The following is a 115,343-nucleotide window of genomic DNA, read 5'->3' on the forward strand; positions in this document are numbered from 1 at the left end:
ATAACATCAGAGGACATCCAAGCCTATGCGCAGCCGTAAAACGATCCATGTTATTTCCGCTCATGCCGAAGGTGAAGTCGGTGATGTGATAGTCGGCGGCGTGACGCCGCCGCCCGGAAACACCTTATGGGAACAGCGTTCGTTTATCGAGCAAGATAAAACTTTACGCAATTTCATGCTGAACGAGCCTCGCGGCGGTGTGTTTCGGCATGTTAATTTATTGGTGCCCCCTAAACACCCTGACGCTGACGCCGCGTTTATTATTATGGAGCCAGAAGACACTCCTCCTATGTCGGGTTCTAACTCTATTTGTGTGTCCACCGTTCTCTTGGACAGTGGAATCTTGCCAATGCAAGAACCCTACACCGATATAGTTCTAGAAGCTCCCGGTGGTCTGGTATATGTTCGTGCAGAGTGCCGTGATGGCAAGGCCCAGCGTATTTTTGTGCAAAACGTTCCAAGCTTTGCCGATAAGATCAATGTGCCTTTAAAAGTCGAAGGGCTAGGCACTATTATGGTTGATACTGCTTATGGCGGTGACAGCTTTGTCATTGTAGACACCCAATCATTAGGGCTTGAGATTGTTGAAAGTGAAGCCAAAAACCTTGCTCAGCTGGGTGTGAAAATTACCAATGCCGCAAATGAGCAATTAGGCTTTACTCACCCAACGAACCCAAATTGGAAACACATTTCTTTTTGCGCTTTTTGCGGTCCACTCGAGACGACAGAAAAGGGGCTTCGCAGTAAATCGGCGGTCGCGATACAACCTGGCAAAATCGATCGCTCCCCAACTGGTACAGCGGTTTCCGCTCGAATGGCGCTAATGCACGCTAAAGGCTTGATGACAACAGGACAAGAGCTAATGGCAACGTCCATTATCGGTTCGCAGTTTAATGGCAAAATTATTGAAACTACTCAGGTTAATGGTCATCCTGCCGTGATTCCACAAATCAGTGGACGCGGATGGATTACAGGGACACATCAACACATGTTGGACCCAGATGATCCCTGGCCTGAAGGTTATAAGCTAAGTGATACTTGGGGAGCCTAGCTTCTACGGGAATAACTAAACATAATGGAGAAAGTATGAGCGATAACGTCACCCTAAGTTTGGCTGAAATGCGCGAGCTAAGCGAAACGATACTCATGGACAATGGCTTTAATAAAGATCACGCCCGTTCCATCACCGATATTATGTATGCCTGCCAGCAGGATAATTGTCACTCGCACGGCCTTCATCGACTACTTATGTGCGTTGATAGTATCAAGTCAGGACGCATAGATGGCACGGCTGCGCCCACCATCACAGACGCTGGACCTTCGGTGGTTAGAGCCAACGCCAACCAAGGAATGTCTTTACTTGCCTTTCAAGCGGCGCTGCCTCAATTAATAGAAAAGGCCAAGAAAAACGGTATCGCTGCGCTGGCAATTAATAACTGTTATCACTTTTCTGCACTTTGGCCTGAGGTTGAAAAGCTGTCTGAAGCCGGGCTCGCCGCCATTGCCATGGTGCCCAGCCATGCATGGGTCGCCCCTGCTGGCGGTACTCGCGGCACGTTAGGAACTAACCCTTTAGCCTTCAGCTGGCCACGCATAGGCAAACATCCCTTTACCTTTGATTTTGCCACCAGCCAATTTGCTAGAGGTGAAATAGAACTGTATCGCAGAGCAGGGAAGGCGTTACCAGAAGGCGTTGCGATCGATAAAGATGGACAACCAACCACAGACGCAGAAGCCGCAATGAATGGCGCTATGCTGACGTTTGGAGGGTATAAAGGCTCAGCTTTATCAATCATGGTTGAGTTACTTGCAGGGCCACTTATCGACGACCTGACCAGCAAAGAAAGTATGGAATTTGCCCAAGGCAAACCCGAAGCGCCTTATCATGGCGAAATAATAATCGCGATCGACCCGAATTTATTGAGCGGAGGTAAAACCCTCGCCAATGATGAACGAGCAGAGCGGTTGTTTGCAGATATTATTGACCAAGGCGCGCGACTGCCATCTCAACGACGCTATATTGCACGTGAGCACAACATGAAACGTAATGCGGTCGAGATTCCTCGAACTCTGTACGAAGAACTTCTCACATTGCGTAAATCTTAACCGGTTCAGGCAATAAAAAGCCGCACTCCTTGGTGCGGCTTTTTTGTCTAATAAACGGTTATATTAGATAAGATCTTCTGGTAATAATCCTGCTGGAATATCTTGATAGCACACTGGGCGCAAGAAGCGGCGAATGGACATTGTTCCTACTGACGTCGCACCAAAGTTGGTTGATGCAGGGTACGGCCCGCCATGCACCATGCTGTCACATACTTCCACACCTGTTGGGAAAGCATTCGCCAAGATACGACCCGCTTTACGCTCCAGAACAGGCAGAAAACATTTTGCGGCACGAGTATCAGACTCATCCAAATGGATAGTACAAGTCAGTTGTCCCTCTAGGCTTTTGGCGACTTGCAACATTTCCTCAATCGACGCGGCCAACACCACCACTCCTAATGGGCCAAATACTTCCTCAGCTAATTCTGTATTCGCTAACCACTCTGATGCGGTTGTGGCGTAAAGATACGGTGTTGCATCGCGTAATTCACAGGACGTTGCCAGTACTTCACGAACTCCCGTTGTCGCCGCAATACGTTTTTGACCAGTACGGTACGCTTCTGCAATTCCATCCGTTAGCATAACCTGAGAAGGTACAGTCGAAAGACTATTGCTCACAGTAGATACAAATGCATCCGCTTCAGGGCCAGCGAGCAACACGGCAATACCAGGATTAGTACAAAACTGCCCAGCCCCCATAGTCAAAGAAGCCGCCCAGCCTTTGCCCAGCGATTCTCCGCGATTGGCAATGGCATTAGGGAATAAGAACATGGGATTAACGGACCCTAACTCACCAAAGAAAGGGATCGGCTCAGGGCGTGCAGCACATAAATCAAATAAAGCACGTCCTCCTGCCAAAGAACCCGTAAAGCCAACTGCCTTGATCAATGGGTGCTGCACCAAGGCTGAACCCACCTCACGATTACCACCTTGTATTAAATTGAACACACCAGCCGGCATGCCACATTTTATAATCGCAGAGTGAATGGCTTCGGCAATAATTTCACCGGTTCCAGGGTGCGCACTGTGTCCTTTTACAACCACAGTACAGCCAGCAGCCAAAGCGGCAGCGGTATCGCCACCAGCAGTGGAAAAGGCCAATGGGAAGTTGGATGCACCAAACACGGCAACAGGGCCAATAGGACGCTGTATCAGTTTTAAATCGGCGCGAGGAAGAGGCTGACGCTCAGGCAATGCCGCATCGTGACGCTTATCTAAATAATCTCCTTGTAGAATATGCTGTGCAAACAAGCGTAATTGACCGCATGTGCGTCCGCGCTCGCCAATTAATCGAGCTTCAGGCAAGCCAGTTTCTGCGCAACCAATGGCGGTAATATCATTACCACGGGCATCTATTTCATCAGCGATGGCGTTTAAAAAATCAGCACGTGTTTCACGTGAAGAATAGCCGTACTCAAGAAAAGCCGATTCTGCAGTCTCAACCGCGTCGTTGACATTTTTTACCGAACCCTTTGCAAAGGCATGGGCTTCGCCAGTGGCTGGCGAAGATTGGAATGTTTGATCTGAAGAGATCCATTTGCCGGCGATGAAATGTTTACCATGTGGCATGAAAGTCATATTGTTCTTGCTCCATTAGTATTCGTTTGAAGTAATTCTTATATGGATATTGTATCCAAAAATACAAATTGTACAAGTAATATGCGAATAAGCATCATAAAGAAGCCGTAAGCAAGGCATTTGAAACACACTAGTAGAGCAGGAAATAAGGGGGGACTGAATACGGTTACCTGTCCTTAGCAACAGTATTCAGTTAAACAAAGTGAGTTATTTAGAACGTGTTGCTGCAATCAACTCTAGTATTTGTTGCTTGGTGTTCTCAAGGTGGGCTTTCAATAAATCTGCAGCACCATCCACATCACGTAAGCGAGCTAAGTTAAATAAAGATCGATGATCATGTTCAGCATTATCGGCTTTACTCAGCTGATCAATATGCATACTGACATATCGATTCGCCAGCATACTGACCCGTTCAAGAAGCTGCATCGTCAGCTTTTGATTAGCTGCTTCATATAACATTGCGTGGTATTGCGCATTTAATGGCCCCCAGTCAGCCACATTTCCAGCGGCGTATGACGCTTCCATTTCATCGAGCAACTCACGGCACCGGTCAAAGTGATGCTCATCCATTAACGGTATGGACTTTTTAAGCAAATCAACTTCTAAGAGAATTCTAACATCAAAAAATTCAGCAATTTCATCTAATGAGTGCTTTGTTACGGTAGCGCCTCGATTGTTGATAAAAACAACAAGTCCTTCCGAATCAAGCCGCTTTAATGCCTCTCGAACAGGCATTCGTGACACATCATATTCTTCAGCTAATAATTCTTGTCGGATAAGACTACCTTCTGCTAGGTCACCAGACAAAATTCGATTACGCAAATCAGTAGCGATGACATCAGGCAAACTTTGGCGTACGACAGCCCTCTTTTGAGCCAATTTTCTACCCTCACTTGATACATAAATTAAGAAAAAGTAATGACTTCATAATGAAATCAAAACGTCTATCTATACAAATTAAAGCATAATTGTACTCGATTTTACGGCGAATACGGAGCCACAATTAATTCTTCTACTGTTTGGTTTGACACTTTCAAAAATAATTCACTCGGCTTATTCGGCGGAATAGCTTTGCAACAAAGCACTGTGCCCCTAACGTGTACCCTCCTAGTCCACCCTGTGTAATGTCCTCCGATAAAATATGCTGGCGCAGATCCGCAAGGATAATGTCCGCTAAGCACTGACGAACAAATACTCTATCTTGGGCCAATGTTTTTTCCTCTTTGACGTTCTTATAAACCTCTGCAAAGCCGTTTTACTTTTCTGCATTTTGAATCTTCTCGTTTGCGCTACAAACGAAATCATCATTTCGTAAACAGTTATCAAATACAAAGTCGATGTTCCTCGATCATTGTGCTTCTTCTCGAATGTTTGAAAAAGATCAAACATTGAATTGATAGCTTCTCATTTTTCAAACTGTGACCTTTGCCTACTATCGATTGATATTGCAAGTGCAATGCCTTGGCTCGTACTTACCAACCGTTCTCCGCAATCTAGTCTGGAGTGTTTTATGACCACAATACTATCTCAGCTTTCTCTACTCAAAAGCCACTCGTACATTGATGGCAAATGGGTGGAAGCCACATCTGGAAAAACCTTCGCCATTACCAATCCAGCCAATGGCGAACACATTATTGATGTGGCGGATTTAGGCGCAGAAGAAACAACACTTGCGGTTGAAGCTGCTGAAAAAGCACAGAAAGAATGGCAAGGTCGCACAGCAAAAGAGCGTGCAACCTTATTACGCCGCTGGAACCAGCTGATTCTGGACAATCAAGACGACCTAGCAAAACTAATGACCTTAGAGCAAGGCAAACCATTTGCCGAGGCCAAAGGCGAAGTTGCTTATGGCGCGTCTTTTATTGATTGGTTCGCGGACGAAGCGCGTCGCTTAAATGGTGATGTGATTCCAACCTTTGCCAAAGACAAACGCGTATTAACGATTAAACAGCCTATTGGTGTAGTAGCGGCGATTACGCCATGGAACTTCCCGATTGCTATGATCACTCGTAAAGCAGGTCCTGCACTGGCAGCAGGGTGTGCGATTGTGATCAAGCCTTCCGATGAAACGCCTTTGTGTGCGTTGGCACTGGCTGAACTTGCCCATCAAGCGGGCATTCCAGCCGGCGTGTTAAATGTTGTGGTGGGTACAGATGCGAAAGCTATTGGTGGAGTACTAACCGGTCATCCTACGGTGCGTAAATTGTCTTTCACAGGTTCAACACCTGTGGGCAAATTGTTGCTTTCTCAGTGCGCACAAACGGTTAAGCGTACTTCAATGGAATTAGGCGGCAACGCGCCTTTCATCGTATTTGATGATGCCGATCTAGATGCGGCTGTAGAAGGCGCGATTGCGTCTAAATACCGTAACGCGGGCCAGACCTGTGTTTGTGCTAACCGCATCTTGGTACAAGAAGGTGTGTACGATGCTTTTGCCGAGAAACTAGCCAAACGTGTTGTCACCTTCAAAACGGGAGATGGTTTTGCCGACGGTGTAACTATTGGGCCGCTAATCAATGCCGCAGCCATCAGCAAGGTAGAGCAGCTTGTTAGCGATTCCGTTGCTAAAGGAGCTAAAGCTCTCGTTGGTGGATCAAAAGCGTCTACCGCTGGCGCTCAATTTTTCGAGCCAACCATTTTGACTGGTGTCACTGAAGACATGGATATCTTTTCTAACGAGATTTTTGGTCCTGTTGCGCCCTTGTTCAAATTTAAAACTGAAGAAGAAGCCGTTGCCATGGCAAACAATACCCCATTTGGCTTAGCTTCTTATTTCTATTCCCAAAATATTGCTCGTATTTGGCGCGTCTCTGAAGCCTTGGAATACGGCATGGTGGGCATCAACGAAGGCATCATTTCTAGCGAAGTTGCGCCATTCGGTGGTGTAAAAGAGTCAGGCAGTGGCCGTGAAGGCTCTCAATACGGCATCGACGAATACGTTGAAATCAAATACTTGTGCATGGGCGGCTTGGCGTAAGGTTTTACCTCACTCAACCTCTCTTTATCGTTAACAAACAAGCGGTGCTCGCGCCGCTTCATGTACATAGAGCTTGCTCTAAAAGGTGAAAGATAAAATGAACAACGCTGATCTACAAAAACGCAAAGAAAGCGCTATCGCTCGTGGCCAAGGCAACATGGCACCTGTTTACGTTGACCGTGCTTTAAACGCTGAAATCTGGGACGTTGAAGGTAAGCGTCACATCGATTTTGGGGCTGGTATCGCAGTGGTAAACACGGGTCATAATCATCCAAAAGTAAAATCAGCGGTACAAGCCCAATTGGAGCGCTTCACTCACACTTGCGTAATGGTTAGCCCGTACGAGTCAGCAGTGGCTTTGGCTGAAAAACTAAACGCTGCAGCACCGGGCAACACGCCGAAAAAGTCTATCTTCGTGACAACCGGCGCTGAAGCAGTAGAAAACTGTGTAAAAATCGCTCGTGCTTATACAGGTCGTCCTGGTGTGATTGCGTTTAACGGTGGCTTCCACGGCCGTACTAACATGACCATGGGTCTAACGGGCAAAGTAAATCCTTACAAAATTGGTTTCGGTCCTTTCCCAAGTGATATTTTCCATATCCCTTACCCAAATGAGTATTTAGGTATTACAGAAGAACAAGCTTTAGCAGATCTTCAAATGCGTTTTACATGTGATATCGAGCCTTCTCGCGTTGCGGCTATCATCATCGAGCCAGTACAAGGTGAGGGTGGTTTCTACCAAGCATCTGCAAGCTTTCTACAGAAGCTTCGTAAGCTATGTGATGACCATGGCATGCTATTGATTCTTGATGAAATTCAATCTGGTTTTGCACGTACTGGCACCATGTTCTGCCACGAACAAGCAGGCATTGAAGCTGACCTTATGACGGCAGCAAAAGGTATTGCCGGCGGTTTCCCAATCGCTGCGGTAGTCGGTAAAGCAGACATTATGGATGCGCCAATTCCTGGAGGACTTGGTGGTACTTACGGCGGCTCTCCAGTTGGTTGTGCGGCCGGTCTTGCTGTATTTGATGTGATCGAAGAAGAGAAGCTGTGTGACCGCGCAGTGGAAGTAGGTGCTCACTTCGTTAAGCACCTTAATGCAATGCAAGCTGAATACCCACAGATCATTGGCGAAGTCCGTAATGCTGGCGCGATGATCGCCGTAGAGTTTGTACACGATGGTGATGTCAGCAAACCTTACCCAGAGCTTGCTAAGAAATTATCTGCAAAAGCAGCCGAAAATGGCCTAGTTCTACTTTCTTGTGGTATTCGCGGTAACGTTATTCGTTTCCTACCCGCGTTGACCATCGAAATGGACATCATTGACGAAGGCATGGACATCTTCAAACGCTGCTTTAAAGAGCTTGTTTAACCTTTAATTGCGCGGTTTTATTCGAACCGCTTTAATTAAAAAGGAAAAGCTTCCGCTTGCAAGAATGACTCTTGCTCTAAGCCACTGTGGCAACACAGTGGCTTTTTTTATGAGAGAAATTCATACAAGTTAACCGGATTCATAAGATAATCTGAAGGATTACTGAGAATCTTTGGATCTTATTTCTTTGCGCTCCGTATAGGGCGGCAGCCCCATATCACGACGCAAATAAGCAGGTAAATAACGAGCAAGCATCATTTGCTTTCTTGTGACCCGCCTATCTCTTAGTACTTCATACCGATTTTTTAACCATTCATAGCTTGCTACTATTTTTTGATTCAACCACAGTAATAACGTCCACATACTCACACCTCCTGTCGATAAGAGCTTTATTGTGTCGTTAAAAAAAGGTAAAAACGAATGCTATATTCTTACAGATAAGATTAGAAAATCTTATGGGTTCTATTTTGGATACTAGTTTATGAACAATCGAGTCACTCATTTAAAGGCGGCCCATTACTTTTCAGTAGCGAGCCAAACTTTGAGCTACACCAAGGCAGCAAAGCAGTTACACGTATCCCAAGCGGCGGTGAGCCAACAAATTCGTTTATTAGAAGAATACCTAGGGGTGCCGCTGTTTTATCGTTCGGGCCGTGATATGCGGCTGACCAGCCAAGGACAAGAGCTCGCAGAGCATCTTACCCAAGCATTTAATTTTATTAGTAAAGGGTTAGAAAGCGTCAAACTCGAACCAGTGGAAGGAACATTGCTTGTCTCTGGATTACAAAGCTATGTGTCTCTATGGCTCATGCCAAGACTGTGGCGCTTCTCAGATCTTCAAAAAGATATTACGGTAAAGCTCTTCTCAGCAGACGAACGAATAGACATACATGGGGGGAAAATAGATGTCGGCATTGATGATAATCAGCATCTAACCGTCGATCGAGAAGACACCGTAAAACGAACACTTATATCGTCTGACATTATTCCAGTTTGCTCTCCGTCGTTGGCGGACAGGATTGGCTTATTTCAGCCCACTGATTTATTAAAGTGTTGGATGATTCAGGTAGACGATTCATCTTATCAGTGGAAAGCCTGGTTTGAAGAGCTGGAGATTTGCCCTATCAGAAACAAGAATATTCTATGGGCGGAAGTGAATTCTTGGTACATGGGAATCAGCGCCGTAAAAGCCGGCCACGGTGTCTTTTTATGCCCGAAGTTTATGGTCCAACAAGAGCTTGATGAAGGAATACTCGTCCAACCTCACCCCAAAGCATTGAATGAAAAGATCGAGTTTTATGCTTATTATGCAAAGAGCTCTCCAAGAAGGGCGAGAATTGAAGCCTTCGTGGATTGGTTAAGAGCGGAAAGTGGCGGACAGGGTGAGAGCATCCTTAAAGCAAACACCCATCAACCGCTGCCTTGGCCGTAGTAACAGCGTTAAACTTTATTCGTCTTTCAAGACATATTTCTTCAGAGCAAATTCAACACCACGGATTTCAGCTAAGCCCTTCATTCGACCAAGAGCCGAGTAACCGGGTTTTGCGTCACGGCGTAAATCATCCATAATCTGATGACCATGATCTGGGCGCAATGGAATTCCTTTATCTATGCCAGCTTGTTGGCGACGTTGCTCTTCTTTCAGTAACACCAGGATCACATCCGAAATGTCTGCATTGCCTTCTAAATGCGCCGCCTCATGAAAGCTTCCCCACGTCTCTTCTCGTTGAGTCGAGCGTAAGTGAGTGAAGTAAATTCGATCCGCAAAGGTGGTCGCCATATCGCACAAATCATTATCTTCACGTACGCCATAAGACCCCGTGCAGAAAGTAATGCCATTGGCTGATGAAGGGATTCGCTCAACTAACCATTCAACATCTTGCTTGGTCGAAACAATTCGAGGCAAACCTAAAATTGGACGCGGTGGATCATCAGGGTGAACGGCTAAACTCACACCACAAGATTCCGCTATTGGCACAATATGTTCTAAAAAGTAGGCGAAGTTTTCTCTTAAAATATCTTTATCAATATCATCATAAGCCGCTAATGCGGCACGAAAGTTATCTAACGAATAACTCTCTTCAGCACCAGGAAGCCCAGCCAATATGGTACTTATTAACAGCTCCTTTTGCTCGTCGCTGAGCGCTGAAAAATAGGCCTGAGCGGCCGCGATTTCAGCCTCACTGTAATTTTTCTCGCTATTTGGACGCTGTAAAATAAATAAATCAAACGCCGCAAAAGCGGTTTGGTCGAAACGCAATGCTCGGGAACCATCAGGTAAGGCATAAGTAAGATCGGTTCGAGTCCAATCAAGCACTGGCATAAAGTTATAGCACACGGTTTGAATGCCACAGGCTGCAAGGTTTTGAATGCTCTTACCGTAGTTTTCAATATACTTTTGGTACTCGCCCGTTCGCTGTTTAATATCTTCATGAACAGGAATACTTTCCACAACGGACCAACGCAGACCCGCCGCTTCTATCTTGTCTTTCACCGTTTGGATGGCCGATACAGGCCACACTTCACCATTGGGTATGTCATGTAATGCTGTAACAATGCCGGTTGCACCGGCTTGACGAATATCTTGTAAGGTTATGGAGTCATTTACTCCAAACCAACGCCATGTATGTTCCATAATAAACTCTCTTACTTATCTTTATTCTGAAAAGCGCTACGCATCAGACTCTGTACTTTTGCGCCAGCTAATAAGCCGTCCGCTACACTCGACAGACGAATCAGTAATGCCTGATCCTGAGCCAAGGACGCTGGAAAAATATCCTTACGCTGCAACAAAGCAGGAATCAGACGCCTACCATCATTTCGATGACGGCGCACTAATGCGAATAACTCCGTTTCAAGTGGGTCATTGATACTTTGTTGCTTCTGTTCGGCATGACAAAGAAAGGTGATCCAGCCAGCAATACCAAGTTCTATCGCGGGTGCCTTAAGGCGTTTTTCCTGCAATTCGGTCAAACCGCTTAACCAGCGTTGTGGCAGTTTTTGGCTACCATCCATCGCAATTTGTTTAAGTTGATGCTGCAGGCTGTCGTTTTCAAAACGAGCTAATAGCTGTTGGCAGTATGTTGCTAGTTCTGTTTGCTTAAAACTAGGCAATGTCGGTGCGACTTCTTGCATCATATAATGCTCAAGAAAGGTTCGAATATCCTTGTCTTGCATAGCATCTGCCACCGTTTTGAAGCCTGCAATAGTCCCCAAATATGCCAATAATGAATGACTGCCATTGAGCATTCTCAGCTTCATCATTTCATAACTAGACACGTCTTCAACCATTTGCACACCAGCCGATTCCCATTTTGGACGACCGGCAGGGAAATGATCTTCCACTACCCATTGGCTAAATTGTTCGCACTTCACCACCGTAGCTTCACTGATGCCAGTGTCCGCTTTGATCATCGCAAGATCTTGGTCTGAAACAGCAGGAACGATGCGATCTACCATGGAATTTGGAAACGCGACGTTTTGTTCAATCCATTGGGCAAACTCGTCGTCCTGTGCTTTAGCAAGCGCCACCACCGCACCTTTGGCTCGAACACCGTTATGAGGCATATTGTCACAAGACAACACCGTAAAGGCAGCAAAGCCTTGCGCACGGCGCTGTTTCAATGCTTCAAGAATCAGACCCAAAGCCGTTTTAGGTTGCGACGAGGCTGTCATGTCATGCTGGATTTCTGGCGCATCTAATAACAACTCGCCCGTGGATGGCGCTAAGTAATAGCCTTTTTCCGTAATCGTTAAGGTGACAATCTTGGTCGCAGGTGCTGTCATTTGTGACAGTAGCGCCTCTCTCCCTTCATCTGAGCCACAGAAAAATGTGTTTTTAATCGCTTTAATTTCTCTTAGATGGGCGTTACTTGTATCTGCGTATTCCACCACATGATAACAATGCCCAGCCGCCTGCATCTGCTCAACCAACTTATGATTAGAACGAATGTTGGCACTGGCGATCATCCAATCACCGCCATGAAGTGCAAGTGTTTGTTCTAGGTACACAGCTTGATGAGCACGGTGAAAAGCACCCAAACCAATGTGAACTATGCCGACATCATGCAAGCTTGGTTCAATTTGGCTATTTATACGTTGAATATTTGTCATAAAATCACCCATTAACCCAGCAACGAAGGCAGCCACAATGAAATAGCAGGGACATAAGAAACCAGTAAAAGCACAACAAGGTTACAGATTAGGAAAGGCCAAATTGCTTTTACAATGGTAGTCATTGGTAACTCACTGATGCCTGCAGCGACAAATAAACACACGCCAACAGGCGGTGTTGTTAAGCCAATAATCAGGTTAAGTACCGCCATCACACCAAAATGAATTGGGTCCATGCCTATACCTTCTGCCACTTTTAGCAAGGTTGGAAAAAGAATAATCAGTGCCGCGATGGTTTCCATAAAACCACCCACAACCAATAGCACAATATTGATGATTAAAATTACCACCAGCGGATTTTCACTAATGCTAAAAATCGCACCAGCCAACATCTGTGGAATCTGTTCGCTCGTAAGAATCCAGCCAAATAAGTTCGCCATGCCCACCAACAATAACAAACTCGTTGAACTCAGCACGGTATCTACTAGTAGTTTGGGTAAGTTCTTCCAGGTCAGACCTTTATACACAAACATCCCGACCACAAAAGCGTATAGACTTGCCATAATAGACGCTTCGGTTGGCGTGAATAGTCCGCCAATAATCCCGTACAGGATAATAAAGGTCATTAACAATGCCCAAAACGCACCTTTACCAACGATATAGATTTCTTTTAGCGTTGCACGTTTTTCACGAGGGTATTGGCGTTTCACCGCAATAATATACGCCGTTACCATCATCGCCAGCCCTAGCATAATGCCAGGCACAACACCGGCTAAGAACATCTTGCCAACGGAAATACCACTTAAAGAACCAACAATAATCATCGGCACACTAGGTGGAATAATAGGGCCAATAGTTGATGACGCCGCAGTCACTGCCGCAGCAAAGGGTTTGTCGTAACCACTTCGAGCCATCCCAGGAATCATCACAGCACCAATGCTCGCTGTGTCCGCCACAGCGGTACCGGAAATACCGCCAAAGATCATTGAGCCGCCAACATTCGCCAGTCCGAGACCACCACGAATATGGCCTAACAAGGCATTACTGAAACGAATAATATAATCAGTAATATTGCCGACATTCATTAAATTCCCCGCCAAAATAAAGCCGGGGATACAGAGTAAAACAAAGGAATCCATGCCAGCGTACAAGCGCTGAGGCACAATGGTTAGCGGAATACCCGCCATCGTTAAATAAGTAAGCGAGGCGATGCCTAAGCAAAACACAATAGGCACGCCAACAAACAACAGCAGAAAGAATACGAGAAACAGTAAAATGACTTCCATTATGAAGCTACTCCTTGGTCATCACGTTCGAGCAGAACAAGCAACACACTCATAAAGCTATAAAAGGCCGTTAACGCGAAGAAAAAAGTCACTGATAGGAATGCCCAGTACATAGGAACCTCTAAAGCTGGAGAGGTCTGCCAACGTCCTATTTGAGCGTATTTGATAGCGTAAGGCAGGATATAAATAGCAAAACTACCAGCTAAAAGGTGACAAAAAATCTGATAAAATTTTGTCCAAAACCGATTCAAGGCGCCTTGAAACAACTCCAAACGCACATGACGGTTATGTCGAATCACCAATCCAGAGCCCATAACAATAAGATAAACAAATAAATAGCGAGACAGCTCTTCTGTCCAAATAGGGGAGCTGGGCAGCAGGAAGCGAGAGACAACTTGCAAGATGACCACGGCAGCAATCGCTAATAGTGCCGACACAGCCAATACAGAAAATACCCAATCAATAATGTATAGTAACCACTGGATACTCTTTTCCAGCTTACTCACAAAATCTCTTGGGCTATTGGTTTGAGATGAGCTACTCATCGTATTCCTCTCCAAAGAGGCCTATTTTCGCTATATAAACGAAAATAGGCGGTCCGGTCTTAAACGGATGTAGGTTTGCCTATGGAAATTTAGATCTTTTTATAAAGCTCAAGCTGCTCAGGCGTTAATGCTTCTTGCACTGCCTTTTGTGCCGCCGCTTTAAAAGCAGCAAGATCTGGCTGTACAAATTCCATTCCACGAGCTTCTAGAGTAGAGCGCAATTTCGCTTCATCCGCTGCAAACATGCCATGTTCATAGCTTTGCATTTGCTGACCAGCCTCTAATACGATGTCACGTAAATCGGCAGGCATACTATTGAGCTTACCTTGACCAATCACCACATAGATCCAACTACGAACGTGGCCTGTTAAGTTCACATACTTTTGAACTTCATAGAAACTCGCACTATTGATCAAGCTAAGCGGGTTTTCTTGTCCATCAATCGTATGCTGTTGCAAAGCAGTAAACACCTCGCTAAACGCCATAGGGATTGGTTTAGCCCCTAGCGCTTGCCATGTTTTCACAAACAGAGGGACGTTAGGAACACGCAATTTCAAGCCATCTAAGTCACTTGGTGATTGAATTTTACGGTTAGAGGTTAAATGACGAGGACCACGTTCAAACCAAGCAATCGGTTTTAGTCCTGTACGTTCAGAAATCTGTTCACTGATTTCTTTACCCACTTCGCCATTTACCGCTTTTGTGAGTTGTTCAGAGCTGGTAAAAGCATAAGGAACTGCCATCAAGGCTGCTTTTGGTGCCCAGTTCTGTAGTGATTCACCTGTAATAGTCATATCAGCAGTACCAAGCTGAATGCTATTAATAACATCCATTTCTTTGCCTAACTGTTCGTTAGGGTAAAGCTTAACGTCAATACGGCCATTCGATTTTGTTTCTGCGACTTCTTTGAATTTCAACGCCGCTTTATGCCAGATATTGTCTTCATTTGCTGGATAGCCAAATTTCAACGTAACATCAGCAGCTTGAGAAAGCCCAGCCAACAAGATTGATGACATGACGGCGACTTTTAACATTGGTTTAATCATGAGGAACTCCGTTTTTATTATTAGATTTATGCTCTAGGGTTATCAATTACTTACTCATTTCAACAAGCACTTTACGAGTAAGCTCAGGGTGGTTTTCCATTAGCTGAATACCATCGCCAATGTCGTTTAAAGCAATCCGATGACTAATTAATGCCAAAGGATCCAAACGACCTGATGCAATCATTTCAAGCACTTGTGGAAAACGACGATTATTAAGGCGCGAGCCCACAATCGTCAGTTCTTTTTTAATCACTTCAATTTGAGCCAAGTCACTTGGTGTTGAACTAAAGCCCAACAAACCAATACGTCCTGCAGGGCAAGCCATTCGTAGAATTTCAGGCAAAAGAGCGGGGATGCAAGCCGCGTCAGCAATCAAAGGTACACCTTCACCATTTGTCCACTCTTGGATACAGTCTTCTACTTTATGAGTTCGACTGTTAATCACATCCGTTGCACCAAGGGATTTTGCGGTTTCAAGGCGCTCATCAACAATATCGGTGACAATAATGCGCTCGATTCCCATGGCTTTCGCCACTTGCACTATGGTCAAACCAATGACACCGGCACCGTAAACCAGCAAACTATCGCCGGGAATTGGCTCCATTCGAGACAACACATTCGTAGCAATAGAATAAGGCTCGACTAAGGCTGCTTGCTCAAGCGTGACATTGTCAGGAAGTACCAAGACATTACTTGCAGGTGCGCTGGTGAATTCTCCAAAGCCGCCATTACGGTGAACGCCAAACACTTGTAGATTCGCACAAACGTTAAAACGACCAGCACGGCAGGCATAACATTCACCACAGCTAATAACGGGATCAACACAGACTTTATCGCCGATTTTCACGTGGCTGACACCTTCGCCAACGGCAGCGACAACCCCAGAAAACTCATGCCCCGTAATTCGAGGAAACTGAACAAAAGGGTTTTGTCCGTGAATAATATGCAGATCCGATCCGCAAATTCCGGCAAAAGAGGTTTTAATCAATACTTCTCCAGCCTCTGCGATAGGCTGCTTGGTATCAATCAGAGCATAGTTATTGACATTCGCAACTTGGAACGCTTTCATAATTTTCTACCAATTCCACAAGGTGCCATCTTCTAGGCGATTGACCGGAAGATAAGCAGGTTTATAAGGGTATTTCGCGGCAAGTTCTTCATCTATATCGACACCATGACCAGGAACATCGCCAGGCGTGAAAAAGCCATCTTTAAATTCATAAGCATGAGGAAAAACTAAATCGGTTTCCCTGGTATGAGGCATGTGCTCTTGAATGCCAAAGTTAGGCACCCAAGTATCGAAATGCAGCGCAGCGCCCATACAAACAGGGGAAAGGTCCGTCGCACCATGAAAGCCTGTTTTGACATGGTAGATAGAAGCGAAATCAGCAATACGGCGAACATTGGTAATGCCACCAGCATGGGTAATGGTTGCTCGGATATAATCGATAAGCTGATTTTGAATCAACTCTTGGCAATCGGACAAGCTATTGAACACCTCGCCAATCGCTAGAGGCGTCGTCGTATGTTGACGAATTAATTGATAAGAAGACTGATTCTCAACAGGCGTACAATCTTCTAACCAGAATAAATGGAATTTCTCAACTTCTTTACCTAAACGCGCCGCTTGAATAGGCGTGAGGCGGTGATGCACATCATGCAGAATATGTAGCTCTTCACCAAATTCCTTGCGAACTGCGGCAAAGAGTTCAGGTACATGGTTAAGGTATTTTTCCGTCGACCAAACATGCTCAGCAGGTAAAGTAGAATCCGCAGGCTCATAAGGTTTACCGGCTTCTTTGGAAACACCATAAGTAGTTGGTATGCCAGGTATGCCACATTGCACGCGAACGGCTTTATAACCTAGTTCAACATGCTTGCGAACTTCTTCTAGGCAGGAATCAATATCTAACCCTGTCGCATGTCCATAGACCATCACTTTTTCACGACTTTTTCCGCCGAGCAATTGGTACAAAGGCATGCCCGCTAATTTGGCTTTTATATCCCACAAAGCAACATCGACAGCGGCAATAGCCGTCATGCCAACAGGGCCTCGACGCCAATAAGCACCACGATATAAATACTGCCAAATATCTTCTATTCGCTGAGGATCTTTACCTATCAGGGTAGGAATAACATGATCTTCAAGGTAAGCAACGACGGATTTTTCACGACCATTAAGCGTTGCATCACCAATGCCGTAAATCCCTTCGTCGGTTTCTATTTTTAACGTAACGAGATTGCGGCCAGGGCAAGTCACGATTACTTTTGCGGATCGAATTTTCATGAATATAGGTACCTAATTATTTTTTTGGCATACCAAATTTTCTATAATTCGACCAAAATAACCGAATATGGAGATTTAAACAAGTATAAAATGATTATTGGCATACCAATAAAATTAATTCTTCGCATAACCTGATTAAAATATCGACTTCTTACACAAGTTACGTAAAAATGGCATACCAAATAATTGGAAAAGAATCACTAAGAATCCTCCTATGGCAGAACGACTCTACAGAGAAATTGGCGAAAGCATTAAACAAGAGATTGCAAAATCAAACATAAAAGTTGGCGACAAACTGCCAACGGAGCGCGTTTACGCGGAACTCTTTGGCGTCAGCAGAACCTTGGTCAGAGAAGCATTTATCATGCTGGAAATCGAAGAGTTGATCGAAGTTCGAAAAGGTTCTGGCAGTTATTTAAAAAACCACCTTTCTTTAAAGGCAAATAGCAAGGTGTCGGATGTGGGCCCATTTGAACTCTTACAAGCTCGCCAAGAAATAGAAAGCTCAATAGCAGCCTGTGCAGCACTGGTCATTACAAAGCAAGAATTACAAACATTGCAAGACCTGCTGGAAATAGAAAGTGCAGAATTAGAAACGGTAGAGAAAGCCAACAATGCAGACAGAGACTTCCATTTACTCATAGCGCAGTCCACACAAAATACTGTGCTTCTGGATACAGCAACACGCTTATGGGACATGCGCGACGGCAATCCTATGTGGAAAAAACTTCATGCCCGTATACAGGACACCTCTTACCATGACCAATGGTTAGAAGATCACAAAAAGGTGCTAGTTCAACTGCGTAAACGCAACGCAGAAGGGGCAAGACAAGCGATGTGGCAGCATTTAGAAAACGTTAAGCAAACCTTGTTTAAGCTCTCGGATACTGATGCTCCAGATTTTGATGGCTACCTTTTTGCCCAACCACACACCAGCCACTAATGCCTTAATAAGGCGCAGAAATGAGCTCTTCTACCGTCTGATGTAACACTTTTAAGAAGAGTTCACGGGGCTTATTCGGCTGGGTGGTTTTCTTACAAATCACCGCGACGCCTAATGTATAAGAGCGCTGATTTGGCGCGACGGCAACAATGTCTCCTTTTTCTATGTACGCTCGGGCATATTGTTCGGGTAAAAAACCAATATATTGCCCTGACAATATCAGCGCCAATCGACTGTCATAAAAGTAAGAAATGGCCGTTAAGTTCATGTGAGAGATTTGATGACTGACGGCTTCATGTGGTTTCAAGCCGGCATGAGTAGCGGGGTAAACATCCGCTTGTGCGGCCTGATCTTTTTCCGTCATAGACGCAAGAGGGTGGTTTTTACCACAATACAAAAAGCAATCATCACTGTAGAGATGAACATAGTCCAAGCCATCAAGTTGGCGATGATAAGGAATAAAGCCAATGTCGGCCTCGTCATTCAAAATCATACGCTCAATATTAGACATTGAAGACACGTTTGTTGTAATCAACACTTCTGGCGCTTCCGTAGAAAAGCGCTGAATAAGTTCTGGAAAGTGACTGCGTGGGTCAAGGCTAACTTTATCAGAAAGCGCAAGACGTAATTTACCGGTCAAGCTGGCATTCAGGTTGTTTACAGTGGTTCGAAAGGCATCTAATGATTCGAGTAAGTTCTCGGTCATTTTATAAATAATGACGCCTTCCTCAGTCAAAGAAAAACCACCACGACCACGCTTGCATAAGACAAGATTCAAACGCGCTTCTAGATTAGAAATATGCAGACTAATAGTCGATCGACCAATGTTAAGAGAAGTTTCTGCTGCCGAAAACCCACCGCAGTCTACGACGGTTTTAAAAACTTTTAACTGTTTGATCTCATAATCACCGACTTGCCCCAGTGAATAGTTTTTAACACTCATCGCCTTTCCCCATGTGTACTAACATACATTTTATTCTTCTAGCCTGTGCAAAAGCTCGATACACGGTATGACTATAATACGACGAGCACAGGTCACACATAATAAATGATAGTCGCAATTTAGTTCGTTGATTCTCTAACTTTACATTGATTTATACGACTTTCATCCCCCTTTCGGCTTCTTTAAGGTAAGAGACGTCGGTTACCGCAGAAAAAATGTCTTCATGATGACGTTTTATGCATTCAGGATGATTCGTATCCGCTTGGTTAAACCCTGAAATAAAGCGTCGAATTCTGGCCTTTTATTTCATTCTTCCAGCTCGTTTTTTTGGCCTGTTTGTCTTACGTGATAAACAGGCCTTTTTTGTTGTCTTGATTGCTTACTCTTCTTTTCAAAAAGAGGTCTACAGGAGGTTATATGTCCATCGCATTATCCGTTCGTCAAAAGCTGATTGCTATTGTTGTTTTAGTCTGTATTGGGTACGCAGGGTTTGGTGCCTATTCCATTTACAACTTGTCGCAAATGTCTGGAGCCTTTGACGAGGCCAGCGAGTTAAGTCGATTGACCAGCGAAGTGAAAGACATTGAAATTGCTTTACTAAAGTTTGAACGTGAAATGAACACTATTTCTCCCAGCAATGTCGACACTATTAGCAAGACATTAATCAAGATAAAAAACGAAACCGCGGCTGGATTTCCTATCAGAGCGGATCTGCTCGATACTAAAGGTAAAGCTCTACTGGAAAGTAGCCAAGTTTTACAGCCGCATTATCTATCGGCGCTTGAAAACAATTTACACAACTTAACTACCCTTGGGTTAGATGGCGAAACAGGTGCACTGGGTCAATTAAATCAATCCGCACAAGCCTTGGCTGGACAGCTCAAATCATTGGCCAGTTTTGCTTCAAGTTTTAAAGAAGTAAGAGCAAAAGAAAAAGACTTTCTTGCTTACAGCGATGCTGAACACCAAGCGGCCTTACAGTCCGCCATTCAGGCACTCAAAAATAATGTCGATAACGTCGGTTTTGGTGATGTATTCGGCCCGATGATTCAAACCTATGAAGATGCACTGGCTCCTGTTATTACCTTGTCTGTTACCCTAAAAGAGCAGCAGAGCAAGCTTGCGCTGTTAAGCAATCAGTACACTCAAGCCATGGATAAGAGCGCTAACTACTTACAAAATACCTTGCTGGCCAAAGCACAAATACGCTCATTAGAAACAGCCAAACAAGCGCGCAGCTCTTTGGTCATTGCGTGTGCTTTGCTTGCCCTAGTCATCGGCCTAATTTTATCGACGGTGATCCGCTCTTTAAATAGAAACCTAAAAGCCGTATTAACGATATTAAAAGAAGTCGCGCAAGGTAAACTGCGTTTCCGTCAACAAAACCAAAGTTCAAGTAATTCAGATGAATTCCAACAACTCTTTATTGCATCAAACCAAATGTCCGACAGTTTACGTTTGTTGATTAGTCATTTAATCAACAGCAACAAAAAATTAGTACTAACAGCCGATGAATTAGACAGTGGGATTCAAACTATAGTCAGTGGCAGTGAACGCATTCGTGATCGAAGCAATACTTTAGCGGCTTCTACAGAAGAGATATCCGCTACCGCCGACACCGTTCAATCGATGACACGAAACGTGCAGAGTGCCGCAAAAGTCGCTTATGAATCCGCAACCAGCGGCGTCAATGCCATGCGTGATGCCATGACCAGTATTAGCGATGTAGCGGACACCATTCAAGATACCAATGAACGCGTGGATCGCCTTGGTACGCTTTCTAAAGAAATTGATGTCGTTATTGAATTAATTGTTGGTGTCGCCGAGCAAACGAGTTTATTAGCACTCAACGCGGCCATCGAGGCTGCCCGCGCAGGAGAGGCTGGGCGAGGCTTTGCGGTTGTCGCAGACGAAGTTAAAACACTTTCGGAACAAACCGTAAAGGCATCAGGCAGTATTACAGAAAAAGTTGAAAGTATTCAAAAAGAAACACAAGCAGTGATTGACGCCATGACGTTAAGCCTAAAGAAAGTGGGTCGCAGTAAAGAACAAGGTGAGAATGCAGTGAAGATTATTCATCTCGTTGAGCAAAATACTCTAGAAGCGATGAACAATACCCAGGAAATTACTCAAGCGATAAAAGAGGTTGCATTAACGACGGCGCAAATGGCACAGGACATGGACATCGTCGCTCATGACATTAAAGACAATCACGCCGCAACTCAATCTATCCAAACAGCCAATAAAAATGTTCACGACCAAACCAAAGAATTAGCCGACCAAATTCAAGGCTTTGACATCGCTTAATGATAGATATCCAGCAAATGGGCTTTTATGGAAAACCATAAAGCCCCAATTTGGTGCGACAATAAATTCCAGCTAAAGAGCTCGACAGGCCACTTTAAAAAAGTAAAAAAAGCGCACGTTTTCAACATCATAGATCAATAATATTCACACTATTGATGCATTTAGCTAATCTATTTTTTGCACCAAAAAAGGGCTTTCAGCCTCTTTGTTGTGCATTCCTTTTCAGTTAGTTATATGATTTATAACAGATTTTGGCTTTTTTGATTGTTTGATACCGACAAAACTTTAGATAGATTTTACGAGCTTTATTGCTCTCCGGCTTTTTGAAAGTATCAAATACAAGGTGTCACAACTTCAAAGGCGTGACTTTTTTATGCACTTTTGCTCTCGAGGTAGCTCAATGATTAAAGCGATACTAAAAGTAAAAAAACGATTAGCTGTAAGTTCTCTAGCGGTAGCTCTTGGATTAGGCGCGGTCGCTTCTTCTGCACATGCTGCAGATTACAACTGGCGCTTCGCTAACCTATACAGCCGTGGCTCTGCATTCGGCGCAGTATACGAAGATTTAGCAAAAAACATTGAGACTATGTCTGATGGCCGTATTAAAGTGCAGGTTCTTTATGACGGTGAAGGTGTTGGTTCTTCTGGTATTTTTGGTGCCGTGAAAACAGGCCTAATTACAATGGGTGCGACCTTCCAATCTTTGAACGCAGGCGAACTTCCAGCGGGCTTGGTTGAGATTGGTTTACCTGGTGGTACAAGCGATGTTGGTGAATTAACGACCTTGTTCCAACAGAAAGGCTGGGCCCCCATTCTTAAAAAAGCGTATGGCGAGCAAGGGCTAGTTTGGCTTGACCCTTACATTCAGCCAGCGGTTTATGTGATCACTAAGGAGCCAATCAATTCTATTGAAGACTTCGAAGGCTTGAAAATCCGTGCGCCAGGCGCATACGGTAAGTTCCTACGTAACCTAGGCGCTTCTCCTGTTTCTCTTGCTTGGTCTGAGATCTACACAAGTCTTTCAACTGGCGTAATCGACGGCTCTATCGGTTCTAACATGATCGATCACCGCGATGGTAATCATGTTGAAGTAGCGAAGTACATGTACCCACTGCCTTTGGCTGGTGCACAAGTGTTACCTATTATCGTCAATCAAAGCGCTTGGAACAAACTTCCAGCGGATTTGAAAGCCATTGTTAAAGCGGCGACAACCGTTCATGCTCAAGAGCAAATGACGAAATCTAAGCTTTGGGAATCCGAAGCCGTTGCTGACATGGAAGCAAAAGGTCTACAGTGGAGCCCTGAGCCAAGCGCAGCAGACAAAGCAGCATGGAAAGATGCAGGTTCTAAACTTTGGGATGAGTACGCAGCTGCCGACAAATACAGCAAAGAGTTGATTGACGTTCTACGTAAAGAACAGAAATAATTGACTCAGCAGTAACCAAAACGGCCTTCTCTAAGAAGGCCGTTTTAATTTCCGATCCATCCTAACAGGTACAAAACAATGATAATGACTGCGATTAGGCGCTATTGTCTTGGAGTCCACGCATTAGTGGCTTTCATTGGGAATTCCGTTTCCTATCTTATGCCGGTATTAGCATTTGTCGTTGCTTTCGAGGTTTTCTCTCGTTACATCTTAGACAGCCCAACCATCTGGGCTTACGACACTTCGCTATTTATCTTTGGCTATATTGCCGCATTAGGTGGTGCTTATGCCCAACAGCAACGTGCGCACATCAATGTCGATATCCTTTACAACAAAGTCTCAGCTCGAACGAAAAGCATATTTAACCTATTTTCATTCGCTCTCGCCATGTTCTTTATGGTCATCGTCTGCAAAATGAGCATAGGTAAGTTTGAAGAAGCGCTTGAGTTTAATTACCGACGTCAAAGTGAATGGGCTCCTCACGTGCATCATTACTGGCTAATGATGGCAATCGCTAGCGTGCTGCTAATTTTGCAACTTTCCAGCGACTGGATTGATTCCTTATACCAAGCAATTACAGGCAAACCCTTATTGCCAACAGCACCGACCGAACAAGAGGAAACGGCACCATGATTAGTATTGAGTTATTAACGGGCATTTTATTCGCCTGCATCATAGCCTCGTTTGCCTTGGGTGCACCAGTGGGTTTGGCGCTTGGTGGTATTGCGATGGGCATAGGCTACATGACTTGGGGCGATGCTTTATTCAACGTCATTCCGACTACGCTCGAATCTACCCATTTTAGTTTTATCTTGTTGGCAATCCCCTTGTATATTTACATGGGTCAATTGCTTACTCGCTCAGGCATTGGCGATGCTATGTTTAGCGCCAGCCAAATGTTAATTGGCCGTGTGCGTGGCTCATTGGCCATCAGCGTAATTGTGGTGTGTTCTATGATCGGTGCCATGGTCGGCATTATCGGTGCAGGCATCATGACGTCCGGCAGTATCGCACTACGCCCGATGTTGGAACGCGGCTATGACAAACGTCTTGCGTTAGGCGTTATCATGGCGGGTGGTGGCTTAGGGATTTTGATTCCACCTAGCATCCCAATGATCATGTTTGCATCGTCTACACAAAACTCAGTAGGGCGCATGTTTATTGGCGCTTTGATTCCAGCACTGATCACTATTGTATTGCTAATCGCTTACGTGGTGATTTCTTGTAAGTTAAACCCTAAGCGCGCACCAATGGATGTCGTACCAGAAGTACTGCCAACACCAAAAGAGAAGTTCTTAACTGCTCGTGATGGCTTGTTATCTCTACTACTCATTGTTGCGGTGCTTGGCAGCATTATTATGGGAATCGCAACGCCAACAGAATCTGGCGCTATCGGTGTAGTGGGCGCCATTGTTTTAGCGATTTTCTTTAAACGTTTTAAGCCACGCATGGTGCAAAAAGCCGGCATGCAAGCAGCACTGCTGGTTAGTGTGGCAATGTGGATTATCGTCGGGGCGTCTGTGTTCAGTAACTTCCATTTGTTAATGGGCGTGCAAAACATGGTCGCAGGCTTCACCCAAGATTTGGGTTTACCACCGATTGTCGTCATCATGTTGTTTCAATTGATCATGTTGTTGCTGGGCTTCATTATCGATGAATTCATCATCGTCCTAATGTGTGCACCTATCTTCACACCGATTGCTGTATCCCTTGGCTACGATCCAATTTGGTTTGGTATATTGATGATTTTAAATATTGAAATCGCCGTACAAACACCGCCTTATGGCTTTGCCTTGTTCTACCTAAAAGGCATAGCACCTCCGGGCATTACCATGTTGGATATTTACAAATCTATCCTACCATTTGTCCTGCTAAAACTTTTTGTCTTGGTCATTGTGATGATGTTCCCGGAACTAGTTACTTGGTTACCGAACCAATTAATGGATGGTTAACACCAATACCTTTTAGCAACACAATAATGAAAAAGGCGACTCACACACATTGAGTCGCCTTTTTTTGTGTAAGCTTGCCGATAAGTTAATAACGCTTCAAGATAATCGCTGCGTTTACGCCACCAAAACCAAAGCCATTACATAATACGTACTCAACACTTTTTTCACGTGAAACCAATGGGATAAGATCCAAATCAGCCATGCTGTCTTCTGGATTTTCAAGGTTGAGCGTCGGAGGCAAAATACCTGAAATTAGCGCCTGAGCACTGAAAATGGTTTCCACACCACCCGCAGCCCCCAGCAAATGACCTGTCGCGGACTTAGTAGAAGAGATCGCCACGTCTGTGATTTTTTCACCAAACACACGACGTAAGGCATTAATTTCGCCACGATCACCAACCGGTGTCGACGTTGCATGGGCATTCACATAACCAATTTGATTCGCCGAAATACCCGCCATCGTCAGAGCAATTTGCATCGCACGAGCGGCACCTTCGCCATTTTCTGGCCCCGATGTCAGATGATAAGCATCACCACTGGTGCCATAGCCAACGATCTCCGCCAATGGTGTAGCACCTCGAGCCAAAGCATGCTCAAGCGTTTCGAGCACAACAAGGCCAGCACCTTCGCCCATGACAAAACCTTCACGATCTTTATCAAAAGGGCGAGACGCTTTTTCGGGATCATCATTTCTCGTAGAAAGCGCTTTCAAAGCACCAAAGCCAGCCAGAGACAAGGGATCAATACAGGCTTCTGTACCACCCGCCAGCGCCACTTTAGCCTCCCCCGTACGCAACAGACGCATAGCATCGCCAATCGCTTGCACACCCGCTGCACAAGCTGTTACTGGTGTACCAATCGGTCCTTTGAAGCCGTACTTAATCGAAAGGTTACCTGCCGCAAGGTTGGCAAGAAAGGCAGGAACCGTAAAAGGCGACAAGCGTCGCGCACCTTGTTCCGTTAAAACAGATTGTGCATGAGTAATGGTCGGCAAGCCGCCAATCCCCGTTGCAATGATGGTAGCTGTTGCTTCCTGGTCTTCCGCAGAGGTTGGTCGCCAGTTGGCTTGAGTTAAGGCCTCTTCGGCAGCAGCAAGGGCAAATAAGGTAAATAGATCAACGCGTTTTCGATCCTTAGGAGACAAGTAGTCAGATTCGTTCAAACCGTTTTCTTGCTCTGTCTGGCTAGGAACTTGCCCCGCAATGTGCGTATTTAGCCCTTCCGATAAGGTCGTTGGTAATGAGCGAATGCCAGATTCACCGCGAATCAACCTATCCCAAACCGAAGCCACGCCTAAACCCAGCGGTGACACCAAACCCATACCAGTAATCACAATACGTTCTTTAAGCGACATGAAATAACCCTCTTAAGTTTCAGCAGAAAGAAAGTCTCCATGCTAGAGTGAGTCTATATATGATCAAGATAATATTTAGATTCCGATTTATAATCGTATAGAGTGTCAGTCAACGAGGAGGTTTAGTTAATTATGTCTTACACGCCAAGACACAAAGAGCAAACTAGACAACGAATATTACAAGCAGCAGCAAAACTCTTTTGCTCACATGGCTTTGATCGCGTCACACTGAATCAAATCATGAAAAAAGCCAACATGACACACGGTGCGTTTTATGCGCATTTTTCTGCTAAAAGCAGCCTGTACGAAGCGGCCATGCAATTCGCTACTTCGAATGGTTTTTGGGCGCGTAATGACAAGCAAACCGAAAACAATGAAACACATCTAAAAGCACTGGTTACTCGTTATCTAAGCTGGAGTCGAAACGACAAAGAACACCCATCTCCACTGGAATTTCTCGTTACAGATGCCGCACACAAAGAAGAAAAAGTTCGCCAAGCCTATCAAGCCTGTTTTGATAGTCTGGTTGACCGTCTGGCAGGGATTCTGAAAAAACGTGGCAGCCAAGAAGCAGAAGCGCTAGCAGAAGAAACCGTTGTTTCTTTGGTGGGAACGGTGGCCATCGCCCGGTCTTTTACGCAACCGCTGCAAAGCGATTTTTTAAAACGCGCCCAAGAACGCATCGTCAACCGACTCAACAGTGGGTTAGACACTAATAAACCCAATCAGGAAAATTTTGTTTAAGCTCATCCAGCACGGTTTCTTTTAAGTTCTGCGCTGCGGCATTTAATCCGTCGACTTGTATAAGACAAAGTGCCAAATTGGGTAATTTTGGTAACCATTCTTTTTCTAGAACGGCTAATGAGTCAGGGCAACCTGCTGGGGTACGAACTGTAATCCCCAAGCCAGCTTCTGTTGCAGACCACACACCCGATAAACTATGACTGGACATAGCAACCCGCCAAGGAATTTCTGACTCGTCTAACGCTTTTAATGCTACCTCACGAAGTAGACAAGGGCTCTCAAATAATATCAGCGACAATGGCAGCTGCTGATCGATAAAAGTCTCTGGAACACCAATCCATTGCATTGGAAATTGCCCGATGACTTCAGTATTCGTAACAACACTTTCGGTATTATTCCAACATAAAACCAAATCTAGCTTTCCTTGCTGAAATCTTTCCATCAAATTTCTGTTACGAGAGACTTGAACATCCAAAACAACCTCAGGATTTGTCCGATTAAATTGCGCTAGCATATCGGTCAAGAATCGTTCGCCAAAGTCTTCTTGCAATCCGATGCGAACAATCCCCGATACCTTAGGTCGTCGTAGTGCCATCACAGCATCATCATTCACAGCCAGCAAGCGTTTAGCGTAAGAAAGCAGTTCTTCCCCTGCAGGAAGCAACACCAAGCTTCGTCCAGAACGTTTGAGAATAGGTTGCTCAAGCTGCATTTCTAATTTTTTTAAGTGAGCACTGACAGCAGAAGTTGAACGGTTTAGGCGTTCAGCCGCTTCGGCAAAGTTTCCTAACTCAACACCTAAGACAAAACTTCGTAGTGCTTCTAAATCTAACGTCACTTTACGCATCAGTATTTCCCAACATATTTATCCTGTTTTTCAGGACTATGAATACCATATATTTTGATTTTTTAAACCTATTAATCAATTTACTCTTTTAGGCATCAAAGTAATTAATGTACTCATTAAGAGGGAAGCCCATGAGCAATTCATCATCGAACCTAGACGAAACAATGAAATCCACAGACGCAGAAAAAGTATTTGGCAACATAGCCCCTTTATTTGCCTCATTAACCGATGAAGTTTTATTCAATCAGGTATGGCAAAGACCACAACTAACCCCAAGAGAACGAAGCTTAATTACAGTCGCTGCATTAACCGCCATGTACCGCACAGAGCAGCAAACATTCCACCTAAAAAAAGCCATCGAGAATGGTTTGAGTGTAGAAGAACTGGCAGAAGCCATAACACATTTAGCCTTTTATGCGGGCTGGCCTTGTGCCGCATCAGGACTCGAAAGTTTAAAAAAACATATTGAGACAGAACAGCAAAAACAGACAGAGGAGGGAAAGTAATGCCATTCACACACATTTATATTTCAGCAGACAAGCCAGATGACTACGTAAAAAAAGTCTCTCAATCACTTCACGAGGCATTAACTGAATCGTTTGCAGTGCCTCAAAAAGACTGTTTCCAGATAATAAATCGCCTGACCAATGAGCAACGCGTTTATAACAAAGAATACGCTTGTCCGGTAAACCAAGCTCGAAGTGAGGACTGGCTATTATTTGAAATTACGGCAGGGAAGCCTAGAGACACAAAAACCAAAGAAGCGTTTTATCGAACGCTATTAACAAAACTACAAGCTTCTGTCGGTCTTAATCAAGCAGATCTTATGGTTATTATTTCAACCAACCAAACTGAAGAATGGTCGTTTAGCCAAGGTGCAATGGCAACCTTACCTTGAGAGGAGAGTAATCATGATTGTAATGCAATACAGTTTCACCTTACCAGCCAATTACGATATGGAAACCATCCGTAATCGGATTACAGAAAACGGCCATAAATTAAATGGCTTCCCTCAACTTATCTTTAAAGGTTACTTGTATTCGATTAGAAACGACAACGAACTCGACTCTCCTAAAGAAAATCAGTACGCACCTTTCTATCTTTGGGAAAATGATGAAGGCATGATCTCTTTTCTTGCCAATCAAGGGTACCATCAATTAGAACAAGACTTTGGACGCCCTAAAATATGTTATGGAATCCCTATTACTTATTCAAAAAAAGCTAGCCTAAAGACTGCGAAATACCTTAAAAAAGAAATCATCCCTATATCTAGAGACTCAAAGATTGCCGATATTATTGAGCAGGAAAAGTCGTCAGACATACACACCTTAACTGGAACCGATAACAAACTAGTAGCCAGTATTAGTAGCTTGAATCCAGAGCAATGGTTACTAACTCGCTGGACTTTTTGGACTTCACAAACAGTAGATACAAAAGAAATAACCGGAGTTTTATCACGTGATTGGTTTCACATTGGCTATTTGGCGCAATAAGCGGCGTTTATGATCTGATATTTTTTCACGTGAAACAATCAGATAAGACGTTTACATTAGGCCAAGGAGGGGAGGAAGAGTAAAATTTACTCTTCCTCGTTTTCTAGATACCAGTTCATTACATACGGTGCGAGTTCAGCACCAGATACAAAAAAGTGACCATTGAGTAAGGTTTCTCTTTGGTTGTAACGAAAGGGCTTTCCCTCCGGTGTGACGAGCATTCCGCCAGCGGCTTCAATGATAGCTTGCTGAGCTGCCGTGTCCCATTCACTCGTTGGTCCTCGGCGCAGATGAAGGTCCGCAATCCCTTCTGCAATTCGACAGCCTTTAATTGAGCTGCCTTTTGGTAATTCTCGCACTTGTTCGTAAGTCAGTTTTAATTTGTTCTTCAACGAGGCTGGAAGTGCAGGGCCGTGGCTGCGACTTGTCATCGCAATGATAGGCTCTCGAGGCTCACGCACATTGATACTTTCGTATTCATCGCCTTGCCATTTAAACGCACCGACTGGCAAATCTTGCCATGCTTTGTTTACTCCGAAGTAGCCTTCGGTTGTGGTCGGTAAATACACCACACCAAGAATTGGGGCGCCATTTTCCACCAGAGCAATATTAATGCTAAATTCGCCATTACGCTTGATAAATTCTTTTGTGCCATCAAGTGGATCAACGATCCATAACATTGGCCATTTAGAGCGCTCTTCAAACGCCACCACGCCTTCTTCCGACAAAACTGGAATATTGGGTGTCAGTGCTTGCAAACCTGCTAGAATCACATTGTGTGCAGCAAAATCAGCAGCGGTCACTGGGCTATCGTCCAATTTTTGCTCGACACCCAGATCGGCACGTTGATAAATATCCATGATCACATCAGCGGCATCGTGTATTATTTTTTGAAGAGCTTGGAAAATTGGGTGTTTACTTACGTCCTGCATAACAGCCTCAAATATGACAACAGAATAGGATCAACGCATTCTTTATGAGTAAACCAGAAAAGCAGTCGGCACCACAAGCCGTTCGTTTAGATAAGTGGCTTTGGGCCGCACGTTTTTATAAAACTCGCTCACTTTGTAAGGACGCCATCGATGGTGGCAAGGTGACTTATAACGGAAGCAAAGGCAAAGCCAGCCGTAATGTGGAAATAGGCGCCTTAATTGGTATTCGCCTTGGTTGGGACGAAAAGGTTGTCGAAATCAAAGACATCAGTGGTCAACGTCGTGGGGCACCTGAAGCACAATTGCTTTATGAGGAAACACCAGAGTCGATTGCAAAACGAGAAAAGCGCGCTCTCGAAAATAAATCATTTGGTGGTCGAATTATGTCCGACCACAAGCCGAATAAAAAAGAGCGCCGTGATATTAAGCAGCTAAAGAAGGATATTTTTAGCGACAACTAACCCATATCTATAAATAACACGTATTGTATTTTAAAAGAGAGAAGGTCAGCACCGTCTATTCAACAACGACAATAAAGACCTTCTCGGTTTTCTACACAACCATACAATTCCAGCTCCATTAATACCTGCATCATCAATCCAGCGTCCATTTGGCTTTGACGAATCAAGGCATCAAAATCCATCGGTTGTGCTTCTTGCTCCATAATAACAATAACCGCTTTGGCGTTATCCGATGTAGATTCAGGAACCGCCTGAAGCGGATTTATCGCTAGAGTAGAGGCTCTTTTTGTCGTTAGATTTCTATTCTCAGATGCGCTTTTTTTATTCTTCTTATCCGCTGACGATTGCTTTTCCATCGAAGCAGAAGGAAGTTCAGAGCACTCGGCTAATATGTCGTCCACATGACGAACCAGAATTGCGCCTTGTCGAAGTAGCTGATGACAACCTTCTGATTTTGGGTCAGTCAAACGACCTGGCAAAGCAAACACCTCTCGATTTTGTTGGACGGCATAACTGGCACTGATCAAGGAGCCACTTTTTACCGACGCCTCAGATACCAGCACTCCGAGACTTAAACCGCTGATGATGCGATTGCGTGGTGGAAACAGATGAGGGCGAGGACTGGTTGATAGTGGGTATTCACTTATTAATGCGCCGCCTTTTTCTAGGATTTCTTCAAACATCGAACGATTATGATGCGGATAACGGTGAAATAATCCCGTGCCCATTACTGCAATGGTTGGTGTTATCTGATGATACAAAGCGCCTTGATGAGCGGCGGTATCAATTCCCATAGCACCGCCGCTCACCACACAGATGCCACGAGCCGATAATTGCTCAGCGAATTGAAAGGTGACATCTCTTCCATAGCGCGAGCACTTACGCGCGCCAACAATGCCAATTTTCGGTAACGCCAGCCCGTCCGGATTGCCTTCCACGTAAAGAAAAGCGGGGGCAACGCTGATTTCTTTTAGCGCTTTGGGATAATGCTCGTCTTCTTGCAGCACCAAGTGATGGTTAGCGTCTTCCAACCATATTAACGATTCATCGCGTTTGATTTCTTGATCTTTAGTGAGTACACCATTAGAAAAATAGTCCATAGCCTGACGTGCGGTAATCTCTGGCCATTTTAGTGCGATCAATAGTTCATAGGTTATCGTCTCTGGGGAGCGGTGAGCGTTTAGCTCGTCATTATTAAATAAGGGCAAACTTTCAGCATCATCCATGGCTCTATGATGATCAAGTTGACTTAGATAGGTATAAAGGCGAGAGAGCCGGGATGGACCAATACCTGATAAGAAACTTAAGCATAACCAATCAGTTTTCGACAGGCCTGAGGCATTAGAGGTAGGCATGATAAACGGCTTCCTTAGTAGTTAAACATGGGCATTCCTTACCCAAACGATTACTTTAAATATCAAGTTAAAACATCAAGCCAAGAACGAATAGTCTTTGGCTATGGAGGCTATTCAATCATATTGGCCAAAAAACCGCCACGAGAAGACTGCTCAACGAGCAGACTTGCGTTACAATAGACATAATGAAAAGAGTAGGAGAAAGTGTCTCCTCTCATGAACAAAGACACATCGTTGGAAAAGATCATGGCTGTTTTAACTGTACTTGAATACCCAGACAAACGCTTACGCAAAATTGCGAAGCCAATTACCGAGTTCACTGATGAACTACAAACTCAAATCGACGACATGCTTGATACCATGTATGACGAGAACGGTTTGGGCTTAGCAGCGACACAAGTGGATTATCACCATCGTCTTGTCGTAATGGATTTTTCTGAAGAACGTAACGAGCCGATCGTTTTTATTAACCCAGAATTCGAAATTTTAGACGACGAGCCAAATGAATTCCAAGAAGGCTGTTTGTCTGTACCAGGCTTTTACGAGCACATTTATCGTGCTGCTAAAGTACGAGTGAAAGCATTAGACCGTAACGGTAAACCATTTGCTATGGATGTCGACGAGCTTCTTGCTGTTTGTGTTCAGCATGAAGTTGATCACCTGGATGGCAAACTGATGGTCGATTATTTGACGCCTCTAAAACGTAATCGCATTAAGAGCAAGTTAGAGAAAGCTCACAAGCTAGCTCGAAAACAAGGTTAAGAAGGACACTCTTTTTAGCCCGAAGAACATTGATATTCGTATTATAAAATCAGGCTTTGGCCTGATTTTTTGTTAAGGAACCTTTATGCCAACCTCACCACTTCGTATCGTTTTTGCTGGCACACCAGAATTCGCAGCGGCTAGCTTACAAGCAGTCTTAGATTCTAAAACAGAAAACCAATATGACATCGTCGGCGTTTATACTCAGCCAGATCGCCCAGCAGGGCGCGGTCAGAAACTGGTTCAAAGTCCAGTTAAGCAACTTGCTATTGCTAACGACATTCCCGTTTATCAGCCGCTAAATTTCAAGCTAGAAGAAGACAAGGCACAGCTTGCAGCCTTAGAAGCGGATATTATGATTGTCGCGGCGTATGGCATTATTCTACCGAAAATTGTCTTAGATACGCCCAAGCTTGGTTGCATCAATGTACATGCCTCTTTGCTGCCTCGCTGGCGTGGAGCGGCACCAATTCATCGCTCATTGATTGCTGGTGACAGTGAAACCGGCATTACTATTATGCAAATGGATGTGGGCTTGGACACTGGTGGTATGCTGTTAAAGGCGCACTGTGATATTAAACCGACAGATACTTCAGCAACGCTCCATGATCGCTTAGCGGTTCTGGGTGGTAGCGCATTGATTGAAGCCCTAGAAAAACAGAAAGCAGGCACATTGGTTGCAGAACAACAAGACGAAAGTCTTACTTGCTACGCCGCTAAATTAACCAAGCAAGAAGGCGAGGTGAACTGGGGATCTTCAGCAGAATTGATCGAGCGTCAGGTTCGCGGCTTGTCTCCTTGGCCTGTAGCCTACACAAACAGCCTTGTAGGTGTGATGAAAATCCATGCGGCGCATATTGCCAGTGTCAGCGATGAAGCCTCCACACCAGGCGATATTTTGGTCGTGAGTAAAGAGGGCGTTATCGTTGCAACAGGGCAAGGGTCTATTTTAATTACTGAAATCCAATTTGCTGGCGGTAAACGCATGAAAGTGCAAGACGCCTTAAATGGTAAACACAAAGCCGCTTTAGAAATTGGTCAGTGTCTTGGCGTTAATAAAAGTGAAAACAAGGGTGAACAAACAGCATGAACCAATATGACAATGCCTCCTCATCCAACATAAGTCATTCTGGAACAAGTACGGGGCAACAAAGTCCTCGCCAAGTGGCCGTTAACGTCCTAACCAATATTTTGCTTCAGCAGGGCTCGCTTAGTACGCAATTGGCTCGTCACCAGCTGGACGTCGCTAGCGAACACACTCCTATGCTTAAAGAATTATGCTTTGGTGTATGTCGTCAGTATCCAAGACTAAACAGCATAGCACTGCATCTATTGGCGCATCCTTTTGAAGAAAAGGACACAGATTTATACGCCGTATTACTTTTAGGTTTATATCAATTAACCTATATGAACACACCTGATCATGCAGCAGTAAACGAAACGGTAGAAGCTTGTCGTCTATTAAAAAAGGACTGGGCGACCAAGCTAATGAATGCAGTGCTTCGTCGTTATCAAAGAGAAGCTGACGAGATCGTTGAGGCTCTTGAAGCTCAACCTTCTGTAGAATTCAATATGCCAAAATGGTTGGTGAAGCGCTTTAATAAACATTGGCCAGATCATCTTGAAGATATTATCGACGCCAGCAACACACATCCGCCCATGTGTATTCGCATCAACGAGAGTCTGGTTTCACGTGAAACATATAAGGAACAACTGGCTGATTTGGGTATAGATTCGGAAGATGGCGAATTTTCGGATTCTGCACTATATCTCAGAAATGCGGTGCGTGTCGCAGAGTTACCTGGTTTTGATGACGGGTTTGTTAGTGTTCAAGATGAAGCAGCTCAGCTCTCTGCACAAATACTATCACCCAAAGACGGCGAGAAAGTATTAGATGCTTGCGCAGCCCCCGGAGGAAAAACAGGCCATTTGTTAGAAAAAGCCAATTTGTCTGGGCTGAGCTCAATGGAACTCACCGCTGTTGAATTAGAACCTTGGCGCATGGAAAAAATCGAATCCAACTTGAAGCGTCTTGGCTATTCGGCGCAATTAATCTGTGCGGATGCGAGCGATCTTGAGGCATGGTGGGATGGCGAGCATTTCGATAAAATCTTACTCGATGTTCCTTGCACTGCGACGGGGGTTATTCGTCGTAACCCTGATATAAAGATCAACCGAAAGCCCGCTGACATTGACGACCTAGTTTTCATTCAGCGAGAGATACTTAATAAGGTTTGGGCGACATTGAAATCCGGCGGTTTCATGCTGTACGCAACTTGCTCTTTGATGCCGGAAGAAAATGAGCAACAGGTCCAACACTTCTTAGCAAATCAAGACGATGCGAAAGAGGTTGCTTTAAATTCATTAGCACCCGACGAGGCTGCTAAGTGGGGGATTCCGGTTAGCCATGGCCGACAGTTATTTCCACATATAAACGGTCATGATGGTTTCTATTATTGCCTTCTACAAAAAGCTTAAAGCTGACAAATAATAGAAAACCACATATTAGGCACAGATTTTTTTTGATAACCGACTGAAAAGTAGATCTTTTTTGCATAAAGCTCAGCAAGTTGTTTCACATGAAACACAGTTTGTTGGGCTTTTTTTAAAGCTCAAATATAAAGTCGAAGAAAGCGTGTCTTTCTTTTTAACACTCATTAACCAATTAAAAAAATCCTCACAACAAGATCATCCAAAATAATTGCGAGTATTTATCAAGTTCAAGTTAAATAATTGTTCTTATATGGGTAAACTTGCTCTACTTAATTCGAGCAAGAAATATGCAAGCTCGATTGACCAGACGACTCATTTTGACATTTGAATTAATACACTCAACAAAGAGCCAGACATACATCGTGCTCTAAGGCAGACTATGAAAATCATCATTATAGGTGCGGGCCAGGTTGGCGCCACACTTGCGGAAAACTTAGCAAGTGAAGATAACGATATTACCGTCATTGATACCGATTTAACTCGCCTTAGAGAACTGCAAGACCGTCTCGACATTCAAACAGTCGAGGGCAGTGGTTCACATCCAGCCGTATTGGACCAGGCTGGTTGTAACGATGCTGACATGCTAATAGCCGTCAGCAATCAAGACGAAACCAATATGATCGCTTGTCAGATTGCTCATACCTTGTTTAAAACACCGACCAAGATCGGTCGGGTTCGCTCTAGTGCTTACGCAAAATACCCTGAGCTATTTGTTGATACCGCCATCCCAATGGATGTTCGTATTAGTCCCGAAAAAGAAGTGACTAAACATTTAAGTCGTCTGATTCGTTATCCGGGTGCATTACAGGTGATGGAGTTTGCGGAAGGCAAAGTACAGCTCGTCGTGGTCAAAGCAGAAAAGGGCGGTCCGTTGATCGATCAGCCAATCAGCTTTTTAAAAGAACATATGCCATCAATCCAAACGCGTATTGCAGCAATTTACCGTGACGGTAAATCCATTTCACCAGACGGCAACACACACATTCGCGCTAACGATGAAGTTTTCTTTCTGACAGCTCAACGAGATGTATTGGATGTGATGAGTGAGTTGCGCCCATTGGATGTACCTTACCGTCGTATCATTATCGCTGGCGGCGGTAACATTGGTGAACGTTTGGCACAGAGTTTGGAAAAAGAGTATCGCGTTAAAATCATCGAACGAGACCCAGAGCGCTGCCGTTATTTGTCCGAAACTTTAGATAACACCATAGTCCTCAATGGCGATGCGTCTAAGCAAGAATTACTGCTTGAAGAAAATATCGAATCCACCGATGTGTTCTGCGCCCTAACCAACAATGATGAAGCCAATATTATGTCTTCCATGTTGGCAAAAGTACTCGGTGTTCGTACTGTTATGACCATCATCAATAACCCTGCGTACGTGGACATTGTTCAAGAAGGCATGATAGACATTGCGATTTCACCACAACAAACCACCATTAGTTCGCTATTAAGTTATATCCGACGCGGTGACGTGGTGAACGTTCACTCGATGCGCAAAGGCGCTGCCGAGGCATTAGAAGCGGTTGCTCATGGTGATTACCGTTCTTCTAAAGTGGTTGGTCGCAGTATTGCCAATTTGAATTTACCTGAAGGCGCCACCATTGGAGCCATTGTTCGTGAAGACGATTTGATTGTGGCCACCAGCGAATTGGTAATCCAAGCAGAAGATCACGTCATCATTTTCGTGACGAATAAAAAGCAAATACCAGCGGTAGAGCAGTTGTTCCAAGTAGGTTTGACCTTCTTCTAGTTTGAACACTTTTATAGAAAAAAGTATTTGCAGCAAAAAGTAGAAGCAAGCCGTAACTGTTCCGCCAGTTTTTTAACTCCGGTCTGACAAATGAACATCGTCAGACTCAAGGAAGTAAGTATGCATTTTAGTGTTATTTTACGTGTCATCGGATTATTGGTCATGGTGTTCAGTGTCTCACTGATTCCACCGATTATCGTTTCTTTGATTTATTCTGATGGCGCACTTAATGCGTTTCTTTATGCATTAGGCATAAATATATTAGGCGGCTTTCTTCTGTGGTTCCCCGTTCGAAATGAGCGCGGCGAGCTAAAAATCCGCGATGGCTTCTTGGTTACTGTGTTGTTCTGGACGGTACTAGGCTTGTTCGGTTCTGTTCCGTTCTTCTTAGCCGAAACGCCAGATTTAACCTTCACAGATGCCTTGTTTGAATCCATTTCAGGACTTACCACCACAGGGGCAACTATCCTCACAGGTATTGATGATTTACCGCAGTCCATCTTGTTCTACCGCCAATTACTCACTTGGTTAGGTGGTATGGGTATCATCGTTTTAGCCGTTGCTATTATGCCTATGTTGGGAATCGGTGGCATGCAGCTTTATCGGGCAGAAACGCCAGGCCCTGTAAAAGACACCAAGCTCACGCCACGTATTGCCGAAACAGCCAAGGCTCTTTGGTATATTTATGCGACCTTAACCAGCGTTTGTGCCTTAGGGTATTGGATCGCTGGCATGAGTTTGTTCGATGCGATTTGCCACAGTTTCTCAACTGTCGCAATCGGTGGTTTCTCGACACACGACGAGAGCATCGGCTATTTCAATAGCGTCGCTATTGAAATGATTTGTACCTTCTTTATGATCGTATCGGCGTTTAACTTCGCATTGCATTTCTATGCTTGGCGCCACAAAAGCGTATGGCATTATTTTAAAGACCCTGAAGCACGTTTCTTTTTATTGATTCTTTCCAGCACAGTAATCTTAGCGACTCTCGTACTTGCCATGACGTCGACTTACGATTGGAGTACATCGATACGTTATGCGGTATTCGAGAGCGTTTCGATCGCGACAACCTCCGGTTTCAGCACGTCCGATTTTGCTAGTTGGCCACATTTTTTACCTTTCTTGTTGATTGTCACCTCGTTTGTCGGTGGCTGTGCCAGCTCTACTGGCGGCGGCATGAAGGTGATTCGTATTCTGTTAATCCTCAAACAAGGGATGCGGGAAATCAAACGCTTGATTCACCCCAATGCCGTTATTCCAGTTAAGGTAGGCGGTAAAGCCATTAATGAACGAGTGGTCTCTGCCGTATGGGGTTTTTTCTCGGCATACTTATTAGTTTACGTGGTTCTAATGATTGGCCTGATGGCGACAGGGTTGGATCAAGTTACAGCTTGGTCTGCGGTGGCCGCAACATTGAATAACTTAGGACCAGGCTTGGGTGATGTTGCCGCCAGCTTTACCAGTGTCAGTGATCCTGCAAAATGGATGCTGTGTTTTTCTATGTTGTTGGGGCGTTTAGAAGTCTTCACCTTGTTGGTATTGTTCACGCCAATGTTCTGGCAAAAATAAAAAACGTGAAAAAATAGATAACACGTAAGGATTAAAACAGTGACTCCAGCTATCAACCAGCTTAAGAAACTAAAGATTACGTTTAGCCTTCACGAATATAAACACGATCCGCATTGCTCTAATTTTGGAGAGGAGGCCGCGCAAAAACTAAACATTGAACCTGCTTGCGTGTTCAAGACTCTGTTAGTCACAGATGATAAGAACACCTTCGTTGCCATTGTGCCTGTGACGGGTTCTTTAAATTTAAAACGAGCGGCCAGTGCACTAGGCGTAAAAAAATTGCATATGGCCGACGTAAAAGATGCCGAACGACTTACAGGTTATTTGGTCGGTGGCATCAGTCCGATAGGGCAAAAGAAAAGCCTCGTCACTTGTATTGACCAAAGTGCGCAAGCGTTTGACAAAATCTATGTTAGCGGCGGGCAAAGAGGGCTAGATATCGGCTTATCTGCAAATGACCTTAGTCGCGCTTGCCGTAACGCCAGCTTCGCAACAATTGCTGACACCAAGTAGCATAAAAATCAAACTGCAAATCCTATCTATCCATTCAAATAAGGCATTCTTTCCCCATGGCGCAAATTAAACCCATTATTTTATTAGACCGAGACGGCGTCATTAACCAAGACTCAGACGCTTATATAAAAACGGTCGATGAATGGCTGCCAATTTCGGGCAGTATTAAATCTATAGCAGCATTATCTAAAGCGGGCTTTAAAGTCTTTGTCATCACCAATCAATCTGGCATTGCGCGCGGGTATTACGACGAAGCCACATTGCATGCTATGCACAATAAAATGACAGACCTGATAGAAGCAGAAGGCGGTAAAGTGGATGGTATTCAATATTGCCCACATGGCCCAGATGATGATTGCAACTGCCGTAAGCCAAAAAGTGGCATGATTGAAGCGATTGAAGCTGAATTAGGTTTATCCTTTGAAGACCACCCAGCGATTATGGTCGGAGATTCTCTACGAGATCTACAGGCAGGACATGCTCGAGGTTGTTCGCCAGTGTTGGTATTAACAGGAAAAGGGCGCGAAACGCAGTACAAGGCGATAGACTTCCCATTCACCGTTTACACAGACCTTGCCGCATTCACCATTGCGACACTGCACAAATACAGTTAATGAGATTAAAAGTCTGTCATACATTAAGTATCGAGTTAGTGAACAATCACTGACTGGATGCTTATTGCATGATAGCCAACACAAAATACAGAAGTACTGCGACATTGACCCCCTTCAATATTGTTCCATTAACCACAAACCATCAAGACTCTAATCCACAACAAATTCCTACTATTGCCATGGCCGCATGCCACAAAGCAATAGACGAAAAAATACACTCTACGTACGGATAGAATTCCCCTGAGAACATTGGCAATACGGCATAAATTGGTTGATAATCATTAGCATTTTTAATAATGAAATATTATGGCACTCCAAAGCAGACTCACACGCATTGAAAAGGTGTTAGATTACATTCACGAGAACTTGGATGAATCGATTCACGTAGCAAATTTAGCCGAAAAAAGCTGCTGGTCACGTTGGCAATTTCAACGCGTTTTTGGCGAAGCAACAGGGCTAACCGTCGCACAATACATTAGAGAATTGCGCTTGAGCAAAGCGGCCGAACTTTTATTGTCTAGCAAGCAGCGGCATATGGACATTGCCATGATCTGTGGTTTTGATTCGGAAATCAGCTTTAGTCGTGCTTTTAAGCAAATGTTTGACTGCACCCCTAGAGATTATCGCCTCAGGGGAAAGCGACAAGGTTTACGCACGCCATTGCAATATAGGACAGCAGAACCCGTCTCGGGTGAGAAACCCAAAGCCTTTACCCAAATTCGAATAGAAAGCCGCGATGCGTTTGAACTACATGGCGTAAACGACTGGATACGTGGGCCGTTTTCTATCGCTCCCGATTTTCTTGAACGGGTTCCTCAGTTGTGGAAGATCCTCGACAAGCACATCGACAAAAATGCTCAACCCATCGGCATCATAGATACTCATTACCATCCTCATAATCAAGGTCAGATGCGCTATTGGGCTGGCTACTTAAATCAACCTAAACACAACAATTACGACACCATTCATGTGCCATCACAAGAATACGCTGTGATTCCTGTGCATGGAAAAGTGATTGCTGTTGAGCAAGCCGTAGAGTGGTTTATTCATCAATGGCTTCCAGAGTCAAATTACTGCGGTGTGTCCGGTTATGAATTAGAAATATATGAACCCAATTACGACCCTCATAATGCTCAAAGCTACATGGAATATTGGCTGCCGATTAAACCAAGATAAAAATAAAACATGACGATATTCCTTTTAAGATGCACCAAACGGTTAAGTTTTACAGATCGATGACAAATAGAATGAGAGTCATTCTCAATCGATTTGTCATCTTATTCTATCTGCGGAGCTTCCATGAAACCGGCTTTACACATTCAACCTACTTTACTCGCGTTGGCTATTGCCAGTGCGACCTCTTATTCCATAGCAGAAACAGGTACAGATGAAAACAATCTGAACAATACCGATCAATTAACAACCCTAGAAGTAAAAGGGCAGAGCTACCGGAATACAGCAACAAAAACACAACTAGATCCAGAAGAAACACCACAAGCTATCTCCATCATTGATAGTAAAGAGCTTGAAACACGTGGCGTTGAAAGCCTAAACGAAGCCGTGCGTTATACTGCTGGTGTACACAGTGAACTACGAGGCGGAGCGATTACTCGTTTAGACCTTTTCAACATTCGCGGCTTTGATAATACGCTCGTATATTACGATGGATTACCATTACTCTATAACGGCAACAATTTACAGGCACAAATAGATGCAGCAGCCGTAGATCAAGTAGAAGTATTTAAAGGCCCAGCATCTACCCTTTACGGCAGTATGCCCCCTGGCGGTATGATCAACATGATCAGTAAGGCGCCACAAAAAGAAAAGAAAAACTCTGTAAAAGTCACTATTGGCAGTGATAATAAAAAAGAAGCATCTTTTGACTCAACCGGAGCAATTTCAGAAGACGTCAATTATCGTTTGATTGGTTTAGTACGAGATAAAGACGGCCAAGCGAACACAACGACAGAAGAGCGCGTAATGATTGCGCCATCATTGGATATTAAACTTAGTGAAGATACCCTTTTAAACCTAAACATGTATTATCAAAAAGACCCAAGTATGGGAACCTTTGGTGCGCTTCCAGGGGTCGGAACAGTCTATGATAACGCTTATGGCAAAGTCGATTCCGACACTTTTCTAGGTGACGAAAATTTCAATACGTTTGAACGAGAGTTCTTAATGTTCGGTTATAAAATTGACCATAAGATAAATGATACGTGGCAATTTTTACAAAATTCTCGTTTCACAACCGCTAAATCGTATCAAGAAATGGTCTACAGCACAGGCCTAGAATCAGATAAACGCACAGTTAAACGTGCCGCTTACATCACAGATGAAGAATCCAAAAGCATCAGTATCGATAACCAATTTTCCGGTGCATTTGATATAGGTAATGTAGAGCACAATGTTCTTTTAGGTGTTGATTACTTAAAGACGAAATCAAATTTTCAATACCAAAATGCTACAGCAGTACCAACGATTGATCTGTACGAACCGGACAACAATCAGTTTACGGCAAGCGACTTAACATTTGTAAAGCTTAGTGACCATGATTATAACTCTTCACAGTTAGGACTATATTTACAAGATCAAATGCGTTTTGATCAGTTAGTTTTGATTGCTGGTGGTCGTTATGACCAATACAAGTACGATGAAAGTGGTATTAACTATGGTAGTGCCGCTACAAAAGACATTGATCAGACACATTTAAGTGGTCGCCTAGGTGCCCTGTATGAGTTACAAAATGGTCTATCCCCTTTTATCAGCTATTCGCAAAGTTTCGAACCAGTCATGGATACACGAAATACAGGGAAGGACTATGAGCCAACTACGTCTGCACAATGGGAAACAGGGTTAAAATACAATGCGAACGGCTTTCATGGCAGCCTAGCCGTCTATGAAATAACGAAAAATGACATCCTAACCAATGACCCAGATGACCCGTCAGATCAAAGAAAAATCCAAGTAGGCGAAATTCGTTCTCGCGGTATTGAGTTGGAAGTCAATAAAGCTATTACCGAGGAAGTAAGCCTTTCATTGGCGGCGAATTTACAAGATGTTGAAATCACTAAAGATAATTCAGGCCTTGAAGGGAATACACCGATCCGCATTCCAGAAAAACAGCTGAGTGTTTGGCTGTCCTACAAACCGGCGGCTGGTAAACTCGTAGGAACAACCCTAGGAGCAGGCGCTCGTTATGTCGGTGAAATGCAAATTGATGCCGCTAACTCTGATACCTTATCACCTTATACTTTGGTCGATTTATCAATTGGTTATGATTTAGCTCAGTTATCGTCTAATTGGAAAGGCGCAAGCATTCAGTTCTCTGTATCAAACCTTCTCGATGAAACCTATTTTAGCTGCTACAGCAAAACCAATTGTTGGTATGGCGCAGACCGTTCATTTGAATTAACAGGGCGCTATGACTTCTAAATCTATTAAAAGGAAAAAAACACAATGGAAAGGCAGCTAGATCGTCTTTTCAAGACAGCAAAGTCTTATATTGCCGCCCTAGATGGACAAGAATCAGGCACTCAACACGACAAGCCGAGCACGCCTTACTTATCGATAAAAGCACCTGATTCTGCACTTATGGCTTTGCATCACACATTAAAAGAGGCGCACCCGGAAACGGGGGCGCCTTATTGGCGTATAAGGTGTTGGGGATTAGCCTGCTGGCAACCCATTTATCTCGCGATGATTTGTGTGTATCAGCTCAAAGCTGTGCCGCTGTACTTGCAAGAAATAGAACAAAAGCAAAACGGCGAAATGGTCGCAGGGTATTTTTTACCCAATGGAATATGGCAAGAGGGGACTCACGAAACCTTAATTCAAACCGCCGGCGAACAACTCAATACCTTATTCTCTTTGCTACAGAATACGCATGTTGAGGCTTTTGGCGGAAGACCAGCACTGTATAAAGGCTTACTGGCAGACCAACTAATGAGTGCTCTGATTAATATAGGAAGCCTGCTGCCGAATCAGCACACAAGTCGTTTAAAAAGCGATTTTAAACAGTGGGCAAGCGCTATGGATTTACCATTAAGAGCTTTAGAAGGGCTCAAACAACAAGCATCAGCACAACCGATTTTTGTGCGTCATACTTGCTGCTTAGAATTTCGTTGTGATGGTGGCGAGCTTTGCTCAAATTGCCCTAGACAACACACCCGCTTAGCAAAAAACACTCAGCAGAAGAGGGAAGTTGACTACATTCAGTAATGTTTTGTTAGATGATATACAGTATGTAAGTGTTCACTACTACGCGCTAACAGCTTCAACACAAGGAGATTGGTTAGAAAGGATATCGATAATATTCTCTTCAATCCAATCCGCCAACCCCACTACATGACCCGCAACCTGAACGCCGCTGTCCGTCAGGCTGTATTCAACATGGGGCGGGACAACAGGATAAGACACCCTCAGGACAAAACCATCCTGCTCTAACACTTGTAGAGTTTGAGCAAGCATTTTTTCACTAACGCCATTGATTGTACGACGCAACTCACTAAAGCGATGTGTTTCACCACCTTTTAGTGCCAACAGCACCAAAACCGCCCAGCGGCTTGTAACATGTTTCAATACATCACGAGATGGACATTTATCAGAGAACACATCTCCACGCATGAATTGCTGGCTTAAGTTAAGCTTTTCTGTTTTTTCGTCAGGAACTGAATTTTCTTTCATACTTACCTTTTTGTATGTACTTACTTAAAGTTTGTTAGTGATATATTCTACTTCTATCAACTCAAAACTCAAAGGAGAATATTATGATTTTAGTTACTGGCGCATCAGGTCAACTTGGCCGTTTAGTTATCGATAACCTTTTAAACACCACACCAGCAAATCAAATCATTGCGGCGGTTCGTAATCCTGAAAAGGTTGCCGATTTAGCAGAAAAAGGCATTCAAGTTCGTCAAGCGGATTATAGCGACCTTGATTCTCTTGTTACAGCAATGCAAGGCGTGGAAAAAGTACTGTTAATTTCTTCTAGTGAAGTAGGCCAACGGACTGCACAGCACAGCAACGTCATCGATGCAGCCAAACAAACTAGCGTGTCTTTGATTGCTTATACCAGTATCTTGAACGCGGACACGTCTCCACTTATATTGGCAAAAGAACACGTAGCGACAGAAAATTTGTTAGCAGAGTCTGGCGTACCTTACGTACTACTTCGCAATGGCTGGTACTCTGAAAACTACACGATGGGCCTAGCAGGCGCGCTAGAACATGGCGTTGTTGGTTGTGCCGAAGATGGAAAACTGTCTACTGCAGCACGTACAGACTATGCAGAGGCCGCGGCCGCAGTGCTTGTTAAAGACGAACAAGCAGGAAAAGTATACGAGCTAGCGGGTGACAACGCCTTCACACTAAACGAATATGCCGCAGTGATTAGCAAGGTATCAGGCAAAACGGTTGCTTACCAAAATGTGCCAGAAGCGGAACTCACCAAGATTCTTGTTGGCGTAGGCTTACCAGAAGGCTTCGCCGCGATCCTTGCGGATTCTGAAGCAGGCGCATCCAAAGGCGGCTTATTCAGCGACAGCAAAGATCTATCCACCTTGATCGGCCGTCCAACCACGTCAATTGAAGACAGCATCAAAGCGGCGTTGTAAGCAGCTCTATAAAGACAAAAGCCCGATTCAGTCATGTCTGATTCGGGCTTTCTTTATAACGTAGCGACGTTAAATTCACTTTATTCTGGTGCAGATTGCCACATTGTACAATAAAGGTGAGAACATTTAAGCAGCTCTTGATGTGAACCAATAGCAGAAATATGTCCGTTTTCTAGTAAGATAATTTTATCTGCTTGAACAACAGTTTCCAAACGATGGGCAACCATGACAATGGTTTTATTTTTATAAACCTGATGCAGGCTTTCTAGCACCTTCGCTTGAGTGTCGCTGTCTAATGCGGAAGTAGGTTCATCTAACAACAGAATATCAGCACGGCGCAATAACGCCCTAGCAATACTCAAGCGCTGTTTTTCTCCTCCTGAAAGATACATACCATTTTCGCCAATAGGTTGCTCTAAACCAAGAGGTAAATTTTTTACTAATTGACACAACCCAACAGACTCTAACGCTAAAAATAGCATTTCGTCTGTCGCCTGATTATCTGCGATTAAAAGATTTTCTCGAAGGGTGCCACTAAACAATTGAACCTGTTGTCCCACGTGTAAAAGAGATTGATACAAATTTCTTGTGCCAATATCCTCTATCGCAACATCCCCCAAAGTAATACGTCCAGATGAAGGTGACTGAAACCCAGCCAAAAGATTAAGTAATGTACTTTTTCCGCTGCCTGACGGGCCAATAATCGCGCAAAATTTTCCTGCATCTATAGTGGCTGAAAGGTCACATAAGGTGTCCGTTTCAAAATCATGGGTAAACGAAGCATGAGTCAACGTAAAAGTATTGTGTGTTATTCCTTGCCCCTCTATCATTTGACTAGGCAAAGTTTGGATCTCATAAAGGGCTTTAGCTGAAGATAATAAGGCTTTAAATTCAGGCAAAAGCATACTGAGTGTATGCTGAATTTGCATTATATAAAGCATAATCAATGCAGAAAACATCCACGTATGAGTATTCAAAACTCCTTTGGTAATCAACCAACTACTCATGACTAAAAAGCTAACCGAGCCTATTTGACCAATCAAATTAGGAATTTGACTTGCCATGCCTCCAGATTTTTCCAATTTAAGCCCTGAACGGCGTAAGACCTGCAGCTGCGTAACCAATGGTTTTAATAGCAAATCAGTTACCGCATAACTTTTGAGCGTTGTTAAGCCTTGAAGGTATTCGAATAATTGGCTACTAGTAGAAGCTTGCTCTTGGTTCTCCATCGCAATCGTTGGGGTAAAATAAACCGCCAATATACGATAACAAAGCCATGCGATCGGCAAAGGAAGTAAGGTTGCCAATGCCAACATAGGTTGCAAATATATCAATATGGCGACCAACACAAAAAACAGCACAAGTTGCGCGATAATATCCGCAATAAAATGCGAAAAAACCTCTTCGAATTGTTTGAACTGAGTCGTAAAAAGGCGCTGCCATTGACCTGACCGTTTACCTAATAGCAAATTCAAAGGCAAACGACGCAGTCTATCCAATAAGGTTGTACGTAATTGATTTGTGGCTTGATAGGCCCCAATAAAATTAAAGTAACTCCCTTGAGCAAAAGCGAATTTAAATATTAAAGCAAGCACAGAAAAGCCACAAAGAAGAACGAAAAATCGAGGACTAAACTCCCCCCCATAACCTATTATCCAAGCTAACATAATAAGAGGAAAAAGATCGGCTAACTCCTCTAAGACACGCAATAACCAACCAAGTAAAAGTAGCCGATTAGCGCTGTGATTATTTTTGATCAGCTTATAAAGATATGACATATCAAACCTCTTCTTGCTCAAAGGGAGTATGAAGCGGATGTACAGCAACACTCGATAATTGAAGGGAGGCCTCACAATAGTCACGTACAGTGGCTCGATGAGAAATAATAATCTGGGTTTGTTGCGGAAATGCTAGCAATAAATTATCCAGTAAACGCCGTTCTGTCACTGTATCTAAATGAGCGGTGACCTCATCTAAAATAAGAATAGGGGTTTTTCTTAACAAGGCGCGCGCTAATCCAACTCGCTGGGTTTCGCCACCACTTAATAAGCGGCTCGCCTCACCAACATCGGAATCCAGCCCATTCGGCAACCGTTCAATCACTGAAGTCAATTCACAAACCTGTAGCACTTGAGCGACAAAATCCGGTGCGGTTGAATTCACCCGATCCAATAGCAAATTGTCTCGAATGCTACCTCGAAAGAGAAATGTTTGTTGCGCTGCCATAGCAATCCATTGCGCTCTTTGTTGTGACGAACACTCTTGTAAAGAACAACCTCCAAGTGTCCAAGCACCCTTTTTTAGAGGAACCAAGCCCATTAGACTATTCACAAGTGTGGACTTTCCACAGCCAGATTCGCCGATAATAGCAATACGAGATCCAGGCTTTAGCTCTAAAGAAAGGTCATTGATCAACACTCTGTCCGCTTGCGCTAGCGTTAAATGTTCAGCACGTAAAGTAAAATCCGTCGGCTCACGTTGTCTATCACTCGCTTCAACAGGCATTCGTAGCAATGGCAAAAGCTGATTTATAGCATCAAATGCTTCCATCGTTTTCCCTTGCATTTGAGTAGCTAGCAACCATGGTTTCATTAAAGCCAAACTCAGTATCACCACCAAGACAAGTTCCATATCTGATATCTGCCGAATACTCCATAGCCAACCACCAAATGGCACCACCAAGAATACAGAACTCCGTGACACAGTCGTAAATGTGGTCCACCCTTTTATTAGCGTACGCGTAAAGGTCTGCATCAGATCGTAGTGTGATTGAATAGCATTATCTAACTGTACAAGAGAGACTTGGTCCTTTAAAAACTGTTTTAAAACAGAAGCACCTTGAACAAAGTCAAATACCGCTTTATCTACACAGGCAACACTTTGGTTATAGACAGCTTGCTGCTCTGGAAAAAACTTCATAATTCGCATTTGCAATAACAGTGCTATAGGTAGCGGTACCAATGCCACCAGCGCCAAACGCCAATCCAACCAACTCATTAAGGCAATATACAAAATAGGCTGAAGCAAAAGGCTAAGAGTTTCTACACCATAATGTGCAAGTAATAGAGTCAAACGGCTGGAGTCCCTAAGAACACGTTTTTCCAGATCAGATCGATGCCATTTTCCTAATTCTAACAACGGAGCTTGGGCAAGGTGATGTACAACCTGTTCACGTACTTTTTGCACAATACGGTAGGCGGCAAGATGACAAAACCAATAAGCCGAACTCATCAAAGCCAGCCGCGCGATAACCAATATAACCATAGCACCAGCAAGCCAGAGCAAAAGTACGCTGTCTTTAGCCTGTACCGCATGAGCCGCATAAAAAACAATTAAATAAACAGTCACTTCAGCACAACAACCAACAATAGTCGTTGCCACACCTAAGCTGAAACGCATTCGCTCCGTTTTTATCAATGACCAGAAAAAAGATGTGGTACTGTCCGTATTCATGGTGTCGAATGATTTGGAAGAACCTGTGTTCATAACTTACCTCTTAAGCATTCATTGCTTATCCGAAGTTCAGCATACCTTCGAGAAAAGAAAACGACTTTCCTGTATCGGTATGTTTATTTCGCAAAGAGGTAAATAACATATGCAGTATAAAAGCAGTTAGCCAAGAATTGACCGACGATATTCTCTCGGTGTTATACCAAATTCTGTCTTAAAACGGGTAGAAAAGTGCGCTTGATTCTTAAAGCCAACATTAAGAGCCACTTGAGTAATCGTATCATGTCGACTTAACTGGTCACGAGCCGCCTCTAATCTAGCCTTCCCAAGCCATTGTCGAAAGCTCCCACCCGTTAGGGCTTTAATATCTCGCTTTACATAGGTTTCATTAGAACGAGCCAAACGAGCAAGGCCAGCCAACGACCACTCTTGGTCTAAATGGGCTTGTACATGATTGAGTACTGAATGCATTTGACGCATCCTATTAGTAACAATAGGCATAGTGGCTTTTCGGCGCTTATTCAGTAAAAGTGCAAGTACTTCTTGAGCTTTTGCCTTAATAAACCACTCACGTTCTATTCCTTCAAAATCACATTCCCAGGCCGCTTGGCAACAACATAAAACATCGTAGGGAACAGGACCCAACTCTGCTAATTTAATTTGTGGTACCGCTTGTATGAATGCAGCTCGTTGTTTGGGCAATAACCTAGATTCTTGTAGATGATCAAGAGGAAGCATAATAGACAGCATTTGCAGTACACTACCATTTGGAAAATACATTGGGTCGTGACACGCTTGATCCAATAATGACACCATACATTGATGGCTAAAGTTAAGAGTAGGATCCATACCGGGTATACGCGTTTGCCCTTGGCATTCACCTATAATAGAAATATACAGACCTGGTTGATGGACATTTTCAATTATCGTGCTTTCTGTGAATCGATAATTCACCGAACGAATCCAACTATTCGCATCCAAATGAATATGTTCAAATGCCAAAATGCTCTCAACAGTACAATAGGTCATCGTAATACCTCCCTAAGCCTCCTGCTAATCTTTCAATAAAAGGGTATATTGCTATTTATGATATTAAGTCTCATTTGCATTGTATGCCACTAGTTTTATTCTCCTAAACAGAGAAAACATGGCCCCTTAATTTATCAAGATAACTTCCTAGCAGTGGTTTCAAAGTAACCTGATGGCAACACAAAAAAAAACGGTTAGAGCTCTCACTCTAACCGCTTTTTTTATTTACTAATCAAATACTTAAACGTCTAGGTTCGCTACACTCAAGGCGTTATCTTGGATGAAGTTACGACGTGGTTCTACTTCGTCACCCATCAAGGTAGTAAACATTTGGTCAGCAGCAACGGCGTCGTCGATGGTAACACGCAACATACGGCGCGCTTCTGGGTCCATGGTGGTTTCCCAAAGTTGCTCAGGGTTCATCTCACCCAGACCCTTATAACGCTGAATAGTCATACCGCGAGACGCTTCTTTCATCAACCACGCTTTCATGTCGTTAATAGTTTTCACGCTTTCACGACGTTCACCACGTTGAATATAAGACTCTTCACCAAACAATTCTGCTACGGTTTCTGACATAGCAACAATACGTTTGTATTCAGGAGAATTAAAGAAGGTGCCTTCAAAGCGGTAACGATTGGAAACACCATGAGACATGATGTCGACCACTGGCAAGTAGATATTACGTTCGTCGTCTTTCTCTACAGAGAAATCGAAACGGAAACCAGTACGAGCATCTTGTGGCATTTGAGCACGGATGGCTTCAACCCATTCCATCACCGCAGATTCGTTGGTCAAGTTTTCTTGCGTCAAGGCTTTGCAGTACAGAAGCTTGCCCATTACATCTTTTGGGTACACACGAGACAAACGATCAACATCTGCTTCAATGCGAATGTAATCACGCATCAGTTTCGCCAAATGCTCACCCTGAATACCTGGAGCATCTTCGTTAACGTGCATATGAGCGCCGTCCAAAGCCACTTCAATCAAGTGTTGATCCAATGCCGCTTCGTCTTTGATGTATTGCTCTTGTTTACCACGTTTAATTTTGAACAAAGGAGGTTGCGCAATAAAGATGTGGCCGCGTTCGATGATTTCTGGCATTTGGCGGAAGAAGAAGGTCAAAAGCAGAGTACGAATGTGCGATCCATCTACGTCGGCATCAGTCATGATGACAATGCTGTGGTAACGTAATTTATCCGCATTGAATTCATCGCGACCTATGCCACAACCCAGTGCGGTGATCAGTGTACCAACTTCCACCGAAGACAGCATTTTGTCAAATCGAGCTTTTTCAACGTTTAGAATTTTACCTTTCAGAGGCAAAATGGCTTGGGTACGACGATCACGACCTTGTTTTGCAGAACCACCCGCAGAGTCACCCTCCACTAGGTAGATTTCAGAAAGGGCTGGATCTTTTTCCTGACAATCAGCCAACTTACCAGGTAAACCAGCAATATCTAAAGCGCCTTTACGGCGAGTCATATCACGAGCACGGCGTGCGGCTTCACGGGCACGAGCTGCATCAATCATTTTATTTACGATGATTTTGGCTTCGTTTGGTTTTTCTAATAGAAATTCAGAAAAACGCTTTGCCATTTCTTGCTCTACTGCTGTTTTGACTTCAGAAGACACGAGTTTGTCTTTGGTCTGAGAAGAGAATTTCGGATCCGGTACTTTTACCGATACGATCGCAGTCAAACCTTCACGGCTGTCATCACCTGTTGTTGCGACTTTTTGCTTTTTCGCAAGACCTTCTTTTTCAATAAAGTTGTTCAAGGTTCTCGTTAACGCGCCACGGAAACCCGCAAGGTGAGTACCACCATCACGCTGAGGGATGTTGTTGGTGTAACAGTAAATATTTTCTTGGAAACCTTCGTTCCACTGCAATGCCACTTCAACAGCGATACCATCTTCTAGATCATCACGTTGGCAAATAAAGTGGAAAATATCGTTGATTGGCGTTTTGTTAGTATTCAAATGCTCAACAAAAGAGCGCAATCCGCCTTCGTAGTTAAAGAACTCTTCTTTACCAGTACGCTCGTCTTTCAATTTAATCGCAACACCAGAGTTCAAGAATGACAATTCACGTAGGCGCTTGGCCAAGATGTCATAAATAAACAAAATGTTGCTAAAAGTGTCTGCTGAAGGTTTGAAATGAACCGTTGTTCCCTTGCCGTCAGAATCACCAACAATGGCAAGAGGGGCTTGTGGTACGCCATGCTTATAGTGTTGCTCGTAGACTTTGCTGTTCTTACGGATCGTTAAAGTGAGTTCTTCAGATAGCGCATTTACAACTGAAACCCCCACACCGTGAAGACCACCGGAAACTTTATATGAGTTATCGTCAAACTTACCACCAGCGTGAAGTACCGTCATGATAACTTCGGCAGCAGAAACGCCTTCTTCTTCGTGCATATCAACAGGGATACCACGACCGTTATCGGACACAGAAATAGATTCATCTGGGTGAATCAGTACAGTAATAGTGTCACAGTGACCAGCAAGGGCTTCATCAATGGAGTTATCCACGACTTCAAATACCATATGGTGCAAGCCTGTGCCATCGTCCGTATCGCCGATATACATTCCCGGACGTTTACGAACGGCATCTAGCCCTTTGAGCACCTTGATACTGGACGCTTCGTAATTATTTTCACTCATTTAACTCTCCTGCAAACCTTTGCTCAATAAAGACAATTCGCCGTTATTCATAGCAAATTGACGAACGTCTGTCGTATCGGCCCACGTAAAATCCGTTGTATCAGGCTCGACACTGGTAATAAAAATTTGGCTGTTGAGTGACTCCAACAACTGACACAGTTTCTGTCTGTGGTTAGTGTCCAACTCAGCTGGTAAATCATCCACTAAAAATACCAGAGGGCGACCCATATCAATCAGTAGCTGTCCTTGAGCAATCTTTAACGCGGAAACAACCAGTTTCTGTTGACCACGAGACAGGGTATCTAATGCATCACCCGTCGCCGTTTTCACGCGTAAATCCGCTCTTTGGGGGCCGGTATGCGTATAACCTAATTCGATATCTCGCTCACGACCCGCTTCAACCGCCATCGCTAAGTTTTTCTGTGCATCCCAGCCTTGAAAGAACTGAAGATTCACTGCAAGCTCTGTGGTCAATTGCAATAAAACCTTCTCAAAATGCGGTGTTAGTTTTTCAACATACGCTTTGCGAGATTGATTAACTTGCTCACCCAGTCGGATCAATTCCTGATCAAATGCCGCCAATAAACTGAGGGATATTTTACCACGTCTAAGCAAGGTATTCCGCTGTTTTAATGCTTTTTGCCAGCCTCGCCACGCTTGAATGAAGTCTTTATCGAAATGAAAGGCTCCCCAGTCGATAAATTGGCGTCGAATGCTTGGAGAACCTTCTAATAATCGAAAGGCATCGGGGTTAATAAGCTGTACAGGAAGACGCTCAGCCAGCTCAATAACCGATTGCGCTCGTTGTCCTTGAATACGAACGTCTATTTGACCGTCACGATAACGCTGTAACCCCACTCGAATCGGGCTTCCTTGTTCTTGATAAAGCTGCGCAAAGACAATACAGGCTTCATTTTCGTGCTGAATATAGGTTTTGTGCTTATGGCTACGAAAGGAGCGACCAAACGACAATAAATGAATGGCTTCTAATACAGAGGTTTTACCACTGCCATTTTTACCAACAATCACATTTACTTGGGGCGAAGGTTCAAAACGCACACTAGAAAGGTTGCGAACATGAGAGATGTCCAAACGCACCAGCGGCATAACTCTTAAACCTTAATTGGGGGAGGGAAGACAACCCGCTTGATATGTAGCATTCTAGCGTACCAAGCGGGTGATAGGTCTATCATCTAAGCGATAATTACAGACGCATCGGCATCACAACGTATTGCGCTGCGTGGCTTTGTGCTTCTTCGATCAAGGCACTGCTGTTCGAGTCGTTTAAAGATAAACGCACTTCTTGAGAGTCTACGACACCCAATACATCCAACAAGTAACCCACGTTGAAGCCCACTTCCATGTTGTCGCCTTGGTATTGTACCAACACAGATTCTTCGGCTTCTTCTTGCTCTGGGTTATTGGCAAACACTTGCAACATACCGTTAGACAAGATCAAACGCACACCACGGTATTTCTCGTTAGAAAGAATCGATGCACGTAGGAATACTTGACGTAATTCCAAACGATCAGCAATAACGATTTTTTCGTTGTTACGCGGAATCACGCGATGATAATCAGGGAATTTGCCATCCACTAGCTTAGAGGTGAACACATAATCCGCCACTTTGGCACGAATATGGTTTGTACCTATGGTTAGCTCAACCACTTCATCGGTATCGTTCAGTAATCGGTTTAGCTCCAAGACACCTTTGCGAGGTACGATAACTTGCGTCAAATCACCACTCACTTGAGCATCTTCAACGGCCGTTGCCAAGCGGTGCCCGTCGGTTGCGACTACACGTAGTTGACCATCGGCTACTTCTAGCAACATACCGTTAAGGTAATAACGAACATCTTGGTTCGCCATGGCAAAACCCGTGCGGTCGATCAAACGACGTACGCTGTTTTGCGCGATAGAGACCGTTAGATCACCTTGCATATCCTGAATATTCGGGAATTCATCGGCAGGCAGAGTAGACAAGCTAAAACGTGAACGACCGGAACGAATGACGGCTTTTTGCTCATCCAAAGTAAATTCAATAACGGCGCTGTCTGGTAAACTTTTACAAATGTCCATTAGTTTACGAGCCGGCACAGTAATACGGCCTTCTTCGCATTCATCTAATGGCACGTGGCCAACCAATTCAACTTCTAAATCAGAGCCGGTAAGCGTCAGTACTTGGTCTTTTACTTCCACCAATACATTGGCCAAGACAGGCATGGTTTGTTTGCGCTCTACAACGCCTGCCACTAATTGAAGTGGCTTAAGAAGTGTCTCGCGGACGACTGAAAATTTCATTATTTTCCTCGTAAACTCAAAGTCTTAGACCATCAAGTGGTCAGAATTCGCATCAATTGTTTGTAGTCTTCACGGATATCCGAATCCGTATCTTGCAGTTCTTTAATCTTGCGAATCGCATGCAAGGCTGTCGTATGGTCACGACCACCAAACGCATCGCCAATTTCTGGCAAACTATGGTTGGTCAACTCTTTTGCTAACGACATCGCCACTTGGCGAGGACGAGCAACCGATCGACTACGACGTTTCGACAGCAAATCACTGATCTTAATCTTGTAGTATTCCGCCACAATTCGCTGGATATTATCGATGTTTACCAGCTTATCTTGCAAGGCCAAAAGATCTTTTAACGACTCGCGAACAAAATCGGGGGTAATCGCTCGCCCAGTAAAGTGCGAGTTGGCAATAACACGTTTTAGCGCGCCTTCTAATTCACGGACGTTAGAACGTATTTTCTGCGCAATAAAGAAAGCGGAATCATAAGATAGCTTAATGCCACTTTCATCCGCTTTACGCATCAAAATCGCCACACGCGTTTCTAATTCTGGCGGTTCAATCGCGACGGTTAAACCCCAACCGAAACGCGACTTAAGACGATCTTCTAAGCCTTGAATTTCTTTTGGATAGCGGTCACAGGTCAAAATCATCTGCTGACCACCTTCTAACAAAGCGTTAAATGTGTGGAAAAACTCTTCTTGTGTACGGTCTTTACCGGCAAAAAACTGGATATCATCAATTAATAAGGCATCCACAGAACGGTAATAACGTTTGAAATCGTTAATCGCGTTTAATTGCAGCGCTTTCACCATGTCAGCAACGAAACGCTCGGAATGCAGGTAAACCACCTTAGCATTCGGATTATGACGCATCATTTCCGTACCAACGGCTTGCATTAAGTGAGTTTTACCCAGACCAACGCCACCGTATATAAAGAGAGGGTTGTACGCACCGCCAGGGTTTTCAGCAACTTGCAAAGCGGCGGCATGTGCCAGTTGGTTGGATTTACCCTCAATAAAGTTATCAAAGGTAAAGGAATTATTCAGATTCGCTCCATGATTAATACCACCTTCGACCTGAACTTTACGTTTGGGGGCCGTTAATGGCAGCTGACCCTGTTCATAAGGTTCAAGTTCTCCACGTAATCCTGCACCAGATAAGGTTAATGGAGCTTCAAATTCAAGGTCAGCATTCGGGCTGCCTTCTTCGTCATCCATTAAACCAAAACCCGGACGATAGCCAGACTCTCTCGCCACTTCATTATTTAAAGGGTTTATCACCGGCTCATTTGATACAGGTGGCGGTGGAGGAGACATCTGATTTGCTTGGGCAAAATTTTGGCTCTTTACTTCTAGCTTTAAAGCCGGAGCAAGATCATCGCCAGCAAACTCAGATAATAATTCCTTTATGCGCGTTTGATATTTGTTACTCACCCAATCCAACACAAAACGGTTTGGTGCACTTAGGCACAACTCTCCATTCGGCATCATTTCAGCCTGTAATGGACGAATCCAAGTGTTGAACTGAGATGTGGAAAACTCACCCTGCAAACGCTGCAGACAAAGATTCCAATGCTCCAAAGACACTGTAGACGTACTCCCTGGTTGAGTGACAGACAAGGAGCGGATTTTACATCGACCCTGTAAAGTTATCCACATATAAATAGAAAAAAGCCGAACTTATCCATAAATAAAAAAATGTTAATAACACATAGGGTTATGCACAGGAGTAAATAAAACCCTCCGCTTGTGTATAAAAAAGGCATTTATGCACAGCAAAACAGACATTTATTTTTATCTTTTCCACATGCAAAAAAATGATTATCTTTTTGTTTTTTATGCACATTAATTAACAAAAAAACCAACTTGTGGATATCTATTTATTACTAATGTCATCGTTATCCACTAACTCAGTAGAACTCTGTGTGTAAGTGTTTAATGAATTGTGGAGTTATTTTTTTACTAATTAAGCCGCGCCAAGCATTGAATTTACTAAGGAAAGGCTCTAAAATCCGCGCCCTGATTTGACCAATCAAATGTAGAGGCTTGGCGGTCGCTAACCCTCAAAACTCAAACACTGCATTCAGTGAGAGAATTAAGATGAAAAGAACTTTCCAACCTAGCGTTCTAAAACGCAAACGTAATCACGGTTTCCGTGCTCGTATGGCTACTAAAAGCGGACGTCAAATCGTCGCTCGTCGTCGTGCTCGCGGCCGCAAGGTTCTAAGCGCATAAGTACGCTGATGACCGAATATTGTTTTCCTCGGCATGTCAGACTTCTGAATGCCGGGGATTATCAATCTGTCTTTAATGGCACTTCCTCCAAAGTCTTCGCAGGTGAATTCCTTTTATTGGCACGAAAACGAGATGATGACCAAACTCGGTTGGGTCTTATTGTGTCTAAGAAAACGGATAAACGCGCGGTAGGCAGGAATCGTATCAAACGTTTGGTGCGTGATTCCTTTCGCCACAACAAAATCCCCCTTTCTGGTCTTGATATTGTCTTCTTAGCGCGACACGGCATTAAAGAACTGGAAAACGCCGATTTGCACAACCGACTCGATAAAGCATGGGGTCAGTTGGCGAAAAAGGCTAAAAAACCCACTCAAAATAAAAAACGCGACCAATCTCGACAGAAATAGGCTGAAAAAACTGCCAAAGGCTGGTTTAATAGCGCGTGATTTTTATAAGGGTTCTGTGAACCTATTGTCCAACCAAACAAATTAGTTGAATACCATGGATTTCAGACGTTACTTTTTATGGGGTGCGCTTTTTATCAGTGGCTACCTACTGTTTTTACAGTGGAGCCAAGATTATGGTCCTCAGTCCACTCAAAGCGTAGCTCAAAGCACACAGTCTCAATCTGAGACAAACTCTCAAATGAGCGATGATTTGCCTCTGGCAACTCAAAGCACAACCGAAGCCAATGCCGAAATTCCACAAAGTGTGACAAAAATCGCACCTGGAAAATTGATTGAAGTAACAACCGATACCCTTCGTGTTGCAATCAATCCTATCGGTGGCGACTTAGTTGAAGCCGCTCTTCTTCAATACAAGAAAGAATTGGGTCAGCCCGATCCGTTTGTCATCCTAGAAGATGGCAGCGAGCGCACTTATGTGACTCAAAGTGGTTTAGTTGGCCAAGATGGTCCAGACGCCTCTCCTGAAGGGCGCCCTGTTTACCAATCTGAAAAGACGGCGTACACCTTAGCGGATGGTGAAGATTCTCTTGATGTGAGTCTTTACTACACCGACGCGAAAGGCGTGAAATACACCAAAACTTTCCGCTTTATGAAGGGTAAATACCGCATTCGCCAATTGATCACCGTAGACAATACGTCATCAAACACTTGGCGCGGTAACCTTTTTGCGCAGATCAAACGTGACAACACGCCAGATCCAAGCAAAGCGACTAGCATGGGCTTACAGCCTTATCTAGGTGGTGCGATTTCTGATGAACAAACGAAATACAGCAAAATTTCTTTCTCAGATATGAAGGAAGAACCTGTTAAAACAACCACAACCCAAGGTTGGGTTGCTGTGCTTCAGCATTACTTCGTTTCAGCTTGGATTCCAGAACAAGGTCAAAAAGTAACCTTACAAGCTCGCACTAACGGTGACTTTAATATCATCGGCTTTACTGGCACACCAGTAGAAATTGCACCGGGTAAACAAGGTACATTGAGCTCAACTTTCTATGTTGGTCCAAAACTACAAGATCATCTAGAAAGCACAGCAGAAAACCTTGATCTAACCGTTGATTACGGGTGGTTATGGTGGTTGGCGAAACCTCTTTTCTGGTTGCTAACACTAATCCAGTCTTTCGTTATCAACTGGGGTATTGCGATTATCTTGATCGTAGTTTGTGTAAAAGCCGTTTTCTTCAAGTTATCCGCTGCAAGCTACCGTTCAATGGCGAAAATGCGTAAATTCGGACCAGAAATTGCCAAACTAAAAGAAAAGTATGGTGATGACCGTCAGAAGATGTCGCAAGAAATGATGGCGCTTTACAAGAAAGAAAAAATTAACCCCTTGGGTGGTTGTTTACCTATCTTGGTTCAGATGCCAGTATTCCTTTCACTGTACTGGGTATTGATGGAATCTGTTGAGTTGCGCCACGCGCCATTCTTCCTATGGATTCACGATCTATCCGTGATGGACCCATTCTTTATTCTGCCAATTTTGATGGGTATTAGTATGTTTGTTCAGCAATCACTTAACCCAACACCTCCAGATCCAATGCAAGCTCGAATCATGAAGATTATGCCTGTCGCATTCTCCATCTTCTTCTTGTGGTTCCCAGCTGGTTTGGTTCTATACTGGGTAACGAACAACACCTTATCCATATTGCAACAGTATGTGATTACGAAACGCATCGAAAGAGAAGCCTGATACTAAAAGGCAGACACTTCGATCAAAAAGGCTTCCCATTGGGAGGCCTTTTTTACGTTTAGATTGCCATGCTTGTCTTGCTAATGGACAATGGCTATCAAACAAAAGTAATAACCTCTATTTATTTTCTTTTATCGCACAGAGTTAGATTATGACCGATTTCCAATACGCCACAGACCAAGACACAATTGCCGCACAAGCCACTGCTCCTGGGCGAGGTGGCGTGGGAATCATTCGTTTATCAGGCCCTAAAAGCCTTGCCATCGCCAAGCAAATTGTCGGCTTTGAACCTAAACCGCGTTATGCCCATTACGTGCCTTTCAAAACGACGGATCGGGAACAACTCGATGAAGGCATCGCCTTGTATTTTCCAGGCCCTAACTCCTTCACTGGCGAAGACGTCTTTGAACTACAAGGCCATGGCGGCCCTGTCATTATGGATATGCTGCTTAGTCACTGTGTGGCGCTTGGGGCACGTTTAGCTCGTCCAGGAGAGTTCTCCGAACGCGCTTTTATGAACGACAAAATGGACTTAACCCAAGCAGAAGCCATTGCCGATTTGATCGACAGCACCTCGGAACAAGCCGCAAAATGCGCATTACGTTCCTTACAAGGCGCTTTCTCTAAGCGCGTAGACGAACTGGTCGAAGCCTTGATTCATCTGCGTATTTACGTGGAAGCCGCGATTGATTTTCCAGAAGAAGAAATCGATTTCATTGGTGATGGCAAAGTCGCAGCGGAACTGGCTGGCATTCAAACGAAACTGGCAGAAGTGTTGAAAGAAGCCAACCAAGGCGCCTTAATTCGCGAGGGCATGAGCGTGGTTATTGCAGGGCGCCCCAATGCTGGTAAATCCAGCCTATTGAACGCCTTATCAGGCAAAGAGTCCGCTATTGTCACCAACATTGAAGGCACCACTCGTGACGTATTACGCGAACATATTCACCTAGATGGCATGCCGCTGCACATTATCGATACAGCAGGCTTACGCGACAGTCCAGACGAAGTTGAGCGCATAGGTATTCAGCGCGCATGGGATGAAATCAGCAAAGCGGATCGCATTCTAATGATGGTCGACAGCCAATCTATCGATTCAAAAGACCCAAGCGAAATTTGGCCAGAGTTCATGGAGAAACTTGGCGATACCAAACATCTAACCTTGGTGCGTAACAAAGTCGACTTGACCAAAGAAAGTACAGGCATAGAAATGGTCTCAGGCGTCTCTGTGATCTCTCTATCAGCAAAAACAGGTGAGGGCGTCAAAGACTTGACTGACCACCTAAAAGCCGTCATGGGATTCGACAGCACGACTGAAGGGGGGTTTATCGCTCGTCGTCGTCATATCGAAGCACTTAACAAAGCCAACCGCTTTTTAGACGCAGGTAACGAGCAACTTCACGGTTACGGCGCAGGGGAATTGCTCGCTGAAGACCTCAAAGAAGCGCAACAAGCCTTAAGCGAAATCACCGGTGCCTTCACCAGCGACGACTTGCTAGGCCGCATCTTTGGCTCGTTTTGTATTGGTAAATAAAATACGCAACTTAGTAGAAAGGTTGAAAATGGCTAGTTTAAACACCAATTAACTGTAATTAAGGTGACAATTAATGTTTTTAAATTCAATGGATTGGGTTGATTTTTGGTTTGCTAGCCGTTCAGCTATCTTAAATAAATATATTGCAACAAGTATATTTGTCGCTATAATTGATTCTAACAACACCCCTCCCGCTACCCGTAAGATCAGCGCCCTGCGAGGGGTTACTTGTTTCTGGGGGAATGAAAAATGACTACCCAGAACAAAATCCCTTTTACTAAGCCACCTAAGACGTTTGCAGAACAAGTTCAGATACTGCAATCTCATGGTTTGGATATTCCTGATCAATCGAAAGCTGAATTTTATCTTTCACAGCTAAATTATTATCGGCTATCAGCTTACTGCTTACCCTTCGAGACAAATCACACGACTCATCAGGTTGCTCCTGGTACAACTTTCGATGATGTGTTGAATCTCTATATTTTTGACAGAGAGTTACGTTTATTGCTTCTGGATGCTATCGAACGTGTTGAAGTCTCACTACGAACACAAATGGCTTATCACTTAAGTTACCGTCATAATACTGCGCACCCACATCTAGACCCCTCTATATTTCAAAATGCGGGAAGACATCAAGATGGGTTAAACAAGTTGAAAAAAGATGTACGCCAAAGCGATGAAGACTTTATTCGCCATCTAACAACTAAGTATCAGGAGACATTACCTCCCATATGGGCTGTAGTTGAGCTGATGACTATGGGTCAATTATCCAAATGGTTTTCCAATATCAATCAGAGGCAAGATCGCAAAGCGATCTGTCAGGTTTACAATCTCAATGAAACAGTAATGACTTCGTTTTGCGAACACTTATCATTGGTGAGGAACAAAGCTGCCCATCATGCGAGGCTATGGAATCGCGTTTTCCCTAAGCAAATGAAGTTACCAACAGCCGGCCCAAGCGATTTAATTAATAGCATTTTGCGCTTGCCTCACAACGATAGGAGCTTAAAAAAACTCTACAATACGTTGACAATAACCTTATATCTTATGGATATAATAGCTCCTGATCACCAGTGGAAAATGCGACTCAAAGACTTAATAAATACTCATGCCATAGATGCAACAAAAATGGGCTTTCCCGCTGATTGGGAAACCCGTCCTCTGTGGATCTAAGAAGATGTGATAAATAAAAAAATTTCATGGCTATGGCACCGGGAAATTACTGGATGAAGATCTAAAAGAAGCCCTAAGTGAAATCACTGGCGCCTTCACCAGCGACGACTTGCTAGGCCGCATCTTTGGCTCGTTTTGTATTGGTAAGTAATCACTGAAATAAGGGCTGATTTCAGTGCAGCCCTTGTCCCAACTTGATCACCGCAGCCACGTTACGAGCGGTGGTGATGAGGTTTTGCTCGCCTTGTGTTAAGACATTATCCAAGCTATCGAGCGCCGGAATTATGGGAAATATCGCTAGCATGCCGTGAGCCAAAATAGCCTCGGCGTCTTTACCCAAACTGCCCGCAATGCCAATAGTTGGAATCTTCTGCGCATTGGCTTGTTTTAAAACGCCCATGGGGGTTTTGCCAAAGACAGTTTGGCCATCTATTCGGCCTTCGCCCGTGATGACTAAATCAGCATTTTGCAGTTTGTCAGCGAGACCAACCGTTTCCATCACGATCTCTATACCAGGCTTTAGCGCCGCATTAAGAAAAACTTTCGCGCCTAACCCCATTCCACCAGCGGCACCGACACCTGAATCCAATCGATAGTCATCAAAGCCATTTTGTACTAAAACATCGGCAAAATGCGCTAAAGTCTTATCTAATAAGGTCACCATTTCTGGCGTTGCACCTTTTTGTGGCCCGAAAATAGCAGAAGCACCACGTTCACCACATAACGGATTATCCACATCACAAGCAACGTCGAAGCGACAGTCAGCAAGAAGAGGGTGTGCTTGGCTCAAGTCGACATAACTCAATTGTGCGAGCGAGATACCGCCAAAAGACAGTTCTGTACCATTCTCACTTTGGAATTGAATTCCCAATGCTTGAGCTAAACCAACCCCCGCATCATTAGTCGCACTACCACCTAACCCCAAAATAATGTGTTTTATGCCTCGATCTAAGGCATCTTTGATCAGTTCACCGGTTCCGAAGCTGGTGGTGTAACGTGGATCACGCTGATCTCGTGGTACCAAATGTAATCCAGACGCTGAGGCCATTTCGATCACTGCGGTGCTTGATAATTGACCTTCGACGGCACCTAAAATCCCATATTGTGCCGTGACTTTATCACCCAGCGGGCCAGTCACCTCAAGATTAATCAAATCCCCCTGAGTCGCATCAACCATAGATTGCACTGTCCCTTCGCCGCCATCGGCCATCGGCACTTTGATGTATTGCGCTGTAGGAAGTACCTGACGAAATCCCACTTCGATCGCATTCGCGACTTCCAGAGCGGTTAAACTTTCTTTGAAGGAATCCGGTGCAATCACAATCTTCATAGTTAATCCTTGCTGCTGGTAGAATACCAGTCTCGTCGTTAAAGCAGAAAAAGCAAATTGTTAAGCTTTCACATTCACCAATACTCGACCACGTACCTTTCCATCAAGCAATTTATGGGCCGTTTCTACCACGTTTTCCAAAGTGATCTCTTCACTGATGCTGTCAAAATCGTCTGCTTGCAGCAAGTCACTTAAGCGTTCCCATGCTTCGATACGGTCTGCTAAGGGTCGCATAACACTGTCGATACCAATGAGTTTCACACCTCGCAAGATGAAGGGTGCAACAGAACTAGGGAAATCCATGCCTTGAGCTAAGCCGCAAGCGGTTACTACGCCTCCGTATTTTGTGCTTGCACAAGCATTGGCTAAAGTGTGGCTACCAACACAATCTATCACGCCTGCCCAACGCTCTTTTTGTAAAGGCTTACCAGGCTCAGACAGAGTGTTACGGTCAACAATGTCGCTCGCACCAAGGCTTTTCAAATAATCACTTTCTTCCATTCGGCCTGTGGAAGCAACAACGTGATAGCCAAGACGATTTAATAAGCGAATTGCAAAACTGCCAACACCACCGTTGGCGCCAGTCACTAGAATTTCGCCAGAATTGGGCGTAACACCTTGTTTTTCAAGAGCAAGCACAGATAACATAGCGGTGTAACCTGCTGTACCTATTGACATAGATTGCTTAGCGTCTATACCTTTTGGCAGAGGAATAAGCCAATCACTTTTGAGTCGAGCTTTTTGTGCAAGCCCACCCCAATGCATCTCACCCACACCAAAACCATTCAGTATGACGAAGTCACCTTCAGTGAAGCGGTCAGAATCACTTTGTAAAACTTTACCGACTAAATCAATTCCCGGCACCATAGGAAAAGAACGAACAACAGGGGACTTACCAGTGATGGCTAAGCCGTCTTTGTAATTTAAAGTACTGTAATACACTTCAATTAACACATCACCTTCGGGCAGCTGGTCTTCATGTAACTCAACCACGGATGCAAAACTTTTTTTATCTTCTTGTGTGATTAATAAACTTTTAAACATAAACCCTCCATATTTAGACCGATCGTCTAATTAAATAACTAAAAAAACCAAGTATCGCGACTTGGTTCGTGTTTTTAATGAGTTTTCAATTGAATTGCTCGAATAAAAAATCGTATAAATAAGCTCAATGGCTGAATACTTTTTACCAATCTAGCACGATGAACCGCGCCTTCCCAACCAATCCAAAATGCTTGAGAAGTCTCTTCAATACTACCTTGAAAATCAACTTCTCCTTGCTTTTGGCTTTCTAATAAACATGCTCCAACTCGCATTTGCCAACTTTGATAAGTCGCTTGTAATTGCTCACGAAACTCCTCGGAAAGCTGTGTCGACTCTTGCTCTAAGTTACCCACTAAACAGCCACGTTTAAATTCATGGCGAACAATTCCATCTTGGGCATCTTGAACAAAGCGCTGCAATCGCTCTAGGGGAGAAAACGCCTCGTCCAATAAAAAACCATCTAACTTAGCTTCAAAATAACGACCATAACGTTCAAGAACAGCAAGACCAAAGGCTTCTTTACTTGAAAAGTAATGATAAAAAGAACCCTTTGGTACACCTATCGATTTAAGAATAGGGTCAATACCACTGCCCGTAAAGCCTGTTTCAGTTAGCGTCAACATACCAGCTCGTAACAGCGCTTCACGAGTCTCCAAAGAACTACTTGGTTGTTTTTTGGGCCGCCCACGACGAGGCTTATTAGGCAAACTGACGCTGGCGTCAGGTGTATCAACTAAATTAAGCAAGTCGTCATACCTATGAGATTAAAACTGATAAATATTAATTTAGACCAGTCATCTATAAAAATCAAATAACAATTACACAACAGTCTCTTCCCTTTGTTTATCCTTGGTTGGAGGTGCACCAAAGTAACGCTTATAGTCGCGGCTAAACTGATGAATACTTTTATAACCTACTTCTAATGCTATTTGAGTAACATTTATATGTCCTTGATTTAGCAGCATTTGTGCTTTCAAAAGACGTAGTCGCTTTAAATATTGTAGAGGAGAAGAACCCGCAATAGCTTTAAAATGATGATGAAAACTGGAAACGCTCATGTTGGCGTCTTCAGCGAGTTGTTCAACACGAACTTCTTGATTCAGCTGTTGATGTAACTGTTTAAGTGAATTTACTATCAATGAAAACCGCCCTTGGTTTACCACTAGAGCACGCAAGGCATCACCTTGTGGGCTTTGTAAGGCTTCAAAAACAACTTCACGAACTCGACTTTGCCCCATAACTTTCGCAGTGTTTGAATCATATAAAGCGCGAATCAACCGAGAGACAGCTTCTTCCATGCCTGGACTCATCACAACAGAAGACATAGGAAAATAAGGTACAGATGACTTTAACTTGACTTCAACAGTATCAGAAACCAACTCAGACAATAACACAGGGTCGATATCAATCGACACGCCCAAAAGCGGTTCATGTTGGCTGGCAAAAGTTTCACATTCGAAAGGTAATGGCAGAGTTTGTACCAGATACTGCCCCGAGTTGTAGTGAATTTCACGATCCCCTAAATAGCCAACTTTACGACCTTGAACAATAATAGTCAGTCCTGGCCTGTAAATAAGAGGCATCCTAGGTACCGATTTTTCACAACGCATTAAACGCACATTCGCAATAGAAGTGTCCGAAAAGCCATCTTTAGCGACAAGAGGTTTGATCAAATCAACTAAATTCTTCCCTATCATTTTTAATCATCTCCTCTTATAGAATTCGGCATTTATATTATCTATTCAAGATTGTGTAGGAAAAAGTAAATCTCTCTTATTTGGAGAAATTGGCAAAACTATAACAAAAATGCACAACACAAAACGAGAAAAATTGTTCTAGACTGCAAGTCAGCAATTTCACGTTCAAATTCAGGAGTTACATTTATGAGTCAAGCAAAATCCTATGCTGCAAAATCCGCTACAACCCCTTTAGTACCTTTTTCATTTGAACGCCGTGCTCTTCGTGAGAATGACGTCAATATAGACATTCTTTATTGTGGTGTTTGCCATTCAGATATTCATGTTGCCGAAAGTGATTGGGGGCCAAGTGAATACCCAGTGGTTCCGGGCCATGAAATTATTGGTCGAGTGACAGAAATTGGTAACAAAGTTAGTAAGTATAAAGTCGGTGACCTTGTTGGCGTCGGCTGCATGGTGGATTCTTGCCAAACGTGTTCATCATGTAAGCAAGATTTAGAGCAATATTGCGATAATGGCATGCTAGGCACTTATGGCGCCCGTGATGTTATTGACGGTAGTTTAAACTATGGTGGTTACTCTGATCACATTGTGGTTCGAGAAGAGTTTGTTTTGTCCATTCCAGAAGCGCTTGATGCCAGTAAAGCGGCACCATTATTATGTGCCGGTATTACTACTTATTCGCCACTTCGTCATTACGGTGTCAAAGCCGGAGATAAAGTGGGTGTTCTAGGAATGGGTGGTCTTGGCCATATGGGCGTTAAATTTGCCAAAGCATTGGGCGCAGAAGTGACGATTTTTACTCGCTCTGAAAGCAAAATTTCAGAAGCGAAAAAACAAGGTGCTGATCACGTTATAGTTTCAACTGACGATGCACAAATGCAAGCTGCAGCAATGAATTTTGACTTCTTACTAGACACCATTCCAGTTCAGCACGATCTAAACCCATACTTAAACTGCTTAAAAGTCGACGGTATGCATATCTTAGTCGGTTTAATTGAGCCAATGGAACCAGCTGTTCATGCCGCGAACTTAGTATTAAAGCGTCGTATTCTTACAGGCTCTTTAATTGGTGGTATTGCAGAAACTCAAGAAGTTTTAGATTTCTGTGCAGAGCACAATATCGAGTGTGATGCCGAAATGATTAATATCCAAGATATTAATCAAGCTTACCAACGCATGAAGAAAGGCGACGTAAAATATCGTTTCATCATTGATATGAAAAGTTTGAAAGAAGAAGCCTAATCGAAGGTTATAATGACTTTTAGTAAAAAGCGCCTTTGATAGGCGCTTTTTTTTGTTCTATTTTCTAGTCTTATACCGTTTGACAATAAAGCGATGATTTAAAAAAGCAAAGCTCAGGAGCAATGAGTATCATCTATAGCCCTCCTTTTATACACACCAATATGTATCAAACACCTTCCCTCCAATCCTATTGAGTTCAATTTTATTGTCGCTGGTTGATCCCTATAACTTGCTTGATCATTGTTGTAATCCTCGCCTTCCTTATCAGATCTGATAAGAAATAATACAGAAGACAAAAAGTTACTCACAGATAGGGCCTTTTCAAAATTATCTTTCTTTCTCCACAATGGTTTAGGTATCAACAAGAAGCAGGCGTTAAGCCTAATTATTCACACTGATAGTCTAGAAAAAATGACAAAATAAAATTTTTTTATTTATTTACCTGTGGATTAATTTTATATGAAACCTGGCTTTTTTTGTGTGCAAAAATACAAAAAACCCTATATAAACAATAACCTAAAATATATCTAGAATCAAAAAACACTTGTTGATAAGTATGGTGATAGCTTGATAGGAAGTTTTGCACAGTTTTTAACAACTATAGCCTTAAAAATCGTCTCTGTATAAGTACCATTTTTATGCACAGGTTAAGGTTATCCACATCACAAGATACTCCCCCTAATCTTAACAAGATGTTATCTGTTTAAATATATAATAATTATAGTTTTTTTTGTCTTATACACAGATTTTAGCTTGCTATATAAACATAACAAACATAAAAGACCTTATATACATACTTAAATATATTAATATTGATGACCGGGGTAAGTGAGGTTCGATCTCTTTCTTTTTGGAAATTAGCCTATATACTAAGCGGCCTCAATCAACGATTGATCGTTTTTTATTCATTTTATTAGTAATACCGAGGTTCCTGTGGATTTCCCAAGTCACTTTGATGTGATTGTGGTTGGTGGCGGACATGCTGGTACAGAAGCAGCTTTAGCAGCAGCTCGTATGGGCGTAAAAACTTTGTTACTTTCTCACAACATTGAAACTTTAGGACAAATGTCCTGTAACCCAGCCATTGGTGGTATTGGGAAGTCCCATCTTGTAAAAGAAATAGATGCTTTAGATGGCGCAATGGCGTTAGCTACAGATCAAGCTGGTATTCAATTTCGTACTTTGAACTCTCGCAAAGGTCCTGCAGTTCGAGCTACTCGTGCTCAAGCAGATCGCATCTTATATAAAGCGGCAATTCGTTATAAATTGGAAAACCAAGAAAATTTATGGCTGTTTCAGCAATCAGCAGAAGATCTGATTGTTGAAGATGGTGCGGCTCGTGGTGTTATTACTCAAACAGGTATACGTTTTAATAGTAAAACTGTTGTTTTAACCGCTGGCACCTTTTTAGGTGGTGTTATCCACATTGGCTTGCAAAATCACTCTGGTGGTCGAGCTGGTGACCCACCATCCATTGGCTTGGCAGAAAAACTACGTGCTTTGCCATTTCGTATTGATCGCTTAAAAACAGGTACACCACCTAGAATTGATGCTCGCTCTGTTGATTTCTCACAGATGCAGGCACAACCAGGTGATGATATTGACCCTGTTATGTCGTACATGGGTAATCGAGCAATGCACCCTCGTCAAATTGAGTGCTTTATTACTCATACCAATGAGCATACCCACGACATTATTCGAGCTGGAATGGACCGGTCACCTATGTACACAGGTGTAATTGAAGGAGTTGGTCCACGTTATTGCCCGTCTATCGAAGATAAAATTGTACGTTTTGCCGACAAAAACTCGCATCAAATTTTTATCGAACCAGAAGGTTTAACGACGCACGAACTGTATCCAAATGGTATTTCAACCTCTTTACCATTTGATGTGCAAATAGAACTCGTTCGTTCGATGAAAGGCATGGAAAATGCTCATATCATTCGCCCAGGTTATGCGATTGAGTATGATTATTTTAACCCGCAAGATTTGAAATATTCTTTAGAAACCAAGCATATGCCAAGTCTATTCTTTGCTGGACAAATCAATGGTACAACCGGCTACGAAGAAGCGGGTGCTCAAGGTCTACTAGCGGGTTTAAACGCAGCATTACAGGCACAAGACAAAGATGCTTGGACCCCTCGACGCGATGAAGCATACCTAGGTGTATTGGTTGATGATTTGATCAGTATGGGAACAAAAGAGCCATATCGCATGTTTACTAGCCGAGCGGAATATCGCTTGATATTACGTGAGGACAATGCAGATATGCGTTTAACAGAAAAAGGCCGTGAACTTGGTCTAGTTTCTGATGAGCGATGGGCTGCCTTTTGCAAAAAACGTGAAGCGATTGAATTAGAAACTCAGCGTCTTAAATCGAGCTGGATTGTTCCAAATACGCCAGAAGCGGAAAATATAAACCCTAAGTTAGAAACGCCAATTACTCATGAGTACAGTTTATTAGACTTGCTTAAGCGTCCGAATATTGTTTATTCAGATGTGGCGAATTTGAAAAATACGCTTGATGAACCGGTAGATGAGCAAGTTTCTGAGCAAGTGCAAATTGCGGTCAAATACGCTGGTTATATATCTCGTCAAGCTGAAGACATAGAGCGTCTACGTCGTCAGGAAAATACGGAATTACCAGATGATTTGGATTATTCCAAGATGGAAGGCTTGTCAAATGAGATCAAGCAAAAGCTAACTCAGTTACGTCCTGCCACGCTTGCTGCGGCGTCTCGAATCCAAGGTGTAACGCCTGCAGCCGTATCCTTACTATTAATTCACTTGAAAAAACGTGCGATTGCACGCAAAAGTGCCTAGAATCATCAGCCGATAATCCCTAATTGCTATCTTTATAGAAATGGATCGACTGTGACACACTTTGATACTATTCAAAAAGGCGCCCAACAAATGGGCGCTGCTCTATCTGATGAAACGATTCAGACTCTTGTAAAATACCTAGCCATGCTAGAAAAGTGGAACAAGGCTTATAACCTGACTGCTATTCGTGATGTTGAGCAAATGATCTCTTTGCACTTATTAGACAGTTTGGCGACTTTACCCTTTATAACAGGGGACAATATCATTGATGTTGGTACTGGGCCTGGCTTGCCTGGTATGGTGCTTGCTATATGTTACCCTGAAAAACGTTTCACTTTACTTGACAGTAACGGTAAAAAAACCCGCTTCCTGACACAAGTTAAAATGGAGTTGGGTATTCATAACGCCACGGTGGCAAATGAACGTGTGGAGAAGCACCCTCACCAAGGTGATTATGATCACGTCATTTCTCGAGCTTTTGCCTCCTTACAAGATATGATTAATTGGACGTTACCTCTTCCCAAAGCGACAGGTAATTTTTTAGCCATGAAAGGGGTTTACCCTAGTGAAGAAATAGCGGCGCTACCAAAAGAGGTTAGTTTAGTATCTGTAGAGCCTCTTAATGTGCCAAATGTTCAAGCGGAGCGTCACATGGTAGTGATGACGCGTAAAGGATAAAACATGGCAAGAACCATCGCAGTTACCAACCAAAAGGGTGGTGTGGGTAAAACCACCACTTGTGTCAATTTAGCGGCATCATTGGCGGCAATGAAACGTCGAGTATTATTAATCGATTTAGATCCGCAAGGTAATGCGACTACCGGAAGTGGCTTTACCAAAGAAGAGTTAGACACGAGCGTCTATGACGTATTGATTGGTTCTCATGGCGTAAAAGAAGTCATGAAAAAAAGCATGCCTGGAGATTACTGGGTGTTGCCTGCAAATGGTGACTTAACAGGCGCAGAAGTGGTTTTACTAGATTTACCTAGTAAGGAAACCCGCCTACGCGCTGGCCTGTATGAAGTCGACAATGACTTCGACTATATTCTGTTAGATTGCCCACCTGCGTTGAATATGTTGACGGTGAACGCTTTAGCAGCTTCACAAGGTGTATTGATTCCGGTGCAATGTGAATATTACGCGCTAGAAGGGCTAACGGCGTTATTACAAACCATTAATCGTATTACGCAAGCGCTAAATCCATCTCTAGAGGTCGAAGGTATTTTACGAACCATGTATGATCCTCGTCCTAGCTTAACGCATGATGTATCTAGTCAGCTTCATAAGCATTTTGGCGATAAAGTCTATGATACTGTGATTCCTCGTAATATCCGTTTAGCGGAATCACCAAGCTATGGCTTGCCTGTATTGCACTATGAGAAACAGTCTCGTGGTGCTATTGCTTATCTCGCATTAGCGGGTGAGTTTATTCGAAAGGCTGTCGCATAATTACTGTTTTATAAGCACACTTTAATACCAATTAGGGTTAATGAAATGACGATGAAAAAAAGAGGTCTAGGTCGTGGCTTAGACGCATTATTGGCACCACAATCGACGCCAACCAATGAGGCTGAAAGTGGCTCTGATAGTGAGCAAATAAAAGGCCTGACTTATTTACCTGTTGAATGGCTTTCTAAGGGGAAATTCCAGCCTCGTCGTGACATGAATCCTGCGCAATTAGAAGATCTTGCGGCTTCAATTCGTACTCAAGGTATTATGCAGCCTATTGTTGTGCGCCCAAGCGGCCATAATCAATACGAAATTATCGCGGGTGAGCGTCGTTGGCGTGCTGCTAAATTGGCTGATTTAACCCAAGTTCCTGCTATTGTCCGTCATGTTGAAGATGCCGATGCTGTCGTGCTTGCTTTAATTGAAAATATTCAACGCGAAGACCTAAACCCAGTTGAAGAAGCGTTGGCACTACAGCGTTTAGTGGAAGACTTTCATTTAACCCAACAAGAAGTTGCGGATACTGTGGGGAAATCCCGCTCTACCGTCGCGAATTTATTACGATTATTAGGGTTAACGCCAGAAGTGCGTCGCTTATTAGAGCATGGTGACATTGAAATGGGTCATGCGCGGGCTTTATTACCTTTAGAACATGACAAACAAATTCAAGCAGCCTCACAAGTCGTGACCAAATCTTTGTCTGTTCGCGAGACAGAAAGATTGGTGAAAAGTTTTCAAGCGGTTGAAAAAAGTGAAGATAGCAAACCTGCCTTGCCAGATTTGAGTGCAGAAGCTGAGCGAATTAGTCAAAAAATTAATGCCGCGGTCAAAATACAACCATCAGCTAAAGGAAAGGGCAAGTTGGTAATTGAATACCGTAACCCAGAGCACCTAGAACTCTTGGTTAGTGAACTGCTTGCTGGGAAATGAAGCAATTTGTGACAAGTACGCTTTTCTATCTAGACAAGATGGCTTGAAAGTGGTGATGTGGGTCGGTTTAAGTTGAACAAGGCCGCCATTACCCATATAATGCCTCGAATTTTGTAAATCATCACATTGATTGCACTTTTATAGTGCGAAAAGAGAGTCGGGTAATGGAGACAAAAAAGCCACTAAGCGCCAGTGCAATTATTAGCGCTAAAAAGAAGGCTATATTTCGTTTCCTTTTATTACAATTATTACTCACTTTTTTGGTTTCTTTGGGAATTTTTTACGTTGCTGGTGGTCTGTATGGGTATTCGTTTATATTGGGCGCTTTAACCAGCATATTACCGAGTGTTTATATGGCTTGGCGAATCTTTGGTTACAAGGGGACTCGCCCAGCAAAAGATGTTGTTAGATCATTCTATCGAGGAGAAGCTGGTAAGTTGGCTATGACAGTGGTTTTGTTGTCGCTGGTTTTTCTTCTGGTAAAACCATTAGCTGCAGGGGCATTCTTTGCAGGTTTTGGTGGTGCAATTTTGAGCCATTGGCTTAGTCCCATTGTGCTAAGAAATACTTAGTACAATGGGAAATAGGATTTTAATCATTGAGAGAGCGTGGATATAAGTATGGGTATTGAAAGTCCAACAGCTTCTTCATATATAAAGCATCACCTTCAGAATTTGACCTATGGTCAACATCCTGATGGAACATGGGGTCTTGCCCATGATGCTAAAGAAGCAGCAGATATGGGATTCTGGGCAATTCATGTAGACACTATGGCAGTTTCGATTGCTTTGGGTTTCTTGTTTTTATGGTTGTTCCGTAAGGCCGCAAAGAAAATTTCGACAGATACACCATCTGGTCTGCAAAATTTTGTAGAGCTAATGGTTGAGTTTGTTGATGGCAGCGTCAAAGAAACCTTTCATGGTAAGAGTAAGGTGATTGCACCTTTAGCACTTACTATTTTTGTTTGGGTTTTCTTGATGAACTTCATGGATTTGATTCCTGTTGATTTCTTGCCAACTGCAGCTCAGTGGATTGGTGTAAGTTTATTTGGTGCTGATCCTCATCATGTTTATTTTAAATTTGTTCCAACAACAGACATTAATGCCACATTAGGCATGTCACTTTCTGTTTTTGCTTTGATTGTTTTCTACAGCATCAAAGTAAAAGGAATTAGTGGTTTTGTTGGTGAACTGACGTTACAGCCATTTGGCAAATGGATGATCCCTTTCAACTTATTACTTGAAGGTGTTGGTCTACTTGCGAAACCTGTTTCATTAGCATTGCGATTGTTCGGTAACTTGTATGCTGGTGAATTGATCTTTATTTTGATTGCTATATTGCCTTGGGGTCTACAATGGGCTCTGTCTGTGCCATGGGCAATCTTCCATATTTTGATCATCGTGCTTCAAGCCTTCATCTTTATGATGTTGACTATCGTCTACTTAAGTATGGCGCACGAAGATCACTAAGTGTGTGTTCTTTAAAGTAATATTTTTTTAAACCTTATCTAAAACTGTGAAAATGTAGGAGTTAAAATGGAAACTGTAGTTGGTCTTACTGCGATCGCTGTAGCCCTTCTAATCGGTCTAGGTGCCCTAGGTACTGCGATTGGTTTTGGTATTTTGGGTGGAAAATTCTTGGAAGGCGCTGCGCGTCAACCAGAAATGGTTCCAATGCTGCAAGTTAAAATGTTCATCGTAGCGGGTCTTCTAGATGCCGTAACTATGATCGGTGTAGGTATCGCATTGTTCTTCACTTTTGCGAATCCTTTTGTTGCTTTGGTCGCTGGTTAATATTCTGCAAAACTTTGCGGAAATGATTTTTAAACGACTAAAAGCGAGGGTATTAGCGTGAACTTAAATCTCACACTTCTAGGCCAAGCTATATCGTTTGCTATTTTTGTCTGGTTCTGCATGAAATATGTGTGGCCACCAGTTATTACTGCGCTCGAAGAGCGCAGTAAAAAAATTGCAGACGGTTTGGAAGCAGCGAACCGTGCTTCACGTGACCTTGAGTTGGCACAAGAACAAGCCACTCAAATTCTACGTGAAAGCAAAGAGAACGCGGCCGAGATTATTGAACAAGCCAACAAACGTGCGAACCAAATGGTCGACGAGGCAAAAGAGCAGGTGATTGCTGATGGCAAACGTCTGCGCGAAGCAGCTCAAGCAGAGATCGAACAAGACGTAATGCGTGCTAAAGAAGCATTGCGTGCTCAAGTGTCCGTTCTTGCATTTGCTGGTGCCGAGAAGATTTTGGGAGCCACCATTGACGAAAAAGCACATAGCGAGATCGTTGAACAGCTCGCCAAAGAGCTTTAAGCGAGGGTCTAATGGCTGAATTAAAAACAGTCGCGCGACCGTACGCTAAAGCGGTTTTCGAAGTTGCTAGAGAGCAAGGTCACATTGTTGAGTGGGCTGATATGTTAAACGTATTAGCGGCTGTAACGGTTGAACCTAAGCTTGAAAAAGCACTTGGGAATCCAGCTTTTAGTGCGGAAGAGAAGGCAAACGCTCTAGCGGACGTTTGTGCAGAAGTAACTACAGAACAAGGTAAAGCATTTTTGTTAACCTTAGCTGTGAATAAGCGTTTATCGCTTCTTCCTGCTATTTCTGAGTTATTTTTACAGTTCAAACTGAATTTCGAAAAAGCCGTAAATGTTCAATTTACGTCTGCATTTGAATTAACAGCAGAACAAACACAAGCATTAGCCGCTTCACTGACTAAAAAGTTGGACCGTACAGTCAACTTAACCAGTGAAACAGACGCAAGCCTACTTGGTGGCGTGGTTATTCGTACAGGTGACTTAATCATCGACGGTTCAGTACGCGGTAAATTAGCGAAACTGGCCGAGGCGATAAACTCCTAGTGTTTCGTTAAATCGAAACCAGGGTTGAGGAATTTAGCATGCAGCAACTGAATCCATCTGAGATCAGCGAGATTATCAAGAAGCGCATCGAGAACCTCGATGTATCTTCTGATGCCCAAAATGAGGGCACAATTGTCAGCGTGGCAGACGGTATCGTTCTGATCCACGGCTTGGCAGATGTTATGTACGGGGAAATGATTGAATTCCCTGGTGGTGTTTACGGTATTGCTTTGAACCTAGAGCGTGACTCTGTCGGTGCAGTAGTACTTGGTAAATATCAAGACCTTGTAGAAGGTCAAAAAGTAAAATGTACAGGTCGTATATTGGAAGTTCCAATTGGTCCTGAATTGCTTGGTCGTGTTGTTGACGCATTGGGTAATCCAATCGACGGCAAAGGCGCTATCGATGCAAAGCTAACTGATAAAGTTGAAAAAGTGGCTCCAGGCGTTATCGAACGTCAGTCCGTTGATCAACCGATTCAAACAGGTTACAAAGCCATTGACGCCATGGTGCCAATTGGTCGTGGTCAACGTGAGTTGATCATCGGTGACCGTCAGATTGGTAAGACTGCTCTAGCAATCGATACCATTATTGCTCAGAAAGATTCTGGCATTAAGTGTGTATACGTAGCGATCGGTCAGAAACAATCTACAATTGCTAACGTCGTGCGTAAGCTTGAAGAAGCTGGCGCAATGGAATACACCACAGTGGTAGCAGCTGGCGCATCTGATCCAGCAGCAATGCTTTACATAGCGCCATACACTGGCTGTACTATGGGTGAATATTTCCGTGACCGCGGTGAAGACGCTTTGATCATTTATGATGATTTGACCAAGCAAGCTTGGGCTTACCGTCAGATCTCTTTGCTTCTTCGTCGTCCGCCAGGTCGTGAAGCCTACCCAGGTGATGTTTTCTATCTTCACTCTCGTCTTCTTGAGCGTGCATCTCGTGTAAACGTTGATTACGTAGAGAAATTCACCAATGGTGAAGTGAAAGGCAAAACAGGCTCTTTGACTGCCTTGCCAATCATCGAGACTCAAGGTGGTGACGTATCTGCATTCGTACCAACCAACGTTATCTCCATCACAGATGGTCAGATATTCTTGGAAACGAGTGCATTTAACGCCGGTATCCGTCCAGCGATGAACGCAGGTATTTCTGTATCTCGTGTAGGTGGTGCAGCACAAACTAAGATCGTCAAGAAACTTGGCGGTGGTATTCGTCTTGCATTGGCTCAGTATCGTGAATTGGCGGCTTTCGCTCAGTTCGCATCTGACCTAGACGAAGCGACTCGTAAGCAGCTAGAGCACGGTAAACAGGTTACTGAACTGATGAAGCAAAAGCAGTTCTCTCCTATGTCTGTAGCTGATATGGGCGTAGTTCTTTACGCTGCTAATGATGGCTTCCTTGAAGATGTTGAAACAAGCAAAATTGGTAGTTTTGAAACTGCTTTGTTGGGCTACATGAACAGTGAACACACTGATCTTATGGCTGACATTAACAAAACTGGTAATTTTAACGGCGAGATTGAAGCGACATTTAAAGCGGCAATCGAGAAGTTTAAAGCGACGCAAACTTGGTAATGAGTTTGGTGATAAGCGACTAAGCTTGTCACCACTTTCTTGCAGTTTGTGAAATAACATTCTCACAAGGGCAGTTCTATTATGGCAGTCGGAAAAGAGATACGCACTCAGATTTCGAGCATTAACAATACGCGTAAAATTACTCGTGCTATGGAAAAAGTAGCTGCAAGTAAAACGCGTAAAGCTCAGGATCGTATGGCCGCTTCTCGTCCGTATGCGGAACGAATTCGCCAAGTAGTTGGTCATTTGGCCAACGCGAATCCTGAGTATAAACACCGTTACCTTACCGAACGTGAGGCGAAGCGTGTTGGTTATATCGTAATCTCTTCTGATCGTGGGTTATGTGGTGGTTTGAACGTTAACGTGTTCAAAAAAGCCATAAAAGATATGAAACAGTTTGCTGATTCTGGTGTTGAAATCGACATCTGTGCGATCGGCAGCAAAGCCGTTTCTTTCTTTCGTAACTACGGCGGAAATGTAACAGCAGCCTTCACCGGTTTGGGTGATGCACCAAAAGCTGACTCTTTAGTAGGTAGCGTAAAGGTGATGCTAGACGCATTTGATGAAGGTCGTATCGATCGTCTTTATGTGGTTTCAAATGAGTTCGTGAATACCATGACTCAAAACCCGACGGTTGAACAACTTTTGCCATTAAAAGCGGAAGAGAATACAGAGTTACAGCACCACTGGGATTACATTTATGAACCAGAAGCCGTTGAAATTTTGAACGAGTTATTGGTTCGCTATATTGAATCTCAAGTATATCAGTCAGTTGTTGAGAACATTGCGTGTGAACAAGCAGCCCGTATGCTTGCGATGAAAAACGCAACGGACAACGCCGGCGATATCATTGATGAATTGCAGTTGGTGTACAACAAGGCTCGTCAAGCAGCGATTACTCAGGAGATATCTGAGATAGTTAGCGGCGCGGCAGCGGTTTAAGGTATTTAGGTATTTAAGAGGATCCGAACATGAGTAGCGGACAAATCGTACAGGTTATCGGTGCTGTTATGGACGTGGAATTCCCACGTGATAGCGTGCCAAAAGTATATGATGCCCTGACCATTGAGGGTAAAGAGTTGGTGTTGGAAGTTCAACAACAACTAGGCGACGGTATTGTTCGTACCATCGCAATGGGTTCCACTGACGGTATTAAGCGTGGCTTGGTTGTTGAAAATACAAACAACCCAGTTTCTGTGCCAGTTGGTACTCAAACACTAGGACGTATTATGGACGTTCTAGGTAACCCAATTGATGAAAAAGGCCCAATTGGTGAAGAGGCTCGTTGGTCTATTCACCGCTCAGCGCCTTCTTACTCTGAGCAGTCTTCTAGCAACGAGTTGCTAGAAACGGGTATCAAGGTTATCGACCTTGTTTGTCCTTTCGCGAAAGGCGGTAAAGTTGGTCTGTTCGGTGGTGCTGGTGTAGGTAAAACCGTAAACATGATGGAACTTATCCGTAACATCGCAATCGAGCACAGCGGTTACTCTGTATTCGCTGGTGTTGGTGAGCGTACTCGTGAAGGTAATGACTTCTATCATGAGATGACTGACTCGAACGTAATCGACAAAGTATCTCTTGTATACGGCCAAATGAATGAGCCACCAGGTAACCGTCTACGTGTTGCTTTGACTGGTTTGACAATGGCAGAGAAATTCCGTGACGAAGGTCGTGACGTACTTTTCTTCGTAGATAACATCTACCGTTACACGCTTGCGGGAACGGAAGTATCTGCATTGCTAGGTCGTATGCCATCTGCGGTAGGTTACCAGCCTACACTTGCTGAAGAGATGGGTGTTCTTCAAGAACGTATCACCTCTACTAAGACTGGCTCTATCACGTCTGTTCAAGCGGTATACGTACCTGCGGATGACTTGACTGACCCGTCTCCAGCAACGACGTTCTCTCACTTGGACGCAACGGTTGTATTGTCTCGTGACATCGCATCTTTGGGTATCTACCCAGCGATCGATCCACTTGATTCTACGTCACGTCAGCTTGACCCATTAGTTATCGGTCAAGAGCATTACGACGTAGCTCGTGGCGTTCAAATGGTATTGCAGCGTTATAAAGAATTGAAAGACATCATCGCAATCTTGGGTATGGACGAGTTATCTGAAGAAGATAAACAAACGGTTAACCGTTCTCGTAAAATCCAGCGTTTCTTGTCTCAGCCTTTCTTCGTAGCAGAAGTATTCACTGGCTCTCCAGGTAAGTATGTTTCTTTGAAAGACACGATTCGTGGCTTTAAAGGCATCTTGGATGGTGAGTTTGATGATCTTCCAGAGCAAGCGTTCTACATGATTGGTAGCATCGACGAAGCTGTCGAGAAAGCTAAGAAACTTTAACCATCACGCGTAGCAAAAGCGTTGAAAAGCGCTTTTGCTAAGTATGACTAAGAGAGGCAACTTATGGCTATCACAGTACACTGCGATATCGTAAGCGCTGAACAAGAGATTTTTTCCGGTACGGTTCAATCTCTTGTGGCTGCAGGCAGCTATGGCGATTTGGGCATTATGCCTGGTCACGCGCCATTGTTGACGACTCTGCAACCAGGTCCTGTTCGTGTGGTTAAAGAAAATGGTGACGAAGAGGTAATCTTCGTGTCCGGTGGCTTCCTAGAAGTTCAACCGCACCGCGTCACCGTCTTGGCTAACACAGCCACTCGTGCAAGAGATCTGGACGAAGAGGCGGCACTAAAAGCTCAGGCACATGCTAAAGAGCTTTTGGCTAACCAAAAACCTGACGTCGACTACACTCGTGCGACAGTGGAACTAGCAGAAGCTATGGCCCGCTTGCGTACTATTCAACAGTTTCGCGATCATAAATAAGCGCTAATGTTGAGTTTGAAGTCAAAAAAAGCAGCTTTCGAGCTGCTTTTTTATTGCCAAAATTTTATCTAACTGTTTGTTTCAAAGCATCTTCCACAAAGTATCGAAGATGATTTGCTGGGCTTTGGCGATGTCTTTAGATTCCAATACCACAGCAGAAGGGAAGTTATTACTCGCCAAAGAAATAATCGCACATTTGGGTGGATAGATAGCAATATAGCTGGCGTCGACCGAACCTTCCGTTTTAATCCACTTACGTTCCGATAATTCCGCCTCCTCACCGCCGTCACCAAGGGCGATGACTTTTACATTAATGCCTAGCTTCACCCGCTGTTTTGTGTAGTTTGGAAATGGGCGATATAAAAAGGGGCGAATCGGTTTAGATGAAAACACGCAATATTCTTTGTGGTCTTGTTGCGACACCACGTTTAAAATATCGCGTAAAACCCACTCTATGCCATCATCGCCTTCGTAATAACGTACATGGGTTTGATGATAATCTGGCTGCTGCTGATGCAAGTTAGGAATGATAGTGTTCTTTAGGTTTTCTATGGTTTTTTCTAAGCGGTTGCGTTTCTCTTCCGCAAGATTTAACAGGATATCTGGGTTTTCAGCGGTAAATAATCGGCGCTTCCCTTTGGGGAAATAGCTGACGATGCCTTTGCTTTGTAATTGTTTGAGTGACTCATAGGCGGTACCGCGATTGATGCCGCTATGCTCGGCAATATCTCGTATAGAAGAAGGACCTAGCTTTAGTAGAGTTTGATAAAGTTGAGTTTCTCTTGGCGTCAAACCAAGCATTTCAAAAGCTTGCTGAATCATAGGGCTCACAGTACGTGGTGATTATTTATACAGACCTTTGTATGAAAAGGTCTTTTATAGAATGTAGTGCGTATTTTCAGCTTTAAAGAATACACTTATTGGAATAAAAACGCAGGGAAGAACCCTCTGCGAGGAGAGAAAAGTGACAGACGATCAACGATTTGGCGGTATTCGCCGTTTATATGGCGATGCTGCGTATGAGTTTTTTACTCAAGCACAGGTTTGTGTCATCGGCATTGGCGGTGTTGGCTCTTGGGCGGCAGAAGCTTTAGCGCGTTCAGGAATTGGTCATATTACATTGATTGATATGGACGACGTTTGCATTACTAATATTAACCGCCAAATTCACGCATTAGATGGCAATATTGGTCAATCGAAAGTCGATATCATGGCGGAACGAATCAAGTTGATTAACCCTGATTGCCAAGTAACCTGTATTGAAGACTTTATTACCCCCGAAAACATCGCTGAGCTGCTGTCTGAGCCGTTTGATTATATTATTGACTGCATTGACAGTATCAAACCAAAAGCCGCTCTAATGGCGTGGAGTAAGAGTAATAAGCGTAAAGTCATCACTGTTGGTGGCGCGGGTGGTCAGATCGATCCGACGAAAATTCTAATTGGTGACCTTTCAAAAACCGAAAAAGATCCTTTAGCAGCCAAATTACGCAACTTTCTGCGACGCTATTACAACTTTACTCGTAACCCGAAACGCCGCTTTGATATCGAGTGTGTGTATTCCACTGAACAATTACGCTATCCACAAGGCGACGGCACTGTGTCTCACCAACGTTTAAAAGGCGATACAGAAACCAAAATGAACTGCGATACCGGCTTTGGGGCGAGCACCGCCGTAACCGCTTCCTTTGCGTTTGTGGCGGTGTCGCGAGTATTGGAAAAGCTGGCACAGAAGGCGAATTAGGTGACGATATCAAGCGTGATGGCTTTCCTTAGATATTTTTTATGATGGATAAGCTGGTTTTGCTTATCCAGACATACATCATTTATCTGGCCTTAGGTTTCTTTCATTGATTCGAAGACAATAACTGATGCACTTCATAAGCGGCTAGAACAGTAGCTGTTTGTACGTCGTGGCCTGTTATGAAATGGTCACCATAAATAGTTTCATCTGGGTATTCAGTAATAAGTTGCATAGGAATGTCTTCGGGCTTGCCTTGAGAAATTAGGCAGGGGAAGCTGTTTATAATACGAAAATTTGTTTCTCCAGCATGCTTCCTATACAGCTCAACCTGTTCATTGTTGAAAGCTAATACACCTGGGATTTTAATCAGCTTTAAAGTAACTAGGTGAACGAATTCTTCAGCATAAGTCGTCCACTTTTCATCCGCACAGTGACGTAATATTAAGAAAAAGCCTTTCGGTATTGTCCACATATCAAAACCACGAGGTACGTATCCAGAAAGCGGGCGAGTCCATTCATGCGATGGGTAGCCATGCAAGTTTATATGCAACTGTGCTTGGCTTATTTCTCGTGCTTTATGGCGAATTTCTTTTTCATAAAATTCGCCTTTTATTCGGTACTCTAAATCATCGCCTAAGGCGGTATAACGAGCCGCATGATGCATATGATGAGGGTTGTCTTTAATCAATCTCTGGTGCAGAGCGTAGCCATCAGGGTTTTCTAATGGTGAGATAGTAAAGTGGCTGTCTTTCTGTTGATTAAGCACTTGTGCTGCACGAAGCGTTCCGACCACACCGGTTGTTTCATTAGCGTGTTGTCCGCCACTGATCATAACAGGAAACTCTGTTCCTTTATGATAGCGAGCGCTTACTTTTCGTCCAGTGACTGTGTTGGCAGTAAAAGTATCGCCGGTTATTTTAGCCAGCTCTGTTTCTATTTGTTCCATACTGATTGGAGAATCGGCTATTTCTAAATCCTGCTGACCTGTTGAACCTTGTATTTTATAAGGTCGAGTTTCTACCTTGATGCTTAGAATGTTTTCATCTGTGTAGTTTATCTCTGGGACGATTTGACCAGGCTGTCCCTCTCTATCATTTGGAAGGTAGCCAGCTTTGATTTTGAACCATTCCTGCAATGAGAAATAAAAATCTTCGTGTAGAGCTTCACTTAAGCTGATCACTTCTTGTTTGTATTCCAGTGTTTGCGCTTTCCAAGGTAAGCATACTTGGATATTAAGTTCTTCAAAATATGGCTCGCTATCTGTCCAAGTGTATTGCGCAATAGCTTCCATACCAGCTAAGAACAAAGATTCATAATCAGTGACAAGGTGCTTGTTAAATACGAGTTTACCTTCAGAATCCGTTGTCTTTAGCCAACCTGTTGGTGATAGGTGGGTTTGGCCGATAAGATCTAGGTGCAGATGATTAGGGGCAAAAACCTTATGTTGCGTTTGCACTCCTGTCGCTGAGCGTAAAATCACCTCGTAACAATCGGCTGATTCTAGGTTGGCAATAAAATGGATATTGGTTTTACCAACTAGAGTAGAAAGAGGATAAGACTCGAGTAAAAAACGCTTCTCTGAAGCCGCTTTATGCGTAGGGTAATGCACTTCAATTTGAGTGATTTGACTCGATAACACATCAATGTCTTCTAAAAAGAAGTGTAATAGTGGTTTGTAGGCACTGCGCAGTTTGGCTTTTACTCCGAAATCCAATAGCGCTGCTTCTGCTTGCTGACGATGCTCTTTATCGGCAAATACCCAAGCTTCAATGAGTTGTCCTTGATACTCAGGCTTGCCAAACTGTTCTACTAATTGGTGAGTCGTTGGCGTAATAGTGGTGGAGAAAATATGAGTCATCGTGAAGTCCTGCCAGTAGGGTCTAGGCTGTCACGTAGCCAATCACCTAAAAGGTTCAATCCTAGAACGGTTAACAAGATAGCAAGGCCGGGAAAGACGCTGACCCACCAAGCATTTTGAATATAAGTACGGCCATCAGCGAGCATGCCACCCCAGCTCGGTGTTAATGGATCTACGCCAAGGCCTAGAAAGGTCAAACTACTCTCTAGCAAGATGTTATTTGCTACATTAAGCGTCATTAAAACGATGACAGGACCAATAAGATTAGGCAGTAAGTGACGGAATAGAATATTAAAATGACTCACGCCAATTGCTTGCGCGGACTGAATAAACTCACGATCACGAAGAGATAGTACAGAGCCGCGAACCAATCTTGCGTACTGAACCCATTGGGAAATAATTAATAAAAAAATCATATTAGCTAAACCGCCACCAACAATAGCGATGAAGGTAATAGCCAACAGAATAAAGGGCATTGCTAATTGAACATCCGCAAAACGCATGACAATGACGTCCCAGAACCCACGATAGTAACCTGAGACTAAGCCCATAATAACGCCAAAAATGACGGCACCAGCGACAGATAAAAAACCGACCTGGAGAGAAATTTTGCCACCAGAAACAACACGAGCCATTACATCTCGGCCTAGAGGATCTGTGCCAAAGAAATGACCAACATGGGTGAACGGTTCTAATAAACGAGCAGATAAGTTTATTTTATCCGCTCCTTGAAATAAAAAGTCGGAAAACAGCACTAAAAAACAAATCCCTCCTGTTAGTAAAATACCAAGGATAAACTCCAAGTTTTTATAGCGAGAAAAAGAGGCACTAAAACGATTCGCTGACATATTGTTATTACTCCGTACGAATGCGTGGGTCGATCAAGCCATACGCAATATCAACCAATAGGTTAACGCTAACGATAAGCATGGATAGGATAGTGATAACGGCTTGCAGTACAGGGTAGTCACGACCACTTACGGCATCGAAGGCAAGTGTCCCTAGACCTGGCCAATTGAATACGCGTTCAATAATGACAATCCCGCCTAATAAACCACCAAATTGCAGGCCAAAGTAGGTAATCAATGGAATCGCACAGTTACGTAAAGCGTGTTTGTAGAGCACTTTATTTTCGCTAAGCCCTTTTGCTCTTGCGACCATAATGTATTGCGACTGAAGGGTTTCAAGCATAGACGAGCGAACAAGACGAACATTGGTTGCTGTCAAAATAATTGCCATTGTAAAAGCGGGCATTAAGAAGCTAGTAAAACCATCCATACCACTTGGTGGTAACCACTGTAGCCAAATAGAAAAAACTAGAACCAACATAAGCCCTAACCAAAAATTTGGAAATGACAGACCAATTAACGACAAAATTCGTATAGTTTGATCAGCCCACTTACCTTTTGATACCGCGGCTTTAATACCCAGGGGAATGGAAATCGCAATGGATATAATCATAACGGATGCTGCAAGCATTAGGGTTGCAGGTAAAGACTTACTGATAAGGTCTGCGACTGGCGTTCCACCCATGAAACTACGCCCAAAATCGAAACTAAATAAGCCTTTCAGAAACTCAAAATACTGCACAAAAAAGGGCTTATTAATGCCTAGTGCTTCTCGAATTAACATCAGATCGGCTTCGGTTACACTACCTGCGCCTTGAGTCAGCATAAGAGCTGGGTCTCCTGTTAGACGTATAGCAAAAGCAACGATTAGGGTAACTGCTAGCAATACAAATACGGCTTGCAGAAATCGTTTCATTAAAAAGTTCGCCATGACTTTTCCTTTTAAAAACAATGAGCATTGCTCGTCGATTAATCGACTGAGCAATGCTGTTTACTTTAGTGAGCTAAGAGAGGTGGAAGAGCTTATTCGACGGTTACATCGGTTAAGCGCAAACGGCTATCAGGTACAGGTGTGAAGTTTTTAACTCTTTTAGATACACCAAAAATAGCATTGAGACTGTACAACGGCATTTCCAAGGCTCTGTTTGCCGTGTAGTTAGCAATGGACTGAAGAATTTCTAGGCGCTTAGCACGATCCGTAATAGAGCGTTGAGACTCTAATTGTTTGTCTAGTGCTGGGTCACTGTCGTATGGATTCCATTTTTCGCCTGTGTGGTACATGAAATACGCCGTATTGTCATAATCCAGTGTCCAACCACCCCAAGATTGTTGGAACATTTCGCCAGTCTTGCCTGCCGGAATAATGTCATTGAGTAATACGTTGGTTTCATAAGGCTTAATCGTGGCGTTTAGGCCGATAATTTGTAGGTAACTAGCAACGGCCTGAGAAACTTCATTAAACGTGGCGTTATTACCACGGATATCGATTTGTATTTTAGTACCAGGTTTAATGCCTGCTTGTTTAAGAAGTTGCATGGCTTTATTTGGATCATAAGGTAGCGGAGCCATTGATGGGTCGTCACCAAACGAAATAGCACTTTGGAAACTGGCAATTTGAGCGGCTTGGCCTCCTAAAATAGAATCAATGATTGCCTGACGATCGACACCATAAATTAATGCTTTCCGGACTTTTTCGTCTTTGGTAATGCCATTTTTAGTATTGAAACGTAATGCGTATACCGTTGGACTGATGGTGGTAATTACTTCAAGGTTCGGGTTTTTTTCGATAGTGGTAATCATACCAATTGGGATAGTTGGCGGAATAACCAAATCTACGCGTCCAGATTGTAGCTCAGCAACTGCCGTAGAAGGCTCGCTGATAAAGCGGTAGTTGAGGTTGGTTAATTTCGGTGCACCACCCCAATGATCTGCATAGGCTTCTAATTTAATACCCACTTTTGGCTCATAAGAGGAGAATTTAAATGGCCCAGTGCCAACCGGATGTGTGTTGAAAAAATCTTCACCTTTTTCTTGAATGTATTTGGGCGGTACTATCATGGCACCATAACCGGCAAGCTTGGTAAGTAATACAGGATCCGCTGCTTTTAGATGGAAGTCGACGGTATAGTCATCAATGACTTCGACAGAATCAATCGCTGAATAATTGGAACGCTGAGGGCCTTTTTTACCTTCATTCCCCATTAAGCGATCAAAGGTAAATTTCACGGCCGCAGCGTTAAAATCTTCACCGTCGTGGAATTTAACATCTTGACGTAATGTAAAACGAATACGTTTGCTATCGTCGAGTTGCTCCCAAGAGGTAGCAAGTCCCGGCTGCAATTTTAGGTCTGGACCACGATAGGTTAAGCCATCGTAGATGTTTGTCGCAACGGAAGCCCAATTTACCAAAAAGGTATCAATTGGGTCCCAACTTCCCGGATCTTGTGGTGAAGATACGGTTAATGTGCTGGCAAAGCTTAAGCTTGCTGCCGTTAGACTACTGGTAATAGCAAGGGCTTTTAATGCCCCCCCTAATGTTCTTTTACTGTTCATTTTTCAACTCTCCGTTCTTTTGTGATAGTTGGATAAACTGTTATTTTTATGGTGCGTCAGCAACAAAATGCCCTGGCGCGATTTCTTTGTGTGGAAGGATCCGAGGTTCGTCTCCTACTCGTCTAACAGGGCTTGGAATTTCGCCATTTAGGCGACCTAAATCTCGTTTAATGGTTGGGTCAGCAATTGGCACAGCGCTAAGTAAACGTTGCGTGTAAGGGTGAGAAGGTGTTTCCAAAATTTGTTGGCGAGAACCTAATTCAGCTACTTGACCAAGATATAGAACAGCCACGCGATGGCTCATTTTCTCGACAACAGCCATATCGTGACTAATAAATAAATACGCGATACCGTGCTCTTCTTGTAGCTCCATAAAGAGGTTAATAATCTGTGCTTGAATAGATACATCAAGTGCTGATAAAGCCTCGTCGGCAATAATTAACTTTGGATTTGAGGCGAGCGCTCGAGCAATACAGATACGTTGACGTTGGCCACCTGAAAACTGATGAGGATAACGTTTGGCATGTTCAGCGGTTAACCCAACCCGCTCTAATAGCTCATGGACTCTTTTCTGAATATTCTTTTCTCCACGAATCAAATCGTGAGTTTTGATAGGTTCAGCAATCGAGAAGCCAATTGTTTTTCTTGGGTCAAGAGACGCCAAAGGATCTTGGAAAATGTATTGTATTTCCTGACGTAAGCGCTGTTTATCGGCTTTACTCATTGTGGCAAAGGGATTGCCTTCAAAGCTAATGTCACCGCTGGTGGCTTTTTGTAACTGTTGAATGGTTCGACCTATTGTTGACTTGCCGGAACCTGATTCGCCGACAAGAGCGAGAGTCTCACCGCGAAAAATATCGAAGCTGACTTTTTCTACCGCATGGACACGATGAGTAACACCGCCAAAAAAGCCTTTCTTACTATCAAATCGAGTGACTAAATCTCGTACGGATAAAAGCGGACCATCCTTATATAAAGCTGTATCCTGTGTTTTTTCTTCACCTATTAAACGTGGCGTTTCTCCATCCATCACTGTAATTGGAAAGCGCTTCGGAAATGCTTCACCTGCCATACTTCCTAGCTTTGGAACCGCTGATAATAAGGCTTTGGTATACGGGTGTTGAGGGGTGGCAAACAGGTCTTTTACTGCGCCTTGTTCTACCTTTTTACCTTTCCACATTACTACAACATCATCCGCAATTTCTGCAACGACACCCATATCATGAGTGATAAAAATCACTGCCATGTCGAGTTCCTGTTGAAGGTCATGAAGAATGGTCAAAATTTGCGCTTGGATTGTGACATCAAGAGCCGTGGTCGGCTCGTCCGCAATGAGGACTTTTGGCCTGCATGCTAACGCCATAGCGATCATTACTCGTTGTCTCATGCCACCAGATAGCTGATGAGGATAACGCTTGAGCATATCTTCAGCATCAGGAAGACGAACCATTTTTAATAATTTGACACTTTCTTCTAATGCTTCGGCTTTGGAAACTTTTTTATGTAAAGACAGGGATTCTGAAATTTGATCGCCAATGGTAAAAACTGGGTTTAGCGAGGTCATTGGCTCTTGAAAGATCATCGCAATGTCTTTACCACGTATTGAGCGCATTTCTTTTTGTGAAAGTGAGAGAAGATCCACTTCTCCCTTATCAGTGGAGAAGAGTATGCGTCCAGTAGGATAGCTAGCACCAGTATTTTCGGCTAAGCGCATAATGGATTGAGACGTAACAGATTTTCCTGACCCAGACTCCCCAACGATGGCGAGTGTTCGGCCTGCCATGACAGAGAAATTAAGATTATCAATAACGCGAGATTGACCGAATTCCACCGATAAATTTTCGACGGTCAGTATTGGAGCGGATGAGATATCTGTCACTAAATAATCCTTACTATCAAGATGCGTTCGGCACAGGCGCTTTAGTTAAATCACCACCTGTTAAGTGAGTGTTTGGAAAACTACCTAAGCTATTTTTAAAGTTCTTATTCTTTACCTACTTTCATAATGTTTATTTAATGTGATGACTTCCACTTATATTATCGTATGCTTAATAAATAAATGTTATTGAATTCGAAGGTTGTTGTATGAAATTCAGACAGGTAGAGGCATTTCGTTACATCATGTTGCGAGGAACAACGGCCGCAGCGGCGGCTGAAATGCATGTTTCTCAGCCTGCAGTAAGCCGTTTACTTAGCGATCTTGAGCATTCGTTAGGTTTTTCGTTGTTTGATCGTCGCAAAGGTCGTTTACACCCAACTCATGAAGCCGCTGAATTTTTCCGTTCCGTCGAGGAAAGCTTTTTGGGACTTGAAAAGTTGGAATCGGTAGCATCAAAAATTCGTACCCGAACGCCAAGTGAATTAAAAATCGCAAGTACATCCGCGATTGCGACTTCCTTATTGCCGCTCGCTTTGCAGGAGCATAAAAAATTCTTTCCTGAGGAACACGTTACTATTCATACGGATAGCATGGCTGAGTTGGTTATGAAGCTACAGACTAATTCGGTTGATTTAGCAATAGGATTGGAATTGCCTCAACTAATCGGTATCGAGCGAGAGTTCATTGGCAATGCTCGGTTTGTTTTCGCGGCTCGATCGGATCATCCATTAGCTAAAAAAGAAACGATTTGTGCACACGATTTAATTGGAGAAACGGTATTGACCGTAGTCGACAATTCGCCTGTTTATTGGAGTGAGCTAGGTGGTGTATTAAGCTCGGTTAAGTCTCAGATTAAACAACGAATTATGATAGACACATCTCACACTGGCTATGCCATGATTGCGGCTGGTTTAGCTGTAGCGGTATTAGAGCCTTTTGCAGCGCGAGTTTGGGAAGGGAATGGTGTGGTCATTCGTCCGTTTGAACCAGCTATTTATTATCCTTATGGACTGGCCTATCCAACAAATACACGGCAACATAAGTCTCTATTTAGTTTTACTCAGTCTATTCAAAAGGTTGCTAAAAATATGCGCGAGTTTGATAACGATTGTGTGGTCATGCAAAAACAATAAGCCCAATGTCATTACAAAGTGTTGATTTTACTCAAAATCGCCAATACGCCATTGGTTCTCGAGCTGGTTAGATAACTTGATAAGTTAAGTTCCGCCAGCTCTGCTGTTAAATCCATTTTCTGAATATCCACGAGTGTTTTTCCTTCTACCAAACTCAATATAGCAACGAGCACACCACGCATGAGTTTGGCGTCGCTGTCGGCTTTGAAATATCGTAGGCCATCTTTTTCTTCAATGATTAGCCAAACCGCGCTTTCACAGCCTTTTACTTTGTTTTCTTCGGTTTTTTCTTCAGTAGGCAATCTTGGTAGTGTTTTGCTTAATGTCACCAAGGTTTTGAAGGTTTCTTCTTTACTACGGCAAGCTTGCAGCTGGGCTTTTATGTTTACTGGCTTTTGTTGTCCTAAAGAGTCTGTCATTACTTGTTACTCGTCGTTTAATAGATCGATGGCTTCTAGAAGAACATCGCAGAAGCGGTTGGCTTCTTCCATGGTGTTGTAGCAGGCGAAAGAGGCTCGTAAGGTTCCTGCTACGCCAAGTTGCGCCATTAATGGATGGGCACAGTGACTGCCAGCTCGAACCGCTACGCCTTGGCTATCTAGATAAGCATTCAAATCCAAAATATGAATATTGGGTACACTTAGGGATACTAATGTGGTGTTTTTTTCTGGCGAATATATGTCAATGCCACCTTCTTTTTGAAGGCGCGAATAGACATGCGAGGCTAGTGATTGTTCCCAAGCTAATAAGGCGAGACGATCTTGAGCGTTAAGAAAATCACACGCTGCCGCCAAGCCAATCACACCTTCAATGTGTGGTGTTCCAGCTTCTAGACGGTAAGGCAGCACATTAAATTCAGTGGCTTGATACGAAACATGGCGCACCATTTCGCCGCCGGTTTGGTACGGCAGTAGAATTTCTAGAGCATGGCTTTTACCGTATAAAACGCCAATACCTGTCGGTCCATACATTTTGTGGCCAGAGAAAACATAGAAGTCACAGTCTAATGCCTGAACATCAACAGGGTGGTGAGCCACCGCTTGGGCGCCATCGACAAGAGTAAAAGCACCTTGTTGCTTGGCATAATTAAGCATTGTTGGCAGCGGTGTGCTTACGCCGATGGCGTTGGAAATTTGTGTTGCCGCAAAAATGCGTGTTCTATCAGTGAAGTAGTGGCCAAATTCGGGTTCCCATTTGCCGTTGGACGTTAATGGCAGAATGCGCAATCGTGCGCCAGTGCGAAAGGCCAATTGCTGCCAAGGCACAAGGTTAGCGTGATGTTCTAAACTGGTAATGAGAATTTCGTCGCCTTTCTCGAGTAAGTGCTCTAAGCCAAAGGCAACTGTATTGATGGCTTCTGTTGTACCTTTAGTCCAAATTATATGGCTTTGTTCAGGCGCGTTTATAAAGCTTGCTACAGTGTCGCGGGCTTGTTCAAAACGATTGGTGGCTCGATCACTAAGGAAGTGCGCGCCACGATGAACATTGGCATTGAAGCTTAGATAATAACCTTGAATAGCATCCAATACAGATAACGGCTTTTGTGTCGTGGCAGCATTATCTAAATAAGTTAAAGGGTGATCGTAGGCTTGCTGCGACAGGATAGGGAAAAGGGGGCGAAGCGAGGAAGGATCAAAAGCCATGGATACTCTACTTTATGTTTGAACAATGAGCTGATTTCAACCGATGATAGATTGATTAAAAGCGATGTAATCAGCCTTAAATTGATGAAATTGTACCTGAACTCCCACCAAAATCGTGAATTATTGGGCTTTTACTTGCGTTTTTTCAAGACAACTATAATGATTGATAACAGATACTAGATGACAAACTAGAAAAGGTACAAAACGGTGGCGGATTTTTTATATAAGGGTGTAGTGGATTGGTTCTTGGATCAGATGTCACAGGAGGCTATTGCGCCTGGTGACAAGATGCCATCCTTACGAGCTTTATCGAAACAATTGGGTCTGAGCTTAAATACGGTGATACATGGTTATGAGTTGCTGAGCGAAGACCACTGGATCGAATCTCGCCCTAAATCAGGTTACTTTGTTTGTCATCGCAGCGAGACTAAACCTGCGCTGTTATTGGCGGGTGAGGCTTTACGTGAGCTCGCTAACGATGGGACTAAGCCGGCCTGGTCATGTCTTGCCCACCGTGCTGCCTTGGTGGATCAAAGTGATGTTTTTTTAAGCTCCGCAGCACGTCAGGAGGAAGAGCATTTACCTGTATTAGGCAAAGGTCATTTGTTGGCTCGTGAAGCTGTGAGTGAACATTTAAAAGGGCTTGGTATCAAAGCGCATGCATCACATCTTTGGTTAGGGCGTTCGCCTTTGACAATGTTTACTCAAACGGTGCAAACCCTGACCCAACGAGGCGATAATGTATTGGTGCTAACGCCTTGTGACCCTAGAATCACGACGACATTACAAAGTTTAGGGCGGCAAGTTATCGCTCTAACCGCTGGCGAGCGTGGCGCTGATTTAGATCTGGTGATTCGTTGTTTACGAGATAAATCCATTCGTTTGATTGTATTACCGGGGCAGTTCTCATTCCCTGCTGGTCAGTTGGTGAGTAATTTAAGCTTGCGTCGTTGGTTGGCGATTATTGAAGAAACCAAGTTACCAGTCATTGAGTGGGACTTGTGCTCACATTTAGCGTATCGCGCTGGCTCTATGATGACCTATAAATCATTGGACTCTTCCGACCATATTGTTTATATCGGTGGCGTGGAATCAAAAGGTGTAGATTGCTCTGCAAGCTGGTGTTTGCCAGGTAATCACCAGACTTTATTGGAAGGGGCCTTTTTAGGTGCAGATATGGCGTTGAGTGATGCGCAACAAATGGCTTTGACTGATGCATTACAGTCAAATAGTAAGCGCTCATTAATGAAACGCGCTAGAGATGTTTGGGCGAATTCAGAACGCGTAAAAGCGCATTTGGAAACATGTCTTGGCGAGCATGTCAGTTTTGCGGCTAGCAAAGGCGGAATGTCACTTTGGATGCGTTTGTCTAAGCCATTAGAGATTTCCAGCATGACCGCCTTGTTAGCCAGTTTTCGTCATGCGATCGTGCCCGGCGCTTTAGTAAGCCATGAAGCGGATGCGAATTATTGGCTAGCAGTTAACGTGACGCTAGACGATGTGGAGCCTTTAGCAAAAGCTTTGGCGGAGCATTTAGTCGTTGATGAAGTTGAGCCGATTATTGAGTCGCTAGAAGCTGCCATAGAAGAAACCGAAGAACAATCTGTAGAAATTCTTGACCCTGCGGAAGCCGTGGAAGAAAACGAGCAAACAGAAGAGCTTATCGAAGCGATAGAAAGTGATTTAGGGCAGCCTGAGAAGGAGGCTAAAAAGTCCCGTAATACCACAACTGAACCGCTTTATAACCCGATGTTGGATCTGATCAACCACGATTTTGGTTAAACAGAGTCGAAGTAATTCAAGGCGCTATGACAGCGCCTTTTTTATCGCATTTAGCATGTTTATATGGTCTTTGTAATCTAAGGGAATAGGTATGAGCCTATCTCCAATCAGTAAGGCCAGAGATGGAAATGAGTTCAAGCCAAGGCGCCGAGCGAGCTCTATTTCTTCTTCCAGTAAATGTTCATTTTGCACATGCTGCATGCTCTTTTGAAAACCATCGGCATTCATGCCTATTTGTTCAGCGCATTCAATTAAGGTATTAATATCTGATGGGTTTTTGGCTTTTAGATAATATGCCTCTTGGATGGCGTGATACATCTCTTCTTCTAAGCCTGTGTCTCTGGCGACATAGCAGGCTCTGCAGGCCGGATACGTTGAGCGTCGCGGTGCGGCTGTTCTCCAGAAGTCGAAGTTAAATTCCGTACCTAGAGTGTTTTGAATATTCTTCCATGTTGCTTCTAGTTTGCCTTTCATTTCATCTGGCATGGCAATATCAGAATCAATCGCAAGACCACCCAGCATGGGTTGAATAGCTAATTGATCTGCATCGACCAAATCTTGTAGTGCTTTTTGTAGCTTGGTCCAAGTCGGGCGAAATCCCCAACACCAGCTGCACATTGGGTCGTAGCAGTAAATCAGTGTGGCAGTCATGGATAGATCCTATAAAGATAGAAAAAAGCGAGTCCATAAGGTAACAGTCTTTTTAGTTAGAAAACAGTAACTATCAAAACAACAAACAAAAAAGGATAGGCACAAAAAAAACGGCTTCAACACTCAAGTTGAAGCCGTTTTTGTTGAATCGCATAATGCTGACTAAATGTGAGCCTAGCCCTTTAAAATTGCAGCGATAGCATCACAAAGAGGTTCCATGTTGTCATGCGTCATACCTGCAACACTAATACGTCCTGAACCAACAATATAAATACCGTACTCTTTACGTAGCTGGGCCACTTGATCTGGTGTTAGACCAGAAAAAGAGAACATGCCTTGTTGCTGCGATATAAATGAGAAATCTTGGTTAACGCCTTTGATGCGAAGAGTATTTACAAACAAGCTACGCATTTCATGAATGCGAGTTCGCATGGCTTTTACTTCATTTTCCCATAGAGCGTAAAGCTCAGGGTCATTCAGAATCTCGGCAACAACGGCGGAACCGTGAGAAGGTGGGTTGGAATAATTAGTACGAATACAGCGTTTGATCTGTGTGAAGACGGTTTCAGCTTGCTCGGCTGTTTCGCACAAAACTGTCAAAGCGCCAACGCGTTCGTTGTATAGACCGAAATTCTTCGAGAACGAACTGGCAATGAGCATCTCTGGCACGTGCTCTAAGAAAGTACGTAAGCCCTGAGCATCTTCTTGTACGCCTTGACCAAAACCTTGGTAAGCAAAGTCAAACAATGGCAAGAAGCCTTGTTTGCTGCATAGCTTCGCTAATTGATACCACTGTTCTGGCGTTGGATCTATGCCAGTTGGGTTGTGACAGCAACCATGAAACAACACCACATCACCCTCAGGAACTTGAGACAAACTGGCAAGCATGGCTTCAAAGTCTAAAGATTTGTTATCAGCATCGTAGTAAGCGTAGCTGCCAACTTCTAACCCAACGGATTGAAAGACCGACTGATGGTTAGCCCAAGTTGGATTACTTACCCAAATAGTTGCTTCTGGTAAGTGTTTTTTTATGAATTCTGCTGCGACGCGTAATGCGCCTGTACCGCCAGGAGTGTGGGCTGTTTGAGCAAGCTGTTTGGTAATAATATTGTGGTTTTTACCAAATAAAAGCGTTTGCACGGCAGATCGATAAGCGGGTGCGCCTTCGATACTTAAATAGCTTTTGGTTTTTTCTTGAGTCAACAAACGTTCTTCTGCTTGTTTGACTGATTGTAAGATAGGCGTATTGCCTAGTTCATCTTTGTAAACGCCAACACCCAAATTAATTTTATTGGGATTTTGATCTTTTTTGTAAGCGTCATTCAGACCAAGAATTGGATCTGCCGGAGCAGCTTGAATATGTTCAAACATGGTAACTCCCCCAAGAGGGTTATTTTCTTTTTTTATTATGGATTAGAAGATATAAAAATCAGACCGTATGGTACTCCAACACGTGAGTAACCGCTATAAGTTGGCGAAAAAGGGCAAGAATTAACTATATAAAACGTCGTCGCTTATTATAAATAAAGCCGTTTCTGAGGGCGAAAGAGTAATGTCACAACGCTTTGGTTGCTGAATGGAGAGTTGTGGAGTGAAAAAGATACTCGACCTAACTCGATAGCTAGGTCGTACTTAGTTCACTATGACGCTCAATTAATCAGGCGGTGACGTTAATCGTCCCAGCCGTTTGAGATGTCGTGGTGCAAACGTTTTTCTTCTAAATGCTGCTCAATGGCACGCCTAGCTTTTAGCATACGTGCCGCGTCTTCCTTCTGATTACGCTCTTTTGTTTCATTATCCAAGCTAATGGAAGCATGCATTATGTCGGTTTTTACTTCAGTTAATGTTTCCGCAAAATCGCTCATCGTTATACCCTTTTGGACGTTCGACGACATTGAAGTGCATAGATCACTGTCATCGACAGTTAAAAAAAGTCAAAATAGACAGACAACGTATTTTCAAGCTAATAAAAAACCCAAATAGATTAAAAATCAATCTATTTTTACGCGTTTTTTGTGACAAATTTATTAATTATTATGGCGGAATGTAATGGACGTTTCTTTTATCCTCGACTCATTGAATGACAAACAGCGTGAAGCCGTCGCAGCGCCTCTGCAGAATAGCCTTGTTTTGGCTGGCGCTGGGTCAGGAAAAACCCGAGTCCTAGTGCACCGTATCGCCTGGTTGATGCATGCTTACGAGTTATCGCCTTACAGCCTGATGGCCGTAACTTTTACCAACAAAGCTGCTCGTGAGATGCAAGGTCGTATTGAACAGTTAGTGGGAGTTCCGCCACAAGGCATGTGGGTTGGTACTTTCCACGGTCTGGCGCATCGGTTATTGCGTGCTCATTGGCGTGATGCTGGACTAAAAGAAAACTTCCAGATCATGGACAGTGACGATCAGCTGCGATTAATCAAACGCATCATGCGTGAGCTGAATATCGACGATACTCGCTGGCCGCCAAAGCAAGTTTCTTGGTTTATTAATGCACAAAAAGATGAAGGCCGCCGTGCGGCTCATGTTCCAGACAGTCACGACCCTTTCTCAAAAGGCATGCGCGAGCTTTATTATCATTATGAAGAAGCCTGTGAACGTGGCGGATTATTGGATTTCGGCGAATTGTTATTGCGTGCACACGAACTGATGCTGAGTACGCCTGCGTTGTTGCGTCATTATCAAGACCGATTTCGCCATGTGTTGGTGGACGAGTTTCAAGATACCAACACCATTCAATACGCGTGGTTGCGCATCATGGTGGGCAGTGAAGGTACGATTACGGCGGTGGGCGATGATGACCAGTCTATTTATGGCTGGCGTGGCGCGAAAATTGAAAATATTCAAAACTTCACCAAAGATTTTAAAGACGTAGGCACCATACGTTTGGAGCAAAACTACCGCTCAACAGGTCACATTCTTAAAGCAGCCAATGGCTTGATTAAACACAATGATGATCGTTTGGGGAAGGAACTTTGGACAGACAGCGGCGAAGGCGATCCAATCTCGCTTTATGCAGGTTTTAACGAGCAGGACGAAGCTCGTTTTATCATCGGTATTATCAAACAATGGCGCGATAAGGGAACCTCTTTGACTGACATGGCGATTCTTTATCGCTCCAATGCACAGTCTCGTGTTATTGAGGAATGCCTAGTTAGGGAACAGATTGCTTATAGAATTTACGGTGGACACAGATTCTATGATCGTCTTGAGATCAAAAATGCCTTGGCTTACGCGCGTTTGGCGCTCGACCCAAATGATGACGGCGCGATGGAACGAGTGATCAACGTGCCACCTCGCGGTATTGGTGAGCGTAGCATTGGTACTTTGCGTGAAATCGCTCGTGATAACGGCTGTTCTATGTGGCAAGCCGCGCAGGAAGTAGTGCGTCAGTCCTTGATGCCCGGTCGTGCGACCAATGCGATTAAGGTATTTTTACACCTCATTGAAGGCTTGAGCACGACTGTGCAGCAACCGGATCTGAACCTGAATGATATTTTCGAGCAGATTATTGAAGAAGCGGGCTTGATTCCTTTCCATGAGAAAGAAAAAGGCGAGAAGGGCGAAGCGCGTATCGAAAACTTAAAAGAGTTGGTTGGTGCGGCTGGTGGATTCAGTTGGAGTGATGAAGACGAAGAATTTAGCTCGCCGCTAATGGCGTTCTTGGATAAAGCGGTATTGGATGCAGGCGATGCGCAAGCGGATGAATACCAAGACGCGGTGCAGCTGATGACATTGCATTCGGCGAAAGGTCTAGAGTTCCCATTGGTGTTCTTAACGGGTGTAGAAGAAAATATTTTCCCAAACAAGATGTCTTTTGAAGAACCAGGTCGACTCGAAGAAGAACGTCGTCTTTGCTACGTGGGCATTACTCGCGCGATGGAAAAACTGTACATCACCTATGCGGAATCTCGTCGTTTGTTCGGTAGTGAATCGTTTAACAGTCCTTCGCGCTTTATCAAAGAGTTGCCACCGGAATGCTTAGAAGAAGTACGTCTTCGCTCTCAAGTCAGCCGTCCTGTGTCTTTGCAGCGTCCTGATTACAATTTTGAAAAGAACAAACTGCAAAACAGTAATGTGTTAAACAGTTATAAAGCGCCAGAAGTCACGGTGAATATGGGCGATCGAGTGAATCATCCGGTGTTTGGTGAAGGTTTGGTAATCAACTACGAAGGCCAAGGCCCACAAGCACGCGTTCAGGTTAACTTCGACGACGAAGGCACCAAATGGCTGGTATTGTCGTTTGCTAAACTGGAAGTGCTATAGGCTTTAAGTATTCGAGGGATCACCTGCATAGATTGTAGGTGATCTCTTCACGTTTACCCAATTTGCTTGCGCCAGTCTCCCCTCGTACCTCGGGTGCGACGCGTCAGTGCAAATTAGGTAAACGTGAAGAGATTAAACTCATTTATATTCATTGAAAAAAACTTCGAATCGATCTGGATCCTTTTCCGCTTTCACTGTTCTCAAAAATTTCTGATCGTAAGAGCTCCAAAATATTTTTGGATCTGAATCTTGAAGTGATTGCTTTAATGCATCTATTTTGGTGTTTAAACCTAAGATTAATTTATTTAAGCTTCGGGGAGCGAGTGTAATGCCAAAAATAAAACCGTTTTCATTGCTATTTCTAAAAACATCCTCCCAAAAACTGTTGTCGAGAACAATGCTTCCCTCAAATAGAGTACTGGCGTTAAAAATACCATTTTCTATTTTTGGGCTATCGATGCCTTTTTGCTTTAATAGCGCCATACCTTCTTCGTTTTTAGTGTCGACATACACTCTATTGGCGCTAGTAAAAGGGATGATATATCGCCACTCCTTTTCGTACATCCATTCGTCGGATTTTGTTAAGTAGTAGTGTTTCGAAATTTCTTGAACAGAGGTCGCCATAAATGAACCATTATAAGGACGCTTTTTTCGGTAATTAACTTTGTCGAACATTGCATCAGAGCTTGTTGCTATGTGGGCTACATTGAATAATTGAAAAGGATCTAATTTATCAATATCCAATTCTATTACAATGCCTTGATGATCTTCAGCATAGTGAGACCACATCAATAGGTTATCTGGTGATTCGGTTAATGAAATAACACCATGTCCATCCATAAATTCACTTAATTTTCTAGCAAAACCATTTCCTAAAGGGTTGTTATGCGCTATAGCAAGTTGCCCTAGTGATTGTGTAGTTGTTTCAGTGATAGAAACTTCAAAGGGGTCGTTTAGTCCTGACCTTGGTGTGATCCTTAACCAAGGGTCTTCTAGGAACTTTGGAGAAACGGATTTTGATAAATATTTATATAATTTCATAGCTAGGACGGTTACCCCAAAAATATATTTATAAGAAGTCTAATTTAGGAAAACTATGGTTACTGTAGGTTTAACGTTCACCCTCAAGTCCATGCCAGACACGAAGTACGATGATTGTTTCTTTGTGAATGGAATAACGCACAATGTAATTGCCAAATACCATATCTCTTACTGTTTCTGGCGACGGCGCTAATTTAACGGTAGTCCCGACATGAGGGAAATCCACGAGTAGGTTTACTTTATTAATAAGTTCTTGTGCTACTCGTAACGCTGAATTTGGGTTGTGTTTGGCTATAAAATCACGCAACCGTTTTAAGTCGTTAATGGCTTCTTCCGTGTAAACCAGTTTCATTATTTTACCCTCGGTGCATCCTGTTCGTTATCTGTTCCCCAGCTGTTTAGCCATTCGTGAACTTCTTCATCCGCAACTACTTTTCCTTTTGCAGCGGATTCCATCGCCTCTAGAGTTTGTTGCCAACGTTCTTGTTCTAACTGCTGTTTTTCAAGATATTCAACTAGAGCCTGATTGATTATCCAACCTTTGCTGCGTTGTAGTTTTTTGGCAAAAATCTCTAAGCGCTGTTCAGTATCATCTTGTAGTCTTACTGTCGTGACACTCATATCATTTACACTCTCGTTTATAATTTAAAATACACTGTAATACATTATAGTTTAGTTTGTATTTTTTTTAATTGCGGCAAATTTTTTAAATTGGCTGTAGACTATTTAGAGTTGTAAGTATTTAGTTATTTAGGAGTGTGGCATGGCGATTCGTGTTGGTTTGATTGGTTTTGGTTTGTCTGGGCGGGTGTTTCATGTGCCTTTTGTGATGAATGATCCTGACATGACGATGACGTATGTTTGCAGTTCGAAGGCGGGTGAGGTGAGAGCTATTTTGCCTGATGTATCTGTGGTGTCGTCTGCGGAATCTGTGTTTGCGGCGCCAGATGTGGATTTAGTGGTCATTACGACACCAAATGCATTGCATTTTGATCAGGCAAAACAAGCGTTGGAAAGTGGTAAGCATGTGTTGCTGGAAAAGCCGTCTGTTACTCGTTTATCTCAAATAGAAGCGTTATGTGACTTAGCAAGACAAAAAGGTTTGGTGTTTTGTGTGTATCAAAATCGCCGCTTTGATGGCGATTTTTTGCGTCTTAAAGCCTTAATTGAAAGTGGTGAGTTGGGCGAATTGAAGCATTTGGATTCTCGCTTTGATCGTTTTCGTCCAAGAGCACAAGCGCGTTGGCGTGAAGAGCCTGGTGTCGGCACTGGCATTTTTTGGGATTTAGGGCCGCATATTCTAGATCAGGCATTGAATTTATTTGGGCCGCCGAAGTGGCTGCATGCCAGTATTGATAAGTTACGTGATGGTAGTCAAACCCACGACTGGTTTGAAGTGGAGCTAGGCTACGATGATAAGCGTATCCGCTTAGCATCTACGCCATTTGAAGCGGGTGACATGCGCCGTTTCAATGCACGATTTACGAAAGGTAGCTGGCAATGTGTGGGGTTAGATCCGCAAGAAGAGGCGCTACGAGCAGGGCAAATGCCATGGGATGTTAGTTTTCCTTCGAAAGCGACTCAGCAAAAAATCACTCGTTTTGTCGCCCATTCTCAAGAGGATATTGAAAGTATCCAAGAAACGGCGACACAAGGTGATTATACGGCTTTTTATGCGCAGTTACGTAATGCGATTCTTGGCAAGGGTGAGGCTCCTGTTGCCATGGAACATGCTTGTCAGTTGATTTATTTAATCTGCTTGGCGGAACAATCTGCTGAAAGCGGTCAGCGTATGTCTTGGAGCTATACGCTAAATACCTCTGGCGAGTAAATTAGTCACGAGAAATTGCAAAAAAGGGTTGAGCAAGATTCCGACAATTCTTATCATCTTTTGCCCTTTTAATGTTTTCTGCGTTAAAAGGGCATTTTTCTGTCTGATCTTATAATAAAAAGGCAATAATAGACGGCATTTAGTTGGCGCTTTTATTGATCCGAATTCCATGGATGGTGCTGTTTTTTCATCGCTATCCCATGTCTCAGACACATTTCATCTAGATTAAATATCTAAGTTGTTAAAAAGTAACTGGCTCCCTGAGGGAAAATAATGCGTAATTTAATGGTATTGGGCAAATTGGCGTTTGCTGGTTTGTTTGCTTTGTCTTTGGTCGCTTGTGGCGGATCAGAGAAAACAGAAGAAACCGCAAAGGTTGATAAAAAAGTAGAAACGATTCATTGGAAAATGGTCACCACTTGGCCAAAAAACTTTCCAGGTCTGGGTACTGCAGCTGAAGAATTAGCGAAAAACATTACAAAAATGTCTAACGGACGTTTAGATATTAAAGTTTATGCTGCAGGTGAGTTGGTTCCTGCATTAGAAGTTTTTGATGCGGTCTCTCGTGGTACGGCGGAAATTGGCCATAGTACGGCCTATTATTGGAAGGGTAAGGCTCCAGCGGTGCAGTTCTTTTCGTCTGTGCCTTTTGGTATGACGGCACAAGAATTTAATGCTTGGATTGAATACGGTGGTGGCTTAAAACTGTGGGAAGAAGTGTATGCACCCTTTAATATTATACCTATGGCTGTTGGTAATACAGGCGCGCAAATGGGCGGTTGGTTTAACAAAGAAATCAATTCTCTAGCAGACTTCCAAGGCTTGAAAGTACGCATGCCTGGTCTGGGTGGCGAAGTGTTGAAAAAAGTAGGCGCGGTGACGGTTAACCTTCCAGGTAGCGAAATGTTTACGGCACTTCAAACCGGTACGATTGATGCCACTGAGTGGGTGGGTCCTTATAATGACCTAGCATTTGGCTTGTACAAAGCGGCAAAATACTATTATTACCCAGGTTGGCAAGAGCCAGGCTCTGCGGTTGAAGCGCTGATCAACAAAGATGCTTTCAATGCATTGCCAGACGATCTACAAGAGGTTGTTCGCTCAGCTGCACAACAAGCGAACTTGAATATGTTGAGCGAGTTTACTGCGCGTAATAATGCCGCCTTGAAGACTTTGGTCGATGAACATCATGTTATTTTGAAGAAGTTCCCGAAAGACCTTTTGGAAGCTTTGCGTGTAGCGTCTGATGAAACACAAAAAGAAGTGGCAGCTAACGACCCAATGAGCCAAAAAGTTTATGATTCGTTTACTGATTTTTTAACATCGGTTAGCGAGTGGCATGACATTTCTGAGCGTGCGTTTATTAATGCTCGCGCAACGGACTAATGAGCTCGATTTAAAGAACTAGTGAAACCAACAAGCCCTGTTGTTGATTGATAACAGGGCTTATTTTATTTTTTGTTTTTTTACTTTCTGATGAAAGAAAAAATGTTAAGTAAAGCGCTAATTTCCAGTGCAATTCATCTATTAGTGAGTACCGTGAATGAACAAAATAAATATGTGGGTCAAAGCTTTTTTGGTTGGTCTCATGATGACGACTTTGGTTTCCTGTGGTGGATCTGAAGAGAAAGATACTGCAAAAGTTGAGAAAAAAGTCGATGTAATTCATTGGAAAATGGTAACGACTTGGCCGAAAAATGCTCCAGGTGTCGGAACAGGAGCGGAAACACTCGCTAAGAATATTAAAGAGATGTCGAACGGCCGTTTGGATATTAAAGTGTATGCTGCTGGTGAGCTTGTTCCTGCATTGGAAGTATTTGATGCGGTATCTCGTGGTACCGCGCAAATGGGCCATGGTTCTGCGTACTACTGGAAAGGAAAAGTACCGGCTGCACAGTTTTTTTCTACCGTTCCGTTTGGTTTTACAGCGCAAGAGTTTAATGCTTGGGTTGCTTATGGCGGAGGCTTAGAACTGTGGGAAGAAATCTATGCTCCGTTTAACTTAATTCCTATGGTAGCTGGTAATGCTGGCGTGCAAATGGGGGGATGGTTTAATAAAGAAATTAATTCGTTAGCCGATTTCCAAGGCTTGAAAATGCGTATGCCAGGGTTAGGTGGAGAAGTACTGAAAAAAGTCGGTGCATCGCCTATTACTTTACCTGCTAGCGAAGTTTTCACCGCGCTTCAAACTGGGACAATCGATGCTACAGAATGGGTTGGGCCTTATAACGATCTTGCGTTTGGTTTGTATAAAGCGGCTAAATATTATTACTACCCGGGCTGGCATGAGCCAGGCTCAGCGGTTGAAGCTATTTTTAACAAAGATGCTTTTGACGCGTTACCAAAAGATTTAAAAGCCATTGTGCACTCTGCAGCTCAACAAGCTAATTTAGACATGATCAATGAGTTTACGGCACGTAATAATGCCGCTTTGCAAACCTTGGTAAATGAGCATCATGTGATTCTTAAGCCTTTCCCTCGTGACTTGTTAGAGGCGCTCAAAAAAGCGTCTGCCGAGACCCTAGAAGAAGTGGCCGCGAGTGATCCTGAAAGTAAAAAAGTCTATGAGTCATTCAAGAACTTTTTAGCCCCAGTAAGTGAATGGCATGATGTGTCTGAGCGTGCCTACATCAATGCGCGAGCAGATGACTAAGCGCTCCGCCTTTTAAAACGTCTAGTTAGTACTTCTTAAAGCTCCGTTATCTTTGATAGCGGGGCTTTTTGCTTTCCTGAAACAGTCATTAAAAATAGCCAAAAGAAATAAATATCAAAAAGGTCTTGAGCGCTGGCGGCGCAATTCATACTATTCAGTACACTTCGTGCATATAATATGAATTTCGGGTTCGAATTTTATCCTTAATTAAGGTTCTTACTCCTACACAAGTAGGGTTGTGTTGTTTGTTATATGCACGCTAAGTTCAACAAAAATAACTAGTCTCCTGAGGGATAATCAATGATAACAATAAAATCGTGGGGCAAACTGGCGTTGGTCGGTTTGGCTGCTGCTACCTTGGTAGCGTGTGGTGGATCAGAAGAAAAAGAAGCGGCAAAAGTAGAAAAAAAAGCTGAGGTGATTAACTGGAAAATGGTCACTACTTGGCCTAAAAACTTTCCTGGTTTGGGGACCGGAGCTGAAAATTTAGCAAAAAGCATTAATGAGATGTCCAATGGCCGCATTAATGTCAAAGTGTATGCGGCAGGCGAGTTGGTTCCTGCTTTAGAAGTGTTTGATGCGGTGTCTCGTGGTACCGCTCAAATGGGCCACGGTGCTGCTTATTACTGGAAAGGTAAAGCGCCAGCCGCACAATTCTTCACGGCGGTACCGTTTGGCTTCACGGCGCAAGAAATTAATTCGTGGATTCATCACGGTGGTGGTTTAAAACTGTGGGAAGAAATTTATGCCCCTTTTAATTTGATTCCAATGGCAGCGGGTAATACGGGTGTACAAATGGGCGGGTGGTTCAATAAAGAGATTAACTCTTTGGCGGACTTCCAAGGCTTAAAAATGCGTATTCCTGGCCTAGGCGGCGAAGTCTTGAAGAAAGTGGGCGGTACACCAATTAACCTTCCCGGCGGCGAAATCTTTACGGCTCTACAATCAGGCACTATCGATGCAACAGAGTGGGTGGGTCCTTATAACGATCTAGCATTTGGCTTGTACAAAGCGGCTAAATACTACTACTACCCTGGTTGGCATGAGCCTGGTTCTACGATGGAAGCGATTTACAACAAGGAAGCGTTCGAAGCCTTGCCAAAAGATTTACAGCTGATCGTACGTGCGGCTACTCGCCAAGCCAATGCTGAAATGTTAGATGAGTTTACTGCGTTGAATAATTCTGCATTGCAGACATTGGTCAATGAACACAACGTCATCTTAAAACCTTTCCCTGATGACGTGTTGCTGGCTCTGAAAAAAGCCTCCGCGGAAACACTGGAAGAAGTGGCAGCAGCCGATCCATTAAGCCAGAAGGTCTACGATTCGTTCAAAGACTTTGGTGCAAAAGTAAGAGCGTGGCATGAAGTGTCAGAACGCGCTTATATCAATGCACGTGAATTGAATTAAGCGCCTTTAATCTTTTTCGATTTGAACTAACTTATTGACCTGTAAAGCTCTGCTATCGCCGATAGCAGAGCTTTTTATTTAGAGAAGATTACTGTTTTAACTGAAAAATAAAATTAAAAAAGGCTTGAGCCTTGATATTGCAATTCATACTATTAAAAAGGCGTGGCAAATAAGCTATGACTATAGAGTTGGTTGGTCGACTCGGCTTTGCTTCGTTCATTGCAGTAAGCAAAGGTATATATAAAAATAAAGCTATTCAGTCTTTTAGGGATAATCAATGAGCACAATAAAAATGTGGGGAAAACTGGCATTAGTCGGTTTAACGGCGGCAAGCTTAGTTGCTTGTGGTGGATCAGAAGAAAAAGTAACGGCAAAGGCTGAGAAAGCGGCAGATGTTATTCACTGGAAAATGGTCACAACATGGCCGAAAAATTTTCCAGGGTTAGGTACAGCGGCAGAACATTTAGCGGAAAATATTACCGCAATGTCCAATGGGCGCTTAGTGGTAAAAGTGTACGCTGCAGGTGAACTGGTTCCTGCGTTGGAAGTGTTTGATGCGGTGTCTCGTGGTACTGCACAAGTTGGTCATGGCGGTGCTTTTTACTGGAAAGGCAAAGCTCCAGCGGCACAGTTTTTCTCCGCCGTACCTTTTGGTTTTACCGCACAAGAAATGAACTCATGGCTTCATTATGGTGGTGGCCTGAAGTTGTGGGAAGAGACTTACGCCCCTTTTAATCTTATCCCAATGGCAGCAGGTAATACTGGGGTGCAAATGGGGGGGTGGTTCAATAAAGAGATCAATTCCCTTGCAGACTTCCAAGGCTTAAAAATGCGTCTGCCAGGTTTAGGTGGTGAAGTGCTGAAAAAAGTAGGTGGTACACCCGTTAACTTGCCGGGTAGTGAAATCTTCACCGCATTGCAAACAGGTACTATTGATGCAACAGAGTGGGTGGGTCCATACAACGATTTAGCATTTGGCTTGTACAAAGCGGCCAAATTCTACTACTACCCAGGTTGGCATGAGCCGGGTTCTACGATGGAAGCGATTTACAACAAGGAAGCGTTCGAAGCCTTACCAAAAGATCTACAGCTGATCGTACGTGCGGCAACTCGCCAAGTGAGTGCTGATATGCTGGATGAATTTACCGCGCGTAACAATGCCGCGTTAGAAACGCTAGTGAATGAACATCATGTGGCTTTGAAACCATTTCCAAAAGAAGTATTGGTGGCATTGAAAAAAGCCTCTGCTGAAACGTTAGATGAAGTAGCTGCCGCGGATCCAATGAGCCAAAAAGTCTACAACTCGTTTAAAGACTTCAATAGTAAAGTCAGAGCATGGCACGAAGTGTCTGAGAGGGCTTTTATCAATGCTCGTGAGCTTGAGTAATTCTTAACTTAGCTTTCTTAAATGACAAATACTAAAAAAGTCTTCATGGTTAGATTGACCATGAAGACTTTTTAGGTAAACGAGTTTAGTTAGTCTCGCTCATTATTTTTTAAACTTTTTGATCAGCTTAGGAGCAACTAGTGCGGCTACGGTTGCGATCGCTAAGATATAAGTCATGGTGCCGTTAAGTAAGATAGACCAATTACCACCACTGATAGACAGTGCGCGACGTAAGTTTTCTTCCAATACTTCGCCGAGAACCAAGCCCAAGATCACGGGGGCTAAGGAGAAGCCTAGCTTACGTAGAATGAAGGCAAAAATACCTAAACCAATCATGAAGAATAAGTCGAACGAATCGCCATGGATGGAGTAGATGCCAACGAATGTAAGCATGACAATTATTGGGACTAGGTAAGACTGCTTAATAGACAGCAAGCGAACAAATAAACCAATAAGCGGCAAGTTCATAATAAGCAACGCAATGTTACCAATGAACATAGAGGCAATTAGACCCCAAGCAATTTGTGGTTGTTGTTCAAATAATAGTGGACCTGGTGTGATGTTAAACATCAACAACGCGCCTAATAGAATCGCTGTGGTACCACTACCTGGAATACCCAATGTCAACATAGGTAGCATAGAACCTGCTGCAGAGGCATTGTTTGCCGCTTCTGGAGCGGCAAGACCACGAATGTCGCCTTCCCCAAAGTGTTCGTTGTTGCCTTCTGCGAAGCGTTTTTCTGTGCCGTACGCTACTGCACTCGCAATAGAAGCCCCTGTACCTGGTAAAACACCAATTAAAAAGCCAGATAAAGTAGAGCGTAATACTACCCATTTAACGGCTAGCATATCAGACAGACTCACAAAGCTTTTGCCAACAGGAGTCATCTTTAAGTCGTTACGTGCCCAGCTTTCAAGAAGAATCAGTACTTCACTGATGGCAAACATACCAATAACGACGACCAAAAAGTCTACGCCATCGAACAAGTTTGGAATGCCCATGGTGAAACGCAGAATGCCTGTACCTGAATCGATACCAATGGTTGCTAGTAGTAAACCAATTACTACACCAACGATGGTTTTGATTGGACGTTTGCCGACCATAGTTGCCAAACACGTGAAGGCAAAGATCATCAACCAAACATACTCAGATGGACCAAATTCAATAGCTAAGCGGCTAAGTAATGGTGCAAAAATCACCATAAGCAACAAGGCGCCCATACTGCCAAAGAATGAGGAAACGGCAGATAATGCTAATGCTCTACCACCTTCACCGCGCTTTGCCATAGGATAACCATCTAAAGTGGTCATGATGGCGCCAGCGTCACCTGGTACGTTGAGCAAAATACTGGAAATACGACCACCGTATTCGGCACCGTAATAAACCCCTGCCAACATGATCAGGGCTGACTCAGGTGGTAAACCGATGGAGTAGGCCAAAGGTAATAAAATGGCAACACCATTGATTGGCCCAATACCGGGTAGTGAACCGATTAACGTACCAAAAAAACAACCTGCTAGAACCAGCCCCAAGTTAATCGGGGTCAGGGCTACTGAGAAGCCTATCGATAGAAAATGTAATACGTCCATTAGAAGATGTCTCCGAAAAGTAGGCCTGTTGGAACGTTAAGCTCCATCACATCGGCTAATAGGAAATAGCTGACTAAACTTAAAGCAAGAGCATAAAAAAAGGCTTTCAGAGGTTTTTCACCAAATAACCAGCTAAAAATGGCACCCACAATAGTAGTTGCAACAATGAAACCTGCTTCTTCAAATAAGAAGGCATATACCACCATAAGTACAAGACCACTGATAATTTTAATCAGCACATCTTTACGTGGTAACCAAGCGTTAGCATCAGGCTTTACAATTAGGCGTACGCTACAGATAGCGAGCACGATAGATAGAATGATAGGGAATGCCTTGGGACCAAGGGGTTCATACTGAAACGGGACGTTAAAATGATAAGCTGTCCAGGCGATTAGCCCGGACAGTACCAATAATGCGCCCGCAAAAATGCGGTCATATAACATGTTATCGCCTCAATTAACGACGTATTATTGAATTAAGCCAGCTTCTTTCGCTAGACCGCGCATGAAGCCAACGCGCTCTTTGATGTAGCTCTCTAACGCTGGACCAGACATAGTGAATGGCACTAGGTTTTGATCTGCAACGGCTTTTTGGAAAGCTGGATTGTTGTAGGCTTTTTTGAATTGATCGGCCCAGTAATTGTAGGCTTCATCAGATACTTTGGGCCCTAAGTAGTAACCACGAAGAATCGTCCATTCTGCGTCGAAACCTTGCTCAATAGCGGTAGGGTATTTAGAGAATTCACCTTTTAAGCGCTCTGGAGACATGATGCCAAGCACTTTTATTTTGCCTGCTTCAAGTAAGCCTTTCATTTCGCCTACATCACCTGGGTATACTTTGATGTGACCACCCAATAGGGCTGCGCTTGCTTCACCGCCCCCTTCATAAGCAACGTAACGCATTTTCTTAGGATCTACACCAGCAGATTTAACGACAATGGCGGCTTTCATCCAATCTTGGCTACCGACACCACCACCAGCACCTAAGACGAATTTGCTTGGGTCTTTTTTGATGTCGTCAACCAATTCTTTAAGATTGTTCCATGGTGCATCAGCACGAACCATGATAGCACCGTAGTCAACACCTGCTGTACCAACCCAACGAGCATCGTTCTCGTCTAGGCCTTGTCCAAATTTACCTTGAGCGATGTTAAGCAAAGATCCAGAGCTAAAAGCGACTAGTTTGTTTGGGTCATCTGGCGTAGTGGAGTTTATGTAGTTGTAAGCGACTGCACCGACACCACCTGGCATGAAGGTTACTGCCATAGGAATGTCTGTTAGGCCTGCGTTGGCAAAACCTGTAGAAAGGATACGGCAGGTTAAATCAAAACCACCACCTGGTTTAGCAGGAGCAATACAAGTTGGTTTATTTGGTTCAAAAGCACTGGCGTTTAGGGCAGCGGTAAGGCCGCCGACCAACAATAGGGAGGCAATTTTGGCTTTCATTTATTATTCTCCAAATTTCTTTTTGTTTTATTTTGCTGTACAAGGTTGTACAGGAGTGAGCAAAGTTACTCCTTTAAACTGACACTAACCTGACAAGAAGAGATAGGGTTCCGTCATGCGTATGTTATTAATTGAAGACAACGAGAGTTTGGCCGACTCGATTCGTGTGTATTTCAGGAATTTAGGTCATCCTATTGATTGGATTGGTTCAGTTGAAAAAGCCGAAGCGAGTCTGTCTTTTGACTACTTTGATTTGTTGATTTTAGACATAAATTTACCTGGCAAAAGTGGCTTCCAACTATTGCAGAGCTTACGTAGCAAGGGTAATCGCATCCCTGTTTTGGTACTAACTGCTCGTACTGAAGTGGATGACAGAGTTAGTGCTTTAGACTTTGGAGCTGATGATTATTTGGCAAAACCTTTTGATTTTCGTGAGCTAGCGGCTCGTTGTCGTGCGCTTTATCGACGTGAACGAGGTGGCGCGAGTAACGAAATACAGTGTGGTAATTTAGTGTATGACTTGGCGGCACATTCGGCCAAAGTGAATAATGTCACTTTAGATTTACGACCAAGAGAGCTGCAATTGTTGGAGCTTTTTCTGAAAAATCTGGATCGTGTGCTCACTAAAGATGACATCTCCAATCGGCTCTACAGCTACGATGAAGCCTATACCCCCAATGCCATTGAACAAACCCTAACACGTTTAAGAAAACAGTTGGACGGCTCGACTTTGATCATCAAAACCATTCGTGGCTTAGGGTATTTGGCCCATGTCGATGACTGAGAAAAGCTATTCAATCCGTTCCCGAATGTTAGGTCGTTCAGCTTTGTTGCTGCTGTCTATTTTTCTAATTTTAAGTCTGGGCGTTTGGCACTATGCTCGTCAATCCGCCAATTATTCTTACGACCGACTGCTCAATAGTGCCAGCTTGTCTATTATGGAAGGTTTGCACGTTTACGATAAACAAGTGGATTTAGATTTGCCTTATGCGGCGTTTGAAATGATGCAGCTTGCCGATGAAGATAAGGTGTTTTATCAGGCGTTAGGTACACAAGGCGAGCTGATTACCGGTTATCCAGACATGCCTTTGCCTAATGAACTTAACGAAGATTCGGCTATCGCTTTTTATAATGCGCATTATTTATCTGAAGAGGTGCGTGTGGTAATTCGCCATAAAAGGCTATCAGAGCCAGTGGTGTCTGGTTGGGTCACTGTGGTGCTGGCGCAAACGCTTAGAGCGCGGCATAAGATGATGAATGAGATTCTATACCGAAGCTTCGCTGTACTGTTTGGTATTATGGCTTGTGTAATGATTGTCTTGTGGGTGGCGATTAATCGTGCTCTTGAACCGCTGAGTTCAATCTCTAAAAGTTTGGCTTCTCACTCGCTACTTTCTGCTGAACCCATTCGGCCGACACCGATTCAAGAAGTATCGCCATTAGTAAGTGCGATCAATGATTATCAAGCGCAGCTGTTATCCAACTTAGCTGTGATGAAACGTTTTATTGCCGATGCTAGTCATCAAATTCGTACTGCACAAAGTGCGACTCAAGCTCAATTAGACATTGCTAGCCAAAGCGAAAATTTAGCGGATTTGCCAGAACATTTAAGTAAAATTCGACAAGAGCATGAACGTTTGACACGTTTAACCAATCAGTTGCTAACTCACGCTATGGTGGTGCATCGAGGTGATACGGTGGTTACCGAGCAAATGGATATCGAAGATGTTATGAAGAAACTATTAACAGAATGCGTGCGAGACAATGCCCATCGTATGATAGATTTTTCTTACCAATGCGAGCAGCAACTACCTTTGTTTATGGGCGATTCCATTAGCTTACGAGAAGCCGTTCGTAACCTCTTGGATAACGCAATTTATTACGGTCCTGAGGAGAATCAGATTGAGATTTGTCTACAAATGGATGCCTCATGTATTGATATTATTATTGACGATGCTGGTTCAGGCATTCCTATTGAATGGAGAGAAAAAGCATTAGAACGTTTTCAGCGCTTGGAAAATGGACTTAATGGTTCAGGTCTTGGTCTGTCTATTGTGACCAGTGTAGCAGAAGCTCATGGCGGTAAATTTTTCTTGGAAGACAGCCCCTTAGGTGGGCTTCGGGCAAGAATATGCCTGCCAAAAGAGAGGACGTTATGCTGAAGCGAATGAGCTTTTTATTGATATCCTTGATCATGATTGCGAGTAAGGTTATTGCTGAAACACCCACATTACCAACTGTATGGGAAGCAGATAGATTAACCATATACAGTGCAACGGATTTAAAAGCAATCTTCCCTGTATTAGAGGCTTTTAAAACACAAAATCCTAATATAAAACTAGAATATCGCGAATTTAATACTCAAGAGCTAGATCGTGCCATTAGAGCTAAACCGTTAGAGGATCAGCCTGATGTGGTAATTAGCTCGGCCATGGACCTGCAGGTTCGCTTGGTGAATGATGGGTATGCGCAGCCAGTATTAGGTGAAGCCGTTATAGGTTTACCTAGTTGGGCTAATTGGCGTAATGAAGTCATTGGCTTTACCTACGAGCCGATTGTTTTTGTTTACAACAAGCTAGCTTTTCAAGGGAAAGCGGTTCCTCTTACCCATGAATCATTGGCGAGCACCATGCGTATCGAGGATAGTTTTTTTGCTCATAAAGTTGGCTCTTATGATGCTCGCCGTTCAGGGATTGGCTATTTAGTAGCAACGCAAGATGAAGTGACATCAAGCATTAGTGGCCGCTTACAAGAAAGCTTGGGACGTGCTCGTACTAAGGTTTATGGCCAAACGGCAAGCTTATTAGATGATATTGCCACTGGTGAGTTGATCTTTGGTTACAACCTTTTAGGATCCTATTCTTTTGCTCGTGAAAAACGAGACAATCGTATTGGTGTAGTGATTCCTCAGGACTATGCTTTAGTAGTGAGTCGTGCTGCGTTTATTTCCAAACAAGCTAAGCATGTTTCCAATGCCCAGCGCTTTGTGAATTTCTTGATATCTAAGGAAGGGCAGGGTGTGATCGCGAAAAAAAGTGAGCTGGTGGCTTTATTCCCGGATATTGATGATTTGGTATCTCAGCAAGATACACAAGATCAAACGATTAACTTTCATCCCATTCCGTTAGGGCCAGCTTTGATGGTATATCTTGATGACTCGAAGCGCCGACGTTTTATTAAAGCGTGGGAAAACGCCTTGCTATCCATTAACGAAGATCAGTAACACGAGCATAAATGGCAAAAAAACAGCCCTTTTTGTTGCCAAGAAGGGCTGTTATTTTATGAACGAGCTCTTTCGAACGCGTTTTAGTCGTTCATGCTACCCAATTCAAGCAGTGTCGCGTTGCCACCGATCGCTGTTGTGTTGTTGGACACGGTGCGTTCAGTAACAAAGCGTAGAACATAGTGTGGTTTGGCAATCACGCTTAAATTTTTTGCATCGGTTTCTTCAACCAATTGGCAAATTAAGCCGCTTTTTGCTGTAAGACGTTGGCTTAGCTGTTGAGCTTGAGCTGAGTCGCAAAGCGTTGCGATACCTGCAAGGTGATTAGCTTCGATCAAAGAATCTTGCGCGGACTCTGCAATGTTTTGCACAACACCTTCTGCGACAACTGGTGCAATCATGTCCATGATCTCTTGGCCAGCTAGCCCCACTGTAATGACTGGGTTACCGGCAATCAGCGCAGCAAACACTTGGCCAACTAAACCTATTTTTGCCATATCACCTTCAAGAGAAGACATGCAAAGAAACACGCCACGGCCTTGGTTAGACAGTTCATTACGCTCGCCAGTTGGTCCTGGCATAACGCGTGTTTCAGCAATAGATTGCTTCGCGTTGTCAATTTGCCAAGCGGCCATTTTGCGTTGTGCTTCCGGGAAAGCGTTTAAGGCTTTTTGCAGTTTTTCTGCTCGGCCATTGACGCCAAGTTTGTCCCATGCTTCGAAGACTTTCTGAGCGACCTGAATTTGGATAGGTTGTACGATTGTCATAATAATGTCTCCCCTTAAAGGTCTTGCTCAATAGCGAAGCGTTGAAGGTAATGTGGACCGCCTGCTTTTGGTCCTGTGCCGGATAAACCTTGTCCGCCGAAAGGCTGAACGCCAACCACTGCGCCAACTTGGTCACGGTTGATGTAAAGGTTACCAACGCGAGCACGACTAGCGATACGAGCACAAGTGGTTTCGTTACGGCTATGAACACCCATAGTTAAACCAAAGCCTGAGTTGTTGATGGTGTCGATGATCTTATCCAAGTCGCGTGCTTTGTAGCGTACAACGTGGAGGATAGGGCCAAATTTCTCATCTGTTAGCTGATCAATACTGCTGATTTCAAATGCCGTTGGTGCAACAAAAGTACCGTTTTTTGCGAAGTCTGGCAGTTCTGCTTGGGCTATCAACTTGCTTTCTTTGGTCATGCGTTCGATGTGTTCAAGCAACATGTCTTGAGCTTTCTTATCGATAACCGGACCCACGTCTGTGCTGTGCAGGTAAGGCAAACCAACGGTTTGTTCTTGCATGGCACCTTTGATCATAGGAATAACGCGGTCTGCAATGTCTGCTTGCACGAACAACACGCGCAATGCAGAACAACGCTGACCGGCAGACGCAAACGCTGAACGCACGGCATCACGCACTACTTGTTCAGGCAAAGATGTTGAATCAACCAACATCGCGTTTTGGCCGCCTGTTTCGGCAATGACTGGCACTGGCGCAACGCCACGAGCAGCCAAAGTACGATTAATCAATTGTGCTGTGCCAGTAGAACCTGTGAAGGCAAGACCGGCAATGCGTTTGTCGCTCGTCAGAGGAGCACCAACGGTGGCGCCGTCGCCTGGCAATAGGTGAAGTACGTCAGTTGGAACGCCTGCTTGGTGGAGCATTTCAATAGCGCGGAAAGCGATCAAGCTGGTTTGCTCAGCCGGTTTGGCAACCACTGTGTTACCAACGACAAGAGCGGCAACGACTTGGCCTGTAAAGATCGCCAGTGGGAAGTTCCATGGGCTGATACAAGTGAATACGCCGCGGCCATTGAGCTTGGCTTGTTTTTCTTGGCCTAAGAAATCTGTGTAGCTGGTTGGATTGGCAAAGTGGCTACGGGCTTGTTGCGCGTAGTAGCGACAAAAGTCCACGGCTTCACGTACTTCGTCAATGCTGTCTTGAATTGTTTTACCCGCTTCACGGTGGCAAAGTGCCATCAGTTCCGCGTAGTTTTCTTCCATCAAGTCGGCTACTTTATCTAGGCAATCAGCACGCTCTGTCGCTGGACGTGCAGACCAGGCAGGGAAGGCCGCTTCAGCAAGGTCAATTGCCTTGGTGACGGTTGCAGCGTCTGCCCAGTCGATTTGACCTGCTGTTTGGCTGTGGTCGTAAGGGCTGTCGACAGAATGCGTTTGACCGGTTGCTACTTTCTCGCCACCAACGATTGGGAAGGCACGCCATTGGGTGTCTTGTCCCATGAAGGTATCAATTTTGGCTTTGAACGGCGTCCATTCAGAATCAATTTCGATGTTTGGACCAAAGGAGTTCTTACGGTCGTCAAATAAACCAGAAGGCAAGCTGATATGTGGATTCGCCAAGGTTTTACGGCTTTCAAGCGTCGTTACTGGGTGGTCAATCAACTCAGAAACGGGATAACTAGCGTCGATCAAACGATGAACGAATGAGCTGTTAGCCCCGTTTTCTAGCAAACGACGAACCAAGTAAGGAAGCAAATCTTTGTGGCTACCTACAGGTGCATAAATACGAACGCATATATTGCTGTCTTTGATCAAGCGGTTGTAAAGCGCATCACCCATACCGTGTAGACGTTGAAATTCGAATTCTTCTGTCGTCGCGCCTAGTTGCTTGGCGATGCAGCTAATGGTGGCGATTGTGTGTGCGTTGTGGCTTGCAAACTGCGGGAATA

The 115,343-nt window shown here is 43.7% G+C and carries 104 protein-coding genes (2 of these 104 cut by a window edge); 58 read left to right on the forward strand and 46 right to left on the reverse strand.

The annotated features are described in order from the left end of the window. The 3 genes in view from DFP80_RS02425 to DFP80_RS02435 are tightly spaced (at most 35 nt apart) and all read left to right on the forward strand, a layout consistent with a single transcriptional unit that may run on beyond the window. A protein-coding gene (locus DFP80_RS02425) for an NAD(P)/FAD-dependent oxidoreductase (protein ID WP_175020576.1) crosses the window boundary here: on the forward strand, window positions 1-4 show its end. 1,250 nt of this gene lie to the left of the window's left edge; 4 of the gene's 1,254 nt are visible here — the last part of the coding sequence; its start codon lies off the left edge, out of view; the stop codon is at window positions 2-4. A 21-nt stretch (window positions 5-25) separates the two neighbouring features. Then, entirely contained in the window at window positions 26-1,051 is a 1,026-nt protein-coding gene (locus tag DFP80_RS02430) for a trans-3-hydroxy-L-proline dehydratase (protein ID WP_113915230.1), read from the forward strand. Between the two features lie 35 nt (window positions 1,052-1,086). Beyond that, window positions 1,087-2,106 carry an Ldh family oxidoreductase gene (locus DFP80_RS02435; RefSeq protein WP_113915231.1) on the forward strand — a complete coding sequence of 340 codons (1,020 nt, stop codon included), beginning with the start codon at window positions 1,087-1,089 and terminating at the stop codon, window positions 2,104-2,106. Window positions 2,107-2,169: 63 nt separating this feature from the next. Here DFP80_RS02435 and DFP80_RS02440 read toward each other — a convergent pair whose 3' ends face one another. Both DFP80_RS02440 and DFP80_RS02445 read right to left on the reverse strand, forming a co-directional pair. Next, entirely contained in the window at window positions 2,170-3,684 is a 1,515-nt protein-coding gene (locus DFP80_RS02440) for an aldehyde dehydrogenase (NADP(+)) (RefSeq protein ID WP_113915232.1), read from the reverse strand. 207 nt (window positions 3,685-3,891) lie between these two features. After that, window positions 3,892-4,563, reverse strand: a complete 672-nt coding sequence (locus DFP80_RS02445; protein ID WP_113915233.1) for a GntR family transcriptional regulator — start codon at window positions 4,561-4,563, stop codon at window positions 3,892-3,894. 631 nt (window positions 4,564-5,194) lie between these two features. Here DFP80_RS02445 and DFP80_RS02460 point away from each other — a divergent pair. After that, window positions 5,195-6,661: an NAD-dependent succinate-semialdehyde dehydrogenase gene (locus tag DFP80_RS02460; RefSeq protein WP_113915235.1), complete on the forward strand. Its 1,467-nt coding sequence runs from the start codon at window positions 5,195-5,197 to the stop codon at window positions 6,659-6,661. A 97-nt stretch (window positions 6,662-6,758) separates the two neighbouring features. Next, on the forward strand, window positions 6,759-8,036 hold the full coding sequence (gabT, locus tag DFP80_RS02465) for a 4-aminobutyrate--2-oxoglutarate transaminase (protein ID WP_113915236.1): 1,278 nt from the start codon (window positions 6,759-6,761) through the stop codon (window positions 8,034-8,036). 159 nt (window positions 8,037-8,195) lie between these two features. On the opposite strand, the gene DFP80_RS02470 is transcribed toward gabT, so the two are convergent. Continuing rightward, on the reverse strand, window positions 8,196-8,399 hold the full coding sequence (locus DFP80_RS02470; RefSeq protein WP_113915237.1) for a hypothetical protein: 204 nt from the start codon (window positions 8,397-8,399) through the stop codon (window positions 8,196-8,198). A gap of 118 nt (window positions 8,400-8,517) precedes the next feature. Here DFP80_RS02470 and DFP80_RS02475 point away from each other — a divergent pair, with 118 nt between their 5' ends. Next, a complete protein-coding gene (locus tag DFP80_RS02475; RefSeq protein ID WP_113915238.1) occupies window positions 8,518-9,468 on the forward strand; it encodes a LysR substrate-binding domain-containing protein in 951 nt (316 codons plus the stop codon). 15 nt (window positions 9,469-9,483) lie between these two features. Here DFP80_RS02475 and uxuA read toward each other — a convergent pair whose 3' ends face one another. The 7 genes from uxuA to manD form a co-directional block, all read right to left on the reverse strand. After that, window positions 9,484-10,671: a mannonate dehydratase gene (gene uxuA, locus DFP80_RS02480; RefSeq protein WP_113915239.1), complete on the reverse strand. Its 1,188-nt coding sequence runs from the start codon at window positions 10,669-10,671 to the stop codon at window positions 9,484-9,486. A gap of 11 nt (window positions 10,672-10,682) precedes the next feature. Beyond that, window positions 10,683-12,149, reverse strand: coding sequence for a mannitol dehydrogenase family protein (locus DFP80_RS02485; RefSeq protein ID WP_113915240.1), 1,467 nt, complete (start codon window positions 12,147-12,149; stop codon window positions 10,683-10,685). A gap of 11 nt (window positions 12,150-12,160) precedes the next feature. Beyond that, a complete protein-coding gene (locus tag DFP80_RS02490; RefSeq protein ID WP_113915241.1) occupies window positions 12,161-13,435 on the reverse strand; it encodes a TRAP transporter large permease in 1,275 nt (424 codons plus the stop codon). Continuing rightward, a complete protein-coding gene (locus tag DFP80_RS02495; RefSeq protein WP_113915242.1) occupies window positions 13,435-13,980 on the reverse strand; it encodes a TRAP transporter small permease in 546 nt (181 codons plus the stop codon). The genes DFP80_RS02490 and DFP80_RS02495 overlap by 1 nt, the downstream gene beginning before the upstream one ends. 89 nt (window positions 13,981-14,069) lie before the next feature. Beyond that, window positions 14,070-15,026, reverse strand: coding sequence for a TRAP transporter substrate-binding protein (locus tag DFP80_RS02500; RefSeq protein ID WP_113915243.1), 957 nt, complete (start codon window positions 15,024-15,026; stop codon window positions 14,070-14,072). A 46-nt stretch (window positions 15,027-15,072) separates the two neighbouring features. Continuing rightward, window positions 15,073-16,095 (reverse strand): Zn-dependent oxidoreductase, encoded by a 1,023-nt coding sequence (locus DFP80_RS02505; protein WP_113915244.1) that lies wholly within the window; start codon window positions 16,093-16,095, stop codon window positions 15,073-15,075. Window positions 16,096-16,101: 6 nt separating this feature from the next. Continuing rightward, window positions 16,102-17,313, reverse strand: coding sequence for a D-mannonate dehydratase ManD (manD, locus tag DFP80_RS02510; protein ID WP_113915245.1), 1,212 nt, complete (start codon window positions 17,311-17,313; stop codon window positions 16,102-16,104). Between the two features lie 214 nt (window positions 17,314-17,527). Here manD and DFP80_RS02515 point away from each other — a divergent pair, with 214 nt between their 5' ends. After that, window positions 17,528-18,256: an FCD domain-containing protein gene (locus DFP80_RS02515; protein WP_113915246.1), complete on the forward strand. Its 729-nt coding sequence runs from the start codon at window positions 17,528-17,530 to the stop codon at window positions 18,254-18,256. 4 nt (window positions 18,257-18,260) lie between these two features. On the opposite strand, the gene DFP80_RS02520 is transcribed toward DFP80_RS02515, so the two are convergent. Beyond that, the gene (locus tag DFP80_RS02520; protein ID WP_113915247.1) at window positions 18,261-19,199 is read right to left on the reverse strand and encodes a LysR family transcriptional regulator; all 939 of its coding nucleotides are present in this window, start codon (window positions 19,197-19,199) and stop codon (window positions 18,261-18,263) included. A gap of 417 nt (window positions 19,200-19,616) precedes the next feature. Between DFP80_RS02520 and DFP80_RS02525 the strand changes: the two genes are divergently transcribed. The 4 genes from DFP80_RS02525 (at window position 19,617) to DFP80_RS02540 (ending at window position 24,884) form a co-directional block, all read left to right on the forward strand. Next, window positions 19,617-21,506 (forward strand): methyl-accepting chemotaxis protein, encoded by a 1,890-nt coding sequence (locus DFP80_RS02525; RefSeq protein ID WP_113915248.1) that lies wholly within the window; start codon window positions 19,617-19,619, stop codon window positions 21,504-21,506. Between the two features lie 400 nt (window positions 21,507-21,906). After that, window positions 21,907-22,932, forward strand: coding sequence for a TRAP transporter substrate-binding protein (locus DFP80_RS02530; protein ID WP_175020577.1), 1,026 nt, complete (start codon window positions 21,907-21,909; stop codon window positions 22,930-22,932). A gap of 78 nt (window positions 22,933-23,010) precedes the next feature. After that, window positions 23,011-23,565: a TRAP transporter small permease subunit gene (locus DFP80_RS02535; protein ID WP_113915249.1), complete on the forward strand. Its 555-nt coding sequence runs from the start codon at window positions 23,011-23,013 to the stop codon at window positions 23,563-23,565. Continuing rightward, window positions 23,562-24,884 (forward strand): TRAP transporter large permease, encoded by a 1,323-nt coding sequence (locus DFP80_RS02540; protein WP_206610541.1) that lies wholly within the window; start codon window positions 23,562-23,564, stop codon window positions 24,882-24,884. Before DFP80_RS02535 ends, DFP80_RS02540 begins: the two co-directional genes overlap by 4 nt. 85 nt (window positions 24,885-24,969) lie before the next feature. Here the strand turns inward: DFP80_RS02540 and fabF are convergent, their stop codons facing one another. Then, complete coding sequence (gene fabF / locus DFP80_RS02545; RefSeq protein WP_113915250.1) at window positions 24,970-26,238, reverse strand: beta-ketoacyl-ACP synthase II; 1,269 nt, start codon at window positions 26,236-26,238, stop codon at window positions 24,970-24,972. A gap of 132 nt (window positions 26,239-26,370) precedes the next feature. Between fabF and DFP80_RS02550 the strand changes: the two genes are divergently transcribed. Further along, on the forward strand, window positions 26,371-26,982 hold the full coding sequence (locus DFP80_RS02550) for a TetR/AcrR family transcriptional regulator (protein ID WP_113915251.1): 612 nt from the start codon (window positions 26,371-26,373) through the stop codon (window positions 26,980-26,982). Here the strand turns inward: DFP80_RS02550 and DFP80_RS02555 are convergent. Next, a complete protein-coding gene (locus DFP80_RS02555) occupies window positions 26,951-27,829 on the reverse strand; it encodes a LysR substrate-binding domain-containing protein (protein WP_113915252.1) in 879 nt (292 codons plus the stop codon). The genes DFP80_RS02550 and DFP80_RS02555 overlap by 32 nt on opposite strands. A 131-nt stretch (window positions 27,830-27,960) precedes the next feature. Here DFP80_RS02555 and DFP80_RS02560 point away from each other — a divergent pair, with 131 nt between their 5' ends. Genes DFP80_RS02560 through DFP80_RS02570 form a run of 3 tightly spaced genes read left to right on the forward strand, consistent with a single transcriptional unit; the run spans window position 27,961 to window position 29,322 of the window. Next, window positions 27,961-28,335, forward strand: coding sequence for a carboxymuconolactone decarboxylase family protein (locus DFP80_RS02560; RefSeq protein ID WP_241560166.1), 375 nt, complete (start codon window positions 27,961-27,963; stop codon window positions 28,333-28,335). Next, on the forward strand, window positions 28,335-28,727 hold the full coding sequence (locus DFP80_RS02565; protein WP_113915253.1) for a tautomerase family protein: 393 nt from the start codon (window positions 28,335-28,337) through the stop codon (window positions 28,725-28,727). The genes DFP80_RS02560 and DFP80_RS02565 overlap by 1 nt, the downstream gene beginning before the upstream one ends. 13 nt (window positions 28,728-28,740) lie before the next feature. After that, on the forward strand, window positions 28,741-29,322 hold the full coding sequence (locus DFP80_RS02570) for a DUF4865 family protein (RefSeq protein ID WP_113915254.1): 582 nt from the start codon (window positions 28,741-28,743) through the stop codon (window positions 29,320-29,322). An 86-nt stretch (window positions 29,323-29,408) separates the two neighbouring features. On the opposite strand, the gene cysQ is transcribed toward DFP80_RS02570, so the two are convergent. Continuing rightward, window positions 29,409-30,254: a 3'(2'),5'-bisphosphate nucleotidase CysQ gene (gene cysQ, locus DFP80_RS02575; protein WP_113915255.1), complete on the reverse strand. Its 846-nt coding sequence runs from the start codon at window positions 30,252-30,254 to the stop codon at window positions 29,409-29,411. A 44-nt stretch (window positions 30,255-30,298) separates the two neighbouring features. Between cysQ and DFP80_RS02580 the strand changes: the two genes are divergently transcribed. Beyond that, window positions 30,299-30,715 (forward strand): RNA-binding S4 domain-containing protein, encoded by a 417-nt coding sequence (locus DFP80_RS02580; protein WP_113915256.1) that lies wholly within the window; start codon window positions 30,299-30,301, stop codon window positions 30,713-30,715. A gap of 59 nt (window positions 30,716-30,774) precedes the next feature. Here the strand turns inward: DFP80_RS02580 and dprA are convergent, their stop codons facing one another. Continuing rightward, the gene (gene dprA / locus DFP80_RS02585; RefSeq protein WP_113915257.1) at window positions 30,775-32,070 is read right to left on the reverse strand and encodes a DNA-processing protein DprA; all 1,296 of its coding nucleotides are present in this window, start codon (window positions 32,068-32,070) and stop codon (window positions 30,775-30,777) included. 246 nt (window positions 32,071-32,316) lie between these two features. On the opposite strand from dprA, the gene def reads away from it, so the two are divergent. The 10 genes from def (at window position 32,317) to DFP80_RS02635 (ending at window position 43,995) form a co-directional block, all read left to right on the forward strand. Beyond that, complete coding sequence (gene def / locus DFP80_RS02590; protein WP_113915444.1) at window positions 32,317-32,832, forward strand: peptide deformylase; 516 nt, start codon at window positions 32,317-32,319, stop codon at window positions 32,830-32,832. A gap of 85 nt (window positions 32,833-32,917) precedes the next feature. Further along, complete coding sequence (gene fmt, locus DFP80_RS02595) at window positions 32,918-33,922, forward strand: methionyl-tRNA formyltransferase (protein WP_113915258.1); 1,005 nt, start codon at window positions 32,918-32,920, stop codon at window positions 33,920-33,922. Next, a complete protein-coding gene (gene rsmB / locus DFP80_RS02600) occupies window positions 33,919-35,310 on the forward strand; it encodes a 16S rRNA (cytosine(967)-C(5))-methyltransferase RsmB (protein WP_113915259.1) in 1,392 nt (463 codons plus the stop codon). Before fmt ends, rsmB begins: the two co-directional genes overlap by 4 nt. Before the next feature lie 394 nt (window positions 35,311-35,704). Beyond that, the gene (gene trkA / locus DFP80_RS02605; protein ID WP_113915260.1) at window positions 35,705-37,078 is read left to right on the forward strand and encodes a Trk system potassium transporter TrkA; all 1,374 of its coding nucleotides are present in this window, start codon (window positions 35,705-35,707) and stop codon (window positions 37,076-37,078) included. 120 nt (window positions 37,079-37,198) lie between these two features. After that, window positions 37,199-38,647: a TrkH family potassium uptake protein gene (locus tag DFP80_RS02610; RefSeq protein ID WP_113915261.1), complete on the forward strand. Its 1,449-nt coding sequence runs from the start codon at window positions 37,199-37,201 to the stop codon at window positions 38,645-38,647. Between the two features lie 39 nt (window positions 38,648-38,686). Continuing rightward, window positions 38,687-39,160, forward strand: coding sequence for a Cys-tRNA(Pro) deacylase (ybaK, locus tag DFP80_RS02615; RefSeq protein WP_113915262.1), 474 nt, complete (start codon window positions 38,687-38,689; stop codon window positions 39,158-39,160). A gap of 56 nt (window positions 39,161-39,216) precedes the next feature. Further along, window positions 39,217-39,774, forward strand: a complete 558-nt coding sequence (gene gmhB, locus DFP80_RS02620) for a D-glycero-beta-D-manno-heptose 1,7-bisphosphate 7-phosphatase (protein WP_113915263.1) — start codon at window positions 39,217-39,219, stop codon at window positions 39,772-39,774. Window positions 39,775-40,080: 306 nt separating this feature from the next. Then, window positions 40,081-40,950, forward strand: a complete 870-nt coding sequence (locus DFP80_RS02625; protein WP_113915264.1) for an AraC family transcriptional regulator — start codon at window positions 40,081-40,083, stop codon at window positions 40,948-40,950. Window positions 40,951-41,073: 123 nt separating this feature from the next. After that, window positions 41,074-43,209, forward strand: coding sequence for a TonB-dependent siderophore receptor (locus DFP80_RS02630; RefSeq protein ID WP_113915265.1), 2,136 nt, complete (start codon window positions 41,074-41,076; stop codon window positions 43,207-43,209). 24 nt (window positions 43,210-43,233) lie between these two features. After that, window positions 43,234-43,995, forward strand: a complete 762-nt coding sequence (locus DFP80_RS02635) for a siderophore ferric iron reductase (protein WP_113915266.1) — start codon at window positions 43,234-43,236, stop codon at window positions 43,993-43,995. Between the two features lie 39 nt (window positions 43,996-44,034). Here the strand turns inward: DFP80_RS02635 and DFP80_RS02640 are convergent, their stop codons facing one another. Beyond that, the gene (locus tag DFP80_RS02640; protein ID WP_113915267.1) at window positions 44,035-44,460 is read right to left on the reverse strand and encodes a winged helix-turn-helix transcriptional regulator; all 426 of its coding nucleotides are present in this window, start codon (window positions 44,458-44,460) and stop codon (window positions 44,035-44,037) included. A gap of 83 nt (window positions 44,461-44,543) precedes the next feature. On the opposite strand from DFP80_RS02640, the gene DFP80_RS02645 reads away from it, so the two are divergent. Continuing rightward, window positions 44,544-45,389 (forward strand): SDR family oxidoreductase, encoded by an 846-nt coding sequence (locus DFP80_RS02645; protein ID WP_113915268.1) that lies wholly within the window; start codon window positions 44,544-44,546, stop codon window positions 45,387-45,389. 80 nt (window positions 45,390-45,469) lie between these two features. Here DFP80_RS02645 and DFP80_RS02650 read toward each other — a convergent pair whose 3' ends face one another. The 7 genes from DFP80_RS02650 to dnaA all read right to left on the reverse strand — a co-directional run bounded on the left by DFP80_RS02650 (window position 45,470) and on the right by dnaA (window position 56,417). Further along, complete coding sequence (locus DFP80_RS02650; RefSeq protein ID WP_113915269.1) at window positions 45,470-47,167, reverse strand: ABC transporter ATP-binding protein; 1,698 nt, start codon at window positions 47,165-47,167, stop codon at window positions 45,470-45,472. 1 nt (window position 47,168) lies between these two features. After that, on the reverse strand, window positions 47,169-48,875 hold the full coding sequence (locus DFP80_RS02655; protein WP_113915270.1) for an ABC transporter ATP-binding protein: 1,707 nt from the start codon (window positions 48,873-48,875) through the stop codon (window positions 47,169-47,171). Window positions 48,876-49,001: 126 nt separating this feature from the next. Then, window positions 49,002-49,868, reverse strand: coding sequence for a helix-turn-helix transcriptional regulator (locus DFP80_RS02660; RefSeq protein WP_113915271.1), 867 nt, complete (start codon window positions 49,866-49,868; stop codon window positions 49,002-49,004). A 240-nt stretch (window positions 49,869-50,108) separates the two neighbouring features. Further along, window positions 50,109-52,532, reverse strand: a complete 2,424-nt coding sequence (gyrB, locus tag DFP80_RS02665; protein WP_113915272.1) for a DNA topoisomerase (ATP-hydrolyzing) subunit B — start codon at window positions 52,530-52,532, stop codon at window positions 50,109-50,111. Continuing rightward, window positions 52,533-53,639, reverse strand: coding sequence for a DNA replication/repair protein RecF (gene recF, locus DFP80_RS02670; RefSeq protein WP_113915273.1), 1,107 nt, complete (start codon window positions 53,637-53,639; stop codon window positions 52,533-52,535). Between the two features lie 97 nt (window positions 53,640-53,736). Further along, window positions 53,737-54,834, reverse strand: a complete 1,098-nt coding sequence (gene dnaN, locus DFP80_RS02675; protein ID WP_113915274.1) for a DNA polymerase III subunit beta — start codon at window positions 54,832-54,834, stop codon at window positions 53,737-53,739. A 32-nt stretch (window positions 54,835-54,866) separates the two neighbouring features. Beyond that, entirely contained in the window at window positions 54,867-56,417 is a 1,551-nt protein-coding gene (gene dnaA / locus DFP80_RS02680; RefSeq protein WP_113915275.1) for a chromosomal replication initiator protein DnaA, read from the reverse strand. A 513-nt stretch (window positions 56,418-56,930) separates the two neighbouring features. Between dnaA and rpmH the strand changes: the two genes are divergently transcribed. From rpmH to DFP80_RS02710, 5 genes are all read left to right on the forward strand, one after another. Continuing rightward, on the forward strand, window positions 56,931-57,065 hold the full coding sequence (gene rpmH, locus DFP80_RS02685) for a 50S ribosomal protein L34 (RefSeq protein ID WP_084035504.1): 135 nt from the start codon (window positions 56,931-56,933) through the stop codon (window positions 57,063-57,065). Between the two features lie 8 nt (window positions 57,066-57,073). Next, window positions 57,074-57,472, forward strand: coding sequence for a ribonuclease P protein component (gene rnpA, locus DFP80_RS02690; protein ID WP_113915276.1), 399 nt, complete (start codon window positions 57,074-57,076; stop codon window positions 57,470-57,472). A gap of 94 nt (window positions 57,473-57,566) precedes the next feature. Next, entirely contained in the window at window positions 57,567-59,222 is a 1,656-nt protein-coding gene (yidC, locus tag DFP80_RS02695) for a membrane protein insertase YidC (protein ID WP_113915277.1), read from the forward strand. Window positions 59,223-59,373: 151 nt separating this feature from the next. Next, on the forward strand, window positions 59,374-60,753 hold the full coding sequence (gene mnmE, locus DFP80_RS02700; protein WP_113915278.1) for a tRNA uridine-5-carboxymethylaminomethyl(34) synthesis GTPase MnmE: 1,380 nt from the start codon (window positions 59,374-59,376) through the stop codon (window positions 60,751-60,753). Window positions 60,754-61,002: 249 nt separating this feature from the next. Beyond that, on the forward strand, window positions 61,003-61,926 hold the full coding sequence (locus DFP80_RS02710; protein WP_206610542.1) for an Abi family protein: 924 nt from the start codon (window positions 61,003-61,005) through the stop codon (window positions 61,924-61,926). Between the two features lie 172 nt (window positions 61,927-62,098). Here the strand turns inward: DFP80_RS02710 and DFP80_RS02715 are convergent, their stop codons facing one another. The 4 genes from DFP80_RS02715 to DFP80_RS02730 all read right to left on the reverse strand — a co-directional run bounded on the left by DFP80_RS02715 (window position 62,099) and on the right by DFP80_RS02730 (window position 65,997). Beyond that, the gene (locus tag DFP80_RS02715; RefSeq protein ID WP_113915280.1) at window positions 62,099-63,256 is read right to left on the reverse strand and encodes a glycerate kinase; all 1,158 of its coding nucleotides are present in this window, start codon (window positions 63,254-63,256) and stop codon (window positions 62,099-62,101) included. Between the two features lie 60 nt (window positions 63,257-63,316). After that, complete coding sequence (gene acuI / locus DFP80_RS02720) at window positions 63,317-64,300, reverse strand: acrylyl-CoA reductase (NADPH) (RefSeq protein ID WP_113915281.1); 984 nt, start codon at window positions 64,298-64,300, stop codon at window positions 63,317-63,319. Window positions 64,301-64,374: 74 nt separating this feature from the next. Then, window positions 64,375-65,046 (reverse strand): acrylate utilization transcriptional regulator AcuR, encoded by a 672-nt coding sequence (acuR, locus tag DFP80_RS02725; protein WP_113915282.1) that lies wholly within the window; start codon window positions 65,044-65,046, stop codon window positions 64,375-64,377. 72 nt (window positions 65,047-65,118) lie between these two features. Further along, complete coding sequence (locus DFP80_RS02730; protein ID WP_113915283.1) at window positions 65,119-65,997, reverse strand: AraC family transcriptional regulator; 879 nt, start codon at window positions 65,995-65,997, stop codon at window positions 65,119-65,121. Between the two features lie 186 nt (window positions 65,998-66,183). Here DFP80_RS02730 and DFP80_RS02735 point away from each other — a divergent pair, with 186 nt between their 5' ends. The 14 genes from DFP80_RS02735 to DFP80_RS02800 all read left to right on the forward strand — a co-directional run bounded on the left by DFP80_RS02735 (window position 66,184) and on the right by DFP80_RS02800 (window position 79,727). Further along, complete coding sequence (locus DFP80_RS02735; RefSeq protein ID WP_113915284.1) at window positions 66,184-67,242, forward strand: NAD(P)-dependent alcohol dehydrogenase; 1,059 nt, start codon at window positions 66,184-66,186, stop codon at window positions 67,240-67,242. Window positions 67,243-68,175: 933 nt separating this feature from the next. Beyond that, on the forward strand, window positions 68,176-70,065 hold the full coding sequence (mnmG, locus tag DFP80_RS02740) for a tRNA uridine-5-carboxymethylaminomethyl(34) synthesis enzyme MnmG (RefSeq protein ID WP_113915285.1): 1,890 nt from the start codon (window positions 68,176-68,178) through the stop codon (window positions 70,063-70,065). Between the two features lie 51 nt (window positions 70,066-70,116). Next, window positions 70,117-70,743: a 16S rRNA (guanine(527)-N(7))-methyltransferase RsmG gene (gene rsmG, locus DFP80_RS02745; protein ID WP_113915286.1), complete on the forward strand. Its 627-nt coding sequence runs from the start codon at window positions 70,117-70,119 to the stop codon at window positions 70,741-70,743. 3 nt (window positions 70,744-70,746) lie between these two features. Beyond that, complete coding sequence (locus tag DFP80_RS02750; protein ID WP_113915287.1) at window positions 70,747-71,514, forward strand: ParA family protein; 768 nt, start codon at window positions 70,747-70,749, stop codon at window positions 71,512-71,514. Between the two features lie 45 nt (window positions 71,515-71,559). Further along, window positions 71,560-72,444 (forward strand): ParB/RepB/Spo0J family partition protein, encoded by an 885-nt coding sequence (locus DFP80_RS02755; RefSeq protein WP_113915288.1) that lies wholly within the window; start codon window positions 71,560-71,562, stop codon window positions 72,442-72,444. 164 nt (window positions 72,445-72,608) lie between these two features. Next, the gene (locus DFP80_RS02760) at window positions 72,609-73,016 is read left to right on the forward strand and encodes an ATP synthase subunit I (RefSeq protein WP_175020578.1); all 408 of its coding nucleotides are present in this window, start codon (window positions 72,609-72,611) and stop codon (window positions 73,014-73,016) included. A gap of 48 nt (window positions 73,017-73,064) precedes the next feature. After that, window positions 73,065-73,913 (forward strand): F0F1 ATP synthase subunit A, encoded by an 849-nt coding sequence (gene atpB, locus DFP80_RS02765; RefSeq protein WP_113915290.1) that lies wholly within the window; start codon window positions 73,065-73,067, stop codon window positions 73,911-73,913. A 66-nt stretch (window positions 73,914-73,979) separates the two neighbouring features. Continuing rightward, window positions 73,980-74,237, forward strand: a complete 258-nt coding sequence (gene atpE, locus DFP80_RS02770; RefSeq protein WP_012072127.1) for a F0F1 ATP synthase subunit C — start codon at window positions 73,980-73,982, stop codon at window positions 74,235-74,237. A 57-nt stretch (window positions 74,238-74,294) separates the two neighbouring features. Beyond that, complete coding sequence (locus DFP80_RS02775; protein ID WP_113915291.1) at window positions 74,295-74,765, forward strand: F0F1 ATP synthase subunit B; 471 nt, start codon at window positions 74,295-74,297, stop codon at window positions 74,763-74,765. Window positions 74,766-74,776: 11 nt separating this feature from the next. Continuing rightward, complete coding sequence (locus tag DFP80_RS02780; protein WP_113915292.1) at window positions 74,777-75,313, forward strand: F0F1 ATP synthase subunit delta; 537 nt, start codon at window positions 74,777-74,779, stop codon at window positions 75,311-75,313. Window positions 75,314-75,351: 38 nt separating this feature from the next. Further along, window positions 75,352-76,896, forward strand: coding sequence for a F0F1 ATP synthase subunit alpha (gene atpA / locus DFP80_RS02785; RefSeq protein WP_113915293.1), 1,545 nt, complete (start codon window positions 75,352-75,354; stop codon window positions 76,894-76,896). A gap of 81 nt (window positions 76,897-76,977) precedes the next feature. After that, window positions 76,978-77,838: a F0F1 ATP synthase subunit gamma gene (atpG, locus tag DFP80_RS02790; RefSeq protein ID WP_113915294.1), complete on the forward strand. Its 861-nt coding sequence runs from the start codon at window positions 76,978-76,980 to the stop codon at window positions 77,836-77,838. Window positions 77,839-77,867: 29 nt separating this feature from the next. After that, entirely contained in the window at window positions 77,868-79,244 is a 1,377-nt protein-coding gene (gene atpD / locus DFP80_RS02795; RefSeq protein ID WP_113915295.1) for a F0F1 ATP synthase subunit beta, read from the forward strand. A gap of 63 nt (window positions 79,245-79,307) precedes the next feature. After that, window positions 79,308-79,727: a F0F1 ATP synthase subunit epsilon gene (locus DFP80_RS02800; protein ID WP_113915296.1), complete on the forward strand. Its 420-nt coding sequence runs from the start codon at window positions 79,308-79,310 to the stop codon at window positions 79,725-79,727. An 81-nt stretch (window positions 79,728-79,808) separates the two neighbouring features. Here DFP80_RS02800 and DFP80_RS02805 read toward each other — a convergent pair whose 3' ends face one another. Beyond that, window positions 79,809-80,549: a TrmB family transcriptional regulator gene (locus DFP80_RS02805; protein ID WP_113915297.1), complete on the reverse strand. Its 741-nt coding sequence runs from the start codon at window positions 80,547-80,549 to the stop codon at window positions 79,809-79,811. Between the two features lie 142 nt (window positions 80,550-80,691). Between DFP80_RS02805 and tcdA the strand changes: the two genes are divergently transcribed. Then, window positions 80,692-81,471, forward strand: coding sequence for a tRNA cyclic N6-threonylcarbamoyladenosine(37) synthase TcdA (tcdA, locus tag DFP80_RS02810; protein ID WP_113915298.1), 780 nt, complete (start codon window positions 80,692-80,694; stop codon window positions 81,469-81,471). Between the two features lie 103 nt (window positions 81,472-81,574). Here the strand turns inward: tcdA and DFP80_RS02815 are convergent, their stop codons facing one another. From DFP80_RS02815 to DFP80_RS02835, 5 genes are all read right to left on the reverse strand, one after another. Next, window positions 81,575-83,329 (reverse strand): M14 family metallopeptidase, encoded by a 1,755-nt coding sequence (locus DFP80_RS02815; RefSeq protein ID WP_113915299.1) that lies wholly within the window; start codon window positions 83,327-83,329, stop codon window positions 81,575-81,577. Beyond that, window positions 83,326-84,177, reverse strand: coding sequence for an ABC transporter permease (locus DFP80_RS02820; RefSeq protein ID WP_113915300.1), 852 nt, complete (start codon window positions 84,175-84,177; stop codon window positions 83,326-83,328). Before DFP80_RS02820 ends, DFP80_RS02815 begins: the two co-directional genes overlap by 4 nt. 7 nt (window positions 84,178-84,184) lie before the next feature. Next, a complete protein-coding gene (locus tag DFP80_RS02825) occupies window positions 84,185-85,108 on the reverse strand; it encodes an ABC transporter permease (protein ID WP_113915301.1) in 924 nt (307 codons plus the stop codon). A gap of 92 nt (window positions 85,109-85,200) precedes the next feature. Further along, on the reverse strand, window positions 85,201-86,730 hold the full coding sequence (locus DFP80_RS02830) for an ABC transporter substrate-binding protein (protein WP_113915302.1): 1,530 nt from the start codon (window positions 86,728-86,730) through the stop codon (window positions 85,201-85,203). Window positions 86,731-86,776: 46 nt separating this feature from the next. Continuing rightward, window positions 86,777-88,609 carry an ABC transporter ATP-binding protein gene (locus tag DFP80_RS02835; protein WP_113915303.1) on the reverse strand — a complete coding sequence of 611 codons (1,833 nt, stop codon included), beginning with the start codon at window positions 88,607-88,609 and terminating at the stop codon, window positions 86,777-86,779. A 206-nt stretch (window positions 88,610-88,815) separates the two neighbouring features. Here DFP80_RS02835 and DFP80_RS02840 point away from each other — a divergent pair, with 206 nt between their 5' ends. Further along, on the forward strand, window positions 88,816-89,742 hold the full coding sequence (locus DFP80_RS02840) for a LysR family transcriptional regulator (RefSeq protein WP_113915304.1): 927 nt from the start codon (window positions 88,816-88,818) through the stop codon (window positions 89,740-89,742). Window positions 89,743-89,753: 11 nt separating this feature from the next. On the opposite strand, the gene DFP80_RS02845 is transcribed toward DFP80_RS02840, so the two are convergent. Then, on the reverse strand, window positions 89,754-90,161 hold the full coding sequence (locus tag DFP80_RS02845; protein WP_113915305.1) for a SufE family protein: 408 nt from the start codon (window positions 90,159-90,161) through the stop codon (window positions 89,754-89,756). A 6-nt stretch (window positions 90,162-90,167) separates the two neighbouring features. Then, window positions 90,168-91,385: an aminotransferase class V-fold PLP-dependent enzyme gene (locus tag DFP80_RS02850; protein WP_113915306.1), complete on the reverse strand. Its 1,218-nt coding sequence runs from the start codon at window positions 91,383-91,385 to the stop codon at window positions 90,168-90,170. Between the two features lie 207 nt (window positions 91,386-91,592). On the opposite strand from DFP80_RS02850, the gene DFP80_RS02855 reads away from it, so the two are divergent. After that, window positions 91,593-93,167, forward strand: a complete 1,575-nt coding sequence (locus DFP80_RS02855; RefSeq protein ID WP_113915307.1) for a GntR family transcriptional regulator — start codon at window positions 91,593-91,595, stop codon at window positions 93,165-93,167. Between the two features lie 24 nt (window positions 93,168-93,191). On the opposite strand, the gene DFP80_RS02860 is transcribed toward DFP80_RS02855, so the two are convergent. The 3 genes from DFP80_RS02860 to DFP80_RS02870 form a co-directional block, all read right to left on the reverse strand. Next, entirely contained in the window at window positions 93,192-93,818 is a 627-nt protein-coding gene (locus DFP80_RS02860) for a DsbA family protein (RefSeq protein WP_113915308.1), read from the reverse strand. 174 nt (window positions 93,819-93,992) lie between these two features. After that, window positions 93,993-95,189 (reverse strand): amino acid aminotransferase, encoded by a 1,197-nt coding sequence (locus DFP80_RS02865; protein ID WP_113915309.1) that lies wholly within the window; start codon window positions 95,187-95,189, stop codon window positions 93,993-93,995. A gap of 299 nt (window positions 95,190-95,488) precedes the next feature. Beyond that, window positions 95,489-95,683, reverse strand: a complete 195-nt coding sequence (locus tag DFP80_RS02870) for a PA3496 family putative envelope integrity protein (RefSeq protein WP_048814171.1) — start codon at window positions 95,681-95,683, stop codon at window positions 95,489-95,491. A 184-nt stretch (window positions 95,684-95,867) separates the two neighbouring features. On the opposite strand from DFP80_RS02870, the gene uvrD reads away from it, so the two are divergent. Beyond that, the gene (gene uvrD / locus DFP80_RS02875; RefSeq protein ID WP_113915310.1) at window positions 95,868-98,081 is read left to right on the forward strand and encodes a DNA helicase II; all 2,214 of its coding nucleotides are present in this window, start codon (window positions 95,868-95,870) and stop codon (window positions 98,079-98,081) included. Between the two features lie 138 nt (window positions 98,082-98,219). Here the strand turns inward: uvrD and DFP80_RS02880 are convergent, their stop codons facing one another. The 3 genes from DFP80_RS02880 to DFP80_RS02890 form a co-directional block, all read right to left on the reverse strand. Next, window positions 98,220-99,122, reverse strand: coding sequence for a DUF2971 domain-containing protein (locus DFP80_RS02880; RefSeq protein WP_113915311.1), 903 nt, complete (start codon window positions 99,120-99,122; stop codon window positions 98,220-98,222). Window positions 99,123-99,192: 70 nt separating this feature from the next. Beyond that, on the reverse strand, window positions 99,193-99,474 hold the full coding sequence (locus DFP80_RS02885; RefSeq protein WP_113915312.1) for a type II toxin-antitoxin system RelE/ParE family toxin: 282 nt from the start codon (window positions 99,472-99,474) through the stop codon (window positions 99,193-99,195). Further along, window positions 99,474-99,743, reverse strand: a complete 270-nt coding sequence (locus DFP80_RS02890; RefSeq protein ID WP_113915313.1) for a CopG family ribbon-helix-helix protein — start codon at window positions 99,741-99,743, stop codon at window positions 99,474-99,476. The genes DFP80_RS02885 and DFP80_RS02890 overlap by 1 nt, the downstream gene beginning before the upstream one ends. A 142-nt stretch (window positions 99,744-99,885) precedes the next feature. Between DFP80_RS02890 and DFP80_RS02895 the strand changes: the two genes are divergently transcribed. The 5 genes from DFP80_RS02895 to DFP80_RS02915 all read left to right on the forward strand — a co-directional run bounded on the left by DFP80_RS02895 (window position 99,886) and on the right by DFP80_RS02915 (window position 106,403). Further along, window positions 99,886-100,953, forward strand: coding sequence for a Gfo/Idh/MocA family oxidoreductase (locus DFP80_RS02895; protein ID WP_113915314.1), 1,068 nt, complete (start codon window positions 99,886-99,888; stop codon window positions 100,951-100,953). 273 nt (window positions 100,954-101,226) lie between these two features. Then, window positions 101,227-102,339, forward strand: coding sequence for a TRAP transporter substrate-binding protein (locus DFP80_RS02900; RefSeq protein WP_113915315.1), 1,113 nt, complete (start codon window positions 101,227-101,229; stop codon window positions 102,337-102,339). Between the two features lie 157 nt (window positions 102,340-102,496). Continuing rightward, a complete protein-coding gene (locus DFP80_RS02905; RefSeq protein ID WP_113915316.1) occupies window positions 102,497-103,606 on the forward strand; it encodes a TRAP transporter substrate-binding protein in 1,110 nt (369 codons plus the stop codon). A gap of 300 nt (window positions 103,607-103,906) precedes the next feature. After that, window positions 103,907-105,016, forward strand: coding sequence for a TRAP transporter substrate-binding protein (locus tag DFP80_RS02910; protein ID WP_113915317.1), 1,110 nt, complete (start codon window positions 103,907-103,909; stop codon window positions 105,014-105,016). Window positions 105,017-105,293: 277 nt separating this feature from the next. After that, window positions 105,294-106,403: a TRAP transporter substrate-binding protein gene (locus DFP80_RS02915; protein ID WP_113915318.1), complete on the forward strand. Its 1,110-nt coding sequence runs from the start codon at window positions 105,294-105,296 to the stop codon at window positions 106,401-106,403. Window positions 106,404-106,505: 102 nt separating this feature from the next. Here DFP80_RS02915 and DFP80_RS02920 read toward each other — a convergent pair whose 3' ends face one another. Genes DFP80_RS02920 through DFP80_RS02930 form a run of 3 tightly spaced genes read right to left on the reverse strand, consistent with a single transcriptional unit; the run spans window position 106,506 to window position 109,438 of the window. After that, window positions 106,506-107,993 (reverse strand): tripartite tricarboxylate transporter permease, encoded by a 1,488-nt coding sequence (locus tag DFP80_RS02920; protein WP_113915319.1) that lies wholly within the window; start codon window positions 107,991-107,993, stop codon window positions 106,506-106,508. Beyond that, entirely contained in the window at window positions 107,993-108,436 is a 444-nt protein-coding gene (locus DFP80_RS02925; RefSeq protein ID WP_113915320.1) for a tripartite tricarboxylate transporter TctB family protein, read from the reverse strand. The genes DFP80_RS02920 and DFP80_RS02925 overlap by 1 nt, the downstream gene beginning before the upstream one ends. A 24-nt stretch (window positions 108,437-108,460) precedes the next feature. Beyond that, window positions 108,461-109,438: a Bug family tripartite tricarboxylate transporter substrate binding protein gene (locus tag DFP80_RS02930; protein ID WP_113915321.1), complete on the reverse strand. Its 978-nt coding sequence runs from the start codon at window positions 109,436-109,438 to the stop codon at window positions 108,461-108,463. 115 nt (window positions 109,439-109,553) lie between these two features. Between DFP80_RS02930 and DFP80_RS02935 the strand changes: the two genes are divergently transcribed. Genes DFP80_RS02935 through DFP80_RS02945 form a run of 3 tightly spaced genes read left to right on the forward strand, consistent with a single transcriptional unit; the run spans window position 109,554 to window position 112,661 of the window. Further along, window positions 109,554-110,222, forward strand: coding sequence for a response regulator transcription factor (locus DFP80_RS02935; protein ID WP_113915322.1), 669 nt, complete (start codon window positions 109,554-109,556; stop codon window positions 110,220-110,222). Further along, window positions 110,209-111,600: a sensor histidine kinase gene (locus DFP80_RS02940; RefSeq protein WP_113915323.1), complete on the forward strand. Its 1,392-nt coding sequence runs from the start codon at window positions 110,209-110,211 to the stop codon at window positions 111,598-111,600. The genes DFP80_RS02935 and DFP80_RS02940 overlap by 14 nt, the downstream gene beginning before the upstream one ends. Next, window positions 111,594-112,661: an ABC transporter substrate-binding protein gene (locus DFP80_RS02945; protein WP_241560167.1), complete on the forward strand. Its 1,068-nt coding sequence runs from the start codon at window positions 111,594-111,596 to the stop codon at window positions 112,659-112,661. Before DFP80_RS02940 ends, DFP80_RS02945 begins: the two co-directional genes overlap by 7 nt. 83 nt (window positions 112,662-112,744) lie before the next feature. Here the strand turns inward: DFP80_RS02945 and DFP80_RS02950 are convergent, their stop codons facing one another. Beyond that, window positions 112,745-113,428, reverse strand: a complete 684-nt coding sequence (locus DFP80_RS02950; protein WP_113915324.1) for a 1-pyrroline-5-carboxylate dehydrogenase — start codon at window positions 113,426-113,428, stop codon at window positions 112,745-112,747. 14 nt (window positions 113,429-113,442) lie between these two features. Further along, window positions 113,443-115,343, reverse strand: partial view of a bifunctional proline dehydrogenase/L-glutamate gamma-semialdehyde dehydrogenase PutA gene (gene putA / locus DFP80_RS02955; protein ID WP_113915325.1) — the 3' portion only. It continues 1,222 nt past the right edge of the window; 1,901 of the gene's 3,123 nt are visible here — the last part of the coding sequence; the start codon falls outside the window, past its right edge — the gene reads right to left on this strand; it ends in the stop codon at window positions 113,443-113,445.

The sequence above is a fragment of the Marinomonas rhizomae genome (assembly GCF_003315485.1).
GTDB lineage: Bacteria > Pseudomonadota > Gammaproteobacteria > Pseudomonadales > Marinomonadaceae > Marinomonas > Marinomonas rhizomae.

Bases quoted from the DNA above. Each gene is read 5' to 3' on its own strand.
- def (WP_113915444.1), top strand. From the start codon at position 32,317: ATGGCTGTTTTAACTGTACTTGAATACCCAGACAAACGCTTACGCAAA.
- DFP80_RS02925 (WP_113915320.1), bottom strand. From the start codon at position 108,436: ATGTTATATGACCGCATTTTTGCGGGCGCATTATTGGTACTGTCCGGG.
- DFP80_RS02630 (WP_113915265.1), top strand. From the start codon at position 41,074: ATGAAACCGGCTTTACACATTCAACCTACTTTACTCGCGTTGGCTATT.
- DFP80_RS02655 (WP_113915270.1), bottom strand. From the start codon at position 48,875: ATGAACACAGGTTCTTCCAAATCATTCGACACCATGAATACGGACAGT.
- uvrD (WP_113915310.1), top strand. From the start codon at position 95,868: ATGGACGTTTCTTTTATCCTCGACTCATTGAATGACAAACAGCGTGAA.
- DFP80_RS02750 (WP_113915287.1), top strand. From the start codon at position 70,747: ATGGCAAGAACCATCGCAGTTACCAACCAAAAGGGTGGTGTGGGTAAA.
- DFP80_RS02860 (WP_113915308.1), bottom strand. From the start codon at position 93,818: ATGACTGCCACACTGATTTACTGCTACGACCCAATGTGCAGCTGGTGT.
- DFP80_RS02865 (WP_113915309.1), bottom strand. From the start codon at position 95,189: ATGTTTGAACATATTCAAGCTGCTCCGGCAGATCCAATTCTTGGTCTG.
- uxuA (WP_113915239.1), bottom strand. From the start codon at position 10,671: ATGGAACATACATGGCGTTGGTTTGGAGTAAATGACTCCATAACCTTA.
- yidC (WP_113915277.1), top strand. From the start codon at position 57,567: ATGGATTTCAGACGTTACTTTTTATGGGGTGCGCTTTTTATCAGTGGC.
- DFP80_RS02555 (WP_113915252.1), bottom strand. From the start codon at position 27,829: ATGCGTAAAGTGACGTTAGATTTAGAAGCACTACGAAGTTTTGTCTTA.
- DFP80_RS02460 (WP_113915235.1), top strand. From the start codon at position 5,195: ATGACCACAATACTATCTCAGCTTTCTCTACTCAAAAGCCACTCGTAC.
- DFP80_RS02930 (WP_113915321.1), bottom strand. From the start codon at position 109,438: ATGAAAGCCAAAATTGCCTCCCTATTGTTGGTCGGCGGCCTTACCGCT.
- DFP80_RS02910 (WP_113915317.1), top strand. From the start codon at position 103,907: ATGATAACAATAAAATCGTGGGGCAAACTGGCGTTGGTCGGTTTGGCT.
- DFP80_RS02815 (WP_113915299.1), bottom strand. From the start codon at position 83,329: ATGACTCATATTTTCTCCACCACTATTACGCCAACGACTCACCAATTA.
- DFP80_RS02505 (WP_113915244.1), bottom strand. From the start codon at position 16,095: ATGAAAGCGTTCCAAGTTGCGAATGTCAATAACTATGCTCTGATTGAT.
- DFP80_RS02870 (WP_048814171.1), bottom strand. From the start codon at position 95,683: ATGAGCGATTTTGCGGAAACATTAACTGAAGTAAAAACCGACATAATG.
- gyrB (WP_113915272.1), bottom strand. From the start codon at position 52,532: ATGAGTGAAAATAATTACGAAGCGTCCAGTATCAAGGTGCTCAAAGGG.
- DFP80_RS02800 (WP_113915296.1), top strand. From the start codon at position 79,308: ATGGCTATCACAGTACACTGCGATATCGTAAGCGCTGAACAAGAGATT.
- DFP80_RS02660 (WP_113915271.1), bottom strand. From the start codon at position 49,868: ATGACCTATTGTACTGTTGAGAGCATTTTGGCATTTGAACATATTCAT.
- atpE (WP_012072127.1), top strand. From the start codon at position 73,980: ATGGAAACTGTAGTTGGTCTTACTGCGATCGCTGTAGCCCTTCTAATC.
- DFP80_RS02840 (WP_113915304.1), top strand. From the start codon at position 88,816: ATGAAATTCAGACAGGTAGAGGCATTTCGTTACATCATGTTGCGAGGA.
- DFP80_RS02645 (WP_113915268.1), top strand. From the start codon at position 44,544: ATGATTTTAGTTACTGGCGCATCAGGTCAACTTGGCCGTTTAGTTATC.
- DFP80_RS02885 (WP_113915312.1), bottom strand. From the start codon at position 99,474: ATGAAACTGGTTTACACGGAAGAAGCCATTAACGACTTAAAACGGTTG.
- DFP80_RS02940 (WP_113915323.1), top strand. From the start codon at position 110,209: ATGTCGATGACTGAGAAAAGCTATTCAATCCGTTCCCGAATGTTAGGT.
- DFP80_RS02475 (WP_113915238.1), top strand. From the start codon at position 8,518: ATGAACAATCGAGTCACTCATTTAAAGGCGGCCCATTACTTTTCAGTA.
- rpmH (WP_084035504.1), top strand. From the start codon at position 56,931: ATGAAAAGAACTTTCCAACCTAGCGTTCTAAAACGCAAACGTAATCAC.
- fabF (WP_113915250.1), bottom strand. From the start codon at position 26,238: ATGTCGCTTAAAGAACGTATTGTGATTACTGGTATGGGTTTGGTGTCA.
- DFP80_RS02625 (WP_113915264.1), top strand. From the start codon at position 40,081: ATGGCACTCCAAAGCAGACTCACACGCATTGAAAAGGTGTTAGATTAC.
- DFP80_RS02805 (WP_113915297.1), bottom strand. From the start codon at position 80,549: ATGATTCAGCAAGCTTTTGAAATGCTTGGTTTGACGCCAAGAGAAACT.
- DFP80_RS02920 (WP_113915319.1), bottom strand. From the start codon at position 107,993: ATGGACGTATTACATTTTCTATCGATAGGCTTCTCAGTAGCCCTGACC.
- acuI (WP_113915281.1), bottom strand. From the start codon at position 64,300: ATGTTTAAAAGTTTATTAATCACACAAGAAGATAAAAAAAGTTTTGCA.
- DFP80_RS02735 (WP_113915284.1), top strand. From the start codon at position 66,184: ATGAGTCAAGCAAAATCCTATGCTGCAAAATCCGCTACAACCCCTTTA.
- atpA (WP_113915293.1), top strand. From the start codon at position 75,352: ATGCAGCAACTGAATCCATCTGAGATCAGCGAGATTATCAAGAAGCGC.
- rnpA (WP_113915276.1), top strand. From the start codon at position 57,074: ATGACCGAATATTGTTTTCCTCGGCATGTCAGACTTCTGAATGCCGGG.
- DFP80_RS02570 (WP_113915254.1), top strand. From the start codon at position 28,741: ATGATTGTAATGCAATACAGTTTCACCTTACCAGCCAATTACGATATG.
- manD (WP_113915245.1), bottom strand. From the start codon at position 17,313: ATGAAAATTCGATCCGCAAAAGTAATCGTGACTTGCCCTGGCCGCAAT.
- DFP80_RS02495 (WP_113915242.1), bottom strand. From the start codon at position 13,980: ATGAGTAGCTCATCTCAAACCAATAGCCCAAGAGATTTTGTGAGTAAG.
- DFP80_RS02565 (WP_113915253.1), top strand. From the start codon at position 28,335: ATGCCATTCACACACATTTATATTTCAGCAGACAAGCCAGATGACTAC.
- dnaN (WP_113915274.1), bottom strand. From the start codon at position 54,834: ATGAAATTTTCAGTCGTCCGCGAGACACTTCTTAAGCCACTTCAATTA.
- DFP80_RS02500 (WP_113915243.1), bottom strand. From the start codon at position 15,026: ATGATTAAACCAATGTTAAAAGTCGCCGTCATGTCATCAATCTTGTTG.
- dprA (WP_113915257.1), bottom strand. From the start codon at position 32,070: ATGCCTACCTCTAATGCCTCAGGCCTGTCGAAAACTGATTGGTTATGC.
- DFP80_RS02760 (WP_175020578.1), top strand. From the start codon at position 72,609: ATGGAGACAAAAAAGCCACTAAGCGCCAGTGCAATTATTAGCGCTAAA.
- atpB (WP_113915290.1), top strand. From the start codon at position 73,065: ATGGGTATTGAAAGTCCAACAGCTTCTTCATATATAAAGCATCACCTT.
- DFP80_RS02435 (WP_113915231.1), top strand. From the start codon at position 1,087: ATGAGCGATAACGTCACCCTAAGTTTGGCTGAAATGCGCGAGCTAAGC.
- DFP80_RS02850 (WP_113915306.1), bottom strand. From the start codon at position 91,385: ATGGCTTTTGATCCTTCCTCGCTTCGCCCCCTTTTCCCTATCCTGTCG.
- DFP80_RS02945 (WP_241560167.1), top strand. From the start codon at position 111,594: ATGCTGAAGCGAATGAGCTTTTTATTGATATCCTTGATCATGATTGCG.
- DFP80_RS02540 (WP_206610541.1), top strand. From the start codon at position 23,562: ATGATTAGTATTGAGTTATTAACGGGCATTTTATTCGCCTGCATCATA.
- DFP80_RS02440 (WP_113915232.1), bottom strand. From the start codon at position 3,684: ATGACTTTCATGCCACATGGTAAACATTTCATCGCCGGCAAATGGATC.
- DFP80_RS02845 (WP_113915305.1), bottom strand. From the start codon at position 90,161: ATGACAGACTCTTTAGGACAACAAAAGCCAGTAAACATAAAAGCCCAG.
- DFP80_RS02535 (WP_113915249.1), top strand. From the start codon at position 23,011: ATGATAATGACTGCGATTAGGCGCTATTGTCTTGGAGTCCACGCATTA.
- DFP80_RS02780 (WP_113915292.1), top strand. From the start codon at position 74,777: ATGGCTGAATTAAAAACAGTCGCGCGACCGTACGCTAAAGCGGTTTTC.
- cysQ (WP_113915255.1), bottom strand. From the start codon at position 30,254: ATGCAGGACGTAAGTAAACACCCAATTTTCCAAGCTCTTCAAAAAATA.
- DFP80_RS02905 (WP_113915316.1), top strand. From the start codon at position 102,497: ATGAACAAAATAAATATGTGGGTCAAAGCTTTTTTGGTTGGTCTCATG.
- DFP80_RS02525 (WP_113915248.1), top strand. From the start codon at position 19,617: ATGTCCATCGCATTATCCGTTCGTCAAAAGCTGATTGCTATTGTTGTT.
- DFP80_RS02820 (WP_113915300.1), bottom strand. From the start codon at position 84,177: ATGTCAGCGAATCGTTTTAGTGCCTCTTTTTCTCGCTATAAAAACTTG.
- DFP80_RS02560 (WP_241560166.1), top strand. From the start codon at position 27,961: ATGAGCAATTCATCATCGAACCTAGACGAAACAATGAAATCCACAGAC.
- DFP80_RS02915 (WP_113915318.1), top strand. From the start codon at position 105,294: ATGAGCACAATAAAAATGTGGGGAAAACTGGCATTAGTCGGTTTAACG.
- DFP80_RS02755 (WP_113915288.1), top strand. From the start codon at position 71,560: ATGACGATGAAAAAAAGAGGTCTAGGTCGTGGCTTAGACGCATTATTG.
- DFP80_RS02610 (WP_113915261.1), top strand. From the start codon at position 37,199: ATGCATTTTAGTGTTATTTTACGTGTCATCGGATTATTGGTCATGGTG.
- DFP80_RS02580 (WP_113915256.1), top strand. From the start codon at position 30,299: ATGAGTAAACCAGAAAAGCAGTCGGCACCACAAGCCGTTCGTTTAGAT.
- fmt (WP_113915258.1), top strand. From the start codon at position 32,918: ATGCCAACCTCACCACTTCGTATCGTTTTTGCTGGCACACCAGAATTC.
- DFP80_RS02530 (WP_175020577.1), top strand. From the start codon at position 21,907: ATGATTAAAGCGATACTAAAAGTAAAAAAACGATTAGCTGTAAGTTCT.
- DFP80_RS02715 (WP_113915280.1), bottom strand. From the start codon at position 63,256: ATGAAGATTGTGATTGCACCGGATTCCTTCAAAGAAAGTTTAACCGCT.
- DFP80_RS02515 (WP_113915246.1), top strand. From the start codon at position 17,528: ATGGCAGAACGACTCTACAGAGAAATTGGCGAAAGCATTAAACAAGAG.
- DFP80_RS02880 (WP_113915311.1), bottom strand. From the start codon at position 99,122: ATGAAATTATATAAATATTTATCAAAATCCGTTTCTCCAAAGTTCCTA.
- DFP80_RS02550 (WP_113915251.1), top strand. From the start codon at position 26,371: ATGTCTTACACGCCAAGACACAAAGAGCAAACTAGACAACGAATATTA.
- DFP80_RS02895 (WP_113915314.1), top strand. From the start codon at position 99,886: ATGGCGATTCGTGTTGGTTTGATTGGTTTTGGTTTGTCTGGGCGGGTG.
- DFP80_RS02485 (WP_113915240.1), bottom strand. From the start codon at position 12,149: ATGACAAATATTCAACGTATAAATAGCCAAATTGAACCAAGCTTGCAT.
- mnmE (WP_113915278.1), top strand. From the start codon at position 59,374: ATGACCGATTTCCAATACGCCACAGACCAAGACACAATTGCCGCACAA.
- gmhB (WP_113915263.1), top strand. From the start codon at position 39,217: ATGGCGCAAATTAAACCCATTATTTTATTAGACCGAGACGGCGTCATT.
- DFP80_RS02710 (WP_206610542.1), top strand. From the start codon at position 61,003: ATGACTACCCAGAACAAAATCCCTTTTACTAAGCCACCTAAGACGTTT.
- gabT (WP_113915236.1), top strand. From the start codon at position 6,759: ATGAACAACGCTGATCTACAAAAACGCAAAGAAAGCGCTATCGCTCGT.
- DFP80_RS02825 (WP_113915301.1), bottom strand. From the start codon at position 85,108: ATGGCGAACTTTTTAATGAAACGATTTCTGCAAGCCGTATTTGTATTG.
- DFP80_RS02730 (WP_113915283.1), bottom strand. From the start codon at position 65,997: ATGATAGGGAAGAATTTAGTTGATTTGATCAAACCTCTTGTCGCTAAA.
- atpD (WP_113915295.1), top strand. From the start codon at position 77,868: ATGAGTAGCGGACAAATCGTACAGGTTATCGGTGCTGTTATGGACGTG.
- DFP80_RS02950 (WP_113915324.1), bottom strand. From the start codon at position 113,428: ATGACAATCGTACAACCTATCCAAATTCAGGTCGCTCAGAAAGTCTTC.
- rsmB (WP_113915259.1), top strand. From the start codon at position 33,919: ATGAACCAATATGACAATGCCTCCTCATCCAACATAAGTCATTCTGGA.
- DFP80_RS02430 (WP_113915230.1), top strand. From the start codon at position 26: ATGCGCAGCCGTAAAACGATCCATGTTATTTCCGCTCATGCCGAAGGT.
- DFP80_RS02520 (WP_113915247.1), bottom strand. From the start codon at position 19,199: ATGAGTGTTAAAAACTATTCACTGGGGCAAGTCGGTGATTATGAGATC.
- DFP80_RS02890 (WP_113915313.1), bottom strand. From the start codon at position 99,743: ATGAGTGTCACGACAGTAAGACTACAAGATGATACTGAACAGCGCTTA.
- DFP80_RS02830 (WP_113915302.1), bottom strand. From the start codon at position 86,730: ATGAACAGTAAAAGAACATTAGGGGGGGCATTAAAAGCCCTTGCTATT.
- recF (WP_113915273.1), bottom strand. From the start codon at position 53,639: ATGCCGCTGGTGCGTTTGGACATCTCTCATGTTCGCAACCTTTCTAGT.
- trkA (WP_113915260.1), top strand. From the start codon at position 35,705: ATGAAAATCATCATTATAGGTGCGGGCCAGGTTGGCGCCACACTTGCG.
- DFP80_RS02490 (WP_113915241.1), bottom strand. From the start codon at position 13,435: ATGGAAGTCATTTTACTGTTTCTCGTATTCTTTCTGCTGTTGTTTGTT.
- DFP80_RS02900 (WP_113915315.1), top strand. From the start codon at position 101,227: ATGCGTAATTTAATGGTATTGGGCAAATTGGCGTTTGCTGGTTTGTTT.
- atpG (WP_113915294.1), top strand. From the start codon at position 76,978: ATGGCAGTCGGAAAAGAGATACGCACTCAGATTTCGAGCATTAACAAT.
- DFP80_RS02650 (WP_113915269.1), bottom strand. From the start codon at position 47,167: ATGTCATATCTTTATAAGCTGATCAAAAATAATCACAGCGCTAATCGG.
- DFP80_RS02640 (WP_113915267.1), bottom strand. From the start codon at position 44,460: ATGAAAGAAAATTCAGTTCCTGACGAAAAAACAGAAAAGCTTAACTTA.
- DFP80_RS02935 (WP_113915322.1), top strand. From the start codon at position 109,554: ATGCGTATGTTATTAATTGAAGACAACGAGAGTTTGGCCGACTCGATT.
- DFP80_RS02635 (WP_113915266.1), top strand. From the start codon at position 43,234: ATGGAAAGGCAGCTAGATCGTCTTTTCAAGACAGCAAAGTCTTATATT.
- DFP80_RS02470 (WP_113915237.1), bottom strand. From the start codon at position 8,399: ATGTGGACGTTATTACTGTGGTTGAATCAAAAAATAGTAGCAAGCTAT.